Genomic DNA, 114,414 nt, shown 5'->3' on the forward strand with positions numbered 1-114,414 from the left:
ATCATCGACCTGCTGGTGGCCCCCATCATCTACAGAGCCATCTTCCTGCCCTGGACACTGTCCGAAGCAGACGCGCGCACATACGTCGACGAACTCTGCAACCGCTCCACCTGACCCCCACCACGAGATCCGGCGACACCGGTCGCAGCCTTCGCCCGCTCGGGTCGACTTTCCCGGGAGCCCGATGAGTGCGGCGCACAGATCAGGTGGTCAGACGGCCTGGCCGAGTGCCTGGAACTGGGCGTCGGACAAAGCGACCCGCGCGGCCTGGATGTTCTCCTCCAGGTGAGCCACGCGGGAGGTGCCCGGAATGGGCAGCATCACCGGGGAGCGCCGCAGCAGCCAGGCCAGGGCCAACTGGGAAGGGCTGGCGCCGAGCTCCTTGGCGAGAGAGTCCAGCGGGCCGCCCGGGCGCGCCAGTTGGCCGGTGGCCATCGGGAACCACGGGATGAAGCCCAGGTTCTCCCGCTCGGCGTACTCCAGGACGTCCTCGGCACTGCGATCGGCCAGGTTGTACAGGTTCTGCACGGAGACGATGCCCGCGATCTTCCGGGCTTCCTCGATCTGCTCCACGGTCACCTCGGACAGGCCGATGTGGCGGATCTTGCCCTCCTGCTGCAGCAGGAACAGCTCGCCGACCTGGTCGGCCAGCGGGACCTTGGGGTCGATCCGGTGCAGTTGGTAGAGGTCGATCCGCTCCACACCCAGGTGGCGCAGGCTCAGTTCGGTCTGCTGCCGCAGGTACTCGGGGCGCCCGAGCGCGCGCCAGTCATCCGGGCCCGAACGGGACAGGCCGCCCTTGGTCGCGATCACCAAGCTCTGGGGGTACGGGTGCAGCGCCTTGCGGATGAGCTGCTCGCTGACGAACGGGCCGTAGGAATCTGCGGTGTCGATGAAGTTCACACCCAGCTCGGCGGCCCGGCGCAGCACCCGCACGGCCTCCTCGGGATCCTTCGGCTCCCCCCACACTCCGGGACCCGTCAGCTGCATCGCACCGTAGCCGAGCCGGTTGACGGGCAGGTCGCCGCCGAGGCGGTAGACCCCGGAGGCGTCGGCGGGGCGTGCGGTTTCCTGTGCCATGGTCTGTACTCCCTCATGGAATCAATGCCCGGCGAGAGTGCTTGCGCGGGCCGACAGGCAAGGCGCGGTGGGCAGAGCGCTGACGCCGTTTTCAGTGCGGGGCAAGGAGAACCGGCGGGCAGGTCGAGTCGCTCGCCGCCGAGACCATCCGGCCTGGCATGTGACTACGTATCCTCCTTCCCGCCTCCCGCAGGGGGTAACCGGTGTAGCTGACGACATCCGGACCAACCTGACCTGATCCTTGACGCACGGACATGAGCCTGGGGTAAGCGGGGCTTGACCGAGGGCAACTTCCCGTCGGGCACCGCTCAGCCCCCTCCCCCGGCCGGGGAACACATGCCAGGTTGGCGATGAATGGCTAACCGCGCTTCGGCGAAGCCGGAGCAGGGGTGTACTCGTGTCACGGTCAGGCAGCGTGGTCAGGCAACAGAGATCTCGCTGAGATCGATGGTGACGAGGACCGGCTCGGGCAGGACCCGCGCATCCTCCTGAACGGGCAGGACGTACCGGTGCGTTGGGAAGACCAGTCCCGATACCGTTGCGTGCTTCTCGCACAGATGCGCAGCGGGCGCGCCGCCGAGTACGTCGGCTGCGTAGTCATGACGGCGCAGCAGCCCGGCGGTGTTGTAGTAGAAGATCTGTTCCCTGGCGTGTGTCGCGAGAGCGTCAGGGAAGGTCGCCCGCAGCCGTCGCCAGTTCTCGCCGGCTTCCTGCCAGGGCTCCAGTTCCTCCACTGCAACGCCAGGGCGCGTCAGCAGGTAGGGAGCCGTGAGGTAGTTCCACATGGCATAGCCCGCGAAGTACAGCACATGGAGCTGATCCCAGGGGGTGTCCGGGCCGTGGCCGGAGAAGGCTTCCCGTGGGGACGTCCGCTCGGCCACGACCTCGCCGTCCCGCCTCTCGATCGCGACTCGGCCGGGCGTGAACACACCGCGCAGTTCCGGGTCGGTGAAGCCCTCGAAGACCACGCGCTGCTGCTGCACGTCAACGGTCATGTCGGCCGTGGCGAGGATTCCCTGCTGACCGCGGAGGGTCCACAGGAGCCCGCCCAGGGACCCCTTGGCATGGATGGTTCTCGCTTCTTGCCACCGCCGGAGGCCGCCATGGGCCTCAAGAACAAGATCCAATAGGTTCGTCATGGGTAGGCCTCCGTGGTGAGTGACGCTGCCTGCGTGTCGATGTTCCTGCGGCGATCGCCCGTGGCGCGCGTTCGGCGTGCACGGGGCACCCGAGCCATCACGTCTCCGAGTCAGGCCCGCCGGCCGGCCTGAGGGTTGGTGAACATGGGGTTGCCCGCGACGGTGTCCTGCGCGGCCACCTCGTCCTGCAGGACGTCCCAGTGCCCCACCACCAGGCCGTCCTCGAAACGGAAGACGTCGATCCCGAGGGAGCCACCAGGTTTGTTGACCGATTGGACCACTATCCAAACATGATGTGGTCCAATCGGTCAACAAATCGCCGTTGTCAGATCTCAGCGCAAGACGGGCTCAGGCAGTCTCCGGAGAAGCGGAGGTCCGCATGAGGTCAGGAAGCGGGAGTTCGATCGCTCGCCCCGGTCCGGTCTGTCCTGGTCACCCCCGTACCGCACGTACTCCGCCCTCACCAAGGTCCAGCGCGAAGCCATCGCGGCTGGACGACCTTGCCGCATCGCGAACGATCGGCTTCTTTGAGCCCCACCAGGTGCTGTTGATGGACGGAAGTTCGGTGAAACCCCGCCGAAGAGCTCCAGCACGTAGCGATCGAGCGCGTGAACGCGCCGCCGTCCGCCGCATCCGGGCCGGGGCGTTGTCCGGACCTCACCCTGCCGTGCCGTGCCGCAAGGCAGGCGCACAGGGACTTGCCGAGGCACATTGGAATAAGAACACCAAATTGGCCGGAAACGTAGTATTCCGCGCCCAGTGGCTACGCCTCTGCTCCCACCTAGCGTCGTACGTACTGACGCCATCGGATCCTCGATCTGAAGGAGCGGAACATGAAGCCGACACAGAGCTCAGCGGTCGACCCGGGCCAGACCGTGCCGAACGGCGCTTCCCCGAGCGGCAACGGAAAGCTGTCCGGGGTGGAGCCGCCGGTACTCGGCGGACCGGAGCACTCCGACTACTACCTGCTGGACAACCTGATCACCGACGAGCAACGGGCCCTTCGGAAGAAGGTCCGCGAGTTCATGGACCAGGAGGTCACCCCGATCATCAACCCGTATTGGGAGCGAGCGGAGTTCCCCTTCGAGCTGGTGCCCAAGCTGGCACAGCTGAACATCGCGGGCTTTCAGATCGCCGGCCACGGCTGCCCCGGGATGAGCAACCTGACGGCCGGCCTGGTGATCCTCGAACTGGCCCGGGGCGATCTGAGCATGTCGACGTTCATGGGGGTCCACTCGGCCCTGGCCATGACGTCGATCGGACTGCTCGGCTCCGAGGAGCAGAAGGAGCGCTTCCTGCCGCCGATGGCACGTCTGGAGAAGATCGGCGCCTTCGGCCTGACCGAGCCCGCGCACGGCACCGACGTCGTCAAGCTGGAGACGACCGCGCGCCGGGACGGTGACTCCTACGTCCTCAACGGCTACAAGAGGTGGATCGGCAACACGACCCTCGCCGACTACGTGATCATCTGGGCCCGCGGCGACGACGGGCATGTGGGCGGCTACGTGGTCGAAACGGGCACACCCGGGTTCGACGCCCAGGTCATCAAGGGCAAGACGGCTCTGCGCTGTGTCCAGAACGCGCAGATCTCCCTCACCGACGTCCGGGTGCCCGCCGAGAACAGGCTGGCGAACGTGAAAACCTTCCGCGACACCGAGAAAGTCCTGCTGGCCTCGCGCTTCTGCGTCGCCTGGGAGTCGATCGGCGCCGCCGTCGCGGGCTACGAGACGGCTCTGGCCTACGCCAAGCAGCGCAAGCAGTTCGGAATGCCGCTGGCCGCCTTCCAGCTCGTCCAGTACCGGCTCTCCCGGATGCTGGCGGACATCACCGACATGCTGTGCATGCAGTTCCGGCTCAGCCAGCTCCTGGACGAGGGCGAGTACTCGATGCCCCGGGTCGCGCTGGCCAAGATGCACTACACCGAACGAGCCCGTGCCATCCTCGCCGACGCCCGCGACATGCTCGGTGGCAACGGCATCCTGCTCGACTACCACGTCGCCCGGCACCTGTGTGACATCGAGGCGATCGACACGTACGAGGGCACCGACACCGTGCAGGCGCTGATCGTCGGCCGCGACATCACCGGCTACAACGCCTTCGTGCCCATGGCGCCGAGCCACTGACCCCGGTGTGTATCGCGGCGCCCTGTGACAGCGGGTCAACCCCGGGCACCGCATGCGACCCCACTGAGGACAAGGAGTAGTCATGAGCAGCACACCCCTCCTGGAGGGACTGCACGTCGTCGATCTCGCCAGTTTCATTGCCGGCCCCGCCGCGGCCACCGTCCTCGGTGACTTCGGCGCCGACGTCGTCAAGGTGGAACCGCCGCACACGGGCGACGCATACCGTTCGCTCAGCCGCATCCCTCCCAACCCCCAGGTCGAAGGGGTCAACTACCCCTGGCAGCTGGACAACCGCAACAAGCGCAGCATCGCGCTCAACCTCAAGTCACCCAGCGCCCGGCCCGTACTCGAGAGTCTGGTGCGGTGGGCCGATGTGCTGGTGACGAACTTCCCGCCGCGGACGCGCGAGAAGCTGGGCCTGGAATACGACGCTCTGGCCCCCCTCAATCCCCGGCTGGTCTACGCCGATGTCACCGGCTTCGGCGAGGAAGGTCCGGATGCGCATCTGCCCGGCTTCGACGTGACGGCGTACTGGGCGCGCAGTGGCCTGATGGACCTCACACGCCAAAGGGACGTGGCGCCGGCCACGAACGCGTTCGGATCGGGCGATCACTCCACGGCGATCACCCTGTTCGCCGGGATCATGACCGCGTTGTACCGGAGGGAGAAGACCGGCCAGGGCGCACGCGTCACGGCCTCGCTGCTCGCCGAGGGCGCTTGGGCGGCGAGCATGTGGCTGCAAGCCGTACTGGTCGGTGCGAAGCCTCCCCGCCCCATCGACCGGTCCGACCCGCCCAACGCACTCGTGAACATGTACCGCACGGCGGACGACCGCTGGATCGTCCTCGGCTTCGCCAACGAGAACAAGCAGGTCCCGCTCTTCCTCAAGGCCATCGGTCATCCCGAGGCAGCGGAGAACCCGCACTACGCCGACACCCCGAGCCGCCGCGCCCACGCCGCCGAGATCGTCGCCGTGCTGGACAAGACCTTCGCGACTCGTTCCCTGGCCGAGTGGCGCGAGGTGCTCGACGCCGCGGGCCTCACGTACGGGGTCGTCCAGACGCTCGAGGAGTGCGCCCAGGACCCCCAGCTCCTCGCCAACCGGGTGTTCGTGCCGATCGACGACGGCAGCGACGACCCGCACCTGACCGTCGACAGCCCCGTCCGACTGGACCAGGAACAGAAGGTCCGTCCGGGCCCGGCCCCCGACCTTGGCGAACACACCGAGTCCGTACTCCGCGACCTCGGCTTCGACGCCGCCGGAATCGAGGAGCTGCGCAAAGCCGAAGCAGTCGCCTGAAGCCACCGGTTCAGCAACGCGACGGAAGAAGGGAAACATCATCATGACTACGGGCAACGACACGCCGACCGTACGAACTGAGGAGAACGACGGCATCTTCGTGATCACGATCGACCGGCCGCAGGCTCGCAACGCCATCGACGGGGCCACCGCCAGGGCCCTCGCGGCTGCCGTCGATCACCTGGAGTCCCGTGACGACCTTCTGGTCGGCATCCTCACCGGTGCCGGCGGCGTCTTCAGCGCCGGTATGGACCTCAAGGCCTTCGCGGCCGGAGACAAGCCCATCGTCGAAGGACGGGGCTTCGCCGGCATCACCCGCGCCCGGATCAAGACCCCGCTCATCGCCGCCGTCGAGGGCTACGCGCTGGGCGGCGGAACCGAGATGGCGCTCGCCTGCGACATGATCGTCGCCGCGCGGAACGCCACATTCGGTCAGACCGAGGTCCACTACGGCATCGTGCCCCCCGAAGGCGGCATGGTTCGCCTGCCCGAGCGCATCCCGCGCAACATCGCCCTGGAGCTACTGCTGACCGGCGAGCCTCTGCCCGCCGAACGCGCCGAGCGGTTGGGCCTGGTCAACCACCTCACAGAACCGGGTCAGGCCCTGCAGCGGGCCATGGCACTGGCCACGAGCATCGCGCACAACGCGCCCCTGGCCGTGACAGCCATCAAACGCGTCGTCAACGAACGGCGAGCGTTCAGCGACGAGGACGCGTTTGCCGAGCAGGACCGGATCGTCGCACCGGTCCTGGCGTCCCACGACGCGCAGGAGGGCGCCCATGCCTTCGCCGAGAGGCGCTCACCGCACTGGCAGGGCCGCTGACACCGGCCCCGGCTCCGTCATCCCCGGTGACGGAGAAGCTGCGTGCTGCCGTCGCCAGTGACGGGATCACCGGTGGGTTTCATGGGGGGGCTGACGCGAAGGAGGGTTCGAGCCGAGGTACTCGAGGGGCTGCGCGGCCGAAAGACCCATAAAGTCGAGGAGAGGAGCTGACATGAACCTCGCATCCCGCTTGGTGCGCAGCGCCCGGACTCATCCGGATCGCGCGGCGCTCCGTCTCGAGGACGCCGTCGTGTCCTATCGCACGCTCGACCAGGGCAGCGCCCACATGGCCGGACTGCTCGACCGCCATGGCGTGAAGCCCGGGGACCGAGTGGCGATCATGCTGCCCAACGTCCCCGAGTTCGCCCTCGCGTACTTCGGCGTACTCCGGGCCGGCGGCATCGTCGTCCCGATGAACCCCCTGCTCAAGTCCCGCGAGGTCGCCTACTACCTCGGCGACTCAGGCGCCCGGCTCCTGTTCGCCTGGCACGCCTTCGCCGACGAGGCACGGGCCGGTGCGCAGCAGGCCGAGGCCGAGGTGGTCGTCGTCAGTACCGGCGCATTCGATTCTCTGCTCGCGTCCGCCCCATCCGTCGAGGACGTGGCCGACCTGCACGAGGACGACACCGCGGTGATTCTCTACACCTCGGGAACGACCGGTCAGCCGAAGGGCGCCGAACTGACCCACGCCAACCTCACCCGCAACTGCGACATCGCCCGCGAACTGGTCCAGCTCACCGCCGACGACGTGATCTTCGGTGGGCTGCCCCTGTTCCACGCGTTCGGACAGACCTGCACCCTCAACGCCGCCGTCGGCTCCGGCGCGTGCCTCACCCTGCTGCCGCGCTTCGACGCCGGGAAGGCACTGGGAATCCTCGGCGAGCACGGGGTGACCGTCTTCGCCGGGGTGCCGACGGTGTTCAGCAGACTGGTGCGGGAGCCCGACCGGGACGCGTATCCCGTCTCCCGGCTACGCGTGTCCCTCACCGGCGGCGCGGCGATGCCGGTCCAGGTGCTGCACGACTTCCAGACCGCGTTCGACTGCGCCGTGCTCGAAGGGTACGGGCTGTCGGAGACCTCGCCCATCGCCTCGTTCAACACCTTGCAGTCCGGACCCAAGCCCGGTTCGGTCGGCACCCCGATCCGGGGCGTCGAGATGCGCGTGGTCGCCAACGGCACGGAGGTACCGCAAGGGGAAAGCGGCGAGATCACGATCCGCGGGCACAACGTGATGAAGCGGTACTGGCAACGCCCCGAGGAGACCGCCGCCGCGATCCGTGACGGTTGGTTGTACACCGGCGACATCGGTCGGGTCGACCAGGACGGGTATTTCTGGATCATCGGACGGACGAAGGACGTGATCATTCGGGGCGGCTACAACGTGTACCCCCGCGAGGTCGAAGACGTGCTGTACGAGCATCCGGCGGTCGCCGACGCCGCGGTCATCGGCCTCCCCAGCTCCGATCTCGGTGAGGAGGTCGGTGCGGCGGTCGTTCTCAAGCCGGGCGCCCGAACGACGGCCGAGGAACTGCGTGAATACGTCAAGCATCAGGTCGCCGCCTACAAGTATCCGCGGAAGGTCTGGATCACGGACGCGCTGCCGAAGGGACCGACCGGCAAGATCCTCAAGCGGCAGATCGTCCCGCCGCCCGAGCTGGACAGGCGATGAGGCGACTGAGCCGGGGCGGATCTCCTGGCGCAGACCGCCCGCACGGCACCGCGAGGTCGCGGTGAGGCGGTGCGGCGGTGAGATGAGGCGGTCATTGCTGACGTCGTCGTGCATGTCGCGCATGTCGCGCAGAAAGTCGAACCTGCACGTGGTCACGGCCTCCCGGCCCAGGGCGGACCCGGTCAGGACAGTCGCCAGAACCAGCCAGTACCCGCCCGAGGCAGCCCGCGACTACCCGCGACCGCCATACGCCGGGCGTGCGTGCCCATGAGCACGCCGGGCGAGCGTGCCCCCGAGGCCGCTACTCGCCGGCGGCCTTCGGCTCGCTCATCCGGCGGGCTGCCTCGACGACCGCCGAGCGGTGCAGGGCCAGCCGCTGCGGCGACCAGGACCGGCTGACCTCCTCGGGGCCGATGTCCTCGGCGGCCCAGAACCACGCCTGGGCCGCGGCGAGAACCATGGTCAGGAGATCGGCGGGCTCCATCCCCTGGGCGAGCTCGCCACGCTGCTGCGCGTCGGCCACTTCACCGGCCTTGCGCCGGAAGGCGTCCGGTTCGAGTCCGGTGGCGGCGGGGCGCTCCAGCAGTTTCCATAGGCGTAGGCGCATCAGGTCCGGCCGGGCGACGAGGTGGTCGAAGATCGCGCCGGCGTATCCGGGCAGGTCCTCGACGTCGAACGGCACCGACTCGGCTCCCGCCGTCATCGCCCGTCGCAACACCTCGTCGAACAACTGCTCCTTGTTGCCGAAGTAGGCGTAGATCAACCGCTTGTTCGCCCCCGCGGACTCCGCGATGCGGTCCACTCGGGCACCGGCGATGCCGTAGGCGGCGAATTCGGTGAAGGCGGCGTCGAGCAGCCGGGCCTTGGTGGCACTGGAGTCCCGTGGCATACGTGCCACTCTAGCAAGTAACTATCTAGTTATTGACATCGGCCACCCGCGGGTCTACGGTAATGTATCTATCCAGTTAGTTACGGAAGGAACCCTGATGGAACACCGCGCACTGGGCAGCCAGGGCCTGACCGTCGGAGCCCAGGGCCTCGGCTGCATGGGTATGAGCGCGTTCTACGGCGCCACCGACGAGACCGAGTCGCTGGCCACCATCGACCGCGCGCTGGAGCTCGGCGTCACCCTGCTGGACACCGCCGAGAGCTACGGCCCCTTCGTCAACGAGCAGCTCCTCGGCAAGGCGCTGGCAGGGCGCCGGGATGTCGCCGTGGTCGCCACCAAGACCGGCGTCGAGATCACCGACGACGGCCGCGCGCTCGGCCTCAACGGCCGGCCCGAGTACGTCCGCCGAGCCCTCGAGCGCTCGTTGCGGCACCTGGGCACCGACCACGTCGACCTGTACTACCTGCACCGCATCGACCCCAACGTGCCCATCGAGGAGACCGTCGGGGCGCTGTCCGGACTGGTCGCCGAGGGCAAGGTCGGCCACATCGGCCTGAGCGAGGCCTCCGCGAAGACCATCCGGCGTGCCCACGCCGTGCACCCGCTCACCGCCGTCCAGACCGAGTACTCGCTCTTCGAGCGCGGCATCGAACAGGACGGGGTGCGCGACACGCTGCAGGAGCTGGGAATCGGCCTGGTCGCCTACTCCCCGCTGGGGCGCGGCTTCCTGTCCGGCGCGATCACCAGCCCCGACGACTTCGCCGAGGACGACTGGCGGCGTACCGACCCCCGGTTCCAGGGCGAGAACTTCGACCGCAACCTGGACGTCGTTCGCGAGGTCCGCCGCATCGCGTCCGACAAGAACGTCACGCCCTCCCAGCTGGCGCTCGCCTGGGTCCTGCACCAGGGCGCCATCGCCATCCCCGGCACCAAGCGCCGCCCCTACCTCGAGGAGAACGTCGCCGCGACCGAGGTGACTCTCACCACCGACGACATCGCCGCGATCGAGGCGGTCGCCCCGCACGGCGTGGTCACCGGCGACCGCTACGCACCCGAGCTGATGGGGACGCTCAACGGCTGAGAGCCGGCCTGCGCCTCACAAGATGCCCTCGCGGGCCCAGAAGACCCCCGCCCCCACTCACAGTGCCAAGCCCTCGTGTCTCGAAAGGCCCCCCATGCCCCAGCCGGCCATACGGTCCCGCATCACCATCGGCACAACGACGATCACCTATCTCCCCGACGGTTTCGGCTCACACAATCCAGACGTCCTGTTCCCGGGCGTGGACTGGACGACGCGCCCCGGGTTCCTCGAAGACGGGCAGCTCATCCTCTCGTTCGGATCCTTCCTGATATGCGCCGGGGACCAGAGGATTCTCGTGGATCTGGCCGTCGGAGAGATCGACGCGGACGTGCCCGGCGTCGCTCAGCTCAAGGGCGGTGCGCTGCTGCGGAACCTCGCCGAGGAAGGGCTGTCCGCCGACGACATCGACACGGTGGTGTTCACCCATCTGCACCTCGACCACGTCGGCTGGACCAGTGATGTCGCGCCGCTCCCGAACGGGCCCACGACGGATTCACCCACAGGCCTCACCTTCGCCCGGGCACGCCATCTCATGTCGGAGGACGAGTGGCAGTACTGGTCGACGAGGGCGGCGGCCATGGGCGGCCCGGACGCCGAGGCAGTGCTCAAGCCGCTCGACGGCGTCGTCGAGTTCGTCAGGAGCGGCGACAGCATCGCGCCCGGGGTGACCGTCGAGGCGACACCCGGGCACACCCCCGGGCATCTGGCGATCGTCGTACGGGATCCGTCGGGTGGCAGCACCGAATCCGCCTACATCGTGGGAGACATCCTTCACTCCCCGGCTCAGGTCGGCGACCCCGATCTGGTGTTCTCCTCCGACGTCGCTCCGGACCAGGCCCGAGCGGTGCGCGACCACGTGCTCCGGCGGCCGGACACGGTGATCGCCGCCGGGCACTTCACGGACGACGTGTTCGGCCGCGTCACGTCGGTGGGCGACACGCACGCCTGGGCCCCCGTCGGCGAGGCGCCGAACGCGATCGGCGACTGAGCCTCACACCTCGCGGCCCCCGGCCTTCTCAAGTCATTCAAGAAGCTCAAGAAACTCACGTCAGGAGACTCACCTCATGTCCGTGCCTCAGACGCCCCACATCTTCGGGGCAAACACAACCGCCGCCGAGGTAATCGACGGTGTCGACCTGCACGGCCGCCGGGCCGTGGTGACCGGGGCCAGTTCCGGAATCGGGGTGGAGACGGCCCGGGCGCTCGCCGCGGCGGGCGCCGACGTCACCCTGGCCGTGCGGGACACCGACGCGGGTGCCCGCGTAGTGGCGCGCCTGGAGGCTGAACTGCCCTCCAAATCAGGGCAGTTGACAGTGGGGCGGCTCGACCTGGCCGACCGGTCGACGGTCGCCGCGTTCGTGGCGGCCTGGCACGGCCCGTTGGACATCCTGGTCAACAACGCCGGAGTGATGGCCCCGCCGGAACTCATCCGCACACCTGACGGTCGGGAGACGCAGTTCGCCGTCAACCACCTGGGCCACTTCGCCCTCGCCGTCGGGCTCCACCCGGCACTCGCGGCGGCGAACGGCGCCCGGATCGTCTCGGTCGCCTCGATCGGCCACCTCTTCTCCCCCGTCGTCTTCGACGACCTCGACTACCGCTACCGCCCCTACGACCCCTGGACCTCCTACGGGCAGTCGAAGACCGCCAACGTCCTGTTCGCCGTCGGTGCCGCCGAGCGATGGGCCGGCGACGGCATCACCGCCAACGCACTGATGCCGGGCAACATCGCGGACACGTCCCTGGCCCGGCACATGGACATGCAGCAGGTCGCCGACTTCATCGCCTCGGGCGAACTCGCACTGCCACCGCAGAAGACCGTGGAGCAGGGTGCCGCGACCTCGGTGCTGTTGGCCGCCTCACCGTCGGTGGAGGGCATCACCGGCCGCTATTTCGAGGACTGTGCGCAGTCCGAGCCGGTCGCCGAGCGGGCCGGTGCCGTCGCCGGTGTCGCGCCGTACGCCCTGGACCCGGAGAACGCTGCCCGGCTGTGGGCCGTGTCCGAAGCTCTCGTCCGCTAGAGCTCTACGCTGCCGACATGACCTCACGACACGAGCAGTGGACCCGGCTGCGCCGTCAGCTGTGGCAGCCTCCGCGCGCCCATGGCGAGCAGCCGCGCGAGCGCGTGGTCGGCCCGCTCGAACTGTTCTACGACCTGGTCGTGGTCGTGCTGGTCGCCCAGGCCGCCCACCACTTGGCCGGGGACCTCGACTGGCACGGTCTGGGTCTGTTCGCCGCGGTGTTCGCGCTGGTGTGGATCGCCTGGTTCAACGGCACCCTCCACCACGAACTGCACGGGCACGAGGATGCCCGCGGCCGGAGCATGTTCCTGTTGCAGATCCTCGTGCTCGTCCCGCTGGGCGCGTTCATCCCCGGGGCAGGCGGCGCGCGCGGAGTCGCCTTCGCCGTGACCGCGGGGGTGCTGTTCGCGGTGCTGGCGGTGTTGTGGCTGCTCGCCGCGCGCGGTGACAGCCCCGAATTCCGCCGCCCCAGCAGGTTGTTCGTGACCGGGACGGCAGCCTGCGCGGTCGTCCTGGCCGCGAGCGCCGCTCTGCCCGCGGACGTCCGCGTGCTGACGTGGGGCCTTCTGGCCGTCGCCTACCTGGCGGGGTTCGCGGTCATGATCGGTACGGCCACCCCGGTACAGGCGGTCGCGCTCAGCGTGACCGCCGCGCTCACCGAACGGTTCGGGCTGTTCATCATCATCGTGCTCGGCGAGACCGTGACCGGGGTCGTCGACGGACTGGCCCACGAGCCGACCAACGCGCTCACCCTCGCCGTCGGGCTCGTCGCCGTCGTCATCGGCTTCGGTGCCTGGTGGACGTACTTCGACTTCGCCGGGCACCGGCGGCCGCGGCCCACCCGTGCGAGCACCGTGCAGTGGATGCTGGTTCACATGCCGCTCACGGCCGCGGTGGCCGCCATGGGCGCCGCGATGGTCGGCCTCGTCGAGCACGCCCACGACAGCCGGACTCCCGCCGCCACGGCCTGGGTGCTCTGCGGGGGCGCTGCCGTCGTGCTCTGCGCGACGATGGTGCTCGCGGCCTCCTTGCGCGTCTGGCACCTGCACCGCGGGCTCTACCGGCCCCTGTCCCGCACCTGCGTCGTCGTGGCCGTCATGTGTGTGGGTGTCGGTGCCGCACGCCCGGCTCCCCTCGTTCTGGGCCTCGCCCTCGTCCTCCTCCTCGGTGTCCCCTGGGGACTCGCCGTGGCATACCGCCTGGCCCACGAAGAGGAGCTGTCCCACGAAGAGGAATCCGCCGCCGAGGAAGTGTCCGCGGTGGCGGAGCGTCAGGACGACAACCGGCGCTGAGCCCTTGCGCTCGAAGCACCCCTGACGGTCCCGTCCGGAGGAATCAGTCGATCACGGCGGCCCGCCAGGTCTCCTCGTCGGCGTCCAGGAGCGCCGCTACGAGGGCGGGGTCCGGCAGCGGGCCGTGGTCGGCGGCGACCCTCAGCGCCGAGGCCGCGGTCAGATGGCCCAGCCGCAGGGCGCGGTTCACGGGCAGTTGCCGCAGCAGGCCGCTGAGGAATCCGGCGGCGAAGGCGTCGCCCGCGCCGACGGGTTCGGCGACGCGCACCTTCAGGGCGGGCACGCTGTGGGCGGCGGCCCCGACGAAGGCGGTGGCGGCGCGGTCCCCGTCCTTCACGACGAGCACGCGCGGGCCGGACAGGAGATCGCGGACCCGTTCGGCGTCGGTGATCCCGTCCCCCCACAGGGCCTGGGCCTCGTCGAGGCCGACGAGCACGATGTCGGCCCGGTCCGCGAGCCGCCGCAGCACGTCGGCGGCGGAGCGGCCGTCCCACAGCGCGGGGCGGTGGTTGACATCGAAGCTGACGGGCCACGGGCGGTCGGGGCGCAGCGCGCGTTCGACGAGGGCGCGGCAGCCGGGCGACAGGGCGGGGGTGATGCCGCTGAGGTGGACGAGCGCGGCGCCCGCCACCGCCGGATCGTCGAGCACGTCGGGGGTGAGGGCCGAGGCGGCGGATCCGGCGCGGTGGTAATGGACGCGGGTGCCGCGCCCGCGCGGGCCCGGGTCCTTCAGCAGCAGTCCGGTGGGCCGCTGCGGGTCGGTGCGGACGCCGCTCACGTCGACGCCTCCAGCGGCGATCCGGGCGCGGACGCGACGGCCGAAGGGGTCGTCGCCGACCGCGGAGACCCAGCGGGCGGGAATGCCGTGGTCAGCCAGGTAGAGGGCGACGTTCGACTCGGCGCCCGCGATGTCGACACGCAGCAGGTCGGCGCCGTCCAACGGCCCGAGGGGGTCGGGGGCGAGGGCGGCCATGGTCTCGCCGACGCAGACCACGGGACCGGGGCGCAGTGGCCGGTGGGTGCTCATGGTGGGCTTCCTAGGGTGTGTCGGCGCGGTCCGCCGGGGCCGGAACGGAGGGGGCCGCCGGGCGGTACGGGGCGGCCGGGGCGCCGGGAACGTCGACCTGGAGCGCGAAGACGGCGCCGTCGAGGGGTCCCGGGACGGGCAGGCCGATGTGCGCGCTGGTGACGAGGAGCGTACGGCCGTCGGGGCCGCCCAGGCAGAGTCCCGCGGGCTGCCCGGCGGGCAGGTCGACGATCCGGTCGAGGCCCCCGTCGGGGCGGTAGCGGTGGACCTGCCCGGTGCCCCAGACGGCGGTCCACACGCAGCCCTCGATGTCGGTGGTCATGCCGTCGGGGCTGCCGGAGTCGAGGGTGACGAAGGGTTCGGGGGTGCCCGGGTCGCCGCTCACGGGGTCGACCGGATAGCGGCGGATGATGCCCCGGGCGCTGTCGGCGAGGTACATGACGGTGCCGTCGGCGCTGAAGGCCGGGCCGTTGGGGATCGTGACGTCCCGCAGGACGCGGGTGACGCGGCCGTCGCGGTCCAGGCGGTAGAGGGAGCCCGCGTCCTGGGTGGCCTCGTACGCCATGCTGCCTGCCCAGAAGCGGCCGTGCGGGTCGGCGACGCCGTCGTTCATCCGCATCGGCTCGGGTGCGCTCTCCTCGGGGCGCGCGATCCAGTCGACGCGGCCCTCGGGGTCGATGCGGCAGATGCCGGGGCCCGCCGCCGCGATCCAGTGGCCGGGGTGCCCCTCCACCGGTGCCACGGCGCCCAGCGGGCAGGGCAGCTGGGTGATCGGGGCGAGTGGCGCGTCGGGTCCGTCGGGCACGGCGAGCAGCCGGCCGGTGAGGATGTCGGTCAGCACGGCGCGGCCGTCCGTCCAGCGGATGCCCTCGCCGAGTTCGAGGCGGTCGGTCCCCAGGACCGCGGGGGCCCTCACGGGCGGGCGTCCGCTCGGACGACGTCCAGGAAGGTGCGGGCGCGCTCACGCAGGGCGGTGAGATCTCCGCCCTCGGCGGCGTCGCCGATCAGGGGCGATCCGACGCCGACGGCGATGGCTCCCTCGCGCAGGTAGTCGGCGGCCGCCGCCGCGTCCACTCCCCCGACGGGTACGAAGGGCAGGTCCGGGAAGGGTCCGCGCAGGTCCCGCAGATAGCCGGGGCCCCCGGCGCTGCCTGCCGGGAAGAGCTTGAGGGCGTCGGCTCCGAGCCGCTGCGCCTGGAGGATGTCGGTGGGCGTCATCACCCCGGCGAGCACGGGGAGTTCGAGTTCCCGCCCGGTGGCGATGCCGTCGCTTACCCCCGGGGTGACGAGGAAGGCGGCGCCGGCCTTCTGGGCGGCCCGGGCGTCGTCGGAGCTGAGCACGGTTCCGGCGCCGAGCGTCGCGTCGGGGCCGAGCGCGGCGCGGGCCCGCGCGATGACGTCGAGCGCGTCGCGCCCGGAGAGGGAGACCTCGATGAGGGTGACGCCCTCCTCGGCGAGGGTGAGCACGGTGGTCAGCGCGGCGTCCGGGTCGCTGCCGCGGACGATGGCGAGCAGCCGGTGGGCGCGCAGCGCGGCGAGCAGGTTCATCCGACGTCCCTTCTGGTGACGGGGGTTCAGGTGCGGCGGGTCGCGGTGACGGTGAGCCGCCAGGTGACCTCGCCGGTCGGCGGCACGACGGCGGTGTCGTCGTCGCCCGCCGCGGCGCGGTCGAAGACGCGGCCGAGCATCGGCTCGACGCCGATCGAGCGGTACGGCGCGCCCCGGGGGAAACCGCCGAGGTTGCGCCAGAGGGCGACCGCGACGGGCTGCCCGTCGGCCTCGACGGACAGGTACAACGTGTCGGCGCCGTCGTGCACGGACACCCGGGAGGTGAGGACGACCGCCCCGACGGCGCTCCCGTCGTCCGGGCCGAGCCGGTCCAGCGCCACGCCGTCGACGCTGGGCCAGTTGCCGGCGACCCAGCGGTCGCCCTCGTCCGGGTAGAGCCGGGTCACCGCCGGTCCGACGACGCCGATCCGGGCGGCCGGGGAGAGGTCCAGCAGGGCGTGGGCGGCCCACACGAAGCGGTAGCCGGGCTCGGCGGCGAGCGTGTAGTCGGCGACGACCGCGTCCCCTCGCTCACCGATGCGCCGGGTCAGGCGGAAGTCGGGACACTCCGCGACGTCCTCCTCCCCCGCCCTTTGCCAGGGCCGCGACCAGGTGTCCCCGTGGTCGGGCAGCCCGCGCACGGTGGGCACGCACTCCTCCAGGCCGCCGGCGTCGGCGAAGGGGTCACCGGGCCGGACCGTACGGCGGCGGGGCTCGTCGCGGTGCCACAGCCACTCGCGGCCACCGGCGGTCAGCGACGTCCAGCGTCCGCCGTGGTCCGGGTCGGTGGCGACGCGGACGGGCAACCGCGCGGCGCTCACCATTCGGCGAAGGAGCCGTCGGCGTGGCGCCAGACGGGGTTGCGCCAGGCGTGGCCGGACCGGTCGGCCGCGCGGACCGCGTCCTCGTCGACGGCGATGCCGAGTCCGGGCAGTGCGGTGCGGTGTGCCTGGCCGTCCACGAAGCGGAAGGGCTCGGTGTCGACCAGGTAGGACAGCAGGTCGGCGTCCTTGTTGTAGTGGATGCCCCGGCTCTGCTCCTGGATCAGGAAGTTGGGCGTGGCGAAGGCGACTTGGAGGCTGGCGGCCAGCGCGATGGGACCGAGCGGGCAGTGCGGCGCCAGGTGGGCCCCGAAGGTCTCGGCGAGCGAGGCGATCCGGGTGACCTCCGATATCCCGCCGGCGTGCGACAGGTCCGGCTGGGCGACGGCGACGCCCGCGGTCAGCACCGGGAGGAAGTCGGCCCGTCCGTAGAGCCGTTCGCCGGTGGCCAGCGGCACGGACGAGGCGGCGACCAGGCCGGGCAGCAGGTGCGCCTGCTCGGGCAGGACGGGTTCCTCGACGAACAGCGGGTGCAGCGGGGCCATCTCGTGGAGTACGCGCCTCGCGTTGGCGGCGCTGAAGCGGCCGTGGAAGTCGACGGCGACGTCCCGGTGCGGGCCCAGGGCCTCGCGGGCGGCCGCCACGCGCTCGACGACGGCAGCCGTCTCGGCGGGGCTGCCGATCGGCGGGGTGCGCCCGGCCGCGTTCATCTTGACGGCGGTGAAGCCGGCCTCCACCTGGGCGGTGACCTCCTCCTTGAGCCGCGCGGGTTCGTCGCCGCCGACCCAGGCGTACACCCGGACGGTGTCGCGGACCGGGCCGCCGAGCAGGGTGTGCACCGGCACCCCGAGGGCGCGGCCCGCGATGTCCCACAGGGCCTGGTCGATTCCGGCGACGGCGCTGGAGAGGACGGGGCCGCCCCGGTAGAAGCCGCCCTTGCTCAGTACCTGCCAGTGGTCCTGGATGCGCAGCGGGTCCTGGCCCACCAGGTACTCCGCCAGCACCTCGACGGCCGACCGGACGACCTCGGCCCGGCCCTCCACCACCGGCTCGCCCCAGCCGACGACGCCGTCGTCGGTCTCGATGCGGCAGAACAGCCACCGGGGCGGGACGAGAAAGGTCTCGACGCGCGCGATCTTCACTGTGCCTGGCCGTCCTTCGCGTCGGTGGAGCCGTCCGCGCCCACGGGCGCGGACGGACCGCTGAGTTTGTCGAGGTCGCGCGTCGCCTGGTCGAGCAGGGCGCGCATGGCGTGTTCCGCGCCGTCGGGGTCCCGGTCGCGCACGGCGTCGAGGACGGCTCGGTGGCTGGGGACCGGGTCCTCGCTGTGGGGGGCGCTGTGCACGAGCCGGTCGCGCTGGGCCAGGCCCGACTCGATGACCATCTCCATGCGTTCCAGCAGTTCGTTGTGGGTGGCCGCGAGCAGCGCCCGATGGAAGGCGAGGTCGGCCTCGACGGCGTCGCTCGCGCCGCCCTCCTGGCCCATCGCGGTCAGTGCCGCCTCCAGCGCCTCGAGGTCGGCGTCGGTGCGGCGGGCCGCGGCCAGCCGCACGGCGGCGGGTTCGATGATGCCGCGCACCTCGCCGAGGTTGCGGAGCAGCGCGGGGTCGGCGCCGGTGCCGTCGCTCTCGGAGAACTGCCAGCGCAGCACGTCGGCGTCGAGCAGGTTCCAGTCGGAGCGGGGCCGCACGAACGTGCCGCGCTTCTGCCGGGCGTCGACCATGCCCTTGGCCGCAAGCACCTTGAGCGATTCGCGCAGGGCGGTCAGGCTGACGTCCAGTTCGCTCTGCAGGGCCGCCATGTCGAGCGTCGCTCCCTCGGCGATCTCGCCGCTGAGCACCCGGCGGGCAAGGGTCTCCACGGTCTGGCCGTGCACTCCGCGGCGCGCGTATGGCGTCATGTGTTTGCCTTTCTTGCTGGTCGGACGGTGGTTGGAGCGGTCGGTCCCGTCATGCGGAGGCCTTACTGACGCTCCAGCCGCCGTCCACGAGCAGGCTCGATCCGGTGATGTAGGAGGCTTCGTCGGCGGCGAGGAAGGCGACGGCGGCGGCGACTTCCTCGGGGGTGCCGAAGCGGCGGGCCGCGGTCTCGGCGACGCTGAGCTCACGCTCGGCCTGCGGGACCCGGTCCCAGGCGGCGGTCAGGATCGGACCCGGCAGTACGGCGTTGACGCGGACGCCGGGGCCGTACTCGACGGCGAGCTGACCGCACAGCGACAGCAGCGCTCCCTTGCTCGCCGCGTACGCCGGGTGACCGGGGATCCCCCGGTGGGCGTGGACGGAGGAGACGAGCACCACGGCCCCCTGGTGCTCGCGCAGGTCGGGCAGGGCCGCCCTGACGCCCAGGAAGGCGCCGGTGAGGTTGACCGAGAGCTGCCGTTCCCAGGAGGCGAGGCTGGTCTCGTGGACCGGTGCGACCGCCACCGTGTACGCGTTGCTGACCAGGACGCCCACGGGTCCGAAGCTGTGGGCGGCGGTGATCACCCGCTGCCAGTCGTCCTCGCTCGCGACGTCGGCGGCGACGAAGAGGGTCCGGGCCCCGTCCTTGCGCAGCCGCGCGGCGGCTTCCTCGCCGCGTTCGGCGGCGATGTCGACCAGGACGACGGCCGCGCCCTCCGCGGCGAGGCGTGCCGCGGTGGCCGCGCCGATGCCCGACGCGGCGCCGGTGACGACGGCTACGCGGTTGGTGAAGCGGGCGGCTGGGTTCATGAGGTGGGTCGTCTCCTGTTCGAGAGGGAGTTGGGGTGCAGATGTTCGAGAGGTGGGGCGAATTCTTCCGTTGTCGTCACTGCCGGGCCAGCACGGTCAGTTCCGCGTCGTGTCCGGCGGTCCAGGCGAACGGCAGCCCCGAGTGGAGCAGGTAGGCGCCGCTGTAGTGGGTGCCGGTCGCGGTGTCGGTGTAGCCGGCGTCCGGCCTCAGGCCGCGCAGCCGGAGCCGGGCGGCCCGGCCGGGCACCAGGGGCGCGCCGTCGAGCGGGCCGGTGTTCCAGGCCGTCACCACCAGGTGGGCGCCGCCCGGTTCCTCGTACTGGATGCCGCAGGTCGGGTCGGCGGGGCTGCCGAGGAGGCTCACCTCGCCGTGGTGGACGATGTCGCGGATCTCCTTGTAGCGGGCGATCCACTCGGTGGCCTCGGCGCGCTGCTGTGGCGTCCAGTGGCGTATGTCGGCGCCGATGCCCAGGACTCCGGCGATGGAGTTGACGAACCGGAAGGCGAGGGAGCGGGGGCGCGGGTCGAAGACGCCGGGGGCGTCGGTGACCCAGGAGCTCATGGTGTGCGGGGCGTGCGCGTGGAGATAGCCGTACTGGATGCGCAGCCGGTCCATGGGCGCGGTGTTGTCGCTGGGCCACATCACGTCGGTGCGGGCGAGGGTGGCGTGCTCGACGCGGGCGCCGCCGCCGGCGCAGCCCTCGACGGTGACGTGCGGGTGGGCGGTACGCAGGTGGTCCAGGACGCGCAGGTAGCCGGCGACATGGGCGGCGTCGAGGTCCTGGAGCTCGGGGTCGGGACCGGCCGGGTGGCCGGGCCGGCCGCGCTCGGTGGGCGGCCGGTTCATGTCCCACTTGAGGTAGCTGATGGCGTACGAGCCGAGCAGCCGGTCGAGCGTGCCGATGACGAAGTCCTGGACGTCCTCGCGGCCGAGGTCGAGCAGGAGTTGGTTGCGCACGAGCGTCGCGGGCCGGCCCTCGATCCGGTACACCCACTCGGGGTGCTCGGCGTAGAGCTTGGAGCGGGGGCTGATGCCCTCGGGCTCCACCCACAGGCCGAAGTCCATGCCGAGGGCGCGCACGTCCTCGACGAACCGGTCGAACCCGCCGGGGAATTCGGCCGGGTCCGGGTCCCAGTCGCCGAGACCGCCGGTGTCGTCGGGACGTCCGGTGAACCAGCCGTCGTCGACGACGAAGAGTTCGGCACCCAGCTCCGCGGCCGTCTTGGCGAGCTCCAGCTGCCCGGCGGCGTCGACGTCGAAGCCGGTCGCCTCCCACGAGTTGTAGAGAACCTTGCGCGGCCGGTCGATGCGCTCGCCGGTGAGGTGCCGCTCGTAGCGGTGCCACACGCGGGCCAGCCCGTCGAGCCCGTCCGGGCTGAACGCGCAGGCCAGCCGTGGTGTGACCAGGGTGTCGCCCGGGGCGAGGCGGACCGCGCCCTCGTGGGGCACACGGCCGGCGCGCACCCGTACGGCGCCGCCGGGCTCGGCGTCGGCGGTGATCCGCCAGTTGCCGGACCACTCCAGGGCGATGCCGTACGTGGGGGTGGCGCCCTCGGCGGGGGCGGCGGCGTCCTGGACCGCGAGCCAGGGGTGGTACGCGTGCCCTGCCGAGCCCTGGGTGCTCTCCATCTCGAAGCGCCCGCGCTCCAGTTCCACGTCCTTGAGCTGGAACTCCTGGGACCACTGTCCGGCCAGGTACGTCAGCCGCGCGCCGCCCTGGACGGGCACGTTGACGGCGGCGGAGTCGAAGCGCTCCAGGCGTACCTCGGTCTCGCCGGTGCAGGTCAGCTCCGTCCAGCGCAGGACGACGTCCGTGCCGGGCACCGTCTCGTAGCGGAGCGTCGTGCGCAGTCCGAGGACGTCGTCGGTGAACTCCAGGCGCAGTGCCCGGTCGCCGTCCTGCGTGGCGCCGGTGAATCGCCACCAGCTGCCGCGGTCGCCGCCGGGGCGGGAGGCGACCAGGTCGGCGCCGGTGAACGGCCGCAGCCCGTACGGGATGTACTCGGCCGGGGCGGCGTCGGCGGGGACGATGAAGTGGGTGCGCCGTGACCAGTCCATGGGCGACGGCCCGTCCTCGACGCCGTGCGGCCCCCAGGCGGCGAGTTCGGCCCAGCGGTCGTCGCCGCCCAGGGTGACTGCGTAGGTGGTGGTGTCGGTGCGCAGCAGCCACCGGTCGTGCGGGGTCACTTGACGGCTCCGAGGTTCAGTCCGGCCACGAAGTAGCGCTGGAAGCGGAGGAAGACGGCCACCGTCGGGGCGGCGGCGATCACCGAGCCGGCCGCGATCACGTTCCACATGGACACGTACTGGCCCTGCAGCCCGATGAGGGAGGCGGTGATGGGCATCTGGGTGTCGGTGCGCAGCACCGTGATGGCCCACAGCAGGTCGTTGAAGATCCAGGTGAACGACAGTGCGGTCAGCGCGGCCAGCGCCGGGCGGGCCAGCGGCAGGATGATCCGCCAGTAGATCTGCCACGGGTTCGCGCCGTCGATGACGGCGGCCTGCTGGATCTCACCGGGGATGGCCCGCATGAAGCCGTGCAGGACGAAGACGTAGAAGCCGACTCCGAAGCCGACCTGCACGCCGATCAGGGCGTACAACTGGTCGTAGATGCCGAGCATTTCGCTGAGCTTGGAGACCGGGATCAGCAGGATCTGCGGGGGCAGCAGGTTGCCGCCGAGCATGAGCAGCAGCAGGACGCGCCGGAAGGGCAGGTCGTAGCGGCTGAGCGCGAAGGCCGCCATGGAGGCGAGGCCGAGCGAGAGCAGCACGGTGGGGATGGTGACCAGCATGCTGTTGATGAGGGCGCGCTGCTGGCCGCCGTCCACCCACGCCTGCCGGAAGCTGTCGAAGGTGAACGAGTGCGGCCAGCTGCCGACGCCGTGCGCGGCGATGTCGTCGAACGTCCGGGTGCTGGTGACCAGGACGAGGGCGATCGGCAGCAGCCACAGCGCGGACAGCAGGCCCGCGGAGAGGTGGAAGCCGGCGGTGCGCAGGGCGCGGCCGCTCGGCGCGGGGCGCCGGGGCGCCGCGACCTTGGCGGGACCGGCCCGGCCCGCCGGGCCCTCGGCGTCCTTGAGGTCCGTGGTGGCGTGGGTGGCGGTCATGAGTCGGCCTCCCGGAAGGCACGCACGAGGTAGCTCGCGATGACGCCGAAGGCCAGCACGAAGATGACGACGGCGAGTGCGGAGCCGTATCCCAGACGCAGCGACTGGAACGCGGTGGAGTACATGTAGGTGCTCAGCAGTTCGGAGGAGTGGTACGGGCCGCCGCGGGTGAGCGCCCACACCACGTCGAACGAGCGCAGCGAGTCGATGACGATCACCGACAGGACGACCGCGTTGACGCTGCGCAGCTGCGGCAGGGTGATGTGCCGGAACTGCTGCAGGCGGGTGGCGCCGTCGACCTTCGCCGCCTCGTACAGCACGGGGTCGATGCCCTTGAGGCCGGCCAGGTACAGCACCATCACGTAGCCGACCTGGCGCCACAGCGCGGGCACGATCACCGCGTAGAAGGCGGTGTCCTGGTCGGCGAGCCAGGCGTGCTTCCAGCCCCCCAGACCGATGGCTTCCAGCACGTTGTTGATCAGGCCGTCCGGCTGGTACATGGCCTGCCACACGAGCGCGGTCGCGACCAGTGAGAAGACCACCGGCAGGAAGAGCGCCGCCCGGTAGAACCCGATGCCGCGCCGCTCCTGCTGGAGCAGCAGCGCGGCACCGAGCCCAAGGGCGGCGGACAGCCCGCCGAAGAGCAGCAGCCACAGCACCGTGTTGATCGCGGCGGTGCGGAAGACCTCGTCATGCACCATCTCGCTGAAGTTGCCGAGGCCGACGAACTTCGGGGCCGACAGACCGTCCCAGGAGGTCAGGGAGAGGTAGAAGCCCTGGAGGGCCGGCCAGAAGACCCAGAACGCCTCGGCGAGCAGCGGGACGAGGACGAAGGCCAGGACCACCGGGGGCACCCGCGTGGCCCTGGACCGTCGTGTGGAGCCGAGCAAAGCCATTGTCACTGGCTCCAGATCTTCTGTGCGCTGCGCTGCCACGTGGTGAGGATGGAGCCGATCTCCTTGGGCTTGGCCAGGTAGTGCACGAGCGCCGTGTCGGCGGTCGGCTGGAGCGCGTCGCTGGAGTCCCGGTTGAAGAACTGCGTCACGTCGGTGGCGCTCTCGATGAGTTTGCGGCCCTTGAGGACGAGCGGGGTGCCGGCGTCCTTGGCGTCCGGGTGCGTGGGCAGCGCGGTGCCGGAGGAGTTCTTGAGGTACAGCTCCTGCGCCTCGGCGGAGGCCAGGTAGCGCAGCAGTTCCTTGACGCCGTCGGCGCGCTTGGTGCGGGCGCTGGCGAAGTAGCCGTCCGTGGGCGCCTCTTCGGCGACCGGCACCTTCGGGTCGATGATGGGGAACTGGAAGAAGTCCAGGTCACCCAGGGCGTCCTTGGGGGCGGCGTCGGCGAAGAAGGTACCGATGAGCATCATGCCGGTGCGGCCCTGGAGGAGGGCGGTGGTGGCGTCCTGGAAGGGGATCGCCGTGCCGTTGGGGTCGAAGAACGGGCGGGCCTCGTCCCACTTGTCGAAGACCTTGCGGACCTCGGGGTCGTCGAAGCGGTGCTTGCCCGCGAGGAGTTCGCGGTGGTACGTGGCGCCGTTGACGCGGATGTTGAGGTAGTCGAACCAGGTGGAGGCGACCCAGGGGGTGTCACCGCCGGCGCCGAGGCCGATCGGGGCGACGCCCTTGCTCTTGATCTTGTCGCACAGGTCGAGGAACTCGTCCCAGGTCTTGGGCTCCTTGACGCCCCACTTGGCGAAGTTCGACTTCCGGTAGAACACACCCCACCAGTAGTAGCTGGTGGGCACGAAGACCTTCTTGCCGCTGGAGGCCGAGGTGCACAGCTTCTTCAGCGCGTCGGAGTAGCCGGCGAGCTCGGGCTTCTCCCATATGTCGTCGAGACCGAGGAGCAGGTCCTTCTTGGCGTACGACTCGGCGACGGAGCCGGGGTACCAGGTGTAGGCGTCCGGCGGGTTGGCCGAGGTGAGGTAGGTCGGCAGCTGCGTGCGGAACGTCTCCGACGCGACCGTGTTGAGCTGGGCCCTGGCGTCGCCGCGCTTGTCGTAGGCGGCGACGACCGCCTGCATCGCGGTCTTGGCCTGCGGAGAGGAGAGGTTGGACTGCAGGGTCACCGGGCCGCCGGACTTTCCTCCGGAGGTGGACGGGGTCTGGGTGACGCAGCCGCTGAGCAGCGCGCCGGCGCCGACTGCGCCTGTTCCTACGAGGAATCTGCGGCGGGTGGCGTTGAAAACGGTCATCTGTGCACTCCCTAAGTGCCTGCGGAACAGAGTTGCGGCCCCCTGACGGCCCGGCTCCGCCTGCGGCAGGCACAGCCTGTCGCAGGGGTACGGATACCGTCAAGATTAATTACTAATTTATTTCTAGGAGGATGTGCTTCCGGGCCGAACAAGGCCCGGAGGCACATCAACGCGAGCTCGCGGAGCTCAGAGCCCGGTCTGGTGGACGCGGCCGTCCACCCCGCGGTAGGCGGCCAGTACGCCGCCGTCCGGCCCGGCGACGGCACCGAGCGCGCCGTCGAAGGCGCCGCTGACGAAGTCGGTGTCCTTGCTCCAGCCGGCCCAGCCGCCGTCGGCGGTCCAACTGCGCGTCCAGAGCGTGTAGTCCCCGGCCCGCGCGTACAGGTGGACGGTGCCGCCGGAAGCCACCAAGGTCGGGCTTCCACTGGTCGTGCCGCCGAGGGACGTCCAGTCCGACCAGGTGCCGGAGGTGTCGCGGGTCCGTGACCACACCGAGTCGTCGGGGGTACGCACGGCCACGTGCAGCCGCCCGGCGTCGTCGACGACGGCCGACGGACGTCCGTAGAACGGCCGGCCCTGCGGGGCGCCGAGCGAGGTCCAGCCGGAGGCCGGGCCGCGCGACCACACATTGCCGTCCGCACCGCGCACGAACAGGGTCCAGTCGTCCGGTCCCGCGAAGGCCGCGGTCGGCGCGTCCGTCAGCGTCCCGCCGAGGCTCTGCCAGCGCCCCCAGTGCCCGTTCGCGTACACGCGCCGGTAGGCGGTGTCGTCGGTGCCGCGCACGAAGACGTCGATCCGTCCCCCGTCCGAGGCGTACGCCGCGGGCTGGCCCAGGATGCGGCCGCGCGTCGGGCCACCCAGATCGGTGGTCCGGGACGCGGCCCAGTCACCACCGCGCGCGGTCTGCGCGCGCAGCGCGCCGTCCGTGCCGCGGGTGAAGACGGTCAGCGCGTCGCCGTCGCGCACCAGGGCCGGGCTCGCCGACGAGCGGCCGGGAAGCTGTGCGCCGGGGGCCTCGTCGGTGCCGGTCAGCTTGAGGAAGGCCGTGCCGTGCGCGGGGACGCGCACCGTGTACGAGCCGGTGAAGGTGCCGCGGGAGGCACGGGCCCGCAGATCGCGCACCGCGACCTTGCCCGCGAGGCCGGCGTCCGCGAAGGTCACCGTGCGGTCCTGCGCCTGGTCGGAACGGTTGAGCAGGACGACCGCCCGCTTGCCCGCACCCTGCAGCACCTTGCTGTACACGTCGCCGACCGAGTCGGTCGCCACGCGGGCGCCCTGGATGCCCAGCGGGTCCTGGTCGACGGCGATGATCTCGGGGTTGCGCAGAGTGTCGATCATCGACTGCGCCAGGGTGCGCGGGTCACTGCCGAGCATGAGCGGCGAGGCCATCTCGGCCCACATCACGAACTGAGTGGTGGACTCCTCCTCCGTCAGCTCGTAGCCGCCCTCGGCGAGCTTGCGCATCGGGATGAGGTAGTCGGGGTCGTTCCAGTGCCCGGGCCCCTGGGCCTCGGGGTGCCAGGCGTTGGCATCCATGTTGCGCAGGATGTTCGGCCACTCCCCCGCGGTCGGGGTTCCCCAGGCGATGTCGGTGCCGGTACGCCAGGAGTCGGCTGCCGTCGGGCCGTAGACGAAGGTGTTGTGCGCGTCCTGTTCCGGGGTGTGCGGCATGCCCCAGTCGTCGGTGAGCGGGTTGCACAGGTTGAGCAGCATCTTGCGCCCGGACTTGGCGACGGCGTCGCTGAACTCCTTGAAGGCGGGGCCCGGATCGAGGCCGGCGCCGATGCCGCACAGGAAGTCCACCTTGATGGCGTCGACCTTCCACCCGGCGAACTGACGGGCGTCCTGCTCGTAGTGACCGCGACTGCCCAGGCCACACCACTTCCCGCCGTCGTACTCACCCGCGTCGGTGTAGATGCCGACCTTGAGGCCCCGCTTGTGAAGGTACGTCACCAGCGCGGGGATGCCGGAGGGGAAGCGGGTGGGGTTGGCCACGAGCCTGCCCGTCTGCGGATCGCGCGGCTGGTCCGCCTGCCAACCGCCGTCCAGCCAGACGATGTTGTAGCCGCTGTCGCGCAGCCCGCTGCTGACGAGATGGTCGGCGACCTTCTTGACCTGGTCCTCCGTCGGGGCGCCGAGCCCGTAGTAGGTGTTCCATCCCATGTACGGCGTGGAGGCGAGACCGCTGTCGTAGTACTGCGGCGCGCCCTGGTCGTCCGCGGCGTGTGCCGCCGGAACCGCCGACCCGACCAGCACCACGGCACCGAGCACCACCGCGGTCCGCCGCGGTCGCGCCATCCCTGCACGATGCGAAGCCACTGAATTCTCCCGAGAGTTGGGGTACGGGGCACCGCGCTCCGGTCGTACCTGGGCGCCGGTGCCACGGCGGAAACTGTGCCCAGGCCCCTCAAGCCTGTCAATATTAATTGCTAATTAACTTAAAAACGGGATCTCGCGGTGACGTAGGCTCCGCCCCGGGACGGTTTCCGCAGGCTGCGGCGGTGCCCCACCCCCGGCCGATCGCCGGCCGGGCGGGCTGCGCGGAATTGTTTGGAACCCTCACGCGCTGATGAAGCCAGAGGGCATGGGATGCCGCCGGTGTGCGAGCCGAGCAGCCCGAGTGACCGAGGCGACAGACATTGGAGGGGCCGAAATGGCAGCGCAGACGCAGAGGGCCGTACTGGCGGGCGGATGCTTCTGGGGGATGGAGGACCTGATCCGCCGGCTCCCGGGCGTGACAGCGACCCGGGTCGGATACACCGGGGGTGACGTGCCGAACGCGACGTACCGTAACCACGGCACCCACGCGGAGGCCATTGAGATCCTTTTCGACCCCGAGAAGACCGACTTCCGCACGATCTTGGAGTTCTTCTTCCAGATCCACGACCCGAGCACCAGGAACCGCCAGGGCAACGACATAGGTCTCAGCTACCGCTCGGCGATCTACTACGTGGACGACGAGCAGAAGCGGATCGCCGAGGACACCATCGCGGACGTGGACGCCTCCGGACTGTGGCCGGGCAAGGTCGTCACCGAGGTCGAGCCGGTCGGCCCCTTCTGGGAGGCCGAGCCCGAGCACCAGGACTACCTGGAGCGTTACCCCGATGGCTACACCTGCCACTTCCCGCGCCCGGGATGGCGGCTGCCCGCCCGCGCGGAGGGCTGATCCCACGGACGGCTGACCACGCGGTCGGCTGACCGCGTCAGGCGGCAACCAGCTCATCCAGCGTGAGGAAGAACGGCGAGTGCGTCGGCGACCGGACCGGTCGCCGACGTCCGGGAGGCACGTCAAGGCGTCCGGAAGGCACGTCAAGGCATGGTGCGTCCCGGCGTTCGGGTCGGGTCGCCGGCGGGCCGTGTACCGCCGACGTGGTCAGGGGCGTGCATGCTGGCGAGCAGACGCAGGCGTTCTTCGGAGGCGCTGCCCGGCCGTGCGTGGTAGGTGACCAGCGTCTGGCCGCCAGTGCCCGGGACCAGCAGCTTTTCGTAGTGCAGTTCCAGAGGGCCGGCCTCGGGGTGATGAAGCAGGCTGATGCCGGTGGTCTTGTGCTTGACGTCCTGCCGGGCCCAGAGCGTGCGGAAGCGCTCGCTGCGCAGGGAGAGCTCTCCGACGATCTCGACGAGGCGCGGGTCTTCGATGTCCGCGCCGGCGACGGAGCGCAGGTACGGGACGACCCGGGCGGTCATGTCTTCCCAGTCCTGATGGAGTTCCCGCATCTCCGGTTCCAGGAACGCTGCCAGAATGCCGTTGCGCCCCGGCGCGTTGAACGGTGAGAGCGCGATGGCGAGGCTGTTGGCGGCCAGGACGTCCATGTACGTGCCGTGGATGTACGCCGGGGTCAGTGGCCAGGAGTCGATGAGTGTGCGCATGCCGTCACCGACCTGCTCAGGCCTGCGGGGCCGCTTGCGCCGCGGGCTCTTGCGTGTGGCGATCTCCAGCAGGTACGTCGTCGCCTCCTCGTCCAGTCGCAGTGCGCGGGCGATGCTGCGCAGGACCTGCTCCGAGGGGTTCCTGTCGCGGCCCTGCTCCAAGCGGTTGTAGTAGTCGGAGCTGATGCCCGCGAGGAACGCGACCTCCTCGCGGCGCAGCCCCGGGACACGCCGGTTGCCCTGATCCCAGGCCTCGTCGGGCTGGACCAGTTCCCTGCGGGCGCGCAGATACCGGCCCAGTGCGTTGGCGTCTGCGGTGGCTGTCATGTGTCCAGCGTACGAACGCGTTCCGGTTTCATGGGTGGCCCTGTCAGTCCCAGTCTCACCCCGTCCTGGTTCGTTCCACAGCGTGCGGCGCAGTATGACGGCGCAGATCGAACGACCGGAGGAACGCATCACATGTCCCAGCTCTTCACGACCCCGCTCGGCCGCGACAGCACCGCCTCGGAGGTGATCGAAGGCGTCGACCTGTCAGGCAGGCGGGCGATCGTCACGGGCGCGGGCTCGGGCATCGGAGTCGAGACCGCCCGCGCACTGGCGGCCAACGGTGCCGAGGTCACGCTCGCCGTGCGCCGTCCGGAAGCCGGCGAGCAGGTCGCGGCCGACCTGCGCAGGACCACCGGGAACGAGGCGATCCACGTCGCCCGCCTGGACGTGGCCGACCTGGACTCGGTGCGGGCGTTCACCGCCGGCTGGCAGGGTCCGCTGCACATCCTGATCAACAACGCCGGCATCATGATGCCGCCGGAACTCGAGCGGGGCATCGGCGGCCACGAGCTGCAGTTCGCCACCAACTACCTGGGGCACTTCGCCCTGGCCCTGGGGCTGCACGGCGCCCTCGCCGACGGCGACGGAGCGCGCCTGGTCTCGGTCTCCTCCAGCGGCCATCTCTTCTCTCCCGTCGTCTTCGACGACATCGACTTCCGCTTCCGCCCGTACGACGCGCTCATGGCCTACGGCCAGTCCAAGACCGCCGCCATCCTCCTGGCCGTCGAAGCGCAGCGCCGCTGGTCGGGGGACGGCATCACGGCCAACTCCCTGCACCCCGGTGCGATCGCCACCAACCTCCAGCGCCACACCGGAGGCCTGCGGACCCCTGAGCCCTACCGCAAGACGATCGAGCAGGGCGCCGCGACCACCGTGTTCCTCGCCGCTTCCCCGCTGGTCGAAGGCGTCGGCGGCCGCTACTTCGAGGACGTCGACGAAGCCCCTCTCGTCCAGGCTCGGCCCACCCGGCTGGGTGTCCCCGGCGTGGCCCCCTACGCGCTGGACCCGGCGAACGCCGAGCGCCTGTGGGAGCTGGCGAGCGACATCGTCCGCTGACCGTCGCCGAGCGAGGCTTCGAGCCGTTCACGACACCATGGCGGACCTGTGGCGTCCGCCGAGCTGATCGGGCTGTGTCTGCAGCGGGTGGCCAGTTCCGGTTCGGTCGTGAAGGCGATCTTCTCGCCAAGTCCTGCGTCCCGGCAGCGGCTTGGCTCGGCGGTCCAGGAGCGCGGGACACACAGTTCCCGGTCGATTCCACCGCCCGCGTGCATCCAACGGCCGTTTTGGCATGCCGCCCGTCGGCATTTCGTCGGTCCGCTAATGTGCGGCCATGTTGCAGACGAGATTCACCGATATGTTCGGGCTTGCTCATCCGGTGATGTCGGCCCCCATGGCCCTGCACAGCGGCGGAACACTCGCTGCCGCGGTCTCCGCCGCCGGCGGCCTCGGCTGTTTCGGGGGTACGCATCCCTGGAAGGGACCCGACTGGATCCGTGCGGAGATCGCGACCATCCGTGCCACGACGGACCGGCCGTTCGCAGTCGGGTTCATCACGCCGTTCCTCCCCTTCACCGAGCCGCTGTTCGACGCCACGCTGGAGGAGCGGCCGGACGTCGTCGCCCTGTCGTTCGCCGATCCCCAGCCGTGGCTCGCGCGGGCCAAGGACGCGGGAGCCCGGGTGATGTGCCAGGTCCAGAACTACGAGGACGCCGAGGCGGCGGTTGCGGCGGGCGCCGATGTCCTCGTCGCGCAGGGCAACGAGGCCGGCGGTCACACCGGGACGATGGGTCTGCTGCCGTTCCTGACCGGGATCGTGCGGAGGTACCCCGATGTCCCGGTGCTGGCCGCGGGCGGCATCGGCGACGGACGAACGCTCGCGGCCGTCCTCACCGCCGGTGCGGACGGCGCCTGGCTGGGCACGGCATTCCTTGCGACACCCGAGGCGGTCGAGGTGCACGACGTCCACAAGCGCCTGATCGTCGAGAGCGACGGCGGCGACACCGTCTGGACACGGACCTACGACATCGTCTCAGGACTGCCGTGGCCGACCGGAATCGGTGAACGCGTCCGCCGCAACCGGTTCACCGACGAGTGGGCGGAGCGCGAATCAACCCTGCGGGACCGCGCGGAGGAATTCAGGCCTGAGGAAGACGCCAACCCCTTCGGGGCCCCGCCCGACCCCGACACGGGTGAGATCATCTACGGCCAGTCGGCGTCCTTCGTCGAGGGCGTGCGCCCGGCCGCTGACGTGGTCCGCGCCATCAGCGACGAGGCCGAAGCGATCCTGGATTCACGGCCTCGCTCGCTGCTCGGCCGGCCGGCAACCTGATCGGCGGGGCAGTCGAATGGTCCGGCCGGGGTGCGGGGATGGCCGCCCGCCGGACGCTGCACGCGCATGCGTTCCAGGAGCGCGATCAGCTGCGAAACGATCCTCCGTTCCCGCCGCTGACCCGGGGATTCATAGAACCGCGGACAGAGCCGACGTAGGTGAGGGCCTTCCGCTGCCGACGTGAGCGTCGGCAGCGGGGCTCCCCGATCCTCCCGGTCGCCGGTCAGGGCTGGATGTTCTCCAGGTCCTCCAGGAGGCTCGGCTGCTTCGGCTCCCAGCCGAGCGCCTGCCGGGTGTGGGCGCTGGACGAGGGCTGGTCGGTCGCGAAGATCGGGCCGAGGGGACCGTAGGTCTCCGCTGGGACCGACTCGACCGGCAGGCCCAGCCGTCGGCCGATGACCGTGGCGATGTCCCGCACCTTGTCTCCCTCGTCGGCCACGGCATGCCAGGAGGTACCGGCCGATGCCTGCTCCAGGGCGAGCCGGAAGAGGACTGCCGCGTCGAGCGCGTGCACGGCCGGCCAACGCTGTGCGCCGTCGCCCGGGTAGCCGGATTTTCCGGTCTGTCGTGCGATGCCGGTCAGCAGACCGGCGAATCCGCCCGTGCCGTGGTTGTGAACCGTGCGCGGCATGCGTACGGCCGTGCTTCTGACTCCGCGTGAGGCCAAGCCCAGGACCGCTGTGACCGCGCGACCGCGGCCACCGACCGGCCCGTCGGTCGGCAGCGGGTCGGCCTCGGTGGAGACGCGGCCCGGCACCCAGGGCGTACCCGAGACGGTGACGAAGGGGCGGTCGCTGCCGACGAGTTCCTCGCCGAGGGTCGCGAGGGCGGCGCCCTCCTCGGCGACCGCCTTCGCGAGGGCGTCGGGGCTGCTGAAGTCGTTGGCGAATGCCAGGTGGATCACCCCGTCGGCCTGCGCGACGCCGGCGCGAAGGATGTCCAGATCGGCGAGACCTCCCCGGAGCGGTTCGGCGCCGGCCGCCTCGGCGACCAGCGCGGACGCGTCGGAGCGGGCGAGCGCGAGGACGGTGTGGCCGTTGCCGAGCAGTTCGGCGACGACGGCGGAACCGATCAGACCGGTGCCACCGGTGACAAAGACGCGCATGAAACTCTCCCCCAAGTGATGGGACTCTTGTCCCATCACCATAGCAGCGTGATGGGACAAGAGTCCCGTCACGTACGATGGCCCCATGGGTCGATGGGAACCAGGCGCACGTGAACGCCTCGTCATGGCCGCCGTCGACCTGTTCACCGAGCAGGGGTACGACGCCACGACGGTCGCGCAGATCGCCGAGCGCGCGGGAGTCACCAAAAGCACCTTCTTCCGGCACTTCCCCGACAAGCGCGAGCTGCTGGTGGCCGGGCAGGAGACGCTGAGCCGGCTGCTGGCCGAGGGGATCGCCGACGCGCCCGGTGATGCCAGCCCGCTCGAGGCCGTCGCTGCCGGTCTTGAGCGCGCCGCGAGCGCGATGGGCCCCATGAATCGCGAGCTCGCCCCTCGCCTGAAGGCGGCCGTCGCCGCCAGCGCCGAACTTCAAGAACGTGACGCCCTCAAGAGCGTCAGCCTCGCGGCCGCGATGACAACCGCTCTGGTCGCCCGCGGCGTACCTGGTCCGACCGCGGCTCTCGCGGGCGAGCTGGGCGTCCTCGCGTTCAAACGGGGGTACGCCGAATGGTCCGAGGGCGACCGCGACGCCAAGGACGGGCTCGCCGAGTACACCCTGGCGGCCCTGGACGAGTTGCGTGCGGCGAGCGCGTCGCTGGGCTGACCGGACCAACCTCGCCCGTCGTTCACAGAACTGCGGTCACAGCCGTTTTCCGGAGTCCTCATCGAACAAGCCGAGCAGGGCGATGAGGAGACGGTCCGTCAGCGACCCTTGACGGTATCGACGAACGAGCAGTTCACGAATGCGGCAAGGATGCGGGCGCGACTCGCCCCGTGGCGCCGTTCGGCTCAGTTGTCCGCCGTATCCGCGGTGCCGGTCGAGGACGGGGGCTTCGGCGTCTGCCGTACGGCCCGCAGCGCGAGGGAGAGTTCGGTGATGCCGCGGGGGTCGGTGAGGGAGCGGCCCGTACGCTCGGCGATGCGGCGCAGGCGCAGGCGCACCGTGTTGGGATGAACGTACAGACGCTTGGCGGCCTCCTCGGCCGATCCACCGCAGTCGAACCAGGCGTCCAGCGTGTCCAACAGCAACTCACGATCGCCGGCCGGCAGGGCCTCGATCGGACCGAGGACCTTGGTGACGACGCGGGCCATGACGTCGGGGGCGCCGGCTGCCGCGACCGCAACCGGGGAGTCGTCGAAGACTGTCACGGCGCCGCTCTCCGCGTCGCCGCCGCGCATGGCGACCTTGGCGAAGCGCAGGGCTTCCCCCGTGCGGCACAGGTCGTCGTAGGAGGGACTCACCCCAACCCGCTGCCTCGCGTGCTGCCGCAACACCTCGGTGAGGTCGTTCAGGTCCCGCGGGGTACGCAGGTACACGATGCCCAGCTGCATGTCGGGGCGTAGCCGCCAGGCGGACCGAATTCCGCGCCGGCTCAGGAGGGCCGCAGCCTCCGGCAGGGCCTGCCGGCCGATGTGCGGTACCTCTGCGGCGACCACGGTGAATGGGCCCTTGCGCGGCACGCCCAGAACCTCCGCCGCGGACCACGCGGCGTCGGCGTCCATGCTCCTGCCTTCCAGCAGCGCCTCCACCAGCGCCGAACGCTCATGCTCATGGGCGACGAGCCGCTCGGCCACCGCGTCGTGGTATCCGGAGACCATGGCCTCGGTGATGCCGTCCTGGAGCACCCACATCGCCGAGGCCGCCGCGACCAGCATGTCGCTCCCCACCCCGGGGTTTGTGGTGGCTTCGGCGAGTACTGCCTCCCAGAAGTACTTCACGCCGATGCGGTACGCCGTCATCACGGCGGGAAGCGGCACATTCTGCAGAGCGCGGCGGCGGCCGATACGGGCCGCGGCCTCGGTGTCCACAGGTACCTGTCCGGTCAGCGCCCGGAGTGCGTTGCCGAGGTGGGTCCGGCAAGCCTCCTCCAGCTCTTCCGCGGGCACCACGTCGTAGTGGTAGTCGCGCGAGCCGGCGCGGATCCGCGCCGCCATCTCCTTCGCCAGCTGCCCGACGCGTTCGAGCAACACGGTCGCCAGGGCGTTGATCTCCTTCTCGACCAAGGTCTTCTCCGGCTCACCGATCAGGAGTCTTTCCTCTACAGTACCGCCGGAGCATCGGTTCGTACCGTGCCCGAGTCACCTGACACCACCGCGGGCCGGCGACGACCGGAAGCCGTTGGACGAGTCGGCGGGACTTCGACGCATGGCCCAGGCCAGTATGCGGACCAACTGGTCATGCGGTGCGGCACCGTTCAGTCATACGTAGCCGAACGGGGTTGGTCCTCGCCGGGTGCCATCGCCTCCAGGGCGGCGCGAAGCGCGGCGCGTGAGGTGATACCGAGCTTGGGATACATCCGGTGCAGATGGGAGCCGACCGTGCGGTGGGACAGGAACAGCCGCTCGCCGATCTGCTTGTTTGTCAGGCCGATGGCCGCCAGCTCGGCGATCTGGCGTTCCTGCACGGTCAACACGGCTGTCGGCGCGTCCGACCCGGTGGTGGTGGCGACGCCAGTGGCGCGTAGCTCGTTGCGGGCCCGCTGGGCCATGGCTTTCGCGCCGATCCGGTCGAAGGTTTCGAGGGCGGCGCTCAGGTACAGGCGGGCGCGGGGGTCGCGGGTGCGGCGCAGCCACTGCCCGTATGCGAGCTGGATGCGCGCGTGTTCCCACGGCCACCGGGCCGCTTGGGGCAGGGCCAGGGCTGCCTCGAACAGGGAGCCGGCTTCCTTCTCGTCGGCAGCCACAGCCGCGGCCCCGGCGGTGATCATCGCGATGCGGGGGGAAATGCAGTGGATGCCTGCCTCTTGCGCAGCGGCGACGTGGGCGCGGGCCTCGTCCATGCGGCCGGTGCGAACCGCCGCCTCGACCAAGTCCAGGACCACCCACCTGCCCGGAATACCGGGGCTCGGTGCGCCGGATGGATCGACCCTGGCCACCTGGACGTGGGCCTCCTCGTAGTCGCCTTGGCCCATGGCCGCGAGGTGGCGGGCCGACCGGGCATACCCCTCCGTCACCTTGATGCCGCGGGGCGCCGCCCAGGTCGTGGTCTCCTCGCTGCGGACGCGGGCCAGATCAGCGTTGCCACGCAGAGCCGCGCCTGATGCCAGCAGGGCCCGAATCTGTCGTTCCCAGAAGTGGTAGCCGTAGACCGCTGCCAGGTCCAACCCCTCCTGCGCCAGACTCTCGGCCTCGTCCCACTGTCCGTGGACGTAGGAGTCGTGGCAGAGCAGCATCAAAGCGGGAATGACCATGGCGATCGCGCCGCCGTCACGTTCCCGTTCGATCATGCGAGCGACCAGGTACCTGTAGTCGGACAGGGTGTCCATCGCGACCGCCGCGAAGGCCAGGGGGATCAGCTGCCAGGGTGCCGCGTCGGCAGGCAGTGCCGCGAAGGCGTCGGCGAGGCCCTTCCGCAACGCATCGGGGGCGCGAGTGGGGTCGACGTACGCGTCGTGGCACAGCCTGAACGGTGATACCGCGGCCGGTTCGAACCGGGCCATTGCGGTCCTGAGGAGCTGCCACGGCTCGGGGCGGAGGGCATACAGGCTGACGAGCAGCAGCGCGTACAGGATGCCGTAGTGATCCCAGTTGTCGTTCTTGGCGGTGTCGGTGTTGGCGTCGAGCGCCCGGGTCAGGAGCCGGTAGGCGGCATCGACATCGCCCTCATCGTTCGTGAGGAGGTGGGCGGTGGCGGCGAGGACCAGCCCGGTCGGCGTGTCGAGTACCTGGCCCGCATCGGCCAACAGCCTTGGAACGTCTTCGAGTTGACCGGTGAAGGTCGCGAGGTAGGCGGCCTCGACCAGTCGGCGGGACCGGTCGCCCGGATGCGGGCTGAGTTCACCGGCCCGCATGAGCGCGGCCACCGCCGCGGACGCGGCGCCGCGCCGCCGGTCGAAAACGGCCACCTCGTCCGACGCCCGGGCCGCGTCGCCGGACACTGCGCCGCGGCGCCAGGCGGACAGGGCCGCTTCGTCCAGCGCCCGGGCCACCGCCTCGTCCGGTTCGGTCGCGGCCTCGGCCAGATGCCACGCCCGGCGGTCAGGGAAGTCGGCCAGGGCCACGGCCAGGGAGTGGTGCGCGCTCCGGCGGTCACCAGGGGATGCCAGGTGCACGATCGCGGCGCGGACCAACGGATGGCGAAACGCCATGTGGCCGACGGCCGCATCGACATCTACCAGGTTCGCCTGCTGCGCCAGGGCCAGGTCGTCGACGCCCGCGGAATCCTGGGTGGCCTTCCAAATCGTGGCCAGGTCGGCGGCGGCGTACAGCGCAGCCACGAGCAGCACCGTTCGGGTTGGCGCAGGCAGCCTTTCGATGGCAGAGGCGAAGACCGCTTCCAGCCGTCCGGAGAGAGGCAGGAGCGCGGGCAGCGGGTCCCGGCCTGACCGCTGCCGGCTGCTCAACGCCGCCGGCAGCTCCCGCAGCGCGAGCGGGTTGCCCGCAGCCTCGGCCAGCAACCGCCGCCGTACCGTCGGCGTCAGTCCGGGCCAGCGGGCGTCCAGCAGCTCGGCCGCCGACTGCGCAGCCAGCGGCCCGATCTCGCGTACGGGCAGCTGGAGTTGGCGCCAGAGGCCCTCGGTTCCCGTTCGGGCGGCGGCAAGGAAGACGACCGGATCGTCACTGATCCTGCGGACGACGAACCCCAGCGCGGTCGCGCTGGCGCGGTCGATCCACGGCATGTCGTCGGCGATCATCAGCAGCGGACGCTCTACGGTCGCCTGGCCGAGCAGCGCGAGTACCGCCGTCGAGGCGGCCAGCGGGTCCGGCGACAGTCCCGGGGCGAAACCGAAGATCCGGTCGAGGACGTCTCGATGGTGGCCGGCGAGCCGGTCGGCATGCCGGCGCAACGGCCAGAGCATCTGGTGCAGCGCCGAGAAGTTCATCTCGGCCTCGAACTCCACGCCGGAGGCGCGCAGTACCCGCATTCCGACGTCTGCGGCCCGTACCGCGGCGGCATCCAGCAGCGCCGTCTTTCCCACCCCCGGGGCGCCACGCAACAGCAGGCTGGTGCCGCCCCGATCATGTCTGGCAACCAGCGAGTTGATCAGTTCCAGCTCGGCCGTGCGCCCGGCAAAATCCTCTCCAGGCCGTGAGTTCGCAGACTTCCCACCCTCAAATTGATTGCCGGAAAAAATATGATGGATTGACAAGAAAGAGCATCCTTTATGATTTATTCCATCTGTGGCGATCAAGGCCCGGCTCGCAGTCGGTCCTCGGCTCGGCCACCCGGCTCAGCGACGCCGACCATCGCCGATACCGACCTTTTCCGCTGACAACGATGTCCCGGCGTGAGGCCATATCGGAGCAGGGTTCAGGTCACCTCCTCTCGCATCGACAACAAGATCATCTCGAATGGAGGAGCGGTGGCCGATGTTCGCGGCCACAGCAATCGGCTCCGACGGCAGTGACTGGCCACATCGTCGCCACGCGGCATCAGACCGGGGATCGTGAACATCTCCGCCGGACGCCGATGAAATGCGTCAGCGGAGGACGAATCAGCTCCCCTGACTCTCGGCGTCAGCGGCGGCTTCAGGAACCTCCTGACCCCGCGGCGCCACGCAGAGCGTGCCTCGCCCCACATGAAAGGCCACCGCGATCTGGGACATTCCGACCGGCAGGGTGCTGAGCGGGAACAGGGTCCGCTGTCCCTCATACGGGGATCGGGCCACTCGACGGCCGTAGTGCCGGATGCGGCGACGCAGCCGACTCGCGCGGGGGCCCGGCGCGCGGATACCCGTTCGTGCTGCCGCCTCGCGTCGCGCACATCAACCCACCGGTCGGCGTTGCGGCCCCGAACCGGCCGCGAGGCATCAGGTGCGCTGGGCACGGCCGATCCGGATCTCGCCGGGCAATCGACGGTTGACGCGGCGATGGTGTTCCCCTGAGCCTGGCCGGTCCTGCGCGCGTATCCGGTCGGCTCCTCGGGCACGGCCCCATGCGCGTTGTGACGACGCGCTCGCAGGCATCGCCAAGGATCGGTGCGGCGGGCTGGGCATGGTCTTGATCAGCCCGTCAGGTCGCCTCAGCGCCCGCCGAGACCCCGTTTCTCCCCCGCGTGCGCTTTCGTTCAGTGGCCCGAAGGTCGTCCGGCCCGGGGCCGGCGAGGGCGCGGGTGACCTTCGTTGTCGCCGATACAGATGTCGCGCCCGCTTCGTCGGCACGTGACTGACGGCGATCCGTTGCGCTGACCGACAGAGCTCGGCTTCATGGTGATGGCGGACCGGTCCGGGGCAGGCTCCCGGCTCACCGGCTGCGAGTGCTCAATGCCACCCGCATACTGGCGCGCGACCACCGAGACACCGTCAGGACTGGCGCGGGACAATCGGGCAGGAGGCGACACTTCGCCGCACCAAGCGACACTTCGCCGCACCAACCGGCCAACAGGAAGCGGGTCATGGGCACTGTCCCACGACCCGCTACCCCGGCCGTTCAGCCGCTCGCACCCGCAGGCACGTCAGAAACCGACTACTTCGCTGCGTCGGCCGCTTCGTCCGCCTCCGCCCGTGCCAGAACCGCGTCCAGCGTGGCGTACTCGGCCTCCTCGATGGCCGCGATCGCGAAGTCCATGGTGGCGGCGGCGTACTCCTCGGCGTCGTCGGCGGCGCTCTGCAAACGCTTCACGTCCCGCTCCGCCTTGCGCTCCTCCAGCTTCTCGCGGACCGAGCCCACATGCTCCTGCCAGGAGGTCTGCACCTGGTTCCAGGTTCCGGCGACATTCGCCTTCGCCCGTTGCCCATTCGCCTGCAGCCTCTGCGTGCCCTGCTCGGCCTTGTCCCTTGCGTCGGCCACCGCGGCGGACAGCTTCTGGCGGTCCTCCGCGACACTTGCCGCCACGGTCCGCTGCGCTTCCTGGGCCTTCCGCGAGAGCTCGTCGAGGCGGCCGACCTGGCCGTCCGAGGTGGTGCCGGGCGCCTGGTTCTTCTGCGGCGTCGGGTCTGACATGGTGCATCCCTTCCTTGACGGATGTGTGCTGTGCGATGACAGGACGTGCTGAGGCGCGTACCGGGGGAATCAGTGGAGCCGGGCCGGTCGCCTCCCCGCCCATGTCGGTGAGCCGAACGCCGCGGCCAGGGACAGAGCGGCGAGGAGCAGATACCCGACTACCGGGCCGATGCGGTCACTGTTGGCGGAAGCGGCGCTGCCGTGACTCTGCCGCAGGGCCGGCTCGGCTCGCTTGGGTCAATCGACTCAATGAACGACGTACGGGGACGGCATTCGGCCTTGCGGGCAGTCGATTGACCCAAGGGAGGCACGTGCCCCGCACGTACGCTGGCGGCCGTCTCTCGCGAACAGCGGATCAAGGAGTGGCCATGGCCCCTGGCAACAATGGGTTCGACGTACGCCTTCCGAACGAACAGGCCGTTCTCGCACGGATGCGCGGGACCCAGGACCGGATCGCGGACGCGATCACCACCTTCGCCGGAACGATGCAATTCGTGTATATCCACGCGGCGTGGTTCACGGTCTGGATTGCCTTCAACGAGGGGCTGTTCGGCCGCTCCGCGGTCTGGGACCCATACCCTTTCGGACTGCTCACGATGATCGTCAGCCTTGAGGCGATCTTTCTGTCCACCTTCGTCATGGTGAGCCAGAACCGCCAGGCGATGCGCGAGAAGGTCCGCGCCGACCTGGACTTCGAGACCAATATCCGCTCCGAGGTGTGGTCGGCTCACATCGGACATGCCCTCGGCGTCGACCCCGCGCAGGTCGAACAGGAGGTGCAGACCCTCCTCGCGCAGAACCAGGCGAAGATGAGCGGAACTGAGCAGTCATCTCCATAGACGCCGTGAGACAGAAGCGTGGTCGGCAGGTCCGCCCCCGCGGAATCATTGCGACCGAGTCCGGAAAGTCCGATTCTTGAGTGAAGGTGCTGTGTGGGGAGGGCATTCGATGGCAGCGAAAAGCGGTGCGGCGGACCCCGAGCGACTGCGGCTGGCGGAGGCCGACGAGGGGCGGGCGGCGTGGCGGCGCTGGGGGCCCTATCTGAGCGAGCGGCAGTGGGGCACGGTCCGCGAGGACTACAGCCCCGGCGGTGATGCCTGGTCGTACTTCACCCACGACCAGGCACGTTCACGGGCCTACCGCTGGGGCGAGGACGGCATCGCGGGAGTCAGCGACGACAAGCAGCGGCTGTGCTTCGCGCTCGCCCTGTGGAACGGCCGGGATCCGATCCTCAAGGAGCGGATGTTCGGCCTGACGAACGCCGAGGGCAATCATGGGGAGGACGTCAAGGAGTACTACTTCCACCTGGACTCGACGCCCACCCACTCGTACATGAAGTACCTCTACAAGTACCCGCAGGGCGCCTTCCCGTACGACGATCTCGTGACCGTCAACCGGTCCCGCGGGCGGCACGATCCCGAGTACGAACTCCTCGACACCGGCGTCTTCGACGAGGACCGCTACTTCGACGTGTTCGTCGAGTACGCCAAGGCAGGCCCCGAGGACCTGCTGATCGAGATCACCGCGCACAACCGCGGACCCGACGAGGCCACCCTCCACCTGCTGCCGACGCTGTGGTTCCGGCACACGTGGTCGTGGGCGGGCGGCACCGCCGTGCCCGGCCTGCGGCGGACCCCGGGTGCCATCCGCGCAGTTCACGACGAACTCGGCCCGCGGTGGCTGTACTTCACCGGCGAGACGGAAACCCTGTTCACCGAGAACGACACCGACAACGAGCGCGTCTTCGGCAGTGCGAACGCCACCCCGTACGTCAAGGACGGCATCGACCGGTACGTCGTCCACGGCGAGTCCGGCGCCGTCAACCCGCAGCAGACCGGCACGAAGGCCGCCGTCCACCACGTCCTCACCGTGCCCGCCGGCGACAGCGTCACCGTACGGCTGCGCCTGACCGACACCGAACTCGCCGACCCCTGGGCCGCGTTCCACCAGGTGCTCGACACGCGGCGGACCGAGGCCGACGTGTTCTTCGAGGGCGTCGTCCCCGACGGTCTGGCCGAGGACGAACGGCGCACGGTGCGGCAGGCGCTCGCCGGGATGCTGTGGAGCAAGCAGTACTACTACCTCGACGTCGAGCGCTGGCTCGCCGAGCACGGCGTCGACCCGCTGGCCGCCGACCCCCGTGTCCGCAACAGTTCCTGGTACCACATGGTCAACGACGAGGTCATCTCGATGCCCGACACCTGGGAGTACCCCTGGTTCGCGGCCTGGGACCTCGCCTTCCACGCCATCGCCCTGTCCATGGTCGACATCGGTTTCGCCAAGTCGCAGCTGGAGTTGCTGCTTCGGCGCCTGTATCTGCATCCCAACGGCCAGATCCCGGCGTACGAATGGAACTTCGGTGACGTCAACCCGCCGGTGCACGCCTGGGCCGTCCTCTTCGTCTACGAGCTGGAGAAACACCGCACGGGCCGCGGCGACCGCGCCTTCCTGGAGAGCGCCTTCCAGAAGCTGATGAAGAACTTCACCTGGTGGCTCAACCGCAAGGACGTCGACGGCAACAACGTCTTCCAGGGCGGCTTCCTCGGTCTCGACAACATCGGCGTCTTCGACCGAAGCGCCCCGCTGCCCACCGGCGGCCACCTCGACCAGGCCGACGGCACCGCGTGGATGGCCCTGTACTGCCAGAACCTCCTGGAGATCGCCCTCGAACTGGCTGACGACAACCGGGTCTACGTCGAACACGCACAGACCTTGTTCGAGCACTTCGCCTGGATCACGGTCGCGATGAACCACATCGGCGACGACAACCAGAGCCTGTGGGACGAGGAGGACGGCTTCTTCTACGACGTCCTGCGCCTGCCCGACGGCGGCGCGACCCGGCTGAAGGTCCGCTCCCTGGTCGGGCTGATCCCGCTCGCCGCGACCAGCGTGATCGGCGGCTGGACGGATCGCCGCTTTCCGGAACTGATCCAGGGCGCACGGGAGTTCGTGCGCGGGCACCCGGCCGTCGACGCCCTTGTGTCCTCCCACCACGTCCTCGGGCCGGGCGCGGCGGGGCATCATCTGTTCGCCCTGTTCGACGAGGACAGGCTGCGGCGCATCCTGTCCCGCATGCTCGACGAGGACGAGTTCCTCGGCCCGCACGGCATCCGCTCACTGTCGCGGTATCACGCCGCGCACCCGTACACCTTCGAGGTGCACGGCGAGCCGTACGGGGTCGGCTATCTGCCCGCCGAGTCGGACTCCGGCATGTTCGGGGGCAATTCCAACTGGCGTGGCCCGGTGTGGTTCCCGGTCAACCTCCTCCTCGTCCGCGCCCTGCTGAACCTGCACGCCTACCACGGCGACGACTTCACCGTGGAGTGCCCGACCGGCTCCGGCCGGCGGATGAACCTCTACGAGGTCGCGCGCGAGATCGCGGACCGGCTCACCGCCACCTTCCTGCTCGACGCCGAGGGCCGCCGCCCGGTGCACGGCGCTCAGCCGAAGTTCGCCAAGGACCCGCACTGGCGCGACCTGATCCTGTTCCACGAGTACTTCCACGGAGACACCGGCGCCGGACTCGGCGCCTCCCACCAGACCGGCTGGACCGGTCTGGCCGCGGTCACCGCCACCCTGTTCCATCTCGTCGGCGACGGTGACTGGGGCGCCTTGAGGGAGGAACCCCTGTCATGACGGTGATATACGAGATCAACACCCTGGTCTGGCTCCGCGAGTTGGGCCATCGGTACGGACGGCCCGTCGCTTTGGGCAACGTGCCCGGCGAGGTCTGGGACGAGGTCGCACGGCCGGGTGTGGACACCGTATGGCTGATGGGTGTGTGGGAGCGCAGCCCGGCGGGACTCGGCATCGCCCTGCGGGACGACCGTCTGCTCGCCTCCTTCCGCGACGCCCTGCCCGACCTCACCCCGGCGGACATCGCCGGGTCCCCGTACTGCGTACGCGACTACGTCGTCGACGAGAGCCTCGGCGGCCCCGAAGGACTGGCCACGGCGCGGGCCGAACTCGCCGCGCGGGGCGTACGCCTGATCCTGGACTACGTCCCCAACCACGTGGCCCCCGACCATCCTTGGCTCACCGAGCGGCCGGACTGCCTGGTCCGGGGCACGCCGGACGACCTGGCCCGCGCACCCGAGGCCTTCCTGGAGGCGGGCGGGCAGGTGTACGCGCGCGGCCGGGACCCGTACTTCCCGCCGTGGCCGGACGTCGTGCAGCTGAACGCCTTCAGCGACGACCTGCGGGCGGCGGCGGTGGACACGCTGGCGGCGATCGGCGACCAGGCGGACGGAGTGCGCTGCGACATGGCGATGCTCCTCATGAACGACGTGTTCGCGAAGACATGGGGCGACCGGGCGGGCACCTCACCCGCCGAGGACTTCTGGCCGTACGTCATCCGCAGGGTCCGCGAGCGACACCCCGATCTCCTCTTCGTCGCGGAGGCTTACTGGGACCTCGAATGGGACCTCCAGCAGCAGGGCTTCGACCACTGCTACGACAAACGGCTCTACGACCGCCTGGTCCACGAGGGCGCCGGTGCCGTCCGCGCCCACCTCGGTGCCGGCCTCGCCTACCAGCGCCGGCTCGTCCGCTTCCTGGAGAACCACGACGAACCCCGGGCCGCCGCCGTCCTGCCCGACGGACGGGAACGCGCCGCGGCCGTGGCCGTCGCCACCCTGCCCGGCGCGACCCTCTGGCACGAGGGCCAGTTCGAGGGGCGCCGCGTACGCCCGCCCGTGTTCCTCTCGCGTCGGCCCCAGGAACCGGCCGACGCGTCCCTGCGCGACTTCTACGACCGCCTGGTGACCGCCGCGGCCCCCGTCCGCGAGGGCGACTGGGAGCTGCTGACCTGCACGGGGTGGCCGGACAACGACACCCACCACAACCTGCTCGCCTGGTCCTGGACCGGGGGCCAGGACCGGTACCTCGTCGTGATCAACTACTCCGATCGGCCCGCCGAGGGGCGGGTTCCACTGCCCTGGACCGACCTTCACGGGCAGTCATGCAAGCTGACCGAACTGCTCACCGAGAACACCTACGAACGGGCGGGCGACGAACTGGCCGACCCGGGCCTGTTCGTCGCCCTCGGCGCCTGGCACTGGCACCTGCTCTCACTGAACCGGTAGGCGACGGGTGGCCCTTGCGGTTCGGCCGACGGGGCCACCACCTTCCTCATGACGCTCATGACGCCTGTCGTGTCCTAGCGGGCTTCTCGGGGTCGGCGGCGGCGTGGGCCTCATCAGTGGTCGGACAGGCGTCGGTGTGCTCCATCGCCCGGATCGTGCTCGGCTGTCCGGCCAGGAATCCGGTGCGGACGAAATCGTCCCCCGCCACCGCGTGCAGCATCCAGTTCGTGGCGACGCGGATCCTGGCCACGAGCGTGGGAAGGGCCAGCAGGTGGTAGCCGCGCGTCACCAGCTGTGCCGGAAGGCCGCTGAGCGGGATGCCCAGCGGCCGGGCGACGGAACCCAGCCCGCCCAGATCGACGACCAGGCCGAGATCGCGGTGTCGGTACTGGCTCGGACTCCGGCCGCGCAACCGCGCGGCGACGTTGTTTCCGGCCGTCCTGCCCTGCCGCAGGGCGTGCTGCGCGGTGGGCGGGCAGATCGCGTCCCCGCCGACGGCGAGGTCCGGTACCGCGGCGGCGTCGCCCAGGGCGAACACCTCGTCGTGGCCCGGCAGGGTCAGCTCCGCGGTGACCGCGAGCCGCCCGCGTACGGTCTTCGCCCCTGTCGACGCAACCAGCGGGCTTGCCGCGACCCCCGCGGTCCACACCAGGGTGTGGGTGGGAAGCCGACGCCCATCGGTGAGTTCGACCCACCCGGGCCCGGCCGCTGCCACGCTCACACCGAGGGATACCTCGATGCCGCGCCGTCGCAGCCGGGCCAACGCCTTGTCGCCCAGTCTCGGGCCCAGTTCCGGCATCAGCCGGGGTGAGACATCGACAAGGAGCCACTCGATCGACTCCCGGCTCAGCCCCGGGTAGCGGTAGGTCGCCGCGACGGTGAGCCGCTGGAGGTAGGCGGCGGTCTCGGTGCCCGCGTATCCGCCGCCCACGACGACGAACCGCAGCCGCGCGTCCCGCTCCGCCGGGCACACGGCGGCGTCGGCCAGGTCGAGTTGGGCGATGACGTGGTCGCGCATGGCCACGGCCTCCGCCAGGTTCTTCATGCCGTGGGCGACTTCCGGCACGCCGGGGATGTCGAACGAGCGCGTCACGCTCCCGCTGGCCAGTACCGCGATGTCGTATCCCTCCCGGACCTCCTGATCGTTGATCAACCGCACCGAGCACTCCCGGGAGTCGAGGTCGACACCCAGGGCGGTGCCGGGGACGATCCGGGTGCGGCGCAGCACCCTGCGCAGCGACACGGCGACCGACTGCGGTGTCAGCACCCCGGCCGCCACCTGCGGCAGCAGCGGCAGGTACAACTCGTAGTCGAGCGGCGTCACCAGGACGATGTCCGCCTCGTCGGCCTTCAGTACCCGTTCCAGCCGACGGGCGCAGGCGACGCCCGCAAAGCCGCCGCCGACGATCAGGACACGCGGACGGGCCGGGTTGATCGGACTGGTCATGACACTTCCTCCGAGCGGCTGAACGGCCCAGGCGGCCGAGAGCCGCCATCGTGATCCGGGTGGGGAGACAACGGCTTCCGTCGTGTGACGCAAACGCCTACCGCGCGACGGGAAGGGCCTGGATGACCGCCGTACGGCCTGTCGGACAGTCGTCCGACGGAAGCCCGACAGGTCGTCGGCCGCCTGGCTTCGGCATCATGAGAAGAACGGAACGAGTGACCTCTCCATGACCGTGGCCGTCAAGTCCGGCGACCGCCGGCTTGCTTGTGACATCTCCACCGCCCTGCGTGCCCGGCCCCGCGTGTGCCTGCCGCGACCGGGGCAGGAAGCACGCGCGGAGGCATTGCTCGTCCTGGCCACGGAGCTCGACGAGGAGGCGCTCGCGCTCATGCGCGGTGTGTGCGGGGAACACGGGCAGCCGCGCATCGTTCTGGTGGCCCAGTACGTGGGGCGCGCCCAGCTTGTGCGGGCAGTGCGTCATGGACTGGTCGACGTGCTGTCCCGGCGCACGGGGCTCGACCAGATCGTCCTCGCCCTGTTGCGTACCCGCGAGGGGCGGATGTGCCTGCCCGAATCCGCCCTTGTCGATGGCCTGGCTCTGCGTCATCGAGCCCAGGCCATCGACGGCGTGGCAGCCTACTGGGCACCGTAGGCCGTCAGCGGTCTCCCTGTGCCAGAACGTGCGCGAAGGCCTCGTCCCAGTCCATCGAGAGGCCTTCCGTGCCGAAGGGAACGGATCTGAGCGTCTCATCGAGCCAGGCGCGCAAAGGATCGACACGACCTTCGAGGAGTGCCACGTCGGTCCGTCCCTGGAGAAACATCCAGAGGCTGTCCCCGCCATGGTGCCGGCACGGCGGCCAGATCCGTATGTCGCCGTCACCGCTCGGTCGGTGCAGGCCGGTCACGAGCAGGTCTCGTGAGAGCACCCAGGTGACGGCGCCCCCGACGTCGTTGAAGAATTCGACGCGCACTTCGAGGGGCTGGGCGTGGTCGTAGCTGAAGCGGGCCTGGATCGGCAGTGTCTCGTAATGGGACACGTGCCGCCACATCCTCAGGGAGAGATCCGCGCAGTCCTGTTCTGAGGAACGTACGTCCCTGTCTGGTTCGTTGTGCGAGCGGGCCATGTGTTTCCCTTTCTGTGGTGAGCTGTGCCGGGGCGCGTGAGCAGCGCCCCGGCGCGGCCTGCGGGTGTACCCCTCGTGCCGCGCCGGGCAGTCGACCCCTCGTCAGGCGGCCGGGTTCTTCAGGCTCCGCCACTGGTGGACGACGATGTAGCCGAGCAGTGCGTAGCCGAACAGGTGGCCCGCGGAGCGGGCGAGCCGGTGGCGCGGAGCGGTTCGCGGAACCGGCCGGTGCCCCTGCTTCGTGGGTCGAGCCGCGTCGTGCATGGCGTGCCGTGCCTCTCGGTCGGGTTCGGGTGGTCCTGAGAAGAGGAGCGGGCCGGTCCCGCGGGGTTTCCCGAAGGACCGGCCCTTGTGAAACTTCTGACGCGGCTCGGTGTCAGCCGGTGATGTACAGGTCGTCGCGTACGTCGTAGACGCCTGGGGCCATCCAGGCGGCCGCGATCACGGCGTCGTGCTCCGCCGATGTGCGGACATGACCGGTGAGGACCACCGTGTTCCCATCGGTGGTGACCACGACTTCGCTGTCGTCGAGGATCAGCGCGTTGCGGTCCAGCGCGTCCGACACCAGCAGGGTGACGTCGACCGGGTCGGCGTCGTCGGAGATCTCGATCTTGTTCTTGATACCGCGGACTCCCGTGAGTCCGGCGACCGCGTCCTCCGCGGCCCGCCGCTCCGAGCCGTACCGGACAACGCCGGTCAGCTTCAGGTTGCCGTTGCTTGCGGTCGCCTCGACACCGACCGGCACGGCGATGTTCATCAGCAGCACGCTGTTCGCCGTCTCGGCCAGCGTCGCGTCGTCCCGCTCGTGCACGGGCGGCAGTACCACCTCCAGGTTGTTGTGGACCTTGGTGACGCCGGCCACACGCTGCGCAGCGGCGGCGGCTTCCAGGTACTGGAGGTAGCTCGGGACCGTGCCGGTGAGCCTTACTTCCCCCGCCAGGTTGTGAACGGTGATGTCCGTCGCGTCCACCAGCGGGTCGAAGACGAGTTCCGCGTCGACCGACTGGCGAATGTCCTTTGTCTTGCTCATCGGGGGAATCCTTCCGTTCCAGCGAGAGCGGCGAATTTCCGCTTCGGCATCAGTTCACCGTGAAACCTCGGTGTCGGTAAAAGCGATGTGGGTGATTCTGGTATTGGTCTTCGCCATGGATTCCATGGCAGGGACCGGGTAGCGGTTCAGGCGGCAATCTTTTCGGCGGTTTCGAAAAGTACCTGCTGCAATTCACGGGGGAGGTCCGTGCTCCACACCAGACCGGCGGTGGCGGTCAGCGGGGACCCCTCGACGCGCACGGGCACCATCTCGTGCCGGCCTGCGTCCGCCGTCGACTGCGGAGCGAGCCCCACCAGGCGGCACGGCCCCGTCAGGACAGCGCTCGGCCTGCTCCCGGTCGCGGCGAAGGCCAGCGTCATGGGCAGCGACTGCCAAAAGGGCAGGTCGGTGAAGTCGAAGGACGGGTTCCTGGTCCGCAGTACCGAGCGCCATGCGTCGTACGTTCCGGGGTCGGCGTGCCGAGGACCGTGGATGATGTGCATGCGGGCGAGTTCGTCGAGGCCGATGGCCCCGTTCGCCGCCCCCTGGTGCCGTGCCGGAATCCAGACATCGGGTTCGAAGGACCCGATGTCCATCACGTCGAGGGGGTCCGGCAGCGCACGGTTCTCCAGGCCCATCCAGCCCAGAGCGGCGTCGGCCCGCCGCTGGAGGATCGAGGAGAAATCGGCGTCCAGCGACGTCTCCAACCAGGTCACATCGACCTCGGGGGCCGCGGATCGCAACCGCGAGACGACCTCCGCGGCGAGCGAGGGCGGCAAATGCGGCTGGACGACGAAACGCAGGCGCGACCGGCCAAGACCCGCCGCCTGTCGGGTTCGACTGACGCCGTGATCGACGAGGGAGAGAACGGCCCGGGACTCCTCCAGCAATACGGTGCCGGCTTCGGTCAGCCGAACTCCTTCACGCCGACGCTGCAACAACGGCGTGCCGACGAATTCCTCCAGCCGCCGAATCTGCTGACTCAGTGTCGGCTGCCCGACATACATGCGCTCCGCGGCATGTGTGAAGGTTCCCGCCTCGGCCACTGCCACGAAATAGCGCAGATGGCGCAGTTCGACACCCTGAGGTGCCGAATTATCAGAATCGAGTGAGGAAATCGATCCGTTCTCGGCTTTTTCCATGCAGTCCCATCCGGCCACTCGAGAGAAGCGGACTCATGTCATGCTGCCGGAGGCCCCGCTGCCGGGCTTGCGTCATCCGACTGCCGCGATGTCCTCACCGGGGGTGTCGGGCCGTCCCCTGCCGCGATACATCGCCACAACCGCCCTGCGCAGGTTGAGCCGCTCGGCGATCTCGTCGTCCGCAAGCCGCAGGGCGGACAGCTCGGTGATCTGTCTCAGCCGCTCGGCGGACGACTCGGGCCAGTCGATCGGGGCGCCCGTTGCACGCAGTTCGAGTCGTGCCTCGTCACCACACGGGAGCGCGCCGATCCGGTCGAAGGTGGACTGCGCCGAGGTCAGCAGCGACCGCGCCTCATGGACCCGATTCTGGCGGCGCAGCCATGAGCCGTACGCCAGTTCGACTTTCGCGCCCGCATAGGGCCAGTGGGACAGATCCTGCCGCAGCGCCGCCAAGTAGAAGTCCTCGGCGTCCTCGTCGGCGGCCAAGACCGCACGGGCGTACAAGAGGTGGACATGCAGAAGCGGCGACGGCGTCTCCCGTGCGATCACCTCCAGCTCCGCCACCAGCTCTCGGGCGTCTTCTCGGTGTCCGGCGCGTACGGCCGCGTCCGCAAGGAACATCAGGCTCGCGAAACCGTTCCGCTGGTGGAAGCTGGGTTCGGCCGGATCGAATATCGCCCGCAACGTCCGGTAGGCGTCCCGGTTCCGCCCGGCCGCCAGTGACACCAGTCCACGGGCGAGTTGAAGCATTGACAGCATCACGTTCCGACCGCGGGCCTCTCGCAGTTCGGCCTCGATGGCCAGCCGCTGTGCCTCCTGCGCATCACCGACGAACGCTCTCAGCAGGACGTCGCACACCAGCTGTCCGGCTCCCCACGCCGGCTGCCCCGTCTCCGCTGCCAGCCGCTTCCCCTCCTCGGCCATGTCAGCCGCCCGCACCAGGTCCCCGAGGAGCACGTGCGTCACCGACTGCGTGGTCAGCACCTGCGAGAGGAGTCCCAGTCGGCCCTGCCGGCGCAGTATCACCTCTGAGCGGGCCAGCAGCTCGGTAGCCAGGGCCATGTGCCCCACCCCGTGCGCGGCCATGCCCATGACCCGCAGTGCGTCCCCATCGTCACCAGGAGGCATCCCGGTCAGTGCCTCGACGACCTGCCGGGCGCGCAGCACCGGTTCCACCGCCGACAGGGCCGCGAGGTAGCGCGGGTCACCCGCTGTCTCGGGCAGCCGCTCGACGCAGGCAACGACACGCGCCCGGGCGGCCGGCCCGGTGTCGGCCCACCAGCATCGCAAGGCAGCCGCCAGGAGAAGGTCGAGCGACAGATCGGGATCGGCAGGCGCGGACCGAACGGCGAGGTCGCACAACTCGTTCACGCGCGCGGCGCCCCCGGGCGTGTGGTCGAACATCTCACCGAGCCATTCCATACGCGCCCGGTCCAGGTCGGTCAGGTCGGTCCTGGCAGCCGACCGCAGCAACTCGTGGACGATGTCCTCCCGGCCCATGCCGAAGGCGTGCCCGGCCGCCACCAGCAGCCGGTGCCCACGCAACGCCGACCAACTCGTCAGCTGTGCCGACCGCTCGAGATCGTCGATCGCCGAGAACACCGCGCCCCGGCTCAGCGCATGCGCGGCATTGGCCTCGAGAGCGTCGGCGATCCGGTCGTCGGGACCCACAATGAACTGCGCGCTGTGCCAGGTCCGCCGGTACACATCGTCCAGTGTGTCCGCCAGCGCCCGGTGGGCCGACTGGTGCCGGGCCAGGCTTTCGGCCTGCAGGATTCCCGAACGCATCAGGGGGTGCAGGAAGGCGACCCGGCCCTCTTCCACGGTCACCAGTCCTACCGCCTGCGCAGGGTCGAACACCTCAGGAGGGACCGGTTCGCCGCGCAGGGCCGAGGTCCCGGCGATGATTTCGGCAAGGTCGTCCGCCGGGTCGACGGCCGCGACGAGCACGGCGTCCCGGGTCGCCGAGGGCAGTTCGGCCCCGCGCCCCGCGAACGCGTGTTCCAGCCGGTCGGACAAGGTCAGCGGACGCAGTCCACCGGAGGGCAGTGCCGCCAGCGCGATCGGCAACTCGCGCAGCGCCAGCGGATTGCCCAGCGCCTCTCGCCGGATGCGCCGTTGCTCGGCCGGAGTCAGGCCAGGAGCATGGGCGGACAGGATCTGCGCTGCCGCATCGTCGTCCACGCCGCTCACGGTCAGCTCCGGAAAGCCGGCGTGGAGGAACGGGCCCGTATGTCCACGGCGCATCACGGCAATGATCACCACGGGTCCCGCCACGCGTCGTCCGACGAACGTCAGCACCTCGTGCGACTGCGGATCCAGCCACTGCACATCGTCGGCCAGTACCAGTACCGGCCGGTCGGCCGCCACGGCCGCCAGCAGGTCCACGACCGCCAGATTGATCAGGAACGGCTCCGCCGGTGGCGAGCCCTCGACCAGGCCGAACGCCGCCGACAACGCTTCTCTCTCATGCCGCGGAAGCAGCGAGACATGATCGAGCACCGGACCGACCATCTGGTGCAGTCCCGCGAAGGGAAGCGTCGCCTCGCACTCGACACCGGCCAGCCGCAGTATCCGGAAGCCCCGGGCCCGCCCCCTGGACTCCGCCTCATGCAGCAGCGACGACTTGCCGATACCCGGGTCCCCGAGCATCAGCAGCACCGCACCGCTCGGCGGCGTACGTTCGAGGAGTCTCGCCAGCACAGCGGTCTCCCGCTCTCTTCCCACCAGCTCCGCCGCGCCCATGGCTCACTCCCAACTCCCCGGAGCCTCCACGCTAATCACTCCGCACCATCGGCGGCTTGCGTCGTTTGACTGATCCCGCCCACGCATCCGGCGGTGCGGCGCGCGCTGGTCTCAGTGGTCGCTCACGGCCGGTTCCTGCGGCTTCAGCAGCGGCGCCAGCTCACCGCGAGAGGTGATTCCGAGCTTGGGGAAGGCTCTGTACAGATGTGCGGCGACCGTACGGTGTGACAGATGCAGTCGTTCCCCTATCTCCCGGTTGGAGAGCCCTTCCGCTGCCAGCCGGGCGATCAGTTTCTCCTGGGGTGACATCAGTTCCGTGACGGACGGAAGCGGGTTGTCACCTGCCTGAGCAGCGTTGCGGCCCGCCCAGTCGGAGGCTCCGATGAGCTCGAAGGCGGTCCGCGCCGAGAGCAGCATCGTGCGCGACCGAGCGGCCTGCCGACGGCGCCGCAACCAGTGTCCGTACGCGTGTTCCGTATGTGCCTTGACCAGCGGCCAGCGGCCCAGGTCTTGACCCAACGCGACCATGTACAGTTCCTCGGCCTCCGCGTCGGCGGCGAGCACGGCTCGCGCGTAGGGCAACTGGACGTGCAGCAGCGGGGCGGGCGTCATGCGTGCCGCTTCCTCCAGGACCGCGAGTATGTGCGCGGCTTCATCACGGCTGTTGCCACGATCCGCCGCCATGACGAACGGCATCACCGCGGCGAAGCCCTGCCACCGCAGGCCCTCGTGCGGCGGGTCGAGGAGCGGCCGCAGCTCTTCGAACGCCTCGGTGTACCGTCCCTCAGCGAGCCGCGCCACACCACGGGCCAGCCGTAGCGTCGGGACGAGATCGGTGCGCTGCCATGCCGCCACGGTGTCGGCCAGCTCCACCGCGCGCTCGGCTTGCCCGCGCAGTGCGGCGGCGACCGCGTCCGTGCCGGTGAGAGCGGCGACCAAGTTCGGCTGTCGAGTCTCGGCGAGAATCCGGCGTGCTTCCTCGGTGAGATGAGCGGCACGCGACCAGTCCCCGAGCAGCAGCAGGTCGGCGGCTTCGGTGAGGAGTGTCTCCGACAGCAGACCGAGTCGGCCCTGCTCGCGCAGAATCGGTTCTGCCCGGCCGAGCAGGTCGACCGCGCGGACCGGATCGCCGATCGCGTGCGCGGCCATGCCGAACAGCCGGAGACCGTCGGCGTCGGGGAGGTACCACACCGTCTCGTTCGAAGGCAGCCGGTCGGCCACCGCCCGGCCGTGGAGCACAGGTTCGGTCAGCGCCAGAGCCGCGATGCGCCGTGGGTCGCTCGTGCCGGTCAGCCGCTCGGCGGCCGCGACGATGCCGGCACGCAGAGCGGGGTCGGCACCGGTCCTGTGAGCACGGAGCGCCGCGCTCAACAACAGGTCGAGAGCCGGCTGGGGATCGCCGGCCGACAGCTCGGGGATGTCCCGCACGCGCGTCCGGGCCGGACCGGGCCGCGGGTCCGCGTCCGAGATGTCCCGCAACCACCATGCCTTCGCCCGGTCCGCGTCGCTGAGCTCCTGACGTTCTGCCTCGTCTATCAGGGAGTGGGTCAGGTGTGTGCGGCCGAGACCGTACGCATGCTCGGCCGCCCACAGGAACCGATGGCCCCGGGTGGCCGAGTCCGCGGTGAGCTGCGCCGATCGCTCGAGCGCCCAGATGGCCGCGACGACGCCGTGACGCCGGAGCAAGGAAGCGTGAGCATCCGCCAGCTCGTCCGCCAGCTCGTCGTCGGGGCCGTTGACGGACTGGGCACGATGCCAGGTGCGCCGGTCCGGGTGCTCGGCCAGCACCTGCGCCATGGCGGCGTTGGCGGCCTGCCGGCGGGCCGGGGTCTCCGCTTCCAGCACCGCGAACCGGACTACGGGATGGAGGAAGCGCAGTGTCGTCCTGTCGAGTCGTATCAACGAGGCCTCGACCGCGTGGTCGAGCAGGTCCACGGCAACGGCGCCCCCTGCCAGGACGGAGGCGGCTGCCAGGATCTCCGAGAGGTCTCCGACCTGGTCGACGGCCGCGGCCAACAGGACGTCTCTGGCCTGCGCCGGCAGCTCGCCGAGCCCGGCCGCGAACGCCGTCGCCAAGGCGGAGCTCACCGGCAGGTGGGCCCACAAACCCGGCGGCCCTGCCGGGCGCCACGCTGCGGGGAGTTCGACCAGCGCGAGCGGGTTGCCGAGCGCCTCCCCGAGTATCCGCTCCCGAACGGCGGGAGGCAGCATGGCCGCATGACGGGCCAACAGCCGTCGCGCCGAGGGCTCGTCCAGCACCGGCACGTCCAGTACGGGCACATCCGGCATGTTCCGTCCTCTGCGGAGTGCGACGAGGATGACCACCGGGTTGTCGCTCGCCCTGCGGGCCATGAACGCCAATATGTCTCGGGTTGGCCTGTCGAGCCACTGCACGTCGTCGACGATCACCACCACAGGCTGCTCGGCCGCCCTCGTGGTGATCAGGTTGAATGCGGCCAGGGCCACCTTCAAGGGCTCCGGCGGTGCCCCGGAACCGATCTGGAGGGCCGTACGCAGGATCGCGCTCTGTTCCGCGGGCAGGGCGTCCGCCGTGTCGAGGACCGGCCCCAGCAACTCGCGTAGACCGCTGAAGGGTGCGCCGCCGGAACGCCCGGCAACCTCCAGCATCTGCCATCCCGCCGTCCGGGCGCGTTCGGCCACGGCCCGCAACAACGCGGACTTACCGACACCCGGGCCGCCCTGCAGTGTCATGGCACCACCGGCAGCGGGCAGCCTTCCCATCAGTTCCTGCAGGACTCTCAACTGCTCGTCGCGGCCAAGGAGCCCGCCCTCGTACACGCGTCTCCCCAGTCTTCCGGTAGGCTCCACGCCTTCTCGGCGAGATCGTAGGTGAACGACGGCGGCAGGGCTTGAGTCATGTGACCGGACCCAGAACCACACAGCGTCGATACCGAGCCCACGCAGCGTACGACGCGCGGGTGCGCCGTGAACACCGCGTCGCCGCGCATCGCCGAACTCGCACGTCAGACGTAGCCTCGCCGCCGCACCACGCTCAGGGCCAGGGCGCCCAGCGGGACGTTCAGCCAGAACGTGAGCAGCCGGTACACGAGCACGGCCGATGTGGCCGCCCCGGCCGCCACGCCGAGCGTCGTCAGACCGGCGACCAGTCCGGCCTCCAGCGCGCCGAGACCGCCCGGCACGGGAGCCGCGTTGGCGATCAGGCGGGCCGCCATGTACGCGGCACCGACCTGGATGAAGGGAAGGTCGCCGCCCAGCGCGTGGAGGCTCATGGCCAGGCCGACGATCTGGATGAGGGGCAGGCCGAGAGCGCCGGTGACGCCCACGACGACCTTGGCCGGTTCGGCCGCGATCCCGGTGACGGTCGACCCTGCCGCGCGCAGGAACGGCCATACCTTGTCGTGCAGGAAGCGACGGCCGGGCGGGGTGAGGAGGAGTAGACCCCCGGCGGCGAGCGCCAGGGCGATGGCCCACAGAACATACCGGCTCGCGTGCAGGTCCAGATGCACTCCGCCGTGGCGCCGTCCCGCCCAGGCGAAGAAGACCGCGGCGACGACGGCGTTGGAGACCGCACCGGCAAGGCTCTGCAGCCCGACGGAGGCCGTGGCGGCCCCGGTCTCGATACCCGTCTTCTGCAGGTAGCGCAGATTGAGCGCCATGCCACCCACGTTGCTCGGGGTGATCCGGTTCAGGAACGAACTGGCGAACTGCACTTGGTAGGTGGGGCCGAACGGCAGCCTGTCCGGGATGGTGCCCCATTGCAGGCAGGTCGAGAACGCCTGCGAGACGAAGGTGACGGGCAACACCGCGAGTACCCACCACCAGTGCGCGTCGCGCAGCGCGTCGACAGCCGCGGGAGCGTTGGCCAACTGCGGCAGCACCAGGTGGAGAACCAGGAACGCGCCCGCCAGGCCCAGGGCGCTCTTCCACGTGAAGCGAGCCAGATGCGCGAGCGGAACCTGCGGCGCGCCACCGGCCGTTCGGACCTCGACGGCGAGATCACTCAGCAGACTGGGGCGACCTCCGGCACGCAGCGTTCGCCGTCGGGCACTCTGTCCGGCCGCCCGTGCGCGGGCTTGGTCGTACCGGGCGACCTCACGTCGCGCAGGGCCCATCAGCGCCAGCGGCTGCAGATACGGCAGCGCGGTCGCCAGCAGTTCCGGTCCCAGGCCGGCCAGTGCGCACGCGGTGGCACGCTGGGGGCCGATCCGTACCGCGGTCGTGGCCAGCAGCTCGGCGATGTCGCTGCCGAGCACCTCGGGCGGAGCATTGAGCTGGGCGCGCGCGAACGCGGAGAGCCGGCTCTCACCGTCCGATTCGACGAGGACGTGCTCCGGGCGCAGTGCCCGATGTCCCAGTCGGTGCTCCTGGAGGCGGGCCACGGACGTCCACACCCCGATGAGGACGTGGTCGGTCGTCTCCTCGTCCGTCAACGCGGACAGCGGACGGGCGTCCTTCTCGACGGTCGCCACGAGCGCGCCGCCGCCGGCCACCGGATACGCCATGACGGGTTCGTCCACCCGGGCGCCGGTGCGGGCCGCGAAGACCAGCATGAGGAGTTCGTGCTCGGCTGCCCCGAGCGGTGACTGGGCGGTCGCGTCGGCCGGGTGGCGCAGGAGCGTCCGTCGGGCGAGCCGGTGGAACAGATCACGGTTGTGGTCCTCGGCAGCGAGCACCCGTACCGCCACCCGGGAACCGGCGGTGGTCTCGGCTCGGTAGAGGGTCCCCTCACCAGGACTCTGCCCCTCCGAGGGCAGCTCACGCAGGGTGGCCACGGGGATTCCGGAGACGACGAGGGCGTCGGCGACCGCCTGCGCCGCCGGGCGGTCGGCCGGAGCCCCGGCCAGCAGCAGCACGGCCGACCCGGCCGCGCCGCCCACGGCGAGTGCGGCGACGGCATCCAGCGGCACGATCCCCGCGGCGGCGACGCTCAGCACGGCACACGCGAAGGTCAGTGACCACAGCTCCCGCCGCCGACGCGCCCCGAGCCATGGGCCCGCCGCGCAGGCCGCCGCCGCGCAGGCCGCCAGGTACACGGCCGACGGCCAGCCCGCCTGCACCAGACCACCCCGGCCGACCAGCACCTCCGGCCACGCGTCCGGCCTGCTGCGCACCAACGCCAGGTGCGTGAGCGACCACGCGACCAGTGCGCCCAGCGCCGCCGCGGGCACGACCCGCATCACCGGCTCGACCCGCCGCCGTACGCACCACACCGCCAGGGCGGCGATCGGCGCGAGCATGGCCACCACCTGCACCGTTCCCACGAGACCGTCCCGTAGAGCCGAAGGCAGCGCGGTCGCCGTGCTGAGCAGTCCCTGCTGCACAGCACGGGCGACATCGCGCGTCGCGACCGCCAGCAGCACCGTCACCACCAGTGCGGCCAGGGACACCAGCAGCCGCCACAGATCGGCCGCCCGGCGGACGGCCCGTCGGGGCGGAACATCGATCACCGGCGCCAAGGAGCCTTGCGACATGCCAGCGGCCTCCGAAGCCGACTGGCTGCCATGGTCTTCGATCACTTTGATCACGCGGCTCCTCGTCGACAGGCCGAAAGCGAGGATGCGGCACCCGCACCCCCCTCCAAGCCTCCTCCCCCACTCGGGCGGCACCGATGCTGTCTCCGGAACGTGGTTCGCGCATCCGTCACATGACTGCACTGCGTCCTGTGACGGTCCGCCGCCACGCGTTCACGGACCGGTCCGCCTGCCGGCACGCAGTGCCGAAGTAGGGACCGCAGTCGGATGACGGATCCCATCCGGGCCGGCCGCCCCTAGCGTCCGATGGGGAGAAAGCGCCCTCGAGCAACGTCGGACGCACCGGCGCGCAGGCCTCGCCTCTCCCTCGCTTCCTGTCAGGAACGAGACAGCACCCCACCCTGGGAGATCACGATGCTCAACTCGCCCAACGCGCTGCTTTGGCGCGGCCTGCTGGCGATCGCCGTCGGAGTGGTCGCCGTGGCATGGCCCGGCATCACCATCGGCGCATTCGTCATTCTGTTCGCCGTCTACGCGTTCATCGGCGCGGCGACGGACAGCGCACGAGCCTTCAGCAGCGATCGGGTGGGCCCGGTCTTCGGCTGGCTGCTGCTCGCCCTGCTGTCGGTCGTCGCCGGTGTGGTCGCGCTGGCGTGGCCTGGCATCACGGCCCTGGCTCTGACGATCTGGATCGGCGCGTGGGCGCTGACTACGGGCGCCATGGAGATCGCCCTGGCATTCCGACGCGGGGAAAAGCCGGGCGAGCGGGCGCTGTTCGTGCTGACCGGTCTCGTGTCGGTCGCGCTGGCCTTCGTGCTCTTCGTCCGGCCGGACATCGGCGCGGTCTCGCTGGCCAGCGTCTTCGGGCTGTTCAGCATCTTCTACGGCACCGCGGGCACCGTCGCATCCTTCCAGGAGCGTCGCGTCCTCAAGGACGCCGGCGGTACACAGCCGTCCCACACCTGAGTCGGTGTCACTCCTGACGCACCATCACCCTGCATGTCCCCTTGGCCAGTTGAAGTCTTCCGGCCCGCATACCCAGGAAGAGCCATCATGAACGAAACGCACGTCGCCACCCTCGGCACTCTGGACACCCACCGGCGCGTCACCGTGGTCGGTGCCGGGGTCATCGGTTCCTCATGGACCGCCTTGTTCCTCGCCAAGGGCCTGACCGTCACCGTCACCGACCCCGTGCCGGACATGGATCGGCAGGTACACGACCAACTTCAGCGGGCCGTCCCTGCCCTGCGCGCACTCGGACTTCCCACCACCGACCTCGACCGCAACCTGCGCTTCGAAGCCGACCTCGGCAAGGCGGTCGCGGACGCGGACGTCGTGCAGGAGAACGGCCCCGAACGCCTGGACGTCAAGCAGGACCTCTTCGCCCGGATCGAGCAGGCCGCACGTCCCGACACCCTGCTGCTCAGCTCCACCTCGGGCATTCGCGCCACCGACATCGCACAAGCGCTGCGGCAGCCCGAACGACTCGTCATCGGGCACCCTTTCAATCCGCCGCACCTCATCCCGCTGGTAGAGGTCGTCCCTGGCGAGAAGACCAGCCAGGAAGTGGTCGAGCGCGCCGTCGCCTTCTACACGGCGCTCGGCAAGAAGCCGCAAGTCCTGCGCAAGGAGGTACCGGGATTCGTCGCCAACCGGCTGCAGGCAGCGCTGTTTCGTGAGGCCGTCAACCTTGTCGTACAGGGCGTGGTGACCGAGTCGGAACTCGACACCATCGTGACCTCCTCCGTCGGCCTACGCTGGGCTGTCGCCGGTCCCTTCCGCAGCTTCCACCTCGGTGGCGGCTCCGGCGGCCTGCCCCACTTCCTCGAGCACCTCGGCCCCGGCCTCGAGAGCCTCTGGCGGGATCTCGGTACCCCGGTACTCGACGAGGCAACGGTCCAACTCCTCTCAGGACAAGCCGATTTCGGCGCGAGCGTCGACGAACTGGAGGACGCACGCGACGAGGCTCAGATCAAGGTGCTGCAGGCGGTATCCGCACCGTCCACCCTCGCCATCGAGCCCGCACAAAAGCAGTGAGCTTGCGATGACCGAGCTGCTTTCCCTGCGCCAACTCCCTGACGGTTGACACCACTCCGGGCACCTGACCCGCCGATGACCCCGCGCGGGCGCGGACGATCCGTGAGCACGGCATACGCCCACTGATGATCGTCCCCGTCCGCGCGGCACACCGTGCTGGGTACGGTGGTGTTCCTCCGCACCGAGGAACCGACCCGCTGTCCGGCGCCCGGACGGCCCGAAGGGCCGACAGCACGACCAGGTTCCATGGCCGGCAATGCACGTACTCCCAGAAACCGTTCAGTCCACTCGGCGAAGGTCGCCGACAATCCCGAGCGTGGCACGGCGGTCAGTCACTCTTCAAAAGCCCCAGCCGGCTGCCTGTTCGACATGGTGCTCTCATCGTTCCGCGCCTTCCGCGTTGGCGGCTCTCCTGAGGCAACCACGGTGGTGCGCTCCCAACAAGCATGAACGGGCTTTCCATGACCGATCGTCGACCGCCCCGTACGTCGTCCGTCGCCCTTGCGGCTGCTCCGACCCTCGAACGCCTGCGACGGGATGACCCACTCCTACGTGTCATCTCGACGATCTGCCCGTCAGGACTGCGGTTCGAAGGAGAAATAGACCTTGGCTCCCGGGAGTTGCTGGCCGCAGCTCTGGATGAGGCGGTCCAGTTCGGCAGTGGCGATCTGCACGTCGACCTGACGGACATCACATTCATCGACGTCGCCGGAATCCGCATGATGACGACCGTTGCGAAGAGGCTCAGCCGCGACGGCCGCCGTCTGCTGCTGCACGCCACGCCGCCCGGCGTACACAGAGTGATCCGCCTCATGGGCTGGGAGACGACTCCCGGCCTGATGCACTGCATCGGCGTCACGCTGTAGTGCCCCCGTCATTTCGCCGGGGTACAGGCGGCGTCCTCGCCTCCGACACACCCTCGCCGGTCGTGAGCAGGCCAAGTGGGCAGTGACGACCGGTGTCATGGAGTTCGTCCTGGCATTCCAGCGCGGCGAGAAGGCGGGCGAGCGGGCCTTGTTCCTGCTGACCGGGCTGGTGTCGATCGCGCTTGCGTTCGTGCTGTTCGTCCGTCCGGACATCGGCGCGGTCTCACTCGCCACCGTCTTCGGGCTGTTCAGCATCGTCTATGGCGTCTCGGCGGTCTTCGCCTCGTTCGAGGAGCGGCGCCGCCGTACCGACCCGAGCCGGTCCGACCCGGTCAGCGCCTGAACGGCAGTCGCGGGCGAGGCGTCGGTGGTACAGGAACCGGTCTGCCGACGGGGCTGATGTGTTCCTGGAGTGTGTCCGAAGGTGCGGCGGAAGACATCGATGAACGCACTGGCCGACGACCAACCACACATGTGTGCCACGGTGGTCACCGGGATGTTCTCGGCAAGCAGGACCAAGGCATGGTACAGGCGCAGTTGGGTGCGCCACTGCGGGAAGGTCATGCCGAGATCGGCTTTGAAGTGGCGGGAGAGGGTGCGGTCGCTCGCGCCGACCTGCCTGCCCAGTGCGGCCAGGGTGCGGTCGTCGGCCGGATTCGTGCGCAGGATCTCGCACACTGCCCTCAGCAGCGGGGCGGTCGGGGTGGGCAGGTGCAGGGGCTGCTGAGGGGAGGCGCGCAACTGGTCGAGCAACACGGCTCGTAGCCGCCCCCGTTCGGGGCTGTCGTCGTGCGGAATGTGCGTGTAGGCGACGATCAGTTCCCGCAGGAGGGGCCCGACGGCCAGCACGGTCGGCTCGTCCAGGCCGAGCGGGTTGTCACTCGCGGGCAGACCAACCAGGTGCAGTTCGAGTTCGCCGTGGGCCTGGTGGGCATGCACAGTGCCGGCCGGTACCCAGATGGCGCGAGTGCCCGGCGCGATCCACGAACCGGCGCTGGTCGTCACGGCCAGCACTCCGCGGCCCGCATAGACGATCTGGTGGTCGTCATGGCGGTGGGCGTCGATGGCGGCTCCGGACGCCAGCCACTGGGCGCGGGTCGGCGCTACGGGGTCGTGGCGGATTTCTGTCATTGACTGGCAGATTACTGGAAGCGCGCCAAGGTGTGCGGCGATGACCATGGCGATGTGCCAAGGAATAGATTGATCATCATGCTGTCGGTCGGCCATGCCTGTGTGGACGTATACCAGGGCGCGGTCGCCTCGCTGGTCCCGTTCTTCGTCGCCGAGCGCGCCTACAGCTACGCCGCGGTGTCGGGCATCGTGCTCGCCGCGTCCTTGCTGTCCTCGGTGGCCCAACCGCTGTTCGGCGTGCTCACCGACCGGTGGGCGATGCCCTGGCTGTTGCCGGTGAGTACGATCCTCGGCGGCCTGGGGATAGCCCTGAGCGGCCTGAGTGGTTCCTACGCCGTGACGCTGGTGTTCGTGGCCGTGTCCGGTGTCGGGGTGGCCGCCTACCACCCCGAGTCGGCCCGCGTCGCGCGGCTCGTCAGCGAGGGCAGCCACAGCGCGATGGGCTGGTTCTCTCTCGGTGGCAGTCTCGGCTTCGCCGCCGCGCCGCTCATGGTCACCGCCGTCGTCACCTCGGGCGGGCTGCACCTGTCGCCCCTGCTCGTGCTGCCGGCCCTCGCCGGAAGCGTGCTGTGCCTGCCCGTCCTGCGCACGCTGGAGAAGACGGGCCACGGCGGCTCCAGCACCGCGGTTGCGACGGGCGCCGACGACACGGTCTCATTCATGAAGCTGTCGCTCGCCGTGGTCTGCCGGTCCGTCGTCTTCGTCGGCCTGAGCACCTTCATCTCGCTCTACGCCCGCCAGCGTCTGGGAGGCGGTGCGGCAGTGGGCACTACAGCGCTGTTCGTGCTCTATCTCGGCGGCGCGGTCGGCTCCGTGCTGGGCGGCAGCCTGGCCAACCGCTGGGACCGGGTCGCCGTCGCCCGCTGGTCGTACCTCGTCACGGTCGCCGCCGTCGCGGGGATCGTGTTCATACCCGGCCCCGCGATCTACGTGTTCGTGGCGCTGACCTCCGCCGGCCTGTACGTTCCCTTCTCCCTGCAGGTCACCCTCGGCCAGGACTACCTGCCCACGCGCGTCGGCACCGCCGGCGGGATCACCCTCGGGCTGACCGTCAGCATCGGCGGCCTGGCCAGCCCTCTCATCGGCAGCGTCGCGGACGCGACCTCCCTGCGTACCGCCCTGACACCACTCATCGTGATGCCCGCTCTGAGCTGGCTGTTGTTCCGCACCCTGCCCGAACCGACCGCGCCGAAGCCCATGGCGACGGCGCGGGCGAACGTGGTCACCGTCGAGGGCTGAAGGTCGCCCGGAGAGTGACGGTGCGGCCAGGGAGACGGACAGCTGGGCCTGTGCGGGGTGCGGATACCGCCGTGCGCGGCGGGTCCCTGGGCCGGTGACGGCAGCGACCCGCTCGTGCCGCCCGCCGACGGTGCCCCTCGTTCGTTCGCCGGGAGAGCCAAGCGGAACCGCCTCTCTCCCGGCCCGCCATTGACCCGCTCAGTCGGTGAGGCCCAGCGCCCCCGCTGCCTGGATCGCCAGCCAGACCTCGGCCAGGGCTCCCGTCGACGTCAGGTCACGATCGGCGAGGGCGCCGAAGCGGCGCAGCCGGTAGGCGAGGGTGTTGGGGTGGATGTGGAGCGCCGCCGCGGCCGTCTCGGTACGGCGGTCGCGCTCCATCCAGGTGCGGGCGGAGACCAGCAGCTGCGAGTCATGGGCCTCGTCGTAGCGCAGGACCTCGCCGAGCACGTGCTCGACCAGCGCGGTCAGGACAGCGGGGTCGTCGGGCAGCCACCGGCCCGTCGAGTCGTCGCCGTAGCGGACGACGGGGCGGCCCGACTCCACGGCCTTGGAGACCGCCCAGAGCGCCTCGCGCTGGGCGACCTTCAGTGCGGCGCCCGGCAGGAAGGGGCGACTGATCCCGGCCGCGACGGCCGGGAGCTCACCGACGGCCGCTGCCAGCTCCGGTGCCCCCAGGACGTAGCGGTCCTCGCCTCGGGTGAGCAGCAGATGGGGTCGGTCCTCCAGACAGCGCAGCAGCGCCTCGTCGGTGGTGTGGCGCACAACGAGGAGCACGGTGTCGCCCTCGATCGCGTGCCGGGCGAGCCGGCGGCGCGCGGCCTCCGGGTCGAGCACCTCCTGCAGCAGTTCGGCCAGCGTCTCCGCGCCCTCGCGGCGCAGCGTCTCGCGCTCGTTGCGTACCATCGCCAGCCGCAGTGCCGCCACGGTGGCGATGTGCTGGACGACGGCGAGTCCCGCGGGCTGGGCGCCCTGACGCTCGTACGCGACGAGAAAGCCCGCCGGGCCCCCGGGCGCGGGCACCGGGAGCACGAATCCGCCGGGGATCGTCGGTGGAGCGTCGACGGAGGCGGGCAGGACAGCGGGATCCGGTACGGGAACGCCGGGCAGGAGGGGGCGGCCCTGCGGTGTGCAGAGGTAGACGTCGTAGCCCGACAGGCCTTCGAGACGGCGCAGAAGTGTCGGCGTGTCGAGGTTCTCGGCGACCAGCCAGCGCAGCGCGCCGAAGACCTGGAGCTGCGCGCCCAGCCGGTGCCGGGCGTCCTCCTGGGACGCCGCCGCGATCTCCTGGGCGACGGCGATGAACGGGACGGCGAGCGGCACTTCGAGGACCGGGAAGCCCCGCTCCTCCGCCGCCTGGAAGAACGCGTCGTGCAGCGGGGGCATGTGCAGCTGCGCGGAGAGCGCGAGAGCGGACACCCCGGCGTCGTCCAGCCGCTCCAGATAGGCGCGCTGTCCGGCCGCGGTACGGGGGACCGCCAGGCCCGCCGTCATGATCACCTCGGCGCCCAGGAGCCAGGGCGTCGGATCGGCGAGCTCGCTGGCGTGCGCCCAGGACACGGACCGGTTCAGACCGCCGCTGCCGGCCTTCACGGAGAGCTGGAGTGCCGGGAAGGAGAGCAGGTCCCCGACGGTGAGTTTGTTGCTAGCCACACAAAACAGCGTACGTCTCTGTGATGGACACAATTGTCCCTGATCAGCCATGGGCCACACACTGTGAAACCGTCCCCCCTGTATGAACGGAAGGTGGAGCGCCCGTGACGAGCTCGATCACCGAAATCGAGACCTATGGTGTCGAGCGGATCCCGGACGAGGACCGCACGGCCCGCCCGATCGATCTGTTCCGGCTCGCCTTCGGGGGTGCCAACACCTTCGCGACCTGTGTGCTGGGCGCCTTCCCGATCCTCTTCGGGCTCTCCTTCTGGCAGGGGCTCGCGGCGACCGTCCTCGGTCTCGTGGCGGGTGCGCTGCTGCTGGCCCCGATGGCACTGTTCGGCCCTGCCAACGGCACGAACAACGCCGTCTCCTCCTCCGCGCACCTGGGCGTGCACGGCCGGGTCGTCGGCTCGTTCCTGTCCCTGCTCACCGCCGTCGCGTTCTTCTCGATCTCGGTGTGGTCCTCGGGGGACGCGCTCGTCGGCGGCGCGCACCGACTCGTCCACGTCCCCGAGTCGGACGTCACCTACGGCATCGCGTACGCGATCTTCGCCGGGCTCGTGCTCGTCGTCTGTGTCTACGGCTTCCGGTTCATGCTGCTGGTCAACAAGATCGCGGTGCTGGCGGCATCGGCCCTCTTCGTGCTCGGCGCATTCGCCTTCGCGGGCGACTTCGACCCCGGTTACGCGGGAACCTTCGCCTCCACCGCCGACCCGTTGTTCTGGCCGTCGTTCATCGGTGCCGCGCTGATCGTGCTCTCCAACCCGGTCTCCTTCGGCGCGTTCCTCGGTGACTGGTCCCGCTACATCCCGGCCGGGACTCCGCGCCGCCGGGTGATGGGGGCCGCGTTCCTCGCCCAGGTCGCCACCCTGCTGCCGTTCCTCTTCGGCCTGGCCACCGCGTCGATCATCGCGTCGAAGGCCGCGAAGTACGTCGACCCGGCCGCCCCGAACTACGTGGGCGGACTGCTCGCGATCTCGCCCGGCTGGTACTTCCTGCCGCTCTGCCTGATCGCCCTGATCGGCGGCCTCTCGACCGGCACGACGTCCCTGTACGGCACAGGGCTCGACTTCTCCAGCGTCTTCACGCGCTTCAGCCGCGTCCAGGCCACCTTCTTCATCGGCGCCCTGTCCATCGCGTTCATCTTCGCCGGCCGCTTCGCGCTCAACCTCGCGCAGTCCATCTCCACCTTCGCCACGCTGATCATCACCTGCACGGCACCGTGGATGATCGTCATGACGCTCGGCTATGTCACCCGGCGCGGCTGGTACGACGCGGACGCGCTGCAGGTCTTCAACCGGCGCCAGCGTGGGGGCCGCTACTGGTTCACGCACGGCTGGAACTGGCGCGGCATGTCCACCTGGCTCGTCTCCGCCGTGGTGGCGCTCCTCTTCACCAACCTGCCCGGCCAGTTCGTCGGCCCGCTGGGCGATCTCGCGGGCGGCACGGACATCTCGCTGCCGGTCGGCCTCGCCCTCGCGGTCGTGCTCTACCTCGCCCTGCTCACTCTGTTCCCCGAGCCGCGCGCCGTGTACGGACCGGCCGGACCCCGCTTCGTCCGGGCGTCGGACGCCCCGGTGCCGCCGATCACCGGCGATACCGAGGAGATCGTCCCCGAACCCGCCGTGACCCACTGAGGCCTCACTCCCCCGTAACCGAACGCCCGCCGTTCCGGCCCCGCCGCCGGACGCCCGTGACCAGGAGCCGTGCATGAGCACCACCACCGTCCAGGAAGTCCGGACCGCCGCGGACGCGCTCGTCGCCGCCTTCGCCGAGGGCCGCCTCGACGACTACTTCGGCGCCTTCGCCCCGGACGCGACCTTCATCTTCCACACCACCCCGCAGCGGCTCGGCTCCACGGCCGAGTACCGCGCGCTCTGGCAGCAGTGGGTGGAACAGGACGGCTTCCGCATCCTCGGCTGCACCTCGTCGGCACAGCTGATCCAGCACTTCGGCGACACCGCCGTCTTCAGTCACGACGTCGAGACCCGGGTCGCCACCAACGCCGGCGAGGAAACGGTCCACGAGCGGGAGACCATCGTCTTCACCCGCGCCGACGACGGCGGCTGGGTCGCCGTCCACGAGCACCTGTCCGCCCGTACCGCCGCCTGACCAGGAGAGACGTTCCATGAGCACCACCTTCCGCAACTACATCGACGGTGCGTTCGCGGACGCCTCGGACGGCCGCACGCTCGATGTCGTGGACCCCACCACCGGTGACGTCTACGCGACCTCCCCACTCTCGGGGGCGGCGGACGTCGACGCGGCGATGGCGGCCGCGGCCGCGGCGTTCCCCGTCTGGCGCGACACCACGCCGTCCGTGCGCCAGCGCACGCTGTTGAAGATCGCCGACGCGATGGAGGCACGGGCCGACGAACTGGTCGCCGCGGAGAGCCGGGACACCGGCAAGCCGCTCCACCTCACCCGCAGCGAGGAACTCGCCCCCGCCATCGACCAGGTCCGCTTCTTCGCGGGCGCGGCCCGCATGCTGGAGGGCCGCTCGGCCGGCGAGTACATGGAGGGAATGACCTCCATCATCCGCCGCGAGCCGGTCGGTGTGTGCGCGCAGGTGGCGCCGTGGAACTACCCCCTGCTGATGGCGGTGTGGAAGTTCGCCCCCGCGCTCGCGGCGGGCAACGCGGTGGTCCTCAAGCCCTCGGACACCACCCCGGCCTCCACGGTGCTGATCGCCGAGATCATCGGCGGTGTCCTGGAGGAGCTGGCGCTGCCCCGCGGAATCTTCAACGTGATCTGCGGCGACCGTGAGACCGGCCGCCTGATGGTGGAGCACCCGACCCCCGCGATGGCCTCGATCACCGGTTCGGTACGCGCCGGCATCCAGGTCGCCCAGAGCGCGGCCAAGGACGTCAAGCGGGTCCACCTGGAGCTCGGCGGCAAGGCCCCGGCTGTGATCTTCGAGGACGCCGACCTGGCGAAGGCGGTCGAGGACCTGGTGGTCGGCGGCTTCTTCAACGCCGGTCAGGACTGCACGGCCGCGACCCGCGTCCTGGTCCACGAGTCGGTCCACGACAAGTTCGTCGCCGCCCTCGCCAAGGCCGCGGCCGACACCAGGACCGGGCTGCCGGACGACGAGGACGTGCTGTACGGACCGCTCAACAACGCGAACCAGCTCGCCCAGGTCAGCGGCTTCGTCGAGCGCCTCCCCGAGCACGCCACGATCGAGGCGGGCGGCCACCGGGTCGGCGAGAAGGGGTACTTCTACGCCCCGACCGTGGTCTCCGGCCTCAAGCAGGACGACGAGATCATCCAGAACGAGGTCTTCGGCCCGGTCATGACCGTCCAGTCGTTCACGGACGAGGCCCAGGCCGTGCGGTACGCCAACGGTGTCGACTACGCACTGGCCTCCTCGGTGTGGACCAAGGACCACGCGCGGGCGATGCGGATGTCGAAGAACCTCGACTTCGGCTGTGTGTGGATCAACACCCACATGGCCCTCGTCGCCGAGATGCCGCACGGCGGCTTCAAGAAGTCCGGCTACGGCAAGGACCTCTCCGCGTACGGCTTCGAGGACTACACCCGGATCAAGCACGTCATGACGTCGCTCTGACATCCAGCTGACATCCAGGAACGCGTCGGCCGCCCCGGGCCTGCCCCGGGGCGGCCGACGCGTTCCCACCACCCGCCGCAACACCCGCCCCGTCCCCCGACACCGGATCGGGCGACTGCGCAAGCCGGGCCTCGTGCCGTCCTCGTGGGCCGGGCCCGGGGAATCCGCACAACAGCGCCACACGGACTGCACACAGGCTTTCGAAAGCCTCGTTAGCGTTGCTGGCTGTTCGATCCCACGTGCGAACGCGACCAGGCCCGGCGGGGCGATGGCATGTCAACTCAGGAAGACCGCAAATGGACTACTGCTCCTCGTGTCGGCGGCATCTCAACGGCGCCCTGGTATGTCCCGGATGCGGCGCCTACGCTCCGGACATCGCACCGGTCACCGCCGACCGTCGCATCGTCCCGACCTGGGTCGGCATGGAGCCGACCGGCACGGCGGTGAGCGCATCGGTGCCGTGGGAGTACACGGCCTCGGAGACGTGGCACGACGGCCGTCTTGACGACGAGGCAGCGGCCGGGGGCGGCCTGGAGGAGGCCCCGCAGACCGACCCGTACGGCGACTTCGATGGCGCGACGCCCGCACCGCAGGGCCGGGCGGCACGGCGTCGCCAGCTGGCCCGCTGGAAGAAGAACCAGCGCCGGGCCGTGGTCGCGACTGCCGTCGCACTCGTCGGAGGCGGCCTGACCGTCACCTCGATGGACCGGAACTCCGCCGACCGAGCACAGGCGGCGACAGCACCGGACGTCGCGACCATGGGCACTGCCGACGAGCAGGCGACTGAGCAGCCCCGCCCGTCGTCGACACAACCTGAAACTCACGTGTCGTCGCACACTCCCCCCGCGCAGTCGACCACGACCGCCCTTGCGCGCCGGCAGTCCGCCACTGCCCCGCCCCACGTCACGCCGACGAGTGCTCAGCCGTTCGACGCTGCCTCTCCTCATCCGACGGCGGCGTCGGCGACCCCGCAGCCTCTGGCCGCCTCCCCCTCCACCGTCGGAACGGTGCCCGACCACACCAGTACGGCGGCGCCGGAGACGTCCCCGCCTGCCGGCGCCCACGGCACGACCTCGGGAACACCGCAGGCGAGCCCCCCGCCGACAACGACTTCACCGTCACAGATCTGCCTGCTCCTGGTGTGCCTCGGCTGACCGCGCCGAACATCTTGACCTGCTGAAACGGGAGGTCGGCCGCTGGTCCTCCGGGCGAGGAGTGTCGTCGTTCCCTCAGAACACGCGGATGGGGATCTCGGCGGGAGCGGCGAGCAGATCGGAGATCTCGTCGTCCAGCCGGACCAGTGTGACGGAGACGCCGGCCATGTCGAGCGAGGTGCAGTACTCACCCACATAGCTGCGCCCGATCTCGATGCCACGCTCGGTGAGCTGCTTGTGGGCCCGTCCGTACACCAGGTAGAGCTCGCCGATCGGTGTGCCGCCGAGGCCGTTGACCATCAGTGCGACGCGGTCGCCGGAGACGTACGGCAGGTCGTCCACGACCGCGCTGACGAGCTCGCCCACCATCGCGTCCGCCGACCGGAGCTTCTCCCGCTCGCGGCCCGGCTCGCCGTGGATGCCCACGCCCATCTCGACCGCGTCCTCGGGCAGGTCGAACAGCGGCGAGCCCTTCGCCGGAGGCGTGCAGGCGGTGAGCGCCATGCCCATGGAGCGGGTGACGGAGTTGACCTTCTCTCCGATCCGGTGGACCTCGTCGAGGTCAGCACCCCGCTCGGCGGCCGCGCCGACGGCCTTCATCACGAAGAAGTTGCCGGCCACCCCGCGCCGGCCGACGGTGTACGTCGAGTCCTGTACGGCCACGTCGTCATCGATGAAGAGCGTACGTACGGTCACCCCGTCGGCCTGGGACAGCTCCTCGGCCATCTCGAAGGCCATCCGGTCCCCCGTGTAGTTGTTGACCAGCAGCAGAACGCCCTTCGGCGAGGCGACCAGCTTGACCGTCTCGTAGACGTAGTCGGCCGGCGGCGCGGCGAACACATCGCCGGGACAGGCAGCGTCGAGCATCCCCTTGCCGACGGTCATCACGTGCGCCGGCTCGTGACCGGACCCGGAGCCCTGCACGATGGAGACCTTGTTCTCCTGCGGGGCGTCGGCGCGCATGATCAGGTTGTACTCGGGGACGTACTTCAGCGTGTCGGGGTTGGCCAGGGCCAGCCCCTCCAGCATCTCCGCAACGTAGTCCTTCGGGTCGTTGACGAACTTCTTCATGCCGTCACTCCTTCGTGGTGCCGGTCCCGGATGCCGGAAGACGGTCCGGGAGCCAGGTCCGTCGCCCGCCGTCAGTCGCTGTCGCGTGCGTCCCATGCGGCGGCGACGCGCTCCGCCATGACCGCGACCGCCACCGCGCCCGGGTCCGGCGAGCCGATACTGCGCTCACCGGTATAGCTCTGGCGGCCGCGTCGCGCCTGCATGGAGGTCGTCGCGTCCGCTGCGGTCCGGGCCGTCGCGGCGGCCAGCCGGGCGAGTTCCGCCGCGTCGGCCCCCGGTCCGCCCTCGGCCAGCCGCTGTTCCAGGGCGTCGGTCATCGGTATGAGCGCGTCCAGCAGCGTCTTGTCGCCGAGGTCGGACTTGCCCCGCGCCTTGATCCCCTCGGCCGCGGCCCGCAGCATGGCCACCGCGTCGGCGGCATCCAGCTCCGGCCTGTCCTTCACCGCCCCGGACGCCCGGAGAAAGGCCGTGCCCCACAGCGGCCCCGACGTGCCGCCGACTCGCTTGGAGATCACCAGAGCGACCTTCTTCAGGAACTCGGCCGGCGAGTCCGCTGCGAGGTCGTCCCAGTCGGCGAGCACGATCTCGAAGCCGCGAGCGAGGGAGTACCCGAAGTCCCCGTCGCCCGCGACGGCGTCGAGGTCGCCGAATGCCTTTTCGTTGTCGACCGCCGTCCGGGCCATGGTCCGGACGACGAAGGCGAGGTCGCCGACGGGTGTCGATGGCGATGACATGACTCTCCTGACTGCCGCGACGTCAGTGCGAACGAGGATCCGGGCCGGGCGGCGCGGAGCCGGGCGGCCCTGCCGCGGGCGGACCCGACGCGGTGGAGCCTGTGTCACCGCCGGCGGTGAGCAGGGCGGCCAGGTCCGCGAGCTCCACCCATTCCCCGGGGCGGGCGCCGAGCGGATCGCTCAGCACCCGGGTGACGGTCTCCTCCGGCGGCGGATCGCCGAGCGAGGTGACCACGAGGGAGGCCCCGGTGAAGTCCTCCTCCTGGGTGTAGGCGCTGGTCGTGACGGCGCAGGTCAGCCCGGCGCCGAGCGCGGACAGCATCCCGTTGCGGCTGTCCTCGATCACCACGACGCGCGCCGGATCGAGGCCGAGCCGGTGCACGGCGAAGTCATAGATGTCCGGGGCGGGCTTCTTCCGCTGGACCACGTCCCCGGCGAACACGCCGAAGTGAGCGGCCAGTTCGGGGCCCATGGCGAGTTCGAGCACGGCGCGGACGGAGGCTTCCGCGGAGGTGGAGGCGACCGCGAGCGTCCATCCGCCCTCGTGCGCCTGAGCGGCGACCCGCCGTACGCCCGGCCTGGGCGGAATGCCTCCGCTGCGGATGATCCCGGTGTAGATCTCGGTCTTGCGCCGGTGCCAGGCGGCGACCTGCTCGTCGAGGGCGGCCTGGTCGGTGGGCAGACCGGCGGCGGCGACGAAGTCGGGGGTCAGCAGTGTCCGCATCCGCTCCTTGCCGCCGCCGACCTTCACCTTCTCTGCGTACTCCTGGTCGCTCCACCGCACGGGCAGACCGAATTCCTCGAACGTCGCGTTGAATGCGGGCAGGTGTCCGTCGCGTTCGGTGTCGGCGAGGACGCCGTCGCAGTCGAAGATGAGCGCGGGCATGTTCTCAGCCCGCCCGCCCGGCGCTGCCGAAGAGCCTCATGAGGGAACCGGCCAACTCGACGACATCCTGGCGGACGGCCCGGAAGAGCGACGGCGGATCCCACTTCTGCCGCTCCGCCGCCGTTTCGAGGAAGGCCAGATTCGACTTCATGAACGTCTCCTTGAGGGCGGTCGAGATGTTGACCTTCGCGCACCCCCGGGAGATCAGGTCGCGGAACTGCTCGTCGGACAGTCCGCTGCCGCCGTGCAGCGCGATCGGTACCGGATAGGCCGCCACGAGGTCGGACACGCGCTGGGCATCGAGCACCGGCGCCTGCTTGTACGACCCGTGGGCGTTCCCGATCGCCGGTGCGAAGACGTCGACCTGCGTGGTCCGCAGGAACTCCAGCGCGACCGCCAGGTCCTGCTGCTCGGCGGCGATGTCGCTGCCGATGCCGTCCTCCACACCAGTGATCGATTCGATCTCGCCCTCGACCGCGGCCCCGTACGCACGAGCCTCCGCTACGACCTCGACGGTCTGCCGCATGTTCTCCTCGACCGGCAGCTTGGAGGCGTCGAAGAGCACCGAGTTCCATCCCCGCCGCAGACACTCGGTGATGACCTCGCGTTCCGGACAGTGATCCAGGTGCAGGGCGACGGGCACCTCGATGCCCGCGGTCATCGCGGTCCACATGGCGTAGAGCACGTCGCTGCCGATGGACTTGACCGTCTTCACGGAGGTCTGCACGATCAGCGGCGACGCGTTCTCCACCGCGGCCGCCAGCACGGCCTCCAGCGTGAGGTCGTTGAACACGTTGATGGCCGGTACGGCGTAGCGCTCGTTGAAAGGTCCGGAGAGGATCTCGGTCAGCGGTGTCACACCCACGGCGCCTCCACGTTTCCGCCCCCGCCCCCTCCATTCCACGCCAGCGGATCACACCCTGCCACTTGTAGCCTGGACTCGGGCGGCCCCGACGGCCTGTCGGGCCACGAGTGTGACGGGGCCTGGATCATCGTCGCTCCGGGCGCCCGCGACGTGCACCCGGTCTCTCCGTCCGCAAGAAAAAGAGCACCTGCCCAGGTGACGGTCGCAAAAGTGGTGGTAATGATCGTCCTGCCAGGCCCTCGTCCTCGCTCACCTGGCGCCAGAGGCCGCGAGTGGATCGCGGGGAAGCTCGGCGCCTGTCCGCGCGCCCTCCGACGCGTACCACCGCCGACATCGCCGCAGGCTGGACGAGGGGACTCGCCCGTCTCCGTCGCCCTCGCCCGGTCCGTACCGGCACTCCGGCCGGTGCGCGGGTCCCCTCAGTGCACCGTGACGTGGCGGTGCCGCGGTTGGTGGGCGCCTTGGCGGCCGTCAGGACTGGGTCGACGGCGACCGTGACGGTCGGGGCTTAGTGGCCTGCGGCCTCTTCCCGAACGGTGCGACGACGGCCGGTGACCTTGGACGCAGGCAGACGTCCAGCCTTGGATGTGCCGGTGAGCGTGTCGCCGTCGACCGCAAGGGCGAAGGCCAGGTTCAGGCGCATGGGCTTGGTGATGGCCTGCTTCCAGGTGAGCCGGTCGCCGACGAGGGCGACATCGTCGAGCGGGACTTGCTCTCCCGCCCCGTGGGCGGCCCCGGTCAGGACACCGTCCTGCCGACGGAGCTCGACCACGGAGTTGATCTTGCCGATGGGGGTGGAGATGGACAGGTCCCAGGTGCCTTCGATGGGCATGCCGTTGTTCTTCCTCACGATGCGGTGCGGGTGGGACGTATACGGGTGGCCGGTCAGAGGGCGGCGGGCGCAGGACCCCGGTGGCGCCAGACCGTGCCGCGGCGCTCGTGGGCGAACAACTCCTCCACTGCGTGAGCGATTCGAGGGCCCACCTCGCGCTCCAGCAGATACAGGCCCAGATCGAGTCCGGAAGTGACACCGGCGCCGGTGACGAGGTCGCCGTCGTCGACGACGCGGGCGTGGACCGCGTGGGCGCCGGTGGCGTCGAGCATGTCCAGGCCCAGGTGATGGGTGGTGGCGTAGCGGCCCTCCAGCAGGCCGGCCATGGCCAGAACGAGCGATCCGCCGCACACCGCGGCGGTCGTCACCTCCGGATTCTCCATCGCCGCCTTCATGAGCGTGGGCAACTCGGTGGTCAGGGTGCGGCCCAGCAGCACGGGGATGAATTCGTCCTGCCGCCACTCCCCGGCCCCGATCTCCTGGTCTGGGACCTCGCCGGGCTCTCCGACACGGCCCGAGGCACCAGGAATCAGGATCAGGCCCGCACGCCCGGGGTCGAGTGCGGCAGCGGCGCGCAGTGCCAGGCCACCGGTGCCGCTGACCACCTCACGTACCCCCTCGGCGGAGACCAGTTCCACCGTCACCGCGCCGTTGGAGGCGGTGCCGCCGGCGTACAGCACCTCGTAGGGGGCGATGACATCCAGCGGATCGAAACCGTCGAACAACACGATCTGTGCGTGCATGGAAGGTCCTTCAGGTGTGGCGGAGCCCGTCTTCGCGCCGGACGCTCCCGACGCTAACCGGCTGCCGAACGGTCTCCCAGTGGCATTAATGACACTGCCCGACGGAATGTCGCCACTGACCCACAGATGGGCTCTGAGCTGGGAGAACCCGGGCGATCGATACGTCGACAACGGCCAGTTCCTCGCCTCCGCCGGAAGCGGCGTGTCAGGGTCCGGGTGCGGCATCCTGGCCCAACGCACCGGCTCGCCGCCCGATCCTGGTAGGCCCAGTCTCAGCAAGGAGGCCCGCGCCGAGGTTCCTACCGTGGGCGTCGAGGGGCGTCCGCCTCCATGGCCTCGCTGAAGAAGTCCCAGATGGCGGCCGGGGCATCGAGGGTGCGGTCGGTCCTGCCCATGAGCCGGGGGAAGCGGTAGTCGGGGTTGGGGATCGTGTGACCGCCGCCGGAGACCGTGAACGCCACAACGGGGGCCTTGCCGGGCTGGCTGTAGCGGGTCTCGATCACCGACGGGCCCTCCGCGCCGCCGGACCCGTCCAGGGGCAACCCGGCCGGTGGCCTGCTGATCGGGGGCCGGGTGATGCCGTTGACCTCGGCGAACGCACGGGCTGTGATCTCGGCGGACAGCACAGTGCCGCGTTTCTGGAAGCCGAAGATGCTTGCCTCGCCGCCGTCGTACGGCATGATCGGGTCGCGTGTGCCGGAGATGAGCAGGACGGGCAGCGGGCGCTTCGGCTCCGTGACGGCCCACTGGTCCGGTGTGGGCAGGCCCGCCCCGATCACCGCGATGGCGGCGATCCTGTCCGGTGTCCGGGCGGCGAGACGGAAGGCCATCTGCCCGCCGTTCGAGAAGCCGGTGACGAACACCCGGGCGGGATCGATGCCGTGCCGTCGGCGGAACCGCTCGACGAGCGCGGCGATCAGGCCCTCGTCGTCGACGTCCTCCTTGCGGGCAGGGGTGACCGCGGAGGTTCGGCCGTCGTTCCAGCCGCGCTTGTAGCCGTCCGGATAGACCACCGCGAACTTGTGCCGCTCGGCCAACTTGTCGAAGCCGTACCCGGTGGCCGTACGAATGGTCCTCCCGTCCTGCTGTGAGCCGTGCAGGACGAACAGCAGCGGCGAGCCGGGCGGCAGATCCGCGGGCACGAAGGCCTGGTACGCACGCGTCCGGTCGCCCACGGTGATCGTGTCCACCGTCACCGGGGCGCTCAGCCGTGGCTCGGCGGGTTTCGGGCTGTGCAGGAGGTATCCGTACGCGGCGGCGCACACCAGCGCCACCACCCCGATCGCGGCCAGTGCCGTCACCGGCGCGCTCACCGGCGTACCCCGCGGTCCATCGCACAAGAGCCGCCGGTCACCATGTGCTCGGCCAACACACCGCCCACATGGTCATTCGCGCCCGTCATGAACACCCGCATGGCCTTGTCCTCACTTCGTTTCACGTGCTTCCCCGTGCTTCCACATCGTTGTGCCTGTGCTTTCACCCTGCGGTGGTGGCCCGAGCGGTATCCAGGGACCGAGAGTCCGTGGCTGGCCGGGGCGCCCCGCCGTACCGTGGTGACCATGGACAAGCACGCTCTCGCGGCGTTCCTGCGCGGCAAACGGGAGCGCGTACGCCCCGAGGACGTCGGCCTGCCGCACGGGCCCAGGCGTCGCACCCCCGGGCTGCGCCGCGAAGAGGTCGCCCAGCTCGCGCACATCTCCGTGGACCACTACAGCCGCCTGGAACAGGCCCGAGGACGCCATCCCTCGCACGCCGTCCTGACCGGCATCGCCCGCGCACTGCGCCTGTCCGACCAGGAACGCACCCACCTCTTCCGCCTCGCCGGAGAGGCGGCACCCGAGCCTGTCCAAGGGCCCTCCCGCGACGTGGACCCCGGCACACTGAATCTGCTGGAGCGCCTCACCGACGCCGGCGCCCTCGTGCTCGACAACACCTGCCGGATCCTGGCCTGGAATCCCCTGGCGGCAGCCCTCTTCGAGGACTTCTCCGCCCTGACCGGCCCGGACCGCAACGTCATCCGCCGCTACTTCCTGCACCCCGACCCCGAGCACCGCGGCTACGGCATGACCCAGCCCCACCGGTTCGTGACCGCCGCCGTCAGCTATCTGCGCGTCGCCACTGCCCGCTACCCGGACAACGTCGAACTGCGCACCCTCATCGACGAACTGCTCGGCGGCAGCGAGGACTTCGCCCGTCTGTGGAACTCCCACGAGCTGCGCATCGAACACCACCACCAGCAGCAGATCCAGCACTCCCAAGTCGGGACGATCGACCTGGACTTCGACGTCCTGACCGTGCCGGGCCAGGACCAGCAGATGATCATCTTCACCGCTGAACCCGACTCCCGCGCCTACCGGACGCTGCAACTGCTCAAAGTCATCGGCACCCAGCGCATGGACATCGCCACCTGACCCAGGTTCCGTCCGTCCGATCCTGCTGTCTCGCCCGCTCCGCGCGACGCTTGCTCACACATCCGCGTACTCACCCATGGCATGAAGTCCTGTCAGAACTCTTGACCGACGACGGCAAGGCGCCCACAGTACTCATTCATACGCATCACTGATACGCATTACTGATACGCATAAACGACGTGCGCGGCGGTCGTGCCAGGCCAGGTGAGGAGCATGGTGGAGCAGCCCAAGAAGCGGTCCCGGCGCGGTCGTACCCCTGCGGCGGCGGGTCGCACGTCCCGACCGCGGCAGGCGGAAGTCGCCCGACTGGCCGGGGTCTCCCAGGCCACGGTGTCGCTCGTGCTGTCGGACAAGACGCAGGGCTCGGCGATCTCGGACGAGACCCGGCAGCGGGTGCTCGACGCGGCCCGCAGCCTGGGCTACGTACCGGACCCCGCCGCGCAACGGCTGGCGGCGGCCCGCAACAACCTGCTCGGCGTGTTCAGCTTCACGGCCACCTTCCCCACCGATGTGCAGCACTCGTACTACCCCTTCCTCGTCGGCGTGGAGCAGGAGGCCGCCGCGCGCGGCTATGACCTGGTGCTCTTCACGGGGTCGAGTTCCGGAGGCGCGGGGGCGTCGAGGCCCGACGCGCTGAGCAGGGTGCGACTCGCCGACGGCTGCCTCTTCCTCGGCCGGCATGCTCCGGTCGCGGAGTTGAAGCGGATGGTCGCCGACGGTTTCCCGGTCGTGCACCTCGGGCGCCGCGACGAACTCGAAGGGCTGCCGTGGGTGGGCGCCGACTACGTCAGCGCGAGCGGCGAAGTCGTCGGCCATCTGGCGGCGCTGGGGCACCGGCGCATCGTGCTGGTCCGCGAGGACGACGACGCTCCGGCGTCCACGGACCGTCAACAGGGCTTCCTGGAAGGGCTGGAGGCGGCCAGGCTTCCGGGCGGACCCGAGGCCGTCTTCCGCTCCGCCGACCCCGAGGGCGACCTCACCCCCGAGCGGCTGCGCCACTGGCTGGCCGAGGGTGTCACCGCGTTCGTCGCGGAGGAGACCGACACCGGGGCCGCCTGGCACGCCCTGTGCCGGGCCGTCGACGCGGCCGGTCTCACCTGCCCCGACGACCTGTCGCTCGCCCTGCTCGGCAGTCCGCCCGGCGACCTCGTCGCCAGTCCGCAGGCCACCGGATTCGACATCCCCCGGCCCGAGTTGGGCGCGGCCGCGGTCCGGCTCCTCGCCGCCCGCGTCGCCGGCGAGGAGGCCGACGAACCCCTGGTCGCCTGTGTCTTCCGGCCCGGTACCACCACGGGGAGGCCGCCGGAGCAGCGCTGACCGCCGTGAACCGCACCCTCCGTGGACGTCAACCACCCGCAAGGAGAAGCGTGATACCGGAAGCCGACATCCTCATCGTGGGCGGTGGCCTCGGCGGAGTGGCCGCCGCGCTGGCCGCCTGCCGGGCCGGACGCAGGGTCGTGCTCACCGAGGAGACCGACTGGATCGGCGGACAACTCACCTCGCAGGCCGTACCGCCCGACGAGCACCCGTGGGTCGAGCAGTTCGGGACGACGGCCTCGTATCGCCGACTGCGCGAGGGCATCAGACAGTTCTACCGGCAGTGGTACCCGATGCGTTCGGAGGCGCTCACGCTCACGGACCTCAACCCGGGCGCCGGACGGGTCAGCAAGCTCTGCCACGAGCCACGGGTGGCGCTGGCCGTGCTGGAGGCCATGCTCGCGCCCCACCGGGCGGCCGGACGCCTGACCGTCCTCACCGACCACCGGCCCGTCGCGGCCGAGTCCGACAACGATGTCGTACGGTCCGTGACTCTGGAGCACCGCCCCGACGGCCGCCGCGTCTCCGTACCGGCCCGCTATGTCATCGACGCCACCGAGACGGGCGAACTCCTGTACTTGGCAGGCGTCGAGCACGTATGCGGCGCCGAGGCACGGTCCGAGTACGACGAGCCGCACGCCCCGGAGCGGGCCGAGCCGCTCAACCAGCAGGGCATCACCGTGTGCTTCGCGCTCTCCCACCACGAGGGTGAGGACCACACCGTCGACCGCCCGGCGGACTACGGCTTCTGGCGCGCGTACCGTCCGGACTTCTGGCCCGGCCCGCTCCTCGGTTTCCAGGCGCCCGACCCTCGCACCCTGGAACCCGTCCCGCGTACCTTCGTCCCCAACCCCGACCTCGACCCGCTCGGTGTGAGCGCCGACCAGAGCGCCGACGCGGGCGACAAGGAGCTGTGGGGCTTCCGCCGCATCCTGGCACGCAAGCTGCACCGCCCCGGCGCCTTCGACTCCGACATCACACTCGTCAACTGGCCGCTCAACGACTACTGGTTGAAGCCGCTCGTCGGAGCGGGAGCACAGACCGGAGCCCAAGCCGTCGCCGAGGCACGTCAGTTGTCCCTGTCGGTCCTGTACTGGCTGCAGACCGAAGCACCCCGGCCGGACGGCGGCACCGGCTTCCCCGGCCTCCGGCCGCGCCCCGATGTGACCGGTACGGCGGACGGCCTGGCGAAGGCGCCGTACGTCCGTGAGTCGCGCCGTATCAAGGCGGTCACCACCGTCACCGAGCGCGATGTGGCGATCGACCTGGTGGGCCCGTCCGGGGGCACGAAGTACCGCGACTCCGTGGGCATCGGCAGCTACCGCATCGACCTGCACCCCTCCACCGGAGGCGACACCTACGTCGACATCGGCTCGGTGCCCTTCGAGATCCCGCTCGGGGCGCTCGTGCCACGGCGGGTCCGCAATCTGCTGCCCGCGGGCAAGAACATCGGCACGACCCACATCACCAACGGTTGTTACCGGCTCCACCCGGTGGAGTGGAACATCGGCGAGGTCGCCGGCGCGCTCGCCGCCCACTGCCTGGCCGGGGACGTCGAACCGCACCAGGTACAGGCCGAGGACAAGCGGTTCGAGGAGTTCGCGCGGCTCCTCGACCGCGCCGGAGTGCAGCGCCACTGGCCCGACGTACGCGGCTACTGACCGCGTCGAGGCGACTGCCCGCGCACGACCGACACAGCACAAGGAGGTGCTCCAGACATGACTGCCTACCGCATCCGCGTCGGCATCGACGTGGGCGGAACCTTTACCGACGCCGTGGCCGTGGACGCCACGACCCTGCGACTGCTGGGACAGGTCAAGGTCCCCACCAGCCACCATCACGAGGACGGAGTCGCGCACGGCATCGTCAAGGCGCTGGACCTGCTGCTGCGCCAGGTCGACCGGGCCCCCGGCGACATCGCGTTCCTGGCGCACGGCACGACCCAGGCCACCAACGCACTGCTGGAGGGTGATGTCGCCACCGTCGGCCTGATCGGCATCGGCACCGGGCCCGGTGCCGTCCTCACCCGTCGCCTCGCCGCACTCGGCAGGCTCGAACTCGCTCCCGGCAAGCGGCTTCCGCTCGCCTACGCCCACGTCGCAGACCCTGACGCCCCGGCGGCCGTACGCACCGCGGTCGACGAGCTGACGGCCGCGGGAGCCCAAGTCCTCGTCGCCACCGAGCCGTTCGCCGTCGACCGGCCCGAGGGCGAGCGGGCCGTACTCGAGGCCGCCCGGTCCGCCGGCCTCCCGATGACGGCGGCACACGAGATCACCTCGCTGTACGGACTGCACAAGCGGACCCGCACCGCGGTCGTCAACGCGGCCATCCTGCCGCGCATGCTCGCCACCGCCGACCTCGTCGACGCGTCCATCACCAAGGCCGGGGTCATCGCACCGCTCATGGTCATGCGCTGCGACGGCGGGGTCATGGCACTGGACGAGATGCGACGGCGCCCCCTGCTGACCGTCCTGTCCGGCCCGGCGGCCGGAGTCGCCGGTGCCCTCATGCAGGAACGGATCAGCGAGGGAGTCTTCCTCGAAACCGGCGGCACCTCCACCGACATCAGCGTCGTACGGCGCGGCAAGGTCGCCGTCCGCCACGCCACGATGCTCGGTAAGACCTCGTACCTCAACGCGCTCGACGTGCGCACGGTCGGAGTCGGCGGCGGCTCGATGGTCCGCGTCGCTCAGGGCCGCGTCACGGATGTCGGTCCACGCAGTGCCCACATCGCGGGACTGCCCTACGCCTGCTTCGCCGACCTGGACGACCTGCGTGACGCGACCCTCGCCACGACGCGCCCGATGCCGGACGACCCGGACGACTACGTGGTCCTGGACGCGGCGGGCGGACGGTTCGCGATCACCATGACATGCGCCGCCAACGCCCTCGGCCGGGTCCCTGAGGGGGACTTCGCGCGCTGCGACCAGGAGGTGGCGAAGGCCGCGCTCGCGCCTCTCGCCGCCGTCCTGGGCGTGGACGTGCCGACCGCGGCCGCCCGCATCCTCGACGCGGGCGTCGCCCGCGTGCGGGAGGTCGTGGACGCGCTCGTCCGCGACTACCGCCTCGACCCCGACACGGCGGTCCTCGTCGGCGGTGGCGGCGGGGCGGCCTCCGTCACCCCGCACCTGGCGGCGCTCACCGGCATGACGGGCAGGATCGCCCGGCACAGCGAGGTCATCAGCCCCATCGGTGTGGCCCTCGCGCTGGTGCGGGAGCAGATCGCGCGGATCATCCCCGGCGCCACCCAGGAGCAGATCCTCGCCGTACGGGCCGAGGCCGAGCGGGCCGTCGTCGCCCAGGGCGCGGCGGCCGACGGCGTCGAGGTCGAGGTGACCGTCGACCCGCAGACCAGTACCGTGCGCGCCACCGCCACCGGCGCCACGGAACTGCGTACCCAGGACCGCTCGCACAGCGCCGACGACGCCGAACGCCTCACCGCGGCCGCCGCCAGCCTCAAGACCGATCCCGCCGAGGTCCGGGTCCTCGCCAAGACATCCGCCCACACGGTCTACGGCATCGAGGTACGCCGTTGGCTGCGGGCTCCCCGGCGCCCCATACGCGTCGTCGACGCCGACGGTGTCGTACGCCTGCACGCCTTCGACGCGAGTGTGACCGCAACCACCGTGGGTGCTGCCCCCGAGCTCCTCGCCCACCTCGTGCGCGAGGGGACGTCGTACGGCGACGGCGGCGTCCGCGCCCCCGCGCTGCGGCTCCTTCTGGGTTCCCGCATCGCCGACCTCTCCGGCGTCCTCGACCCGCAGCCACTGCTCGCCCTGGCCCGCAGCGAGATGCGGGACCGCGCCGTCGACGAACCTGTGGTCGCCGTCGTGGAGGTGCGGTCATGAGCGGCCCCGCCGCGCCCCGCCTCGCGCGTGATCCCCTGCTCGCCGCCGCTGCCGTGTCCGCCGTAGATCCGGCGACGGACGATCTGAGTCTCGCCGTACGGCTGCTGGCCACGACGCCCACCCACGAGGAGCGCGCCCCCGCCCAGCTGCGCCAATGGGCTCTGGCCGCCGACACGTTCGGCGCCGCACTCGACCCCGGCCTGCCGTGCCGCGCCCGGATCGTGGAGCGCGGCGACGGGCTCGACCAGCTGCTGCTCGCCCGCTACACCTCGCGTCCCGCCACCGTCGAGCTCTACACCGACACCATCGACCGGGCCGAGACGCTGATCGACGAACTCGGCTGGCGCTCCTGGTATCCCGTCGGGTCCGTGCGCGCCGCGGCCCTCGCCCACGAGACCGCACACGCACTGCTCCACCGCAAGGCAATGCGGACCGCGCTCAAGGAGGCGCTCGGGCACACCGCCCTGCGGCTGGGCCGATTCCGGGTCCTCGGCCATGTGGCCGGTGCCGAGGAGATCGCCGCCCACGCCTACGCCCGTACCGTCTGCGGACTCGGCCGCAGCCCCCTCCTGCTCACCGCCGCGCTCACCGCCGCGGTGGACACACCCGGAAGACAGAGGTGAACCATGGGTGTTGTCATCCTGCTCGTGATGGCGGCCGGTGTCGCCGCCATGCTCGCCCGCAAACTGCCCACTGCCTTCGCGCTCGTCGTCCTCGCCGTCGTCATCGCCTTCCTCGCCGGCGCACCCCTGACCGGCAAGAACAGTGTTCTGGACACGGTCCTCCAGGAAGGTGCGCCGACCCTGGCCGCCACGATGATCGCGATCGTGCTCGGTTCCTGGCTCGGCACGCTCCTTGAGGAGACGGGCGTCGCGGCCACGCTCGTCCGCAAGATCGTCGAGTTCGGCGGCGACCGCCCGGTCGTCGTGGCCCTCGGTGTGCTGGCCGTGTCCGCGTTGGTCGGTACCGTCACCGGATCGGCGCCGGCCGCGATGCTCGCGGGGCTCATCGGTATCCCGGCCATGATCGCGGTCGGCATCCCGAAGGTGACCGCCGCCGGGACCGTCCTCATGGGCATCGCCGTGGGCATTCCCTTCGAGCTGCCCCTGTGGCAGTTCTTCTCCACGGCCCTGAACCTGCCCCTACCGACCGTGCGCGGCTTCATGGTGAAGCTGTTCCCCTTCGCCCTGGTCGCCGCCGTCCTCTACGTGCTCGTCGAGTCGCTCCGCCGAGGTGTGGAACACACCTGGTCCCTCAAGCCCGCGGAGGACAAACCGCGTTCGGCGAGTCGCCGGGAGAAACTGAGCGACGCTCCCTGGTACGCGCTGCTCACCCCTGCCATTCCCCTGATCCTCGCCCTGGGCTTCGAACTCGCCATCGTTCCCTCGCTGTTGGCGGGTGTGCTGTACGCCCTGGTCACCACCACCGTCCCCCGCGAGATGAACAAGCGGCTGCTGCGCACCCTGTACGGCGGATTCGAGGTGGCCGCCCCGCCGATCGTCCTGTTCATCGCCATCGGCATCCTGCTGGCCGCGGTGAAGCTGCCCGGCACCGTCGACGCGCTCGAACCGCTGATGAAGGCGGTCAGCCCGCACAACGCGGTGCTGTTCGTCATGGTCTTCACGCTGCTCGTCCCGCTGTGCCTCTACCGGGGGCCGCTGAACGTCTTCGGGCTCGGCGCCGGGATCGCCGGCGTCCTCATCGCCACGGGCATCTACCCGGCCGCGGCCGTCCTCGGCATGGCCACCTCGTACAACCAGGTCTTCGGAGTCGCCGACCCCACCAGTACCCAGACGGTCTGGGCCGCCCAGTACGCCGGTGTCTCCCCACAGGAGGTCATGGTGCGCACCCTCCCGTACGTGTGGGCCGTGGCCCTCGGCGGGCTGTGCGTCACCGCGGCCACCTACCTCTGACTTCCACCCCCTTGGAGCCGACCATGCCCCAACCGCGTTTCGACCGCCGCCTGTTCCTGCGCGCCACGGCCGCCACCGGCGCTGCCGTCACCGTCGGCGGCCTCTCCGCGCCGCCCGCGTCCGCCGCACCCGGCGGATTCCCCGACTACACCTACGTCCGCACCCTGCTGACGCCGTCCCAACTGAAGTACAACCCGACCGGCGAGATCATCTTCCCCTGCGTGAGGGGCGTCTACGACAAGCTGAGCGCCCCACTCGGCCGCTACTACCTGTACTACGGGCCGCACGACGCGCCCGGCGGCATCTGCCTGGCCTACGGCAACTCCCTGGAAGGGCCCTTCACGGAATATCCGAACAACCCGATCGTCGCCAACAACTGGCAGCCCCACTACTCCGTCAGCCATGTCGCGTCCCCGCACGTGATGTGGCACGCGAGCGCGAAGGAGCTGTGGCTGTACTTCCACGGCGAGAACACCACCACGCGCCTGGCCCGCTCGAAGGACGGCATCAACTTCACCTACGACAAGGTCGTCCTGTCCACCTCGATGCTGCCGAGCGGCACCACCGAGACGTCGTACGCCCGTGTCTTCCCGCACGAGCTGCCTTCCCACGGTGCCCACTACGTCATGGTCTTCATGCTGAACAACACCACCAACCACCGCGACATCCACTGGGGTTGGTCGGCCGACGGGCGCACCTGGACCTACGACCAACAGCCCCTGATCCGCCACTCCGACGTCGGTGCCGTCAACGTCGGCGGGCCGCACCTGCTGTACCGCGACAACAGCACCTACGTCGTCTACAACAAGGACAAGGAGAGTGGCGGCGACCTGATGATCACGGAGGTGGGCAACGACTTCAGCAAGCGTAACCACCTTGGAGTCCTCTACAACTCCCGCAGCAGCGCGCCTGAGAACGGACGCGCTGCCGCCCCTTCGTTCGGCACCGACGGAGGCGTGCCCTACATGATCTACGAAGCGGGGGAACGACTCTCGGGCTCCATCGCCATGGCTCGCGGCTGACGGAAACGTTGGACGGCGTTCGCGTAGTGGGCGGTGAGGTCGGCCCGGTAGAAGTCTCCCGCGGCGGTGCTCGGTCGGGCCGAGTTGCTGAGCAGTGTGGCGCGCACCCGGCCGGTGAACGTGCCTGCGTCCGTGGTGACGGTGAGGTCCTCGCCGGTGCAGGTGCTCCATACCTCGACGTAGGGGCAGATGGAATGCGGCGGTCAGCCGAGGGTCCATTTCTGGTTGGCCGTGCCGCCACAGGTCCAGATCTGCAGACGGGTACCGTCGGCCGAGGAGTTGTCCTTGGCGTCGAGGCACTTGTCGGCACCGGTGTTCGTCAGATCGCCTCCGGAAGTGAGGGTCCACTGCTGCGCCTTCGTGCCGTTGCAGCCGTAGAGCTGGACCAGGGCGCCGTCGTCGGTGGAGGCGGCGCGGACGTCGAGGCACTTGCCCAGGGCCCGCACGGTGCCGTCGCCGCCCACGGTCCACTTCTGGGCGTCGGCCCCGTTGCAGTCGTGGAGTTGGATGGGCGTCTCGTCGGCGGTCGACGCTCCGGCGACGTCGACGCACTTGCCTCCGATGCCCTTGATCGCGCCGGTGAACTGCGCACTGCTTGCGGAGGTGACGTGCACGTAGTCGACGGTCATGGTCTGCGGGAAGGACGTGCCGGCGTCGGGGCTGCCGGGCCAGTCGCCGCCGACCGCGAGGTTCAGGATGACGAAGAACGGATGGTCGTAGACCCACTTCTTGCCGTTCACATCGGACGGGGTGCGGGTCTGGTAGTTCTGGCCATCGACGGACCAGGTGATGGAGGTGGGGGTCCAGTCGACCGCGAAGACGTGGAAGTCGTCCGCGAAGGCTTTGCCGTTGGGCAGCGTGTATGCGGCGCCGATGCCGCCGGAGCCGGAGTATCCGGGGCCGTGGATGGTCCCGTGCACGGTACCGGGTTCCTTGCCGACGTTCTCCATGACGTCGATCTCGCCGCTGTTCGGCCAGCCCGCGCTGCCCAGGTCGTCGCCCAGCATCCAGAAGGCAGGCCATACGCCCTGCCCGCGCGGCACCTTGATGCGGGCCTCGAACCGGCCGTACGCCTGGGTGAAGGTCTGCGCGGTGTTGAGCCGGGCCGAGGTGTACTGGCAGGTTCCGTTCCAGCACTGGAGTCCCGAGTCGCTGTTCTTGCGCGCGGTGATCACCAGATGGCCGTTTCCGTCGAGGGAAACGTTGTCGGAGCTCTTGGAGTAGTACTGCAGTTCGTGGTTGCCGTTGCCGGAACCGCCGGTTTCCAGGGACCACTTGGCCGAATTCGGCGCGCTGCCGGCGGCTCCGTCGAAGTCGTCGGACCAGGTCTGCGCGGCCGGAGCCGCCTGGGCCCGGTTTACCGCGGGACTCGTCGTGGTGATGAGGACGCCTACGGCGAGGGCCGCGGTGAGCAGTAGCACCAGCCCGCCGAGTGACCATCGACGCGCGCGATGAGCAGCCATGACTGAACACACCTTGTCTGTGGGGAGTTTTGACTCTTGCCCCGGTCCGCGCCCGCCGCGCGAGCCGTCGGAGCGAACTCTTGAGAGCGTTCTCCTGCCTGCCCCGGACGCCACCGGTGAGCCCAGATGGTACGCATGACTCGTTGAAGGGCCAACCTGTCGGCGAGATCGCCAAATCCCTCTGAACTGCGGTTACTTGCCAAAATGCGAACGGCCCAAGATCCCTTAAGGCGCATTTAAGCTGCACTTAAGAAGGAGCGTTCCGCTTTTCGGCGCGATCTGCCCGGTCTGCCGCGGACATCCCCACGCGGACGTCTTCCAGGCCCTGCGGGAAGGGGTGCTCGCCGAGGCCGGACGCGTCCTGCGGTTCTCAACAAGGGCCGCCCGAGTCAAGGTCAGGCACATGCCGCGCGACCGGCATGCCGCGCTGCATGGGGGTCTCAAAGGGCTCGAAGCCGGGCGCTGGTCACAGCCATTCATCGAGGAGTGCGACCGGCATGGTTCCGGCGCGCTCGGCTGTCGGCGCGGTGATCTGGCCACCCTCGCACCTGACGCCGACAGGCCCGGCACTGTCCGCCGGCCGTCCACACCGCCCCGCCCCTCTGCGAGAGCATCCCGACGCAAGGCAAACCGTGCGAACGGCTCTCCGAACACGGCTCTACGCGGACTCGCGCAGCCTCAGCTCCGCCCCCACCACCAGTTCGTCACGGCCGAGCGGATCCTCGCCGGTCAGCAGCCGCGCCGTCTGTTCCACGACGAGAGCGCCGAGCGCCCGCGTGTCCAGGGCCACGGTGGACAGCGGTGGCTCGACGAGCGCCCCCAGTTGGAGGCCGTCGAAGCCGATCACCGCGAGGTCGCGAGGAACCTCGCGTCCGAGCCGGCGCGCTCCGCGCAGCGCACCTATGGCGACGATGTCGTTGAAGGCGAACACGGCTGTCACGTCCGGGTGTTCGGCGAGCAGATCCTTCAGCGCGCTCTCCCCACCCTCCACGCTCTGGTCGGCGCGGCTCACCGGGCCGGCGTCGAGCCCGCAGGCGGTCATCGCATCGGCGAACCAGGCGTGGCGGATGCTGGGCTCGGACCGGCCCGCGTGGTCGAGCATGCCGATGTGCCGGTGTCCGGACTCGACGAGGTGCGCGATGGCCGCGCGGACGCCCTTCTCGCCGTCGATCCGGATGGAACTGAACCGTTCGGTACGGTGCTCCCGGTCGATGAGCACCACGGGCAGCCCGCGTGCCAGTTTGTCGATCTCGTCCTCGGGCTGACTGAGATAGCCGACCACGGCGTCCACCTGGGAGACGATCACCTGGAGTGTGCCGCGCTCCTCCTCGATGCGGTCACCCGTGTCGTACACGACGACGTGCCAGCCACGGGACCGTGCCGCGTCCAGAGCGGCCGCGGCGACCTCGGTGAAGAACGGGTTGAGCAGGTCGGGGATCACCAGCCCGACGCTGATGGTGTCCTGTCGCACGAGCCCTCTGGCGAACCTGCTGGGGCGGTACCCCAGCGCGAGCGCCGCGTCGAGGACGCGCTGCTTGGTGGTGACGTCGATCTCGCCCTTGTCGTTGAGCGCCCGTGACACCGTCTGCCGGGACACTCCTGCGGTCCGGGCCACATCGTTGATCGTCACTCTGCGGGGTCCGGTCCCCGACGACGCCATCACTACCTCCGTACCTGTGTCGACGCAGGCGCGCCGTAGGGACACTGAGTATGCACCGGGCCGAAGCCATGGTGCGACCTTGTGCGCGGGCGCTCGACGATCATGGCCATGGCGAGGCCTTCGCCAGTGGCGCCAGGCCATCACCGGTGGTCAGCGGCGTCATGTGAGCTCTCCTTAACCTGCCGGACCCGTGGACGACTCGAGAGTCTTGACACTCGGCCGTGCCGCGGCGCAAACTCCGAATCACTTCATAGCACGCCCCCGTGAGCGCTCCCGTGAACGTTCACGTGAACGCTCACGGACCTTATCCCAACCAGAAGGCATCCCCGCCTGAGCTGTCAACGTCGACCCGCCTAGCGCCGCCGCTAGTCGTTCTCTGGAACGGAAAACATGAGCAAGACAGTCACGCGCACCCGTCTCGCCGCAGTCGCCGCGGCAGCCACTCTCGTCGCCCTCGCCGGTTGCTCGTCGTCCGCTCCGTCGGACAAGGCGTCCGCGGCCTCCTGCACCCCCGCCAAGGGGAAGGTCACCCTCCAGTACTGGAACACCGTTCCAGGCATGGACAAGGTCGTGGACCTGTGGAACAAGAAGAACCCGGACATCCAGGTCCAGACGAAGAACATCTCCAACGACCAGTACGGCACCCTCGGCAACGCACTCAAGGCGGGGAAGGCGCCGGACCTCGCTCAGGTGGGCTACGACGAGCTCCCCGCCCTGCGCACCCAGAACGCCTTCGTGGACGCCTCGGCGTGCTCGGCGGCCACCGCGGCCAAGTCGAAGTTCGTGCCGTGGACCTGGTCGCAGACCAGCTTCGGCGGCACGGGTGTCTTCGCCCTCCCGCAGGACACCGGTCCGATGGCCCTGTACGTGCGCAGTGACATCTTCAAGAAGTACGACATCGCGATCCCCACGACCTGGGACGAGTACGCGGCGGCCGCGCAGAAGCTGCACAAGGCGGACCCCAGCCTCGACATCACGTTCTTCGACCCGAACAACGCCGAGTGGTTCAACGGGCTCCTCTGGCAGAACAGCGCCCAGATGTACAGCTACTCCGGCGACAAGTGGCACGTCACCGTCGCGTCGGACCAGAGCAAGCAGGTCGCCGACTACTGGCAGAAGCTGATCGCCGGCAAGCTCGTGCGCACCGACCTCGCCAACGGTTCGACGCAGATGTACGCCGCGTACCAGAAGGACCAGATCGCCAGCTACGTCGGTGCCGCCTGGGGCTACAGCATGTTCCGCGATAACCTGCCCAAGCAGTCCGGCAAGTGGTCGATCGTACCGATGCCGACGTGGGGCGCGAACGGCTCCTCCGGTGACTGGGGCGGCTCGACCGTCGCGTTCATGAAGGGCAGCACGCACCTCTACGAGTCGGTCAAGTTCAACACCTGGCTGAACTCCGACCCGGAGGCGCTGGCACTGGAGAACCAGCTCGGCGGCCTCTACCCGGCGGCCGACGCGGGGCTCAAGCTGCCCGCGCTGTCGAAGGGTGTGCCGTACTACAACAACGAGAAGGTCTTCGACGTCTTCGCCGACTCGTCCAGGAAGATCGACACCAACTTCGCCTGGGGTCCCACGCAGAAGACGGTGAACCTGGCCCTCCAGGACGCGATGGCCAAGGCCGCGGCCGGTGACGGCACGCTGACCGACGCGCTCTCGGCCGCCCAGGCCGCCGCCCTGAAGTCGATGAAGGCCCAGGCGATCCCGGCCACGGCGGGCAAGTGACCTCGTCATGACCGACATCGCACCCCGTGCGGTGACGTCAGGTGGCCGCCGCCGTCCAGGCGGCGGCGGCCCCCGGGCGGGCACCGTCATCGCGTTCCTCACCCCGTTCTTCCTGCCGTTCGTGCTGTTCTACCTGGTGCCCGTCGGCTACGCGCTCTGGCAGAGCTTCCGCGTCGTGCGCCGCACCGGAGGCCAGTACGGGACCTCGTACACGACTTTCGGCGGATTCGACCAGTACACGCAGGTGTTCCAGAACAGCGAGTTCTGGAACAGCATCGGCCGCATCGGGCTGTTCGGCATCGTGCAGGTGCCCGTCATGCTGTTCGTCGCGCTGGTCATGGCGCTGCTGCTCGACACGCCTCTGCTGAAGCTCAAGGCGTTCTTCCGCATCACCGCGTTCATGCCGTACGCCGTGCCCGGCGTCATCGCCGCGATCATGTGGTCGTACCTGTACTCGCCGCAACTCAGCCCCGTTGTGGACCTCTTCCAGCGCATCGGCCTGCACCCCGACTTCCTCGGTCCGGGCGCCGTGCTGTGGTCGGCGGCGAACGTCTCCACCTGGCTCTGGACCGGCTACAACATGCTGATCATGTACTCGGCGCTCCAGTCGATCCCGCAGGAGTTGTACGAGGCCGCCAAGATCGACGGCGCGACCAACTGGACGATCGCGTGGCGGATCAAGGTCCCGATCATCGCCCCGTCGATCGTCCTGACGACGGTGTTCTCGATCATCGGCACACTCCAGCTCTACGCCGAGCCGGCCGTGCTGCGCCAGATCTCCTCGAACATCTCCAGCACGTTCACCCCGAACATGCTGGCGTACGCGGTGGCCTCCGGGAACAACTACCAGCAGGCCGCGGCCATTTCGGTGGTCATCGCCGTCATCACCTTCGTCCTGAGCTTCGGGTTCATGCGACTCACCTCGAAGAAGGCGGGACTGTGAGCAACCCATCCACGATCCGCGAGAGCCGGGGCAGCCGTGCGGCCGTCATGGCCCTGATGTTCCTCCTGGCCATCTACTTCCTGTTGCCGGTCTACTTCCTGATCGTCGCGGCGACGAAGCCGCAGGGGGAGCTCGCCACCACCAACGGGCTGGCGTTCTCGCACTTCAACCTGTTCGAGAACCTGCGCATCCTGTTCACCCGCAGCGACGGCATCTTCGGGCGGTGGGCCCTCAACACCGTCATCTACGCGGTGCTGGGCGCGGCCGTGGGCACCCTGATCTCGGCTCTGTGCGGCTACGCGCTGGCCAAGTTCCGCTTCCGCGGCCGGGAGTTCCTCTTCTCCGTCGTACTCGGCGGTGTCCTCGTCCCGACCACCGCGCTGGCCCTGCCGCTGTTCCTGCTCTTCTCGGCGACCGGGATCGTCAACACCTACCTCGCGGTGTTCCTGCCCAGCATCGTCAGCCCGTTCGGTGTCTACCTGGCGCGCATCTTCGCCAACGCCGCCGTCCCGCAGGAACTGATCGAGTCGGCGCGGCTGGACGGCGCGGGCGAGTTCCGCACGTTCTTCTCGGTGTCGTCCAGGCTGATGACGCCGGCCCTGGTGACCATCTTCCTGTTCCAGTTCGTGGCCATCTGGAACAACTTCTTCCTGCCGATGGTGATGCTCCAGAAGGAGTCACTGTTCCCGATCACACTCGGCCTGTACGAGTGGAACGGCCAGACCGCCCGGGCCCCGCTGCTCCAGGAGTCCGTGATCACCGGCTCGCTGGTGTCGATCGTGCCCGTGATCATCGTGTTCATCCTCCTCCAGCGGTTCTGGCGCACCGGGCTCGCCGCCGGTTCCCTCAAGTGACCGCTCTCCCCCGCACGTCCGCACAGAAGGTCCCCCTCGCCATGCAGAACTCCGCCGTCTTCGTCCCCCATTTCCACTGGGACCGGGAGTGGTACGAGCCGTTCCAGGTGTTCCGGCACCGGCTCGTCACCGCCCTGGACACCGTGCTGGAGACGGCCGAGGCGAACCCGGACTTCCGGTTCACCGTCGACGGGCAGATGGCCGCGGTCGAGGACTACCTGGAGATGCGGCCGGAGAACCGCGACCGCCTCGTGGCGCTGGTGCGCGAGGGCCGGCTCGCCATCGGACCGTGGCTGATCCTGCTCGACGAGTTCCTCTGCTCGGGCGAGACGATCGTGCGCAACCTCCGGATGGGCTGGGACGCGGCGGAGCGACTGGGCGGTGCGATGCCCGTCGGGTATCTGCCGGACATGTTCGGCCACATCGCGCAGATGCCGCAGATCCTCGCCCGCGCCGGGATCGAGCACGCGGCGCTGTGGCGCGGCGTGCCCGGCTCCGTCGACGGCCACGCCTTCCGCTGGCGCGCGCCGGACGGCTCCCAGGTGCGCACCGAGTTCCTCTTCGACGGCTACGACAACGGTCTCGACGTCCTGCTGGTGCCCGACCGGATCGGCCGCGCGCTCGGCGACTACGCGCGGATGACGGCCGAGCGATGGGGCGGTGACCCGGTACTGGCGATGGCCGGAACCGACCACAACGCGCCCGACCCGCGACTGGCGGACTGGCTGCGGCGCGCTTCCGGCGAGGAGCGCGCCATCACGATCGCGACCCTCGACGAGTACATCCGCGAGCACGTGCGGGACGAGGTGTCCGCCGTCGTCACCGGCGAGCTGCGCAGCCATGTCCGCGGCAACATCCTGCCCGGCGTGCTGTCCGTCCGGCTCGGACTCAAGCAGCGGATGGCCGTCGCCGAGCGCACTGTCGACCACGCCGAGCGGGTGAACGCTCTGTGGTCCCGGCGGGACGACGCACCGTTCCTCTCACTCGCCTGGCACAAGATCATCGAGTCGACGGCGCACGACTCGGTCGTCGGCTCGGGCACCGACGAGACCTGCGACCAGGTCGACGCCCGCCTGGCCGAGGCCGCGCAGACCGCACGTGCCGTGCGGGACGCCGCGCTCGCCGAGCCCGCCGCCCGGGTGCCGAGCGACGCTCATCTCGTCGCCAACCCGCTGCCGTTCGCCCGTACGGCGCTGGTCGAGGTGGACGTCGTGGCGCCGCCGGCGGGAGCCGGTCTTGTCGCGACCGCCGCCGACGGCTCCACGCACTCCGTGCAACTGATCTCGCAGGCCCCGACCGTGCTGAGCGACGAGCGCATGGACGCCTCCCAGCTCGAACGCGTCCTGCGCCGCATCCACCGCCGCGAGCTGTTCGGCCGGCTGATCGACCACTACGAACTCACCCCGAACTCCCTCGTCTTCCACCTCGCCGAAGTGCCCACCAGCGGACCGTTCGACCTGCTGATGCTGCGCCGCGAGGTCGCCGAGGCAGCCGCCGCGCACCCGGGCGAGTGGCGGGTGCTGACGCTGGAGGAGGCGCGGGCGACCGCGCTGGTGCCCGTGCACGTGCCCGCCTGCGGGCTGGCGAGCTTCCGGGTCGCGCCGAGCGAGCGGCCGGCCGCCCCGTCGGCCACCCTCGCGGATGCCACGGCGACGCCTCGCGGAGTGTCCAACGGCCTGGTCGACGTCGAGGTCGCCGCCGACGGCACCCTGACCGTGACCGGCGCCGACGGCACCGTGCTGAGCGGCGTCGGCCGCCTCGTCGACGGCGGTGACCGCGGCGACAGCTACAACTACGCGCCCCCGGCGCGGGACGTACTCGTGTCGGAGCCGGTGGAGACGACCGTCGACGTCCTCGAAGAGGGTCCGCTGCGCTCCAGGCTGCGGATCACCCGCGTCTACGCGTGGCCCGCCGCGCTCTGCGACGACCGCGATCTGCGCGCCGAGCGGACCCTGGCGACTCCGGTGGAGACGCTCGTGGAGGTGCGCGCGGGCGAGCCGTTCGTCCGGGTCTCCACGTCGTTCCTGAACCAGTCCGCCGACCACCGGCTGCGTTTCCACGTGCCGCTGCCCGGGCCGGTGGCCGTCTCCGCGTCCGCCGGGCAGTTCGCCGTGACCGAGCGCGGGCTCACCGCCGAGGGCGGATGGGGCGAGTACCCGCTGCCGACCTTCCCGGCGAGCTCCTTCGTGTCTGCCGGACCGGCGACCGTGCTGCTCGACCACTCCAGCGAGTACGAACTCGTCGACGGCGGCGCCGAACTGGCCATCACCCTGCTGCGCGCGATCGGCTCGATCAGCGTCAACATCCACCCCCTGCGCGACGAGCCCGCGGCAAGCGAGATCCCCGCACCGGGTGCGCAGGACCTCGGCATGCGGATCACGAACCGCTTCGCCGTACTGCCCTCCTCGACCGGCTGGCAGGGGGCCGACGCGGTCGCCCTCGCCGAGGAGTTCCGGAACAACGTGCTCGTCACCCGCGGCACCGCGCCCGGCGGAGGCGACCTGCCGGACGACGCGACCGGACTCCGGGTCGACGGCAGGGACGTCCTCGTCTCCAGCGTCCGCCGCGTCACCGACGACGAGCGCGGGTCCGGAACCGAGGTGCGGCTGACCGCGATGAGCGACACCGGCTCGGTCGTCCGGGTGACGGGCTCGTTCACCGAGGCGACGACGGTCGACCTGCTCGGCAGACCGCTCCCCGCGGAAGCGGAACCGTCCGGCGACGGCCTCGAACTCGCCCTCGGCCCCTGGGAGATCCGCACCGTGGTCCTCCGCTAGCCCCATCCAAAAATTCCCCGGCTGCCACCAAGAAAGTTGTGACCTCTTGCCCTCCGAGCTTTCCGCCTACGTTTCGGACCCCACACCCGGGCGCGGTGCGCTACGCCCGGCGCGCTCGTGGCTGCACTCCGACGCTCCCTCCCTCTCGCTGAACGGAGCCTGGCGTTTCCGGCTGTCGCCCACGGCGTCGGTGGCACAGGACTTCGCGGCCGAAGAATTCGACGACCACGGCTGGGAGAGCATCCCGGTGCCGTCCCACTGGGTGCTGGAGGGCGACGGAGCCCACGGTAGGCCGATCTACACCAACATCCAGTTCCCGTTCCCGATCGACCCGCCCCACGTCCCGGACGAGAACCCCACCGGCGACTACCGGCGTCACTTCGCCGTACCCGCCGACTGGTCCGACGCCGAGCGGATCGTGCTGCGGTTCGACGGTGTCGAGTCGCTCTTCCGGGTCTGGGTCAACGGTGTCGACATCGGCAGCGCCGCCGGCAGCCGGCTCGCCCACGAGTTCGACATCACGCCGGCGGTGCGTCCGGGCGACAACGTCATCGCCGTACGGGTGCATCAGTGGTCGGCTGCCAGTTACGTCGAGGACCAGGACCAGTGGTGGCTGCCCGGCATCTTCCGCGACGTCACGCTGACCGCCCGGCCGGCCGGCGGCATCGAGGACGTCTGGCTGCGGACCGGGTTCCACGACGGCCGCGGGCGTGTCGAGGCGGAGATCACCGCCGAGGGGTCCGCGTTCCCTGTCACCCTGCGCATCCCCGAACTCGGCGTCGAGCAGGTCTGGGAGACCGCGGCCGACGTGACGCCTGTCGACGCCGGCGAGGTGGAGCCCTGGTCCGCCGAACGGCCCCGCCTCTACGACGCCACCGTGTCGACGGCGGCGGAGAGCATCGCGCTGCGCGTGGGCTTCCGTACGGTCGAGATCCGCGGTGACCGGTTCCTGGTCAACGGTCGTCGTGTCGTGTTTCACGGGGTCAACCGCCACGAGGCGCACCCCGTGCGCGGCCGGGTCTTCGACGAGGAGCACGCCCGCGAGGACCTGGCCCGGATGAAGCGGTTCAACGTGAACGCGATCCGCACCAGCCACTACCCGCCGCATCCGCGTCTGCTCGACCTCGCCGACGAACTCGGCTTCTGGGTCGTGCTCGAATGCGACCTGGAGACCCACGGCTTCGAGAAGCTCGGCTGGGTGGGCAACCCGAGCGACGACCCGGCGTGGCGGGAGGCGTACCTCGACCGCATCCGGCGGACGGTGGAACGGGACAAGAACCACCCGAGCATCGTGATCTGGTCGCTCGGCAACGAGTCGGGTACCGGGAGCAACCTCGCCGCCATGTCGGCCTGGGTGCACGCCCGGGACGCCGAACGCCCCGTGCACTACGAGGGTGACTACACCGGTGAGTACACCGACGTGTACTCGCGTATGTACGCGTCGGCGGCGGAGACCGAGCGCATCGGCACCGCCGGCACGGACACGCCGCTGCTGAACTGCACCCCCGCGCAGAGCGCCCGGCAGCGCGCCAAGCCGTTCCTGCTGTGCGAGTACGCCCACGCCATGGGCAACGGGCCGGGGGCGCTCGATCAGTACGAGGCGCTGGTCCACGAACATCCGCGGCTGCACGGCGGATTCGTCTGGGAATGGCGCGACCACGGCATCCTGACCACAGCGCCGGACGGCAGCGCGTACCACGCCTACGGGGGCGACTTCGGGGAGGTCGTGCACGACGGCAACTTCGTGATGGACGGCATGCTGCTGAGCGACGACGTCCCGACGCCCAGCCTGTACGAGTACAAGGCGGTCGTACAGCCGGTCCGTTTCGTCTTCGACGGCGACAAGGTCGCGGTGACGAACCTGCGGCACTCGGCCGACACGTCCGACCTGCGTTTTCGCTGGCGCGTGGAGCACGACGGAACGCCTGTGGACGCCGGGGACCTGGAGGTCCCGGTGGTCGCTGCGGGCGAGTCGGGGTGGGTGTCCCTCCCGCCGGTCCCGGTGGCGCCCGAGGGCGAGACATGGCTGACGATCGACGCGGTACTGGCGACCGCCGCCCCCTGGGCCCCCCAGGGCCATGTGGTGGCCACCGTCCAGTCGGACCGTTCGCCGCACATTCCCGTGCCCGCCGTCCGGCACCGCACGGGCTGGCGACCGGACGCCGGAACGCTGACGCTCGGGGCCGCCGAGTTCGTGGACGGCTGCCTCGTGAACCTGGCCGGCCGCGCCGTGACAGGACCACGGCTGGAGTTGTTCCGTGCCCCGACCGACAACGACGAGAGCCCGTCGGACGGTGTGGAGGAGAGCGACGCGAGTGTCCCGGGGGTGTCCAACGCCGAGCTGTGGCGTCGTGACGGTCTCGACCGCCTGACCGCACGTCGTGTGTCGGTGGAGCGACCCCACGACAGGACGGACGCGCTGCGCACGCTCGACAAGGTCTCCGCGGCGAACTCCGCCCTGTTCGTGATGGTGGAGTCCGTCTGGTCGCTCGAAGCCGGCGAACTCGAACTCCGGGTGGAGATCGAGCCCTCGCGCGGCTGGAGCACGGTGTGGCCGCGGATCGGCATCCGCTTCGACCTGCCCGACGGCGGGGCACCCGTCGATGGCGCCGAGTGGTTCGGGCTCGGCCCGTCGGAGTCGTACCCCGACAGTCTGCGGGCGGCCCGCACCGGCCGTTTCTCCTCCGGCATCGACGACCTCTCGGTCGACTACGCACGTCCCCAGGAGACCGGACACCGGTCAGGCCTGCGCCGGCTGACCCTCACGAGCACGGGCACGGAGGTGTTCCGGCTCGAGGCGCTGCCCGACACGCACGGACGGCGGCCCGGCTTCACGCTCAGCCGCCACACGCCCCAGGAGCTCGCACGGGCCGGACACCCGTATGAGCTCCCCGCCTCGACGACGAGCCGTCTGACCATCGACGCGGCGCAGCACGGGCTCGGTTCGCGCTCGTGCGGCCCGGATGTGTGGCCCGAGTTCGCCCTGCGTCCGGAGGCGCGCACGATCAGGCTGCGCATCACGGCGGGCTGACCTCCCCGGCTCCCGGCCGACGGAGCACCGAACCGCGAGGGGCACCCGTGCCGGCCGACCGCAGCACAGCGGCCGGCCGGCACGGGTCTTGCGTGTGAGCCACCGGTGGCGCGCCTCTCCTCGACCAGGGCCGTTCACTAAACCGAACGATATGTTCACTAGCCCCGAGAGTTCGGTATAGTGAACGCATGGTTCATTTGATCGGGGCTCTTCGGGCCCGCGTCCGCGTCTCCTGCACCGCAACCCACAGGAGCCGCTGATGACGCCCCCTCCGTCCGGCCGCCAGCCGGTGAGCAGTACCGCAGCCGCGGTCGGCGCGAAGATCCGCCTGCGCCGCCAGCAGCGCGGCATGAGCGCCGCGGAGATGGCCCGCCGCGCCGGGTTGAGCAAGGCCACCTTGTCGCAGCTGGAGGCCGGCAACGGCAATCCGACGATCGACACCCTGGATGCGATCGCGATCGCCCTGCGCATTCCGATCGCCGACCTGCTGGCGCGTGACGCCGACACCGGCCCGGTCTTCCGGCCGGGTACGGACGTCGAGCCCGGCGAGGTCTCCCGGGAACTGCTGCGCCGCATCAGCAGCGGCAACAGCCTGGAGATCTGGCGACTGCGCATTCCGCCCGAGACGGAGCTGCCCGGCGTCCCGCACGCCACCGGCACGATCGAGCACCTGCTCATCGCCACCGGGCACGTCACCGCCGGCCCTGTCGACGCCCCGCAGGATCTGGGCCCCGGCGACATGCTCGCCTTCGCAGGGGACGCCCCGCACTTCTACCGCACCGGCGCGGAGGAAGTGGACATCACCGTCGTCTTCGCCTCCCCCATCAGCACCTGAGACCAAGGAAGACGCCTCATGAGCACCACCATCGCCATCACCCCCTCCAGCCGTGCCTTCATCAGCGACAACATGGCCGGGGCATCCCCGCAGATAGCCCAGGCCGTCGCCGACGCGGCCGCCGGGCAGGTCCTGCCGTACGGCAACGACCCCTTCACCGACAGCGCTCGCCGCAGGCTCAGCGAGATCTTCGAGCGGGACGTCGATGTCTTCCCGGTCTCCACCGGGTCCGCCGCCAACGGCCTGAGCCTGGCCGCCCTCACCCCGCCGTGGGGCAGCGTGCTCTCCCACCCCGACAGCCACATCAACACCGACGAATGCGGCGCTCCGGAGTTCTTCACCAACGGCGCCAAGCTCGTCGGTGTGCCAGGCCCCGACAGCAAGATCGACCCCGAGGCGCTGCGGGTGGCGGTGCGCCGCCGGGCCGGTGACGTGCACAGCGTGCAGCCGTCCGTGGTGAGCGTCAGTCAGGCCACCGAGAGCGGCAGCGTCTACACCCTGGAGGAGATCCGGGGACTGTCCGCCATCGCCAAGGACGCGGGACTGCGCGTCCACATGGACGGCGCGCGCTTCGCCAACGCCCTGGACCATCTCGGCGCCACCCCGGCCGAGATGACCTGGAAGGCCGGCGTCGACGTCCTGTCCTTCGGCGCCACCAAGAACGGCGCGATGACCGCCGACGCCATCGTCTCCTTCGACCCCGCACTCGCCGCCGAACTCGCCTTCCGCGTCAAGCGTGCCGGCCAGCTCGCCTCCAAGATGCGCTTCCATACGGCCCAGATCGACGCGTACCTCACCGACGGCCTGTGGCTGCACAACGCCCGCCAGGCCAACGCGATGGCCACCCGCCTCGGCGACGGCCTCAAGTCCATCCCCGGCACCGGCCTTCTGGCCACCCCACAGGCCAACATCCTCTTCTGCCGCCTGCCCCAGCAGGTCACCGAGGGACTCCTCGCCGAGGGCTACGTGTTCTACCACGACCGTTGGGAACCGGGGATCGTCCGGTTCGTCACCGCCTTCTCCCACAGCGCCGACGACATCGACCAGCTACTCGACGCGGTCCGCCGCCACACCCGCTGACCGGCGCCCGGGGTAGACGTCTCGTAGCCGCTCCAGCAGCAACGAACCTGCCCGCCAGGACCAGTCCTCAGCTTGTTCCTCGACCATCGACGGCACACCCGCGTCGCGGACGACGAGGCCGTCCCAGCACCACCAGTAGTCCCCTTCTGATTCGCCTGCCTGCCCGGTGGGCCATAAGTCCGTCGCGCCATCTCCGTGCTTGGTGGTAATGACTGCGGGCATGGAATTCTTCTGCTATCACCGCGATCGGTCCGGCTCCGTGGCGTTGCGCAGCGAGTTGTTGGAAGAGCATTGGTCCTATATGGACCTGTACGCGAAGGAGATGATCGCCCGCGGCCCGACCCTCGCCGGCGACGGCGACATGCCCACCGGCAGCGTGCACATCGTCGACCTGCCAGATCCCGCCGCCGCCCGCGCGTTCGCCTTCGACGAGCCCGGCTATCAGGCCGGCGTGTACCGGGACGTGCTGCTGCGCCGGTGGCGCAACATGCTGGGGCGCACCATGTGGGACTTCCCCGGTGGCCGGACCGGTGGCAACCGGTACCTGGTGCTCGGCCTCGGCTCGGGGGAGCCCGCCGATGCCCCCGTGCCGCCCGACCGGGACGAGCTGATCGCATACGGGCCGCTGCTGTCCGACGACGGCGCCACCTGGCTGGGTACGGCGGCACTGGTCCGGGCGCCGGACCCGGACACGGCACGCGCTGTCCTGATCCCGGACCGGTACGCCGACATCGAGGTCCACAACTGGCAGTTCGGCGGTCGGCCGTCATGAACCATTTGACCATGCTTCATGGTGCTCGGGTCATCGTTCGTGGTCGAGCGGGACCCGGGTGAGGCCGACGTCTTCCGCGGCGCCGTCCTGGTCGCCGTCGATGCGGCGGCCCAGGTCGGCAAGGGCGGGGGCCGGAACTCCTCCAACCGGCCCCCGACCGCTCAACGTTGCTTCTCGACGTCCTTCACCGAGGTCGGTCCCAACTGCTTGGCGCTGGCGTACTCCGGCATCGTCATGGGCTTGTCGAACAGGAAGAACGACTGGTTCGTCCCGACCGTGAACTCCATGTACGCGCCCGTCGTGGCGTCGAATCCGTAGTAGGCGTTGCAGGTGGAACCCGTCGTGTACGTGCCGTCCATGCCGGGCTGCGCGAGGACCGCGACGCCGTTGGAGTAGGACTCCACTCTCTCCGTCGGAGTGAGCATCTTGCAGCGCGGCACGGGCAGGCCCTTCATGATGAAGTACCCGTACTCGCCGTTGGCGTTCTGTATGTAGACGTACGAGAGTTTGCCCCGCTTCCCCCACGTCTTGATCCACTGGTTGATCGCCTCGCGGGTCGGCGAGTACTCCATGCGGCCCGCCGGCTGCTGGGCCACGAGGTGGTCGTAGGTGTCCTGCTTGCGCTGGTTCTCCTTGTCCTGGCTGGAGTCCTCGGTGCAGGACGTCACGGTCAGGCCCACGACGAGCGCGATGACGGCGGCCAGGGCCATGCGTACGAACTTCTTCATGCGGTGCTGCCCTCTTCCCGGGATGAGATGGGGATCAGTTGGTGCACGTCGTGCGCTCGGCGGTGGCATCGAGCCGGTACGGCAGATCCTTGTCCCGGAAGGGCGCGCGGTGCTCCTGGGCGGCCTTCGAGTTGTAGTCGTTGACCGACTCGATCCGCGTGGCCTTCAGCGCGGTGATCGACTGGTCGATCTGCGTCGCGCGAGTCTCCGAAGCGGACTTCCGCTCCTCCTGGAGGACCTGGATCGTCCCTTCGGCGTTCTGCACGGCCTCGCACAGATCGAAGAACTCCTCGTACGTGGTCTGCCGGAACTCGCCCGAGCCGACGGTGTTGTCGCGCTCGTCCGCCTCACCGCGGAACGGGGCGGTGATCCACGCCGCACCGCCGAAGGCGAACACCCCGATCACGTACAACACCGCCAGGCCGATGACCCCGGCGACGGCCCAAGCCCCTAAGCGTGCCCCCTCGCGTACCTGCCCCATGGCCTTCCCCCTTCACAGGTGGTTCCGCGGCGTGGAACCACCTTCCGCGAAGGAGGACACGGCGCCCGGTGAAACGGTTCCCCGGTCACGAGCGCCAGGAAGGGACTACCGGTGCGCGGTCGAGCCACTGCCGGCACACGGTCCAGTGGATGCGCACGCTGCCCGGTGTCGACCCACAGCCACTCAGACCCCGTGAACAGATCGATCATTTCCGGTGTTTGGCGTCCTCCGTGCGCGCCAGGAGTCGGGCTGCTTCCAGGCGCGCGAAGAAAGGCGCCCGACCTGGGCATTTACCCGTCAGGCGCCTTTCACGCGCCGTACTCTCGGCTCATGGACTGCTCGATGAGCGTCAAGCGCGTTCGGTAACGGAGTGCGGTTCACCCCTGCGTCAGCGGGGGCCAGGGGGCAGCTGGATCGGCGGGGTCACCTCGTGTGGCCGTCGGAGCGCCGACGGTGGAGCGTGAAGGTCTCGAACACCGACAGTTCGCCGTTGGGCTTGTTCACGTTGTAGTAGGTCACGTGCATGCGGGTGGTGTCACCGGCGTGCCGTCCGGGGTCGACGGTGAAGGCGGCGAAGCCGTAGGGGTGCTCGATGTCCCGGACTCCGGTCCAGACCGCCTCCTCCTTGGTGTAGGTGGAGGTGCGCTTGCCGTTGGAGCCGGGGGTCGCCGACACAGCGGTGATCACCTTGGCGGTGCCGTCCGTGAAGAACTTCTCGTTGGTCGTGCCCGAGACGCCTCCGCCGCCGAGGATCATGTGCACGGTGCCAAGACCGGTGTCGATGGAGTCGGTTGCCTGGGAGACCGGACGCGGGGTCAGCGTCTCGCTGCCGGTGACGACGCCGCGGACGGCGAGGGAGCGCTCGTAGTTGTGCTCATGGCCGCACAGGACCAAGTCCACACCGTACCTGTCGAACAGGGGGCCGTACTTCTGGCGCAGACCCAGGTCGGCGCCGTTGGCGTCCGAAGAGCTGATCATGACCTGGTGCATGGCGACGACCACCCAGTCGACGTCGTCGCAGGAGCGCGCCGCCTTCAGCTCCTTCTCCAGGAAGGCGAGTTGGCGTCCGCCGGAGTAGCCGCTGATGTAGACGTCGCCACCGTCCTGGAGGCAGTTGTCGTCGTTCTGCAGCACGATCACCCGGACGGAGCCGACCGTGAACGCGTACCACAGGCCCGCGAGTTCGGCGTCGGTCTCGGTGGACGGAAGGGTGAAGTAGGTCTGGTAGGCGCCGAGCCCGAGCGGGCCGTTCGCCTTCTCGATCTCGTGGTTGCCTGCCGCGGGCATCCAGGGGCGGAAGCGCGCGGAACGGGTGTTGTTGGTGAAGAAGTTGTTCCAGGTACGCACCCGGTCGACGTCCAGGTTCGCGTAGCACAGGTCGCCGTTGAGCAGATGGAAGAGCGGGGCGACCTGCTCGATGCCGGTGACGATGTCCTTCGTCGCGGGGGTGGAGTTCGCGTCGAGCGCCACCGTGCCGTTGGCCGCCCAGGTCACCTGCGGAGCGGACTGGTCTCCGAAGCTGGTGAAGGTGAACGGCTTCCGTCCACGCGGAGCGGTGCGGAACGTACCGCTGTCGGGCGTCGTGCCCTCGTGGGTGGCGAGGTAGACGTAGTCGGTGCCCGGGGTGAGCCGGTTCAGCGAGGCGTGGTGGACGTAGACGGTACGGCTGGAGGTGCCGTCCACGTAGGTGAGGGTCCGGGCGTTGGCGCTGGAGCCAAAGCCGTGCTCCAGCGTGCCGTAGTGCACAACGGGTCTGGTCACCGGTCTGTCGGTGATCCACGACACCGTCATCTGGGTGCGCGGGTCCGCCCCGAAGGTCAGGTGCAGCCCTTGGACCGGGGGCGCACCGGCCGAGTCCGCGGTGAGGTGAAGGGCCGGGGCGGCGAGCGGAGCGGCCTGCGCCGTACCTGCTCCCAGCAACGGGGTGACGGCCGCGCCGGCCCCCGCCGTACCGAGAAGGCCCAGCGCGTGGCGCCGGCTGACCCCCTCGGAAGACCTCGTCGACTCGTCCGATGTCCCTGTCTGTGTGGCCATGGTGCCCTCTCTGGCGAGCAGTTGAGCTGACAACGACCGCACCTTGGCGCGCCCCAGCGGCCCCTGAGTGAACGTTGCGTTGCCAGACGGTCATTGCGCCGCGAGTGGCGGGCCACGGGGGCGATTCTTGCCCCTGCCTTTGCCAGTGGCCGCCCCGCCGTTGACGCGACCGCCTCACGCGGGCGCAACAGCCCGTGCGGTGGCCTCACGGCGTGACCGGGCCCTGGACGCCAGGTGGGCAGCAGGCGCCACCGAGCTCGGTCGGTAGCCGCAGGTGCCCGGCGGAAGGCCGGCCGCCGACTGTGCGGGACAGCGTCCGCGCGGTCTGCCGCGACCGGCCCACGACCGTCGATGAGCGAGGGCCTCTTCGACCCGGTCGCCCTTCGTCGAGCGAGCGTGACGGATCAGCCGAGGTCGAGCAGTTCCTCGTAGAAGCCGCCGAACTCGCGCCCCCGGTCGACGAGATGGATCTCGAGGATCCAGTGGCAGCGGCGCCCGGCCTTGTCGACGCGTCGCAGCGGGGTGTCGTTGCCCGGCGCGATGTACGACTCCACGTCCGCGCCGTCGATCGTCTCGTGCGGGAACTCGCCGACGAGGTGTCCGGCGTGCCAGCCGCCCAGTTCCCAGCCCGCGTCGGTGGCAAGCCGCTCGACCTCGGCGTACAGCCGCTTGCCTGTGATGTCCGGGTCGCTCTCGAAGAAGCTTCGCCCGGCCGCGAAGACCTCGGGCAGGTCGTCGCGCAGCCGCTGCTTGACCGGGTCGTCGCCGAGGACGAAAGTGCGCCCGAAGTCGGCCTCGTACTCCTCGAAGATGGGCCCGAAGTCGGCGAACACGATGTCGTCCGCGCCGATCAGCCGGTCCGGCGGGTTCTCCCGGTAGGGCTTCAGCGTGTTCGGGCCCGAGCGCACGATCCGTTTGTGCCAGTGGCGGGTCGTGCCGAACAGTTCGTTCGCCAGGTCCCGGATGCGGTCGCTGACCGCCCGCTCGCCCTCCCCCGGCGCGATCAGCCCGCGCTCCTCGATCTTCGCGAACAACCGCTCGGCCTTCGCCTGGGCATCCAGCAGACGCGCGGCGCGCGTGGGTTCGTCATCCGCCATGGGGCCGACCGTAGGCAGGTGAATCATCGTCCGGCAACCGAGTTCGTCACGGCCGCAGTCGTTGCCAGGACCCGTCCTGGCCCTGTTCGCGGTCGTGGCGGAGCCTGCGGTGGACTCGGTCGGGGCTGCCGTACCAGAACTCGGTGCTCTCCGGGACCAGCCGGTTTCCGGTCCATCCGGCAGGGCGCGGCGGCGGTTCGTTCCCGGCGAGCAGTGCACGGGCGCGCTCGCGCAGGGCGGGTTCGTCGGCGAGTGACCGGGGCTGTGCCGGAGCTCAGCCGACGCGTACGGCATGGGCCAGGAAGTGGTGTCGCGCGTCCTCGTGGCGGGCCAGCCGCCAGCCTGCCGCGTTCAGGGCGGGCCGCAGGTTGGTCTCGGCCAGCGGGTCGTCGGGGTCCAGGGGACGGCCGTGCCGGGCGGCGCGTTCGACGCGGCCCGAGGGGTGGAAGAGCAGGAGGGTGCCACCCGGGGCGGTCACCCGGGCCCATTCGGCCAGCGCCGGGGCGGGTTCGGTGAGGTGGTTGATGAGTCCGGCGCTGAAGATGCCGTCCACCGAGCCGGAGGGCAGGGGCAGGTGGCAGGCGTCGGCGAGCAGCAACGCCGCGAGCTCATCACGGCCGTGCCGGGCGGCGGCGTCGAGCATCGCCGCGGTGACGTCCAATCCGAGGACCACACCCTTGTCTCCGACTCCCGCCCGCAGCGCGGGCAGCGCCCGTCCGCTGCCGCACCCCAGGTCGACCACCGTCTGCCCCACGCCGATCCCCATCCGGGCGACGGCGGCCGCGTAGACGGGTCCGTCGGCCGCGAAGCGCTCTTCCCAGGTCTCGGCCCTCGGCGTGAAGAACGCACGGGGCGATGTGTAGGCGGCGCGGGCCGCCACCAGCGCGGCGAACCGACCCAGTACCCGGGACCGGTGGGGCGCGAGGACCGCCAGTTCTTCCAGCGCGTCCTCGCGCAGGCCTGGTGCGGCAGCCGCATCATCCGGGAAGGCGGTCGCGAAGGCGTCGACCGCGGCGGCGTCGACCTCCAGATGGAACTGGAGTCCCCACGCCGCCGCGCCCACCCGGAACGCCTGTACCGGACAGCGGTCGCAGGAGGCCAACGCCACCGCCCCGGCGGAGAGGTCCATGGTGTCGCCGTGCCAGTGCAGCACCCGCAGCTGCTCCGGAAGCCCGGCGAACAGCGGGTCCCCGGCGGCGGCAGACCCGATGCGCACAGGGCCCCACCCCACCTGAAGTCCGTTGCCGGGCCGGGCCGTTCCTCCCGCCGCCACCGCCAGCAGCTGTGCGCCCAGACACACGCCGAGCACCGGCACCTGAGCATCCAGCGCCGCACGCAGCAGGCCCAACTCCGCCGCGCGCGTGGGGAATCCGCCGTCGCTGTACGCGGACATCGGCCCGCCCAGCACCACCAGCGCCTCGGCCCCGTTCAAATCCTCGGGAAGCGGGTCACCGGCCCACACCCGGCACACCCGCGGAGCGAGCCCGGCTGCCTCCAAGGAGGTGCCTATCTCGTACGGGCCCTCCTCCGCCGCGTGCTGCACCACCAGAACAGCCACGGCCGACCCCTTTCAGTTCCGCAGATGCCACCCTGAACAGCTCGATCGCATCGTACGCGCGAACTCCAATCGACTATCCAGGTAGCGCATGCGGAGGCGTGCGGACACCGTACCGGCAAGCGCCGGAAAGACCTTGCCGCTCGCTGTACGGACCTCGATACTTTGCACGGTGACGACGGAGGAATCAGACAAGCTGGGAACGGTGGGCCGGCTCATCCGCTACCCGGTGAAGTCGATGCTCGGCGAGGATCTCTCCACTGTCGACGTCACCGAGCGGGGCCTCGCCCACGACCGGCGCTTCGCTCTGACCGACCGGGACACCGGCAAGGTCGCCAGCGCCAAGCACCCCCGTCTGTGGCGCCGGCTGCTCACGTTGACGGCACGGGCCGAGGTGGGCGCGGTACGCATCACCGCTTCGGAGGGCAAGGTGCTGTGGTCGACCGATCCGGGCGTCGACGACGCGCTGTCGGAGATCGTGGGCCGCCGCGTCTCACTCACCGACACCCCTCCGTACGACGCGACACTCGACCGCGCCGACCCCGAGGACGTACTGCGTGACGCCTCAACGCCACCGGTGAGCGCGCGGGAGGGGCGACTGGGCGGCGGTTCTCCGGGGGGTACGTTCTTCGACTACGCGCCCGTCCATCTGCTCACGACCTCAACGGTCACCCGGATCGCCGCCCTCGCCCCGACCAGCACCGCCGAGGCGGAGCGCTACCGCCCCAACATCGTGATCCGTACCCCTCTGGCCTCGGGTTTCGCGGAGAACGACTGGACCGGCCGGGCCCTGCGCATCGGCGCCGACCTCACCCTGCGCGTCATCGCGCGCACTCCGCGCTGCGCCGTGCCCACCCTGGCGCACGGCGCTCTCCCCCCGGACATCGCGGCCCTGCGGGTCCTGGCGGACCACAACCGGGTCATTCCGTTGGAGTCGATGGGGCCGCAGCCGTGCGCCGGCGTCTACGCCCAGGTGCTGCGGCCGGGGCCGATCCAGCTCGGCGACCCGGTCCGCTGGGCCTGACACGAGAAGTCCCTTCGACTGCTCAGTGAGTCACTACCACTGGTACGGCAGATACTTCCCGTCGAGGGTGATGACGACCCGGTCGCCCGCGGGATCGGGAACACGGCGGACGTCGAGTCGGAAATTGATCGCGCTCATGATGCCGTCGCCGCACTGCTCGTGGATCAGCTCCTTGATGGTCGGCCCGTAGACCTGGACGACCTCGTAGAGCCGGTAGATCGTGGGATCCACGGGGACGGCCGCGTCCAGAGCTCCCCGGGTCGGCTGGAGCTGGAAGGCGAGGGCGGCGTCGTCGCCGAGTTCGAGCAGCGCCGCCGCCGTGGCCGCCTCGTCCTTGCCCATCGGGTGCTGGCCTAGCAGGGCCGCCGTGGTCCAGGCCAGCGGCTTGCCGACCGCTTCGGCCAGTTGGGCCCATGTGACCCCGGTCTTCACCTTGGCCTGACGTACGGCATCGGCGGCTTCCTGCTTGGTGAGCATGTGCATCTCCCTTGACGACGGTGGTCCTGGTCGCACGTCACACCAGAGTAGGAGCCGTGCCGGGGCACTGACCTACTGACCCGCGGGCCTACTGACCCACTGGCCCTACTGGCCTACTGGCCTACTGGCCTACTGGCCTACAAGAGGTACTGCCACTTGGTCATGCGGTCCTTCAGGTCCACGGTCGGCCCGTCCAGGGTGAAGGTCCCGTCTCCGTGGTGGTGAAACAGCTGCGGTTGGGGCTGAGACGGGTCTGTCCACGCCCTGACGGCCTCCAGCAGGAAGAGGCTGTAGGGGGCCACGAGGCTGCTGTCGGCGACCCTGCACTCGATGTTGGCGAAACATTCGGCCACGAGTGGCGCCTGGACCTCCGCACCGGATACGGCGGTCAGGTCGAACTCCTCGAACTTGTCCACGTCGGCGCCCGAGCAGTTGCCGATGTCGACCACGGTGGCAGCCATGTCCGCCGTCGGGACCGAGATGACGCACTCGCCGGTTTCGACCAGGGCCTGGTAGCTGTGGTCCCAGGGGCCGATGGTGCACGCGATCAGAGGCGGGTCATGGCGCACCATCATGTTGAACCCGTTGGTCATCACGTTCGGAATTCCGCGGTGCCGGGTGGTGACCAGGATGACGGGGCCGGGCTCGATCAGACGGTGAACCTGGTCCAGGGGGTGTGGCTGAAGGTCCTTCACGGTGATCATGTGTGCTCCTGGTGCCGTACGATCCGCGCGTCGGCATCCCGGCCGGCGCACTGTCTGTCGAATCGAGTGTCGGCAGACGGGCGCACCGCTATGAAGGCCGCGTTGTTCCTGGGTGCGGCAGGGCCAGCCTCCACCGGGCACTCATGTTCATGTGCGCCGCTACTGCTCCTTGGCGGCGAGGTCCGCCACGGGCACAGCCGCCTGGGCATGCCTCGGCTCGGCAGCCATGGTCCTCAGCGTCTCGAAGGCATCCGCGGTCGGGCTGGCCGGTTCGGCCTGATAGACCACCAGTTGCTGATGCGGGGCGCCGTTGACCGTGAAAGCCGCGAACTTGATGTGCAGGTCGCCTACCAGGGGATGCTTGAGATGCTTTCCTTCCTGGGACTTTCCCTTGACCTCGTGCATCTGCCAAATTCCCGCGAACTCCTCGCTCTGGGCGGACAGTTCCGCCACGACCTCGGCGATGCGGGCCGATTCGGGATCGTGGCCGTAGGCTGCCCTGATTTCGGCGACACAGGAGTGCGCGGCGCGCTCCCATTCCTGGTAGAACTCGCGCCCCGCCGGGTCGACGAACACCATGCGGGCGAGGTTGTCGAACTGGTCGAACCCGCTGTGGAGAGCCGTGGCAAGGGAATTGCCCGCCATGATGTCGAGAGCCGGGCCGATGACGAAGGCCGGAGTGTGCTCCCATCCGTCCATCAGCTGCAACAACTGCCGGCTGACGTCCGCCTCGCCCCAGTCGTGCGGGCGCTGCGAGGCGGTCAGACAGAGGCGGTTGAGATGGTCGGCAGCCTCCGCATCCAGTTTCAGCGCTTGCGCCACGGCCTCGAGCACCTGTGGGGACGGACTGTTTTCGCGCCCCTGTTCCAGCCTGATGTAGTAGTCGGAACTGACTCCGGCGAGCAGCGCGACTTCCTCTCTGCGCAGTCCCGGCACCCGACGTCGCCCGTGTTCGGGGAGACCGACATCGTGCGGCTTGAGGGCCTCTCGGCGGGCTCGGAGGAAATCACCCAAAGGTGTCCCATTGCTCATGCAGCAAGACTAGATGGTTTCCAGCCGATGAGAAGTGCGGGTCGCGGACTATTGCGCCAGGTCGCGCATCCGGCACACACAGTAATTCACCGTCTTGGCACGCCTGGGAGACCTCTCGTCGTCCGTCAGCTCCTTGTGCCCCCGGGGGCCCGCAATCCTGGGTGCAATGCACCCACCTTCGACAGAAGTTTTCCGGGCGTTTTCCGCCTAGCCTCGACAGCATGGACCACCACACGCGCCCTGACTCGGTTGAAGGGCTGGGTCAGTTCCTCCGCTCCCGCAGGGAACGCCTCAGCCCCGTGGACGCAGGACTGCCCAGCGCCGGCCGGCGAAGAGTGCCCGGCTTGCGGCGTGACGAGGTCGCGACGCTCGCTGGTGTCAGTCCGGGCTACTACAGCCGACTCGAGCAGGGCCGTGAACTCAGTCCCTCGCTCCGAGTGCTGGAGGCCATGGCCCGCGTGCTGCAACTCGGGGAAGAGGACAAGCGGGAACTCTTCCGACTGGCCCAGCCGGCAACCCGCCGCACGAAGCGACCCTTGCGGGTCGAGCGGGTCCGCCCGCACCTGCGGCAGCTGATCGAAAGCTGGACCAGGACGCCGGCCTTCATCGTCGGCCATGCCCAGGACCTGCTGGCCACCAACGCACTGGCCGAAGCCCTCTACCGCGACTTCGCGCAGCACGACAACGTGCTGCGCATGCTCTTTCTGGACCCCGCGGCGAAGACCTTCTACAGGAACGCGGAGCGGGCCAAGCTCCGTGCGGTCGCCGACCTTCAGCAGTCCGCCGCGAGCACGCCCGAGGATCCCCGTATCCTGGAGCTCGTCGGTGAACTGTCGGTGCGCAGCCCGGAGTTCCGTTCCCTGTGGGCACGCGAGTACACCCGGGTCCCGCCCTACGAAGTCAAGCAGATCCACCACTCCGGCGTGGGGGACCTGGAATTGCGGCACGAGGCCCTCAGCATCCGCAGCGCTCCGGGACAGCAGCTCGTCGTCCTCCAGGCCGAGCCGGGCTCCCCCTCCGCCGACGGCTTGGCCCTGCTGGGCTCCATCAGCGCACCTGAAGTACCTCACCAGCAGAATCCCGCATACGGCGCCTGAGCCGGGTGCCGTCGACGGCACCCGGAATTCGATCCGATGATCAGGAGTCTGACACCAGTACTCGATAGCCGACGTCGAGGGTGTCGCGTGCGGTCAAGTCGGCGTGACGGTCGTGCCAACGGCCCGTCGCGAGGTCGTCGGCGAGCGTTGCCAGGCCGGGAGCGAGGACGTCTTCTCCGGTCTGGGCGAGCATGGAGATTCCGGCACGCACCTGTGGGTCGAGGTAGGCGTGGGGGCGGCGCCAGTATGCTGCGCCGAACCCGTCCGTGCAGTCGTGCGGGACATGGACGGGCTCCTGACGTGCCCCGCCGAGCAGAGTGGCCAGCCGGTCGGTCGGGATGGCGCGGCTGTCGTCGAAGGCGGCGGCCTGTGGGAGGTACTCGCGCACGAGCCAGAACTGCTCGCGGAAGATCTGCTGGTCCCAGGTCAGGATGACGATGCGGCGGCGCGCGACTCGGCGGAGTTCGGCGATGCCGGCCGCGAGGTCACTCCAGTGATGGACAGTCAGCAGTGCCATGACGGCGTCGGCAGCGTTGTCACACAGCGGAAGTTGTTCGGCGGCGGCACGCACGGCGGGCGCGGACCGGGGTGGGCGCTGGGCGAGCATGATCTGGCTGGGCTCGACGGCGAGTGTCGTCTGTGGTGGCTCGTAGGAGCCGGTGCCCGCTCCTACGTTGATCACATCCGCAGCGTTGCCGAGCGCGGCGTGAATCTGCGCGGCGATCCGCGGATCTGGCTGCCGGGTCCGGCCGTACGTCGTGCCGAGCGTGTCATAGAGGGCCATGCCTCTCAGTATGCGAAGAAGCCGCCATGCCGGTGTCCGCCTCGCGCAAGGCCGGCGGTGGCCTTATCGAGGCAGCAGGTGAGTTTGAGGAATGCCTCGTGGATGTCGGACCGCGGTTCCCATCGGATGCGAACTCGCCGGAGGCCGTGCAGCCGGGCGAAAGTTCCCTCGAACGTCGTTGCGGTTGCCGCGGGTCAGCAGGACCGCGAGCGGGGTGCCGTGCCCGTCAGCGATCAAGTGATGCTTCGAACCGGCCCGGCCCCGCCAGGGCCCGGCCTCGTTCCAGTGCCGCAGCCGGCGCCAACAGATCATGCCCGAGCCGAAGCCCAGCTCCTTCGGCAGGTACTCCCACTGAATACCGGAGGATCCCGCGCCCGCAACACGTCGCCGACGGAGCGCTCGCGCCGCAGCCTGCGGCACTTCCCCGGACATCGGCCCGGCAGAGCCGCCTCGGCTTCCTGGGTGTGAGACTCCCAGGAAAAGCGCAGCCTTCATACCGCCGTAGCCGACGGGCACACTCGAATACGTCAACAGGAAATCCCCGAAAAGGGGAAACGACGAAAGAGGTTTTTCCCATGGCTACGTGGTTTGTCACCGGCGCCTCCCGTGGAATCGGCGCTGAAATCGCCCGTGCCGCTCTGGCAGGCGGTAACAATGTCGTGGTCGCCGTACGAAACCCGGAACGCGTTCCGGCCGATCTGAAGAACTCCGACAACGTCTTCGCGGTCGCCCTGGACGTCACGGACAACGACAGCATTCCGCAGGCGGTCGAGGCCGCCGTGGACCGGTTCGGCGGCATCGACGTCCTGGTCAACAACGCCGGTCGCGGCTTGCTCGGCGCGTTGGAGGAGATCACCGACGCGGAGGCCCGGTCGCTGTTCGACCTCAACGTCTTCGGCCTGATCAACGTCACCCGTGCCGTGCTGCCCGTCATGCGCAAGCAGGGGTCCGGCAGGCTGGTGCACATCGGTTCCCGGTCGGGTTTCGAGGGCGAGCCCGGCGTCAGCCTCTACAGCGCGTCGAAGTTCGCGGTCGCCGGCATCAGCGAAGCGCTCTCCGCGGAGATGGCGCCGTTCGGGATCCAGTCGATGGTCGTCGAGCCGGGTGTCTTCCGCACCGACTTCCTCGACGCCAGCTCGCTGTCGGTCGCCGCGAACCGCATCACCGACTACGACGACACCCCCGCGCACGTGACGCTGGACTGGATCGACCAGGCCAACCACGCCCAGCTCGGCGACCCCGTCAAGGGCGCCGCCCTCATCGTCGAGGCCGCCTCCACCGAGAAGCTGCCCACGCACCTCTACCTCGGGCGCGACACCATCGAGCGGCTCGAGGTCAAGTACCAGCAGGTGCAGGAGGACCTCGCCCCGTGGCGCGAGAAGTCCGCCGCCACCGCGCATCACGACGCCGCCTGACGCCGACGCGATCGGGCACCCACAGCCCCCACGAGCAGCCCTGCCGGGCAGGACGACCGGCCCGGCCGGGCACCACGCCGATCCGCCTCTCCCCGCCCTCCGATCAGCCCCGCATTCCCTGCATTCCCCGCATTCCCCGCCCTCCGATCAATCCCGCACTCCCCGCCCTCCGATCAAAGAGACCGAGGTTTTGTGATGTCTGCTGCCCTGCTCACCGGCACTCCCCTGGCCGGCCGTGTCGCTGTCGTCTCCGGCGCCTCCAGCGGCATGGGTGCCGTCACCGCCGAACGCCTCGCCGAGCTCGGTGCCACGGTGGTCGTACTGGCCCGGCGCAAGGAGCGCCTCGACAGCCTGGTCAAGAACATCGAGGCCGCCGGCGGCACCGCACTCGCCCTGGCCGTAGACGTCACCGACCGCGACGCGGTCCAGACCGCCGCCGACCAGGTCGCCGAGCGCTTCGGCAAGGCCGACCTCGTGTTCAACAACGCCGGAGTCCAGCTCATCTCCGGCATCGAGGAACTCAAGGTCGACGACTGGCAGCGCCAGATCGACCTCAACATCACCGGCCTGATGAACGTCATCGCCGCGTTCCTCCCCCACCTGACGGACTCCGCCGCCCAGGGCAAGGCCGCCGACCTGATCAACACCTCGTCCATCGCGGCCACCCGCATCCTGGCGAAGTTCTCGATCTACTCCGGCACCAAGGCCTACATCAGCCACCTCACCCGACTGCTCCGCGTCGAACTCGGCCCCAAGATGGTCCGCGTCGCCACCATCGAACCCGGCATGGTCGACACCGAACTCCCCGACCACGTCACCGACCCCGACGCCTCCAAACTGATGGCCGACCTCATCCACGACATCGACTGCCTCCAGAGCGCCGACATCGCCGAAACCGTCGCCTTCATGGCCGCCGTGCCCCGCCACGTCAACCTCACCGAGATCACCATCATGCCCACGGCTCAGGCCATCTGAATTCGGTCCCGTCATGGCGGGGGAGGAACAGCACTCGGCTGTTCCTCCCCCGCTGCGCGCATTGGTTGACGCGACAACATCCGTTCGCGGCCGCATACGAGCAGATCGCCGCGCAGCGCGTGCCACCGAGGAACCCGTACGCGACCGAGCAACCCGTACGCGGCCGAGCGGGCTGCGAAGGCCATCACCGCGCTACTCATCCGCGCCTGAGTATGAGCCGGCGGCGAGATCAGTCCTGTCGGCGCCGGAGCCGTGGTCCAGTGGCCGCCTGCGCCCAGGGCGAACCGGCGCTCGCCGGGCACCCCTCCCCCGCCCAGCCGGAAACCGCGGTGGCTCACGGTGCCGACTGGATGTCCCCGTGCGTGGAGGACGCGATGGTGTCGCGGTGGGCGAAGTCGCCCGGTGGGATGCCGGGGTGGTGTCCGAGCCGGGCCGGCGGCACCGCGGCCGAGGGGCCGAGGGTGAGCCGGGAGACGATGCGATAGCGGTCGCCGCGGTAGATCGAGTGGACGTATTCGACGGGCTGTCCCGTGGTGTCCGAGGTGAGCCGCTCGAAGAGCAGCGCCGGGGACAGCTCGGGCACGTCGAGCAGCTCGGCCTCCGCTCGGGTGACGACGGTCGGCTCGATCGCCTGTACGGCCTCCTGGACGTGCACGCCATGCTGTTCGCGCAGGTGCTCGTACAGGTCGCCGGCTTCCAGTTCCTGGACGGACAGGGAGGGGACCAGATCGGCCCTGATGTGCAGATGCTCGATGGCCATCGGGGCGCCGTCGACCAGGCGCAGCCGTGCCACGTACACGATCTCGACGGCGGGCGAGATGCGCAACTTGCGGCCCACACGCGCGCCCGCCGGAATGGTGGTGAACTCCAGCAGGCGACTCGACCAGGTCCCGGAGGCCTGGGGCACCGTCATGGCCTGCTGACCCGAGACGAGTTCCTGGGTGATCTTCTCGGGTGCCACGAACATGCCGCGACCGTGCTCCCGCACCAGAAGACCCGCGGCGACGAGCTCGTCGACCGCCGCACGCAGGGTCGGGCGGGAAACACCCAGGCGGGCACACAGGGAACGCTCGGAGGGGATCGCGTCCCCCGGGCGATGTGACTCGACGAGGTCGAGGATGAAGTCGCGAACTCGCTCCCGTTTGAGCACCGCACCTGGTGCG

Annotated in this window: 97 protein-coding genes and 2 pseudogenes (1 of these 99 only partly in view); 44 read left to right on the top strand and 55 right to left on the bottom strand. The window is 70.0% G+C overall.

Features of this window, described 5'->3' with window-relative positions; all coding sequences use genetic code 11:
• Positions 1–210: 210 nt before the first annotated feature.
• The 3 genes from AQJ27_RS38315 to AQJ27_RS56705 form a co-directional block, all read right to left on the bottom strand.
• On the bottom strand, positions 211–1,080 hold the full coding sequence (locus AQJ27_RS38315) for an aldo/keto reductase (RefSeq protein WP_067379368.1): 870 nt from the start codon (positions 1,078–1,080) through the stop codon (positions 211–213).
• A gap of 419 nt (positions 1,081–1,499) precedes the next feature.
• Positions 1,500–2,219 (bottom strand): hypothetical protein, encoded by a 720-nt coding sequence (locus AQJ27_RS38320; RefSeq protein WP_067379370.1) that lies wholly within the window; start codon positions 2,217–2,219, stop codon positions 1,500–1,502.
• A 110-nt stretch (positions 2,220–2,329) separates the two neighbouring features.
• Positions 2,330–2,500 (bottom strand): hypothetical protein, encoded by a 171-nt coding sequence (locus AQJ27_RS56705; protein WP_201264415.1) that lies wholly within the window; start codon positions 2,498–2,500, stop codon positions 2,330–2,332.
• 552 nt (positions 2,501–3,052) lie between these two features.
• Here AQJ27_RS56705 and AQJ27_RS38325 point away from each other — a divergent pair.
• The 4 genes from AQJ27_RS38325 (at position 3,053) to AQJ27_RS38340 (ending at position 8,134) form a co-directional block, all read left to right on the top strand.
• On the top strand, positions 3,053–4,342 hold the full coding sequence (locus AQJ27_RS38325; RefSeq protein ID WP_079065552.1) for an acyl-CoA dehydrogenase family protein: 1,290 nt from the start codon (positions 3,053–3,055) through the stop codon (positions 4,340–4,342).
• Between the two features lie 82 nt (positions 4,343–4,424).
• Positions 4,425–5,642: a CaiB/BaiF CoA transferase family protein gene (locus AQJ27_RS38330; protein WP_067379375.1), complete on the top strand. Its 1,218-nt coding sequence runs from the start codon at positions 4,425–4,427 to the stop codon at positions 5,640–5,642.
• 43 nt (positions 5,643–5,685) lie between these two features.
• Positions 5,686–6,465, top strand: a complete 780-nt coding sequence (locus tag AQJ27_RS38335; RefSeq protein ID WP_067379376.1) for a crotonase/enoyl-CoA hydratase family protein — start codon at positions 5,686–5,688, stop codon at positions 6,463–6,465.
• A gap of 172 nt (positions 6,466–6,637) precedes the next feature.
• Entirely contained in the window at positions 6,638–8,134 is a 1,497-nt protein-coding gene (locus AQJ27_RS38340; RefSeq protein WP_067379379.1) for a long-chain-fatty-acid--CoA ligase, read from the top strand.
• 301 nt (positions 8,135–8,435) lie between these two features.
• On the opposite strand, the gene AQJ27_RS38345 is transcribed toward AQJ27_RS38340, so the two are convergent.
• Entirely contained in the window at positions 8,436–9,023 is a 588-nt protein-coding gene (locus AQJ27_RS38345; protein WP_067379382.1) for a TetR/AcrR family transcriptional regulator, read from the bottom strand.
• 97 nt (positions 9,024–9,120) lie between these two features.
• Here AQJ27_RS38345 and AQJ27_RS38350 point away from each other — a divergent pair, with 97 nt between their 5' ends.
• The 4 genes from AQJ27_RS38350 to AQJ27_RS38365 all read left to right on the top strand — a co-directional run bounded on the left by AQJ27_RS38350 (position 9,121) and on the right by AQJ27_RS38365 (position 13,417).
• Complete coding sequence (locus tag AQJ27_RS38350; protein WP_067379385.1) at positions 9,121–10,104, top strand: aldo/keto reductase; 984 nt, start codon at positions 9,121–9,123, stop codon at positions 10,102–10,104.
• Between the two features lie 94 nt (positions 10,105–10,198).
• Positions 10,199–11,092: an MBL fold metallo-hydrolase gene (locus AQJ27_RS38355; RefSeq protein WP_067379388.1), complete on the top strand. Its 894-nt coding sequence runs from the start codon at positions 10,199–10,201 to the stop codon at positions 11,090–11,092.
• A 76-nt stretch (positions 11,093–11,168) separates the two neighbouring features.
• The gene (locus AQJ27_RS38360) at positions 11,169–12,125 is read left to right on the top strand and encodes an SDR family NAD(P)-dependent oxidoreductase (RefSeq protein WP_067379391.1); all 957 of its coding nucleotides are present in this window, start codon (positions 11,169–11,171) and stop codon (positions 12,123–12,125) included.
• Between the two features lie 17 nt (positions 12,126–12,142).
• On the top strand, positions 12,143–13,417 hold the full coding sequence (locus tag AQJ27_RS38365; RefSeq protein WP_079065553.1) for a low temperature requirement protein A: 1,275 nt from the start codon (positions 12,143–12,145) through the stop codon (positions 13,415–13,417).
• A 43-nt stretch (positions 13,418–13,460) separates the two neighbouring features.
• On the opposite strand, the gene AQJ27_RS38370 is transcribed toward AQJ27_RS38365, so the two are convergent.
• The 12 genes from AQJ27_RS38370 to AQJ27_RS38425 all read right to left on the bottom strand — a co-directional run bounded on the left by AQJ27_RS38370 (position 13,461) and on the right by AQJ27_RS38425 (position 27,118).
• Positions 13,461–14,444 (bottom strand): sugar kinase, encoded by a 984-nt coding sequence (locus AQJ27_RS38370; RefSeq protein WP_067379393.1) that lies wholly within the window; start codon positions 14,442–14,444, stop codon positions 13,461–13,463.
• Between the two features lie 10 nt (positions 14,445–14,454).
• Complete coding sequence (locus AQJ27_RS38375) at positions 14,455–15,360, bottom strand: SMP-30/gluconolactonase/LRE family protein (RefSeq protein ID WP_067379396.1); 906 nt, start codon at positions 15,358–15,360, stop codon at positions 14,455–14,457.
• A complete protein-coding gene (locus AQJ27_RS38380) occupies positions 15,357–15,992 on the bottom strand; it encodes a bifunctional 4-hydroxy-2-oxoglutarate aldolase/2-dehydro-3-deoxy-phosphogluconate aldolase (RefSeq protein ID WP_067379400.1) in 636 nt (211 codons plus the stop codon). Before AQJ27_RS38380 ends, AQJ27_RS38375 begins: the two co-directional genes overlap by 4 nt.
• A 26-nt stretch (positions 15,993–16,018) precedes the next feature.
• Positions 16,019–16,816, bottom strand: coding sequence for a hypothetical protein (locus AQJ27_RS38385; RefSeq protein WP_067379403.1), 798 nt, complete (start codon positions 16,814–16,816; stop codon positions 16,019–16,021).
• Positions 16,810–17,955 (bottom strand): galactonate dehydratase, encoded by a 1,146-nt coding sequence (gene dgoD / locus AQJ27_RS38390; protein ID WP_067379406.1) that lies wholly within the window; start codon positions 17,953–17,955, stop codon positions 16,810–16,812. Before dgoD ends, AQJ27_RS38385 begins: the two co-directional genes overlap by 7 nt.
• Complete coding sequence (locus AQJ27_RS38395; RefSeq protein ID WP_067379415.1) at positions 17,952–18,713, bottom strand: FadR/GntR family transcriptional regulator; 762 nt, start codon at positions 18,711–18,713, stop codon at positions 17,952–17,954. The genes dgoD and AQJ27_RS38395 overlap by 4 nt, the downstream gene beginning before the upstream one ends.
• Before the next feature lie 49 nt (positions 18,714–18,762).
• Positions 18,763–19,521: an SDR family NAD(P)-dependent oxidoreductase gene (locus AQJ27_RS38400; RefSeq protein ID WP_067379417.1), complete on the bottom strand. Its 759-nt coding sequence runs from the start codon at positions 19,519–19,521 to the stop codon at positions 18,763–18,765.
• Positions 19,522–19,597: 76 nt separating this feature from the next.
• The gene (locus tag AQJ27_RS38405) at positions 19,598–21,709 is read right to left on the bottom strand and encodes an alpha-galactosidase (RefSeq protein ID WP_067379419.1); all 2,112 of its coding nucleotides are present in this window, start codon (positions 21,707–21,709) and stop codon (positions 19,598–19,600) included.
• On the bottom strand, positions 21,706–22,629 hold the full coding sequence (locus AQJ27_RS38410; RefSeq protein ID WP_235613744.1) for a carbohydrate ABC transporter permease: 924 nt from the start codon (positions 22,627–22,629) through the stop codon (positions 21,706–21,708). Before AQJ27_RS38410 ends, AQJ27_RS38405 begins: the two co-directional genes overlap by 4 nt.
• Positions 22,626–23,525, bottom strand: a complete 900-nt coding sequence (locus AQJ27_RS38415; protein WP_067379421.1) for a carbohydrate ABC transporter permease — start codon at positions 23,523–23,525, stop codon at positions 22,626–22,628. The genes AQJ27_RS38410 and AQJ27_RS38415 overlap by 4 nt, the downstream gene beginning before the upstream one ends.
• Before the next feature lie 2 nt (positions 23,526–23,527).
• A complete protein-coding gene (locus tag AQJ27_RS38420; RefSeq protein ID WP_067379424.1) occupies positions 23,528–24,820 on the bottom strand; it encodes an ABC transporter substrate-binding protein in 1,293 nt (430 codons plus the stop codon).
• 186 nt (positions 24,821–25,006) lie between these two features.
• Positions 25,007–27,118: a DUF8189 domain-containing protein gene (locus AQJ27_RS38425; protein ID WP_067379427.1), complete on the bottom strand. Its 2,112-nt coding sequence runs from the start codon at positions 27,116–27,118 to the stop codon at positions 25,007–25,009.
• Positions 27,119–27,473: 355 nt separating this feature from the next.
• On the opposite strand from AQJ27_RS38425, the gene msrA reads away from it, so the two are divergent.
• Positions 27,474–27,986 carry a peptide-methionine (S)-S-oxide reductase MsrA gene (gene msrA / locus AQJ27_RS38430; RefSeq protein WP_067379430.1) on the top strand — a complete coding sequence of 171 codons (513 nt, stop codon included), beginning with the start codon at positions 27,474–27,476 and terminating at the stop codon, positions 27,984–27,986.
• Positions 27,987–28,129: 143 nt separating this feature from the next.
• On the opposite strand, the gene AQJ27_RS38435 is transcribed toward msrA, so the two are convergent.
• Entirely contained in the window at positions 28,130–29,017 is an 888-nt protein-coding gene (locus AQJ27_RS38435; RefSeq protein WP_067379433.1) for a helix-turn-helix transcriptional regulator, read from the bottom strand.
• 132 nt (positions 29,018–29,149) lie between these two features.
• Here AQJ27_RS38435 and AQJ27_RS38440 point away from each other — a divergent pair, with 132 nt between their 5' ends.
• Complete coding sequence (locus tag AQJ27_RS38440; RefSeq protein ID WP_067379436.1) at positions 29,150–30,073, top strand: SDR family NAD(P)-dependent oxidoreductase; 924 nt, start codon at positions 29,150–29,152, stop codon at positions 30,071–30,073.
• 83 nt (positions 30,074–30,156) lie between these two features.
• On the opposite strand, the pseudogene AQJ27_RS60960 reads toward AQJ27_RS38440, so the two are convergent.
• Positions 30,157–30,297 (bottom strand): annotated as a pseudogene (locus AQJ27_RS60960) (IS701 family transposase); the annotation flags it as partial.
• 50 nt (positions 30,298–30,347) lie between these two features.
• Between AQJ27_RS60960 and AQJ27_RS38445 the strand changes: the two are divergent.
• Positions 30,348–31,346 (top strand): NAD(P)H-dependent flavin oxidoreductase, encoded by a 999-nt coding sequence (locus AQJ27_RS38445; RefSeq protein WP_067379439.1) that lies wholly within the window; start codon positions 30,348–30,350, stop codon positions 31,344–31,346.
• A gap of 223 nt (positions 31,347–31,569) precedes the next feature.
• On the opposite strand, the gene AQJ27_RS38450 is transcribed toward AQJ27_RS38445, so the two are convergent.
• The gene (locus AQJ27_RS38450; RefSeq protein ID WP_067379442.1) at positions 31,570–32,451 is read right to left on the bottom strand and encodes an SDR family oxidoreductase; all 882 of its coding nucleotides are present in this window, start codon (positions 32,449–32,451) and stop codon (positions 31,570–31,572) included.
• An 85-nt stretch (positions 32,452–32,536) separates the two neighbouring features.
• On the opposite strand from AQJ27_RS38450, the gene AQJ27_RS38455 reads away from it, so the two are divergent.
• Positions 32,537–33,115, top strand: a complete 579-nt coding sequence (locus AQJ27_RS38455; RefSeq protein ID WP_067379445.1) for a TetR/AcrR family transcriptional regulator — start codon at positions 32,537–32,539, stop codon at positions 33,113–33,115.
• A gap of 185 nt (positions 33,116–33,300) precedes the next feature.
• Here the strand turns inward: AQJ27_RS38455 and AQJ27_RS60265 are convergent, their stop codons facing one another.
• From AQJ27_RS60265 to AQJ27_RS38470, 3 genes are all read right to left on the bottom strand, one after another.
• Complete coding sequence (locus AQJ27_RS60265) at positions 33,301–34,515, bottom strand: PucR family transcriptional regulator (RefSeq protein WP_067379447.1); 1,215 nt, start codon at positions 34,513–34,515, stop codon at positions 33,301–33,303.
• A 191-nt stretch (positions 34,516–34,706) separates the two neighbouring features.
• Positions 34,707–37,643, bottom strand: coding sequence for an AAA family ATPase (locus AQJ27_RS38465; RefSeq protein WP_079065554.1), 2,937 nt, complete (start codon positions 37,641–37,643; stop codon positions 34,707–34,709).
• Between the two features lie 1,273 nt (positions 37,644–38,916).
• Positions 38,917–39,393 (bottom strand): hypothetical protein, encoded by a 477-nt coding sequence (locus tag AQJ27_RS38470; RefSeq protein WP_067379451.1) that lies wholly within the window; start codon positions 39,391–39,393, stop codon positions 38,917–38,919.
• A gap of 368 nt (positions 39,394–39,761) precedes the next feature.
• Here AQJ27_RS38470 and AQJ27_RS38475 point away from each other — a divergent pair, with 368 nt between their 5' ends.
• The 3 genes from AQJ27_RS38475 (at position 39,762) to AQJ27_RS38485 (ending at position 44,477) form a co-directional block, all read left to right on the top strand.
• Positions 39,762–40,232: a DUF1003 domain-containing protein gene (locus AQJ27_RS38475; RefSeq protein WP_067379454.1), complete on the top strand. Its 471-nt coding sequence runs from the start codon at positions 39,762–39,764 to the stop codon at positions 40,230–40,232.
• Between the two features lie 109 nt (positions 40,233–40,341).
• Positions 40,342–43,029: an MGH1-like glycoside hydrolase domain-containing protein gene (locus tag AQJ27_RS38480; protein ID WP_067379457.1), complete on the top strand. Its 2,688-nt coding sequence runs from the start codon at positions 40,342–40,344 to the stop codon at positions 43,027–43,029.
• Positions 43,026–44,477: an alpha-amylase family protein gene (locus AQJ27_RS38485; RefSeq protein ID WP_067379460.1), complete on the top strand. Its 1,452-nt coding sequence runs from the start codon at positions 43,026–43,028 to the stop codon at positions 44,475–44,477. Before AQJ27_RS38480 ends, AQJ27_RS38485 begins: the two co-directional genes overlap by 4 nt.
• Positions 44,478–44,532: 55 nt before the next feature.
• Here AQJ27_RS38485 and AQJ27_RS38490 read toward each other — a convergent pair whose 3' ends face one another.
• On the bottom strand, positions 44,533–45,924 hold the full coding sequence (locus AQJ27_RS38490) for an NAD(P)/FAD-dependent oxidoreductase (protein WP_096240254.1): 1,392 nt from the start codon (positions 45,922–45,924) through the stop codon (positions 44,533–44,535).
• Between the two features lie 226 nt (positions 45,925–46,150).
• Here AQJ27_RS38490 and AQJ27_RS38495 point away from each other — a divergent pair, with 226 nt between their 5' ends.
• Positions 46,151–46,576, top strand: coding sequence for a hypothetical protein (locus AQJ27_RS38495; protein ID WP_067379463.1), 426 nt, complete (start codon positions 46,151–46,153; stop codon positions 46,574–46,576).
• Between the two features lie 4 nt (positions 46,577–46,580).
• On the opposite strand, the gene AQJ27_RS38500 is transcribed toward AQJ27_RS38495, so the two are convergent.
• The 7 genes from AQJ27_RS38500 to AQJ27_RS38525 form a co-directional block, all read right to left on the bottom strand.
• Positions 46,581–47,048: an SsgA family sporulation/cell division regulator gene (locus tag AQJ27_RS38500; RefSeq protein ID WP_079065555.1), complete on the bottom strand. Its 468-nt coding sequence runs from the start codon at positions 47,046–47,048 to the stop codon at positions 46,581–46,583.
• 102 nt (positions 47,049–47,150) lie between these two features.
• Positions 47,151–47,312 carry a hypothetical protein gene (locus AQJ27_RS56710; protein ID WP_159064499.1) on the bottom strand — a complete coding sequence of 54 codons (162 nt, stop codon included), beginning with the start codon at positions 47,310–47,312 and terminating at the stop codon, positions 47,151–47,153.
• A gap of 112 nt (positions 47,313–47,424) precedes the next feature.
• Positions 47,425–48,078 (bottom strand): BON domain-containing protein, encoded by a 654-nt coding sequence (locus AQJ27_RS38505; RefSeq protein WP_067379469.1) that lies wholly within the window; start codon positions 48,076–48,078, stop codon positions 47,425–47,427.
• A gap of 146 nt (positions 48,079–48,224) precedes the next feature.
• Positions 48,225–49,238 carry a LysR family transcriptional regulator gene (locus tag AQJ27_RS38510; RefSeq protein ID WP_159064500.1) on the bottom strand — a complete coding sequence of 338 codons (1,014 nt, stop codon included), beginning with the start codon at positions 49,236–49,238 and terminating at the stop codon, positions 48,225–48,227.
• Between the two features lie 54 nt (positions 49,239–49,292).
• Positions 49,293–51,965, bottom strand: coding sequence for an AAA family ATPase (locus tag AQJ27_RS38515; protein WP_067379475.1), 2,673 nt, complete (start codon positions 51,963–51,965; stop codon positions 49,293–49,295).
• A gap of 111 nt (positions 51,966–52,076) precedes the next feature.
• The gene (locus AQJ27_RS38520; RefSeq protein ID WP_341866132.1) at positions 52,077–54,794 is read right to left on the bottom strand and encodes an AAA family ATPase; all 2,718 of its coding nucleotides are present in this window, start codon (positions 54,792–54,794) and stop codon (positions 52,077–52,079) included.
• Positions 54,795–54,949: 155 nt separating this feature from the next.
• Positions 54,950–57,418: a lysylphosphatidylglycerol synthase transmembrane domain-containing protein gene (locus tag AQJ27_RS38525; protein WP_159064501.1), complete on the bottom strand. Its 2,469-nt coding sequence runs from the start codon at positions 57,416–57,418 to the stop codon at positions 54,950–54,952.
• A gap of 414 nt (positions 57,419–57,832) precedes the next feature.
• On the opposite strand from AQJ27_RS38525, the gene AQJ27_RS38530 reads away from it, so the two are divergent.
• From AQJ27_RS38530 to AQJ27_RS38545, 4 genes are all read left to right on the top strand, one after another.
• Positions 57,833–58,384 carry an HdeD family acid-resistance protein gene (locus AQJ27_RS38530; RefSeq protein ID WP_067379485.1) on the top strand — a complete coding sequence of 184 codons (552 nt, stop codon included), beginning with the start codon at positions 57,833–57,835 and terminating at the stop codon, positions 58,382–58,384.
• An 87-nt stretch (positions 58,385–58,471) separates the two neighbouring features.
• Entirely contained in the window at positions 58,472–59,455 is a 984-nt protein-coding gene (locus tag AQJ27_RS38535; RefSeq protein ID WP_067379488.1) for a 3-hydroxyacyl-CoA dehydrogenase NAD-binding domain-containing protein, read from the top strand.
• A gap of 461 nt (positions 59,456–59,916) precedes the next feature.
• Entirely contained in the window at positions 59,917–60,321 is a 405-nt protein-coding gene (locus tag AQJ27_RS53065; RefSeq protein ID WP_159064502.1) for an STAS domain-containing protein, read from the top strand.
• Positions 60,322–60,403: 82 nt separating this feature from the next.
• Positions 60,404–60,664, top strand: coding sequence for a DUF308 domain-containing protein (locus AQJ27_RS38545; protein WP_268814599.1), 261 nt, complete (start codon positions 60,404–60,406; stop codon positions 60,662–60,664).
• Here the strand turns inward: AQJ27_RS38545 and AQJ27_RS38550 are convergent.
• On the bottom strand, positions 60,580–61,452 hold the full coding sequence (locus tag AQJ27_RS38550; protein WP_235613745.1) for an AraC family transcriptional regulator: 873 nt from the start codon (positions 61,450–61,452) through the stop codon (positions 60,580–60,582). The two genes, AQJ27_RS38545 and AQJ27_RS38550, sit on opposite strands and share 85 nt — an antisense overlap.
• 54 nt (positions 61,453–61,506) lie before the next feature.
• Here AQJ27_RS38550 and AQJ27_RS38555 point away from each other — a divergent pair, with 54 nt between their 5' ends.
• Complete coding sequence (locus AQJ27_RS38555) at positions 61,507–62,691, top strand: MFS transporter (protein WP_067379494.1); 1,185 nt, start codon at positions 61,507–61,509, stop codon at positions 62,689–62,691.
• 198 nt (positions 62,692–62,889) lie between these two features.
• Here the strand turns inward: AQJ27_RS38555 and AQJ27_RS38560 are convergent, their stop codons facing one another.
• The gene (locus tag AQJ27_RS38560; RefSeq protein ID WP_067379498.1) at positions 62,890–64,341 is read right to left on the bottom strand and encodes a PucR family transcriptional regulator; all 1,452 of its coding nucleotides are present in this window, start codon (positions 64,339–64,341) and stop codon (positions 62,890–62,892) included.
• Positions 64,342–64,445: 104 nt separating this feature from the next.
• Here AQJ27_RS38560 and AQJ27_RS38565 point away from each other — a divergent pair, with 104 nt between their 5' ends.
• The 4 genes from AQJ27_RS38565 (at position 64,446) to AQJ27_RS38580 (ending at position 69,066) form a co-directional block, all read left to right on the top strand.
• Entirely contained in the window at positions 64,446–65,981 is a 1,536-nt protein-coding gene (locus tag AQJ27_RS38565) for a purine-cytosine permease family protein (protein WP_067379501.1), read from the top strand.
• A 73-nt stretch (positions 65,982–66,054) separates the two neighbouring features.
• Entirely contained in the window at positions 66,055–66,456 is a 402-nt protein-coding gene (locus AQJ27_RS38570) for a YybH family protein (RefSeq protein WP_054228477.1), read from the top strand.
• 16 nt (positions 66,457–66,472) lie between these two features.
• A complete protein-coding gene (locus tag AQJ27_RS38575; protein WP_067379504.1) occupies positions 66,473–67,912 on the top strand; it encodes a gamma-aminobutyraldehyde dehydrogenase in 1,440 nt (479 codons plus the stop codon).
• Positions 67,913–68,208: 296 nt separating this feature from the next.
• Entirely contained in the window at positions 68,209–69,066 is an 858-nt protein-coding gene (locus AQJ27_RS38580; RefSeq protein WP_067379507.1) for an SCO2400 family protein, read from the top strand.
• Positions 69,067–69,141: 75 nt separating this feature from the next.
• Here the strand turns inward: AQJ27_RS38580 and dhaK are convergent, their stop codons facing one another.
• From dhaK to AQJ27_RS38615, 7 genes are all read right to left on the bottom strand, one after another.
• Positions 69,142–70,137: a dihydroxyacetone kinase subunit DhaK gene (gene dhaK, locus AQJ27_RS38585; protein ID WP_067379510.1), complete on the bottom strand. Its 996-nt coding sequence runs from the start codon at positions 70,135–70,137 to the stop codon at positions 69,142–69,144.
• 71 nt (positions 70,138–70,208) lie between these two features.
• Positions 70,209–70,871: a dihydroxyacetone kinase subunit DhaL gene (gene dhaL, locus AQJ27_RS38590; protein ID WP_067379514.1), complete on the bottom strand. Its 663-nt coding sequence runs from the start codon at positions 70,869–70,871 to the stop codon at positions 70,209–70,211.
• Positions 70,872–70,893: 22 nt separating this feature from the next.
• Entirely contained in the window at positions 70,894–71,757 is an 864-nt protein-coding gene (locus tag AQJ27_RS38595; RefSeq protein WP_067379517.1) for an HAD-IA family hydrolase, read from the bottom strand.
• Positions 71,758–71,761: 4 nt separating this feature from the next.
• Positions 71,762–72,622, bottom strand: coding sequence for a class II fructose-bisphosphate aldolase (locus tag AQJ27_RS38600; RefSeq protein ID WP_067379520.1), 861 nt, complete (start codon positions 72,620–72,622; stop codon positions 71,762–71,764).
• A gap of 508 nt (positions 72,623–73,130) precedes the next feature.
• Positions 73,131–73,454 carry a hypothetical protein gene (locus AQJ27_RS38605; protein WP_067379523.1) on the bottom strand — a complete coding sequence of 108 codons (324 nt, stop codon included), beginning with the start codon at positions 73,452–73,454 and terminating at the stop codon, positions 73,131–73,133.
• A gap of 53 nt (positions 73,455–73,507) precedes the next feature.
• Complete coding sequence (locus AQJ27_RS38610; protein ID WP_067379525.1) at positions 73,508–74,197, bottom strand: DJ-1/PfpI family protein; 690 nt, start codon at positions 74,195–74,197, stop codon at positions 73,508–73,510.
• Between the two features lie 299 nt (positions 74,198–74,496).
• Positions 74,497–75,510 (bottom strand): CE1 family esterase, encoded by a 1,014-nt coding sequence (locus tag AQJ27_RS38615; protein ID WP_067379528.1) that lies wholly within the window; start codon positions 75,508–75,510, stop codon positions 74,497–74,499.
• Positions 75,511–75,756: 246 nt separating this feature from the next.
• Between AQJ27_RS38615 and AQJ27_RS38620 the strand changes: the two genes are divergently transcribed.
• From AQJ27_RS38620 to AQJ27_RS38650, 7 genes are all read left to right on the top strand, one after another.
• Positions 75,757–76,608, top strand: coding sequence for a helix-turn-helix transcriptional regulator (locus tag AQJ27_RS38620; RefSeq protein ID WP_067379671.1), 852 nt, complete (start codon positions 75,757–75,759; stop codon positions 76,606–76,608).
• Positions 76,609–76,821: 213 nt separating this feature from the next.
• The gene (locus AQJ27_RS38625; RefSeq protein WP_079065558.1) at positions 76,822–77,925 is read left to right on the top strand and encodes a LacI family DNA-binding transcriptional regulator; all 1,104 of its coding nucleotides are present in this window, start codon (positions 76,822–76,824) and stop codon (positions 77,923–77,925) included.
• 50 nt (positions 77,926–77,975) lie between these two features.
• On the top strand, positions 77,976–79,586 hold the full coding sequence (locus AQJ27_RS38630; protein ID WP_067379531.1) for an FAD-dependent oxidoreductase: 1,611 nt from the start codon (positions 77,976–77,978) through the stop codon (positions 79,584–79,586).
• A gap of 57 nt (positions 79,587–79,643) precedes the next feature.
• Positions 79,644–81,773: a hydantoinase/oxoprolinase family protein gene (locus AQJ27_RS38635; RefSeq protein ID WP_067379534.1), complete on the top strand. Its 2,130-nt coding sequence runs from the start codon at positions 79,644–79,646 to the stop codon at positions 81,771–81,773.
• A complete protein-coding gene (locus AQJ27_RS38640; RefSeq protein WP_067379537.1) occupies positions 81,770–82,396 on the top strand; it encodes a hypothetical protein in 627 nt (208 codons plus the stop codon). The genes AQJ27_RS38635 and AQJ27_RS38640 overlap by 4 nt, the downstream gene beginning before the upstream one ends.
• 3 nt (positions 82,397–82,399) lie before the next feature.
• A complete protein-coding gene (locus AQJ27_RS38645; RefSeq protein WP_067379540.1) occupies positions 82,400–83,686 on the top strand; it encodes a TRAP transporter large permease subunit in 1,287 nt (428 codons plus the stop codon).
• 23 nt (positions 83,687–83,709) lie between these two features.
• Entirely contained in the window at positions 83,710–84,708 is a 999-nt protein-coding gene (locus tag AQJ27_RS38650; protein ID WP_067379544.1) for a glycoside hydrolase family protein, read from the top strand.
• 203 nt (positions 84,709–84,911) lie between these two features.
• Here AQJ27_RS38650 and AQJ27_RS38655 read toward each other — a convergent pair whose 3' ends face one another.
• Both AQJ27_RS38655 and AQJ27_RS38660 read right to left on the bottom strand, forming a co-directional pair.
• The gene (locus AQJ27_RS38655; RefSeq protein ID WP_067379547.1) at positions 84,912–86,171 is read right to left on the bottom strand and encodes a glycoside hydrolase family 16 protein; all 1,260 of its coding nucleotides are present in this window, start codon (positions 86,169–86,171) and stop codon (positions 84,912–84,914) included.
• 658 nt (positions 86,172–86,829) lie between these two features.
• Entirely contained in the window at positions 86,830–87,831 is a 1,002-nt protein-coding gene (locus tag AQJ27_RS38660; RefSeq protein ID WP_067379549.1) for a LacI family DNA-binding transcriptional regulator, read from the bottom strand.
• 390 nt (positions 87,832–88,221) lie between these two features.
• Here AQJ27_RS38660 and AQJ27_RS38665 point away from each other — a divergent pair, with 390 nt between their 5' ends.
• From AQJ27_RS38665 to AQJ27_RS38695, 7 genes are all read left to right on the top strand, one after another.
• Complete coding sequence (locus AQJ27_RS38665) at positions 88,222–89,556, top strand: ABC transporter substrate-binding protein (RefSeq protein ID WP_067379552.1); 1,335 nt, start codon at positions 88,222–88,224, stop codon at positions 89,554–89,556.
• Positions 89,557–89,563: 7 nt separating this feature from the next.
• The gene (locus AQJ27_RS38670) at positions 89,564–90,499 is read left to right on the top strand and encodes a carbohydrate ABC transporter permease (protein ID WP_067379555.1); all 936 of its coding nucleotides are present in this window, start codon (positions 89,564–89,566) and stop codon (positions 90,497–90,499) included.
• Positions 90,500–90,546: 47 nt separating this feature from the next.
• Positions 90,547–91,353, top strand: coding sequence for a carbohydrate ABC transporter permease (locus AQJ27_RS38675; protein WP_235613751.1), 807 nt, complete (start codon positions 90,547–90,549; stop codon positions 91,351–91,353).
• Between the two features lie 41 nt (positions 91,354–91,394).
• Positions 91,395–94,130, top strand: a complete 2,736-nt coding sequence (locus tag AQJ27_RS38680; protein WP_067379677.1) for a glycoside hydrolase family 38 N-terminal domain-containing protein — start codon at positions 91,395–91,397, stop codon at positions 94,128–94,130.
• A 46-nt stretch (positions 94,131–94,176) separates the two neighbouring features.
• Entirely contained in the window at positions 94,177–97,161 is a 2,985-nt protein-coding gene (locus AQJ27_RS38685; RefSeq protein ID WP_067379561.1) for a glycoside hydrolase family 2 TIM barrel-domain containing protein, read from the top strand.
• A gap of 259 nt (positions 97,162–97,420) precedes the next feature.
• Complete coding sequence (locus tag AQJ27_RS38690; RefSeq protein WP_067379564.1) at positions 97,421–97,996, top strand: helix-turn-helix domain-containing protein; 576 nt, start codon at positions 97,421–97,423, stop codon at positions 97,994–97,996.
• Between the two features lie 18 nt (positions 97,997–98,014).
• Entirely contained in the window at positions 98,015–99,076 is a 1,062-nt protein-coding gene (locus tag AQJ27_RS38695) for a threonine aldolase family protein (RefSeq protein WP_067379567.1), read from the top strand.
• Here AQJ27_RS38695 and AQJ27_RS53070 read toward each other — a convergent pair.
• Positions 99,044–99,298, bottom strand: coding sequence for a hypothetical protein (locus tag AQJ27_RS53070; protein ID WP_079065559.1), 255 nt, complete (start codon positions 99,296–99,298; stop codon positions 99,044–99,046). The genes AQJ27_RS38695 and AQJ27_RS53070 overlap by 33 nt on opposite strands.
• Between AQJ27_RS53070 and AQJ27_RS38700 the strand changes: the two genes are divergently transcribed.
• Complete coding sequence (locus tag AQJ27_RS38700) at positions 99,297–99,848, top strand: YciI family protein (protein WP_067379570.1); 552 nt, start codon at positions 99,297–99,299, stop codon at positions 99,846–99,848. The two genes, AQJ27_RS53070 and AQJ27_RS38700, sit on opposite strands and share 2 nt — an antisense overlap.
• Before the next feature lie 30 nt (positions 99,849–99,878).
• Here the strand turns inward: AQJ27_RS38700 and AQJ27_RS60270 are convergent, their stop codons facing one another.
• The 7 genes from AQJ27_RS60270 to AQJ27_RS53080 form a co-directional block, all read right to left on the bottom strand.
• Positions 99,879–100,013, bottom strand: a complete 135-nt coding sequence (locus AQJ27_RS60270; protein WP_268814600.1) for a hypothetical protein — start codon at positions 100,011–100,013, stop codon at positions 99,879–99,881.
• Entirely contained in the window at positions 100,010–100,576 is a 567-nt protein-coding gene (locus AQJ27_RS38705; RefSeq protein ID WP_067379573.1) for a hypothetical protein, read from the bottom strand. The genes AQJ27_RS60270 and AQJ27_RS38705 overlap by 4 nt, the downstream gene beginning before the upstream one ends.
• A 34-nt stretch (positions 100,577–100,610) precedes the next feature.
• Complete coding sequence (locus tag AQJ27_RS38710) at positions 100,611–101,057, bottom strand: hypothetical protein (protein ID WP_067379576.1); 447 nt, start codon at positions 101,055–101,057, stop codon at positions 100,611–100,613.
• A 423-nt stretch (positions 101,058–101,480) separates the two neighbouring features.
• Positions 101,481–103,091, bottom strand: a complete 1,611-nt coding sequence (locus AQJ27_RS38715; protein WP_067379580.1) for a purple acid phosphatase family protein — start codon at positions 103,089–103,091, stop codon at positions 101,481–101,483.
• 404 nt (positions 103,092–103,495) lie between these two features.
• On the bottom strand, positions 103,496–104,188 hold the full coding sequence (locus AQJ27_RS38720; RefSeq protein ID WP_067379583.1) for a M24 family metallopeptidase: 693 nt from the start codon (positions 104,186–104,188) through the stop codon (positions 103,496–103,498).
• Between the two features lie 46 nt (positions 104,189–104,234).
• The gene (locus tag AQJ27_RS59185; RefSeq protein WP_079065568.1) at positions 104,235–104,423 is read right to left on the bottom strand and encodes a pyridoxine 5'-phosphate oxidase C-terminal domain-containing protein; all 189 of its coding nucleotides are present in this window, start codon (positions 104,421–104,423) and stop codon (positions 104,235–104,237) included.
• Positions 104,424–104,462: 39 nt separating this feature from the next.
• Complete coding sequence (locus tag AQJ27_RS53080; protein ID WP_079065560.1) at positions 104,463–105,746, bottom strand: methyltransferase domain-containing protein; 1,284 nt, start codon at positions 105,744–105,746, stop codon at positions 104,463–104,465.
• Positions 105,747–105,915: 169 nt separating this feature from the next.
• Between AQJ27_RS53080 and AQJ27_RS38730 the strand changes: the two genes are divergently transcribed.
• Positions 105,916–106,767, top strand: coding sequence for an MOSC domain-containing protein (locus tag AQJ27_RS38730; protein WP_235613746.1), 852 nt, complete (start codon positions 105,916–105,918; stop codon positions 106,765–106,767).
• Between the two features lie 33 nt (positions 106,768–106,800).
• Here the strand turns inward: AQJ27_RS38730 and cynS are convergent, their stop codons facing one another.
• The 3 genes from cynS to AQJ27_RS38745 form a co-directional block, all read right to left on the bottom strand.
• Positions 106,801–107,244, bottom strand: a complete 444-nt coding sequence (gene cynS / locus AQJ27_RS38735) for a cyanase (protein ID WP_067379586.1) — start codon at positions 107,242–107,244, stop codon at positions 106,801–106,803.
• 137 nt (positions 107,245–107,381) lie between these two features.
• Positions 107,382–107,948 (bottom strand): flavin reductase family protein, encoded by a 567-nt coding sequence (locus AQJ27_RS38740; RefSeq protein WP_067379589.1) that lies wholly within the window; start codon positions 107,946–107,948, stop codon positions 107,382–107,384.
• 159 nt (positions 107,949–108,107) lie between these two features.
• The gene (locus AQJ27_RS38745; RefSeq protein WP_067379592.1) at positions 108,108–108,980 is read right to left on the bottom strand and encodes a helix-turn-helix transcriptional regulator; all 873 of its coding nucleotides are present in this window, start codon (positions 108,978–108,980) and stop codon (positions 108,108–108,110) included.
• A gap of 221 nt (positions 108,981–109,201) precedes the next feature.
• Here AQJ27_RS38745 and AQJ27_RS38750 point away from each other — a divergent pair, with 221 nt between their 5' ends.
• Positions 109,202–110,077 (top strand): helix-turn-helix transcriptional regulator, encoded by an 876-nt coding sequence (locus AQJ27_RS38750; protein WP_067379596.1) that lies wholly within the window; start codon positions 109,202–109,204, stop codon positions 110,075–110,077.
• Positions 110,078–110,117: 40 nt separating this feature from the next.
• Here the strand turns inward: AQJ27_RS38750 and AQJ27_RS38755 are convergent, their stop codons facing one another.
• The gene (locus tag AQJ27_RS38755) at positions 110,118–110,861 is read right to left on the bottom strand and encodes a class I SAM-dependent methyltransferase (RefSeq protein WP_067379599.1); all 744 of its coding nucleotides are present in this window, start codon (positions 110,859–110,861) and stop codon (positions 110,118–110,120) included.
• Between the two features lie 174 nt (positions 110,862–111,035).
• Positions 111,036–111,224: pseudogene (locus tag AQJ27_RS58025) on the bottom strand (IS5/IS1182 family transposase); the annotation flags it as partial.
• Positions 111,225–111,436: 212 nt separating this feature from the next.
• On the opposite strand from AQJ27_RS58025, the gene AQJ27_RS38760 reads away from it, so the two are divergent.
• Both AQJ27_RS38760 and AQJ27_RS38765 read left to right on the top strand, forming a co-directional pair.
• Positions 111,437–112,276: an SDR family NAD(P)-dependent oxidoreductase gene (locus AQJ27_RS38760; RefSeq protein ID WP_067379602.1), complete on the top strand. Its 840-nt coding sequence runs from the start codon at positions 111,437–111,439 to the stop codon at positions 112,274–112,276.
• Positions 112,277–112,468: 192 nt separating this feature from the next.
• Complete coding sequence (locus AQJ27_RS38765; RefSeq protein ID WP_201264416.1) at positions 112,469–113,251, top strand: SDR family oxidoreductase; 783 nt, start codon at positions 112,469–112,471, stop codon at positions 113,249–113,251.
• A 334-nt stretch (positions 113,252–113,585) separates the two neighbouring features.
• On the opposite strand, the gene AQJ27_RS38770 is transcribed toward AQJ27_RS38765, so the two are convergent.
• On the bottom strand, positions 113,586–114,414 hold the 3' portion of the coding sequence (locus AQJ27_RS38770; RefSeq protein WP_067379608.1) for a GntR family transcriptional regulator. Its footprint extends 11 nt past the window's final position; only the last 829 of its 840 coding nucleotides appear in the window; its start codon lies off the right edge, out of view; the stop codon is at positions 113,586–113,588.

It is taken from the genome of Streptomyces olivochromogenes (assembly GCF_001514115.1).
Taxonomy (GTDB): domain Bacteria; phylum Actinomycetota; class Actinomycetes; order Streptomycetales; family Streptomycetaceae; genus Streptomyces; species Streptomyces olivochromogenes.

Coding starts and splice junctions, on each gene's coding strand:
- AQJ27_RS38455 (WP_067379445.1), top strand. CDS start 32,537: ATGGGTCGATGGGAACCAGGCGCACGTGAACGCCTCGTCATGGCCGCC.
- AQJ27_RS56710 (WP_159064499.1), bottom strand. CDS start 47,312: ATGCACGACGCGGCTCGACCCACGAAGCAGGGGCACCGGCCGGTTCCG.
- AQJ27_RS38755 (WP_067379599.1), bottom strand. CDS start 110,861: ATGGCCCTCTATGACACGCTCGGCACGACGTACGGCCGGACCCGGCAG.
- AQJ27_RS38675 (WP_235613751.1), top strand. CDS start 90,547: ATGGCCCTGATGTTCCTCCTGGCCATCTACTTCCTGTTGCCGGTCTAC.
- AQJ27_RS38715 (WP_067379580.1), bottom strand. CDS start 103,091: ATGGCCACACAGACAGGGACATCGGACGAGTCGACGAGGTCTTCCGAG.
- AQJ27_RS38720 (WP_067379583.1), bottom strand. CDS start 104,188: ATGGCGGATGACGAACCCACGCGCGCCGCGCGTCTGCTGGATGCCCAG.
- AQJ27_RS38750 (WP_067379596.1), top strand. CDS start 109,202: ATGGACCACCACACGCGCCCTGACTCGGTTGAAGGGCTGGGTCAGTTC.
- AQJ27_RS38695 (WP_067379567.1), top strand. CDS start 98,015: ATGAGCACCACCATCGCCATCACCCCCTCCAGCCGTGCCTTCATCAGC.
- AQJ27_RS38670 (WP_067379555.1), top strand. CDS start 89,564: ATGACCGACATCGCACCCCGTGCGGTGACGTCAGGTGGCCGCCGCCGT.
- AQJ27_RS53065 (WP_159064502.1), top strand. CDS start 59,917: ATGACCGATCGTCGACCGCCCCGTACGTCGTCCGTCGCCCTTGCGGCT.
- AQJ27_RS38400 (WP_067379417.1), bottom strand. CDS start 19,521: ATGAACCCAGCCGCCCGCTTCACCAACCGCGTAGCCGTCGTCACCGGC.
- AQJ27_RS38745 (WP_067379592.1), bottom strand. CDS start 108,980: ATGAGCAATGGGACACCTTTGGGTGATTTCCTCCGAGCCCGCCGAGAG.
- AQJ27_RS38490 (WP_096240254.1), bottom strand. CDS start 45,924: ATGACCAGTCCGATCAACCCGGCCCGTCCGCGTGTCCTGATCGTCGGC.
- dhaL (WP_067379514.1), bottom strand. CDS start 70,871: ATGTCATCGCCATCGACACCCGTCGGCGACCTCGCCTTCGTCGTCCGG.
- msrA (WP_067379430.1), top strand. CDS start 27,474: ATGGCAGCGCAGACGCAGAGGGCCGTACTGGCGGGCGGATGCTTCTGG.
- AQJ27_RS38665 (WP_067379552.1), top strand. CDS start 88,222: ATGAGCAAGACAGTCACGCGCACCCGTCTCGCCGCAGTCGCCGCGGCA.
- AQJ27_RS38325 (WP_079065552.1), top strand. CDS start 3,053: ATGAAGCCGACACAGAGCTCAGCGGTCGACCCGGGCCAGACCGTGCCG.
- AQJ27_RS38625 (WP_079065558.1), top strand. CDS start 76,822: ATGGTGGAGCAGCCCAAGAAGCGGTCCCGGCGCGGTCGTACCCCTGCG.
- AQJ27_RS38425 (WP_067379427.1), bottom strand. CDS start 27,118: ATGGCGCGACCGCGGCGGACCGCGGTGGTGCTCGGTGCCGTGGTGCTG.
- AQJ27_RS38705 (WP_067379573.1), bottom strand. CDS start 100,576: ATGAAGAAGTTCGTACGCATGGCCCTGGCCGCCGTCATCGCGCTCGTC.
- AQJ27_RS38330 (WP_067379375.1), top strand. CDS start 4,425: ATGAGCAGCACACCCCTCCTGGAGGGACTGCACGTCGTCGATCTCGCC.
- AQJ27_RS38570 (WP_054228477.1), top strand. CDS start 66,055: ATGAGCACCACCACCGTCCAGGAAGTCCGGACCGCCGCGGACGCGCTC.
- AQJ27_RS38740 (WP_067379589.1), bottom strand. CDS start 107,948: ATGATCACCGTGAAGGACCTTCAGCCACACCCCCTGGACCAGGTTCAC.
- AQJ27_RS38315 (WP_067379368.1), bottom strand. CDS start 1,080: ATGGCACAGGAAACCGCACGCCCCGCCGACGCCTCCGGGGTCTACCGC.
- AQJ27_RS38635 (WP_067379534.1), top strand. CDS start 79,644: ATGACTGCCTACCGCATCCGCGTCGGCATCGACGTGGGCGGAACCTTT.
- AQJ27_RS38680 (WP_067379677.1), top strand. CDS start 91,395: ATGCAGAACTCCGCCGTCTTCGTCCCCCATTTCCACTGGGACCGGGAG.
- AQJ27_RS38760 (WP_067379602.1), top strand. CDS start 111,437: ATGGCTACGTGGTTTGTCACCGGCGCCTCCCGTGGAATCGGCGCTGAA.
- AQJ27_RS38505 (WP_067379469.1), bottom strand. CDS start 48,078: ATGAGCAAGACAAAGGACATTCGCCAGTCGGTCGACGCGGAACTCGTC.
- AQJ27_RS38515 (WP_067379475.1), bottom strand. CDS start 51,965: ATGGGCGCGGCGGAGCTGGTGGGAAGAGAGCGGGAGACCGCTGTGCTG.
- AQJ27_RS38475 (WP_067379454.1), top strand. CDS start 39,762: ATGGCCCCTGGCAACAATGGGTTCGACGTACGCCTTCCGAACGAACAG.
- AQJ27_RS38690 (WP_067379564.1), top strand. CDS start 97,421: ATGACGCCCCCTCCGTCCGGCCGCCAGCCGGTGAGCAGTACCGCAGCC.
- AQJ27_RS38495 (WP_067379463.1), top strand. CDS start 46,151: ATGACCGTGGCCGTCAAGTCCGGCGACCGCCGGCTTGCTTGTGACATC.
- AQJ27_RS38395 (WP_067379415.1), bottom strand. CDS start 18,713: ATGACGCCATACGCGCGCCGCGGAGTGCACGGCCAGACCGTGGAGACC.
- AQJ27_RS53070 (WP_079065559.1), bottom strand. CDS start 99,298: ATGCCCGCAGTCATTACCACCAAGCACGGAGATGGCGCGACGGACTTA.
- AQJ27_RS38620 (WP_067379671.1), top strand. CDS start 75,757: ATGGACAAGCACGCTCTCGCGGCGTTCCTGCGCGGCAAACGGGAGCGC.
- AQJ27_RS38450 (WP_067379442.1), bottom strand. CDS start 32,451: ATGCGCGTCTTTGTCACCGGTGGCACCGGTCTGATCGGTTCCGCCGTC.
- AQJ27_RS38410 (WP_235613744.1), bottom strand. CDS start 22,629: ATGACCGCCACCCACGCCACCACGGACCTCAAGGACGCCGAGGGCCCG.
- AQJ27_RS38710 (WP_067379576.1), bottom strand. CDS start 101,057: ATGGGGCAGGTACGCGAGGGGGCACGCTTAGGGGCTTGGGCCGTCGCC.
- AQJ27_RS38350 (WP_067379385.1), top strand. CDS start 9,121: ATGGAACACCGCGCACTGGGCAGCCAGGGCCTGACCGTCGGAGCCCAG.
- cynS (WP_067379586.1), bottom strand. CDS start 107,244: ATGCTCACCAAGCAGGAAGCCGCCGATGCCGTACGTCAGGCCAAGGTG.
- AQJ27_RS38550 (WP_235613745.1), bottom strand. CDS start 61,452: ATGACAGAAATCCGCCACGACCCCGTAGCGCCGACCCGCGCCCAGTGG.
- AQJ27_RS38345 (WP_067379382.1), bottom strand. CDS start 9,023: ATGCCACGGGACTCCAGTGCCACCAAGGCCCGGCTGCTCGACGCCGCC.
- AQJ27_RS38365 (WP_079065553.1), top strand. CDS start 12,143: ATGACCTCACGACACGAGCAGTGGACCCGGCTGCGCCGTCAGCTGTGG.
- AQJ27_RS38575 (WP_067379504.1), top strand. CDS start 66,473: ATGAGCACCACCTTCCGCAACTACATCGACGGTGCGTTCGCGGACGCC.
- AQJ27_RS38500 (WP_079065555.1), bottom strand. CDS start 47,048: ATGGCCCGCTCGCACAACGAACCAGACAGGGACGTACGTTCCTCAGAA.
- AQJ27_RS38480 (WP_067379457.1), top strand. CDS start 40,342: ATGGCAGCGAAAAGCGGTGCGGCGGACCCCGAGCGACTGCGGCTGGCG.
- AQJ27_RS38470 (WP_067379451.1), bottom strand. CDS start 39,393: ATGTCAGACCCGACGCCGCAGAAGAACCAGGCGCCCGGCACCACCTCG.
- AQJ27_RS38640 (WP_067379537.1), top strand. CDS start 81,770: ATGAGCGGCCCCGCCGCGCCCCGCCTCGCGCGTGATCCCCTGCTCGCC.
- AQJ27_RS38445 (WP_067379439.1), top strand. CDS start 30,348: ATGTTGCAGACGAGATTCACCGATATGTTCGGGCTTGCTCATCCGGTG.
- AQJ27_RS38380 (WP_067379400.1), bottom strand. CDS start 15,992: ATGAACCTGCTCGCCGCGCTGCGCGCCCACCGGCTGCTCGCCATCGTC.
- AQJ27_RS38610 (WP_067379525.1), bottom strand. CDS start 74,197: ATGCACGCACAGATCGTGTTGTTCGACGGTTTCGATCCGCTGGATGTC.
- AQJ27_RS38335 (WP_067379376.1), top strand. CDS start 5,686: ATGACTACGGGCAACGACACGCCGACCGTACGAACTGAGGAGAACGAC.
- AQJ27_RS38385 (WP_067379403.1), bottom strand. CDS start 16,816: ATGGTGAGCGCCGCGCGGTTGCCCGTCCGCGTCGCCACCGACCCGGAC.
- AQJ27_RS38340 (WP_067379379.1), top strand. CDS start 6,638: ATGAACCTCGCATCCCGCTTGGTGCGCAGCGCCCGGACTCATCCGGAT.
- AQJ27_RS38530 (WP_067379485.1), top strand. CDS start 57,833: ATGCTCAACTCGCCCAACGCGCTGCTTTGGCGCGGCCTGCTGGCGATC.
- AQJ27_RS38320 (WP_067379370.1), bottom strand. CDS start 2,219: ATGACGAACCTATTGGATCTTGTTCTTGAGGCCCATGGCGGCCTCCGG.
- AQJ27_RS38525 (WP_159064501.1), bottom strand. CDS start 57,418: ATGTCGCAAGGCTCCTTGGCGCCGGTGATCGATGTTCCGCCCCGACGG.
- AQJ27_RS38650 (WP_067379544.1), top strand. CDS start 83,710: ATGCCCCAACCGCGTTTCGACCGCCGCCTGTTCCTGCGCGCCACGGCC.
- AQJ27_RS38580 (WP_067379507.1), top strand. CDS start 68,209: ATGGACTACTGCTCCTCGTGTCGGCGGCATCTCAACGGCGCCCTGGTA.
- AQJ27_RS38355 (WP_067379388.1), top strand. CDS start 10,199: ATGCCCCAGCCGGCCATACGGTCCCGCATCACCATCGGCACAACGACG.
- AQJ27_RS38420 (WP_067379424.1), bottom strand. CDS start 24,820: ATGACCGTTTTCAACGCCACCCGCCGCAGATTCCTCGTAGGAACAGGC.
- AQJ27_RS38700 (WP_067379570.1), top strand. CDS start 99,297: ATGGAATTCTTCTGCTATCACCGCGATCGGTCCGGCTCCGTGGCGTTG.
- AQJ27_RS38645 (WP_067379540.1), top strand. CDS start 82,400: ATGGGTGTTGTCATCCTGCTCGTGATGGCGGCCGGTGTCGCCGCCATG.
- AQJ27_RS38660 (WP_067379549.1), bottom strand. CDS start 87,831: ATGGCGTCGTCGGGGACCGGACCCCGCAGAGTGACGATCAACGATGTG.
- AQJ27_RS38415 (WP_067379421.1), bottom strand. CDS start 23,525: ATGGCTTTGCTCGGCTCCACACGACGGTCCAGGGCCACGCGGGTGCCC.
- AQJ27_RS38435 (WP_067379433.1), bottom strand. CDS start 29,017: ATGACAGCCACCGCAGACGCCAACGCACTGGGCCGGTATCTGCGCGCC.
- AQJ27_RS38655 (WP_067379547.1), bottom strand. CDS start 86,171: ATGGCTGCTCATCGCGCGCGTCGATGGTCACTCGGCGGGCTGGTGCTA.
- AQJ27_RS38605 (WP_067379523.1), bottom strand. CDS start 73,454: ATGCCCATCGAAGGCACCTGGGACCTGTCCATCTCCACCCCCATCGGC.
- AQJ27_RS38440 (WP_067379436.1), top strand. CDS start 29,150: ATGTCCCAGCTCTTCACGACCCCGCTCGGCCGCGACAGCACCGCCTCG.
- AQJ27_RS38535 (WP_067379488.1), top strand. CDS start 58,472: ATGAACGAAACGCACGTCGCCACCCTCGGCACTCTGGACACCCACCGG.
- dhaK (WP_067379510.1), bottom strand. CDS start 70,137: ATGAAGAAGTTCGTCAACGACCCGAAGGACTACGTTGCGGAGATGCTG.
- AQJ27_RS38485 (WP_067379460.1), top strand. CDS start 43,026: ATGACGGTGATATACGAGATCAACACCCTGGTCTGGCTCCGCGAGTTG.
- AQJ27_RS38595 (WP_067379517.1), bottom strand. CDS start 71,757: ATGCCCGCGCTCATCTTCGACTGCGACGGCGTCCTCGCCGACACCGAA.
- AQJ27_RS38370 (WP_067379393.1), bottom strand. CDS start 14,444: ATGAGCACCCACCGGCCACTGCGCCCCGGTCCCGTGGTCTGCGTCGGC.
- AQJ27_RS38360 (WP_067379391.1), top strand. CDS start 11,169: ATGTCCGTGCCTCAGACGCCCCACATCTTCGGGGCAAACACAACCGCC.